The organism is Chryseobacterium phocaeense, assembly GCF_900169075.1.
Taxonomy (GTDB): Bacteria; Bacteroidota; Bacteroidia; order Flavobacteriales; family Weeksellaceae; genus Chryseobacterium; species Chryseobacterium phocaeense.
Genome location: NZ_LT827014.1, coordinates 1,035,409 through 1,150,751 on the forward strand (window position 1 = coordinate 1,035,409; position 115,343 = coordinate 1,150,751).

The window sequence follows — 115,343 nt, forward strand, 5'->3', positions numbered from 1 at the left end:
AATAGTATTCAGTGATTTCCGTGTAGTAGATCCGTCCAGCGGGACTTCCGGAGAAAAACTGTTCTCAGCCGATTCTTCAGCGAAAGTATTTTCCCAGGAAAGAAAAGGGGCAGTGTCAGAAGACAAAACCTCTTATGCCCACTCCCAGGCAGCGACAATGGCTGCACTAGCCTATGATCCGGCCAATAATAACCTGGTGTATATGCCTATGTTTTCTTCCAACATTTATATTTTAAATCCGGCGACAAAGGAGATTACACTGGTTGAAAATACAGTAGCAAGGGCAAGCTCCTGTGATATCAATTCCCATATGACAAGAATGGCAACAGGATATGACGGAAATATCTATGCCATGAACAATGCCGGAACCCAGCTTCTGCAGATCAGCAGAAAAGGTGGGCAGTATGTGGTGAATGACCTTGGAATCATTAAAGATGATGTTTCCAACGGAAAGAATTCATTTACAGCTCTTGAAACCGGTTTCGGAGGCGATATGATTGCAGATGCGGACAATAATTTCTATGTTTTTTCTGCGTCCGGAAATGTTTTCAAAGTAATACCAAAAGAATTAAAAGCAAAATTTGTTGGGAAAATTTCAGGAATCCCTGCTAATTATTCCGTGAACGGTTCTGCGGTGAATGCTAAAGGAAAAGTGGTTATTGCCAGTGCCAAAGGCGATCATCTGTATGAGGTGGATTTAAGCACTTTGCAGGCAAAAGTCCTTCCTGGTACTGAAAAACCCTATGTCTACGATCTGGCGAGTAAATATTTTGTCAATGATAGAACTTCCACAAATGGTATGATTGCTAATATTGATATTTATCCGACGAGAGTGGATGAACATTTTATTAACGTCAGTGTAAATGATAAAGCAGTAAAAGGAAATCTTAAACTGAATATTTTTGATATGGCTGGAAAAAATATCATGAAAGAAAGTCTATCTGTAAAAGACGGTTCACTCAATCAGCAGGTTTATCTTAAAACACTGGTCAGTGGTGCTTACATCGTTAATCTTACCAATGAATCCGGTAAAATACTATTAAACAAAAAAATTCTGGTGACGGAATAATCCGCTGTACAGGATTCTATTGATTTCAATAAAAATTAAAAACCTTTTCAACTAGTTTTGGAAAGGTTTTTTAATGATTATTTGATCTTGAATAAGTTTTATTTTTCGATATTAAAATGTATTTTTATCAAAAAATATAGATGAAGTTATACTTTAATGTAGGATATAATGCTAAGGCCGGCCAGCATCTGCAGTTGTTGATTGTAGATGAAAAAGGTGCTGCTGTTCAGACTCATACCCTGTTTTATGCAGAAAACGGAAACTGGAAATGCGAAGTGGATTATTTCTCAAAATCTATTTCCTATAAATATCAGCTTGCAGACGAAAAAGGAAATATTCTCAGAGAAGAATTTGTCCTGCATCATCTTAATTTCCCTCATAACTACAAGGAGTTTATTGTTTTCGATGAATGGAGTAACAAGAATTTTCCGGAAAACTATCTCAATAATAAAATTCTTTATAATAAGCTGAACAGCTTTGTTCCTGAAAAGGCAGCGATTTTAAAAAAGCATACCCATTTATTCAGAATAGAAGCTCCGGTTTACAATCCGGATTGGAAAATAGTTCTGTTCGGAAGTACGGCTTCTTTAGGAAACTGGGACTATGAAAAAGCAATTCACCTTTCCCAAACCAATTTTGGAATCTGGGAAGCTTCCGTTGAAATGCCTGAAAACGAGTTTATCCAATACAAATACTGTATTTATAGTATCAAAGAGGGAAGAGTTATCGATGTAGAGTCCGGTGAGAATAGATTTACAGTCGGCAATCCGTTCAAAGATGTTCTTCAGATTGTCTCCAATCATTATTTTAAATTCAAATCTTACCAGATGTATCACGATGCCGGCGTTGCGGTTCCAGTATTTTCACTGAGAAGCGATAATGGATTTGGAGTAGGAGAATTTTCAGATCTTAAAAACCTGGCAGACTGGACTAAGGAAACCAATCTGGGAATTATACAGATTCTTCCTATTAATGATACCACAGCCAATTATTCGTGGACGGATTCCTACCCTTACGCAGCAGTTTCTGTATATGCGTTGCATCCGCAGTATATTTCACTGGAAAACCTGGATTTTCCTCTGCCGGAAGACCTGGTTTCGGAATATAAAGCCGAAAAAGAAGTATTGAATGCTTTAGATCTGATTGATTATGAAAAAGTAATGGCCGGGAAATGGAAATTCCTGAAAGCTGTTTTCAATGCAGAAAAAGAAAAAATCTATAAAGACAGGAATTTTAAGAAATTTATAAAGGATAATGATCACTGGCTGGTTCCTTATTCTGCTTTTTGTGTACTCAGAGACAAATATAAAACCCCGAATTTCAACGAGTGGAAAACCCACAAAAAATATATCGCCGGAAAAATTTCACCTTTTTTCAGTGCAAAAAGTAAAGACTATGATGCATCTATGCTTCATGCCTGGGTACAGTATCAGCTCCATTTGCAGCTTAAAGATGCCGTGGATTATACCCACAGTCTGGGAGTTTCGCTGAAAGGAGATCTGCCAATTGGTATTTACAGATATTCTGTGGAAGCGTGGACGGAACCGGAGCTTTTCGGAATGGACTTCCAGGCCGGAGCACCGCCAGATCAGTTTACAGAGCTTGGGCAGAACTGGGAATTCCCTACATATAACTGGGAAGCCATGAAAGCAGATGATTACAGATGGTGGAAAAACAGGTTTAAAGCACTTGAGCAGTATTTCGATGCCATGAGGATTGATCATATTTTAGGTTTTTTCAGAATCTGGAGAATGCCGGTTTCCGCAACACAGGGGATTTTAGGGTATTTCTACCCGGCTGTTCCTGTTGTTCTGGATGAATTTAAAGCAAGACATATTGCATTTGATTTCAAAAGATACTGCACACCTTTCATTAATGATGAGATTCTGTGGAAATATTTTGGTGAAGAAAGCAGCAGAGCCCTTGAATTTATAATTAATAATCAGGATGGAACTTATTCATTTAAAGACGAATTTGATACCCAAAGAAAACTAGCGGATTTTTTCAGAAAGAACCCACAAGGAACGCTAGAAGACCAACTTATTTCATTGTGTGCAAACGTTCTGTTCCTTACTGAAGAAAGAAACGGAGAAACTGTTTATCATCCAAGATTTAATGTCTACAATACAGATTCCTACAAATATCTCCCGGAGTGGGAAAAGAAAGCAATTTACGAGCTTTATCACGATTATTTTTTCAGAAGACAGGATCATCTGTGGTATGAAGGAGCGATGGAAAAGCTTCCGGTCATTCTGAATGCCACCAAAATGCTGATCTGCGGGGAAGACCTGGGAATGGTTCCTGCATGTGTTCCAAAGGCTATGGATGAATTGGCTATCATTGCATTGAAAGTTCAGAGAATGCCTTCAGATAATATTCCGTTCTACAATCCCAAAAAGGCAGGCTATATGAATGTAGTTACGGCATCATCCCATGACAGTTCTACGCTCAGACAATGGTGGAAGGAAGATCCTTTGCTGATACAGAAATACTTCAACCAACAGCTTATCCAGTATGGAAAAGCTCCGGAGGAAATGGAGCCCCATCTGGCAGAGATCATCATGAAGCAGCATCTTTATAACGATGCGATGCTTGCGGTTTTCCCGATTCAGGAATTTCTGGCGACGGATCCTGAGCTTACCCATCCGAAAATGGATGATGAAAGAATCAACAACCCTGCAGTTTTTCCGCATTACTGGCGTTACAGGATGCATCTGAAGCTGGAGGATCTTAAAGACAGGAAAGTATTCAACGAAAAGATCGCTTACTGGATAAAAGATAGCGGGAGGATATAAATTTAACATTTGATTATCAATTAGTTGAATATAATTTGAAAGAAGTTTGATCTTTGGATTTAACTTCTTTTTTTTATTTATATCCAAAAGACAGAATAGAGATATTCTACTATACACTAACCAATTAACGACTATAGAGATGAAAAAAATACTTTTGGGGTTTGCTTTGGGACTGGCAGCTTTGACTTCCGCCCAGCAGTATCCAAATAACGGATGGGGAGACGACGGGTATTATCAGAATGGGGATGATTATTATAATGATGAAGACGACAGAAATTATTTCCCGGATGATTATTATTACAATTATCCACAGGACTATTATCCAAGCGATTATTATCAGGGATATTATAACGACTACAGAAACAGTATTGTCAACATCAACTGGAATGTTTTCTTCCGTGATAACAGACTGAGCAGATGGCAGATTGACCAGATCCTGAGACTGAATAACCTGTATGTAAGTTTTTCCACATGGAATAATTTCTACAGATATAATCCGGACAGATGGTACTACGACAGGTTTTATGCACTGGAAAGAATTATGGGACCAAGGGTGTTCGTAGTTTTCCGAAACAATTATTACCGTGGGGCCAGTCCGGTGGTGTACTTCCAGAATTACAGAAGAACCTACTACGTGCCTAGATATGCAGTAATGCCGAGATACAGAAATGTAAATATCAATGTGTACCGGGTAGACAGATCAAGATTCAGAAGAATGGACAATCCTACCTTCAATGTGATCAGAAGTGACAGATCGAACGGATTCAGAGGATCGGTAAAAGACGGTAGTAATTCAGGAGGGTTCAGAGGGCAGGCAGGCAATGACCGTAGATCTGAAAATTCAGGAGGTTTCCGTAATGACAACAGTGGGGTGAGAAATAATGGAGGCGGTTTCAGAGGAAGTTCTGAAAACAGCGGAACCAGAGAAAGATTTGGAAACAATGGAGGGTTCAGAGGAAACAGCGAAGTGAAAAGAGAAAATGCTCCAAGAAGAGAAAATAACGGCGGAGGCTTCAGAGGAAGCGGAGGAAGTTCCAGATCAGAAAATTCATCTTCAAGATCACAGAACAGCAGTAGAAGTAATAGCGGCGGTGGTTTCAGAGGGAGTCTGGTAAGCAGTAAATAATTTTCATATATTATATTTAAGTGGTGTGAAGGACAGGTTTTAGGATCTGTCCTTTTTTATTTTCTTTTTTGTTATTTTAATATTTAATTTTAACATTTTTTATGAATAATCTGATTTAACTTCTGTTTTAACTAATAATCAAAAAGATGTATAACAATTAATTAAATATTTTTTAAGATGAAAAAATTAGTTTTAGCAATAGCATTTATCGGAATGGGAAGTTTTGCCATGGCGCAACATACTCCAACTCCACAGGACAAACAGGCAAGAAAAGCTGAAATGCAGCAAAAGCACCAGGAGCGTCTTGATCAGATGAAGAAAGATCTTAACCTGAATGATGCTCAGGTAGCCCAGATCAAAGATCTTCATGAAAAAAGAAAGGCTGAAATGAAAGCGGAATTTGAAAAGCATAAAGAAGCAAGACAGGCCAAAATGGAAGACATGAAAGCCAAAAGAGCTCAAATGGACGCTGATATGAAGAAGATCCTGACTCCTGATCAGTATGATAAATGGCAGGCGGACAGAAAAGCTAAAATGGAGCAGAGAAGAGTAGCTATGAAGGATAGAAAAACGATGAAAAAGCAGATGAACACGGCGGCTCCCGAGGCAAAATAAGAGTTCATAATTTTGATTTTTTAATGTGTGAAGGACGGATGTATTTCCGTCCTTTGTGTATTAATTTTCATTAAAACTTTTGATTTCGGGCTTTTATTCCTTATTTTTGACTATAAATTTATACTTATGATCAGCGAAAAAATTGCAACGTTAATTAACGAACAGATAGCTCACGAACAGTACGCCGCACAATATTATCTTTCCATGTCTGCCTGGTTTTCAGGAAAAGATCTGGACGGAATTGCGAACTACTTCAGAGTTCAGAGCAAAGAAGAATTAATGCACGCAGATAAAATGTTTGATTTCTTAAATGACGTAGGTGGGGAAATCATTATCGGAGAAATTGCAAAACCTCCCCATGAGTTCGAAAATGCTACCGATATCTTCGAAAAAGCCCTGGAACATGAGAAAAAAGTAACCAGAAGTATTTTCAATATCGTGAAAAATGCCAATGATGAAGGAGACTTCGCCACAACTTCTTTCCTGCAGTGGTTCATTAATGAGCAGGTAGAAGAAGAAGCAAGCGCTTCCCAGTATGTTACCAAGATCAAGATGGTTTGCGACAACCCATCTGCATTATATCTTTTCGATCAGGAACTGGCTCAGAGAGTTTTTACACCTGACGCTACCGCGAAGTAGATTTTAGAATAAAGAAAAGCCCGGCCGTTTGAAGAACGGCCGGGCTTTTTATTTTATCCATAAGTTATCCACAAATACGGTTGAAATCTTAGGACGATTATGGATAATTTTTTAAAAAAATTGATTTATGCTTATTCAGTCACAGAAAGTTACAAAGTTATCCACACCATCTTGTTGAAAACTCTGTGGATAAGATGATTTGATGTTATAAATAAATAAGTTGCGTCTTCAAAACCTTTCTTCCGAGACTTTCCAGGATATTTTTATACTTTTCGATCTGGCGTTCGTTCTTTTCCGTTTGCTCACCGGTTTTGAAATCAACAATGATATAACCTTCCTCACTTTTTAGAATACGGTCTGGTCTGAAAATATGGCTTTGTCCATGCTCAGAGATCATAATGTCCTTTTCATTGATCACTTCCCATTTCTCGTCAAAGAATTCCGAATACTTCCTGATAATCTGGATCAGTGTTTCCTGGATCTCATTTTTTTCATCCAGAGTGATCTGCCCTTCCAGAAGATAACTTTCCAGAACCTTTGCGGTATCTTTCTCTGTGTTGATTTTTGAAAGTAATTCATGGACGAAAAGCCCGATCCTTACTTTTTCATTCCGCACCTGATAATTTTTGGAAGGTGTTGCAATCTTGATAGAGGATCTGTTTTCATTAATATTTTTAAGATTTTGAATATCTCTCGTCTTAAATAATGATGTTTTATCCCTGGAATTTTTTTTCAGCATCTCCGGATGCACTTCATACAGGTCAAACTCATCAGCATTCTCCGGATTTTTATCATTAAAAAACTCCAGCAGCTCCAGGTTATTCGAAGTTTTATTCGCTTTCTGAAGATAGAAAAACAGCTGCTCTACAGGCCTTGTAGTAGCTACATATTGAAGACATAGCCTGTCGATAAGGTTTTTATAGGAATTCTTCTTGTTGAAAGCTTCTATTTCCTCATCGTAGACTTCAAGATTTTTGCTGAACTGGTTGATGTTAACGGATTTCAGCGCGTCATTGTTATTCGTGTCAAACCAGTTCGTAAATTCACTGTCGCGGTTTTTATTCATCATAGGAATAAAAACGATCGGGAATTCCAGCCCCTTGGATTTATGGATGGTCATAATCTGAACCGCATCAATATTTTCTGATGCCTGAATAGTGTATCCTGATGCCTCCTCATCCCAGTATTTCAAAAACTCTTTCGTGCTGGCTCCGGCATTCTGTGTGAAGTTGAAAAGCATTTCAAGGAAATTCAGAAGAAAATCCGTCTCCTTATTTTCTACCGCAAATTCGTTGATATAATATTCTACAAAATTGTACAGGTTAAACCTTGGAAAATTATCCTGCTTCAGCTTCAGGGAGTACTTGTTCTGAATAAACTGAAGGATTTCCTCATGCGTTTCAATATCCAGGATTTCTTTCATTTCCAGCGTGAAATCTGCCATGTGGATTCTTCCCAAAGTATTCAGATAATACATCATCATGATCAGATTCGGCTTATTCTTCGGGTTGATTTCCCAACGCAGAAACTCAATGACGGATTTTAAGGTATTCGAAAGCTCCAGAGTCAAGCCTTTGTCGGAAATCGTTTTGATATTCGTTTCTTCTCCCCGGTAATTCACTTTCAGATTCCCCAGCTTCTGGGAATAGCTGAAAATATCAAAATTCCCGCGGCATAAAATCGTAATGTCCGAAAACTTAAAACCGTTATCCAGGCTTTCCTGAATATCCTTTCGCATTTTTTCCGAAGTATCGTTGTAAAAATCCTCATTCGTAAGATTTTCAATCAGGCTTACTTTCACACGTCCTTCGATCTGGGATTTCGGACTTTGTTCAGCATCTTCCCCGAAAATATTGCGGTGTTCTTCCTGCAGACCACCAGAATGGTAACGATACAGCTCATTATTGAACTGCACGATATTTTTAGCACTCCGCCAGTTATCCTTTAACACCAGAAGATCTGCTTCCCTGGGCGAAAGCTCCTTCTTGTTGATAATATCCAGCATCAGCTTACTTTCCCCACCACGAAATCTATAGATACTCTGTTTGGGGTCGCCAACAAGCGTAAAGGAGGTATTCTCTGTAGAAACACTATGATCCCGTAATGGGACAAAATTCTGCCACTGCAGCTCCGAAGTATCCTGGAATTCATCAAAAAAATAATGCTGGAACTGTGAACCTACTTTCTCATAGATGAAAGCCGACGGTTCGTTCTTAAGATTTTCATTGATCAGGATATTGAACTTCGAAAGCAGAACAAGGTCATTTTCCTCCTCAATTTTCTTTAATTCGTCCTGGATATCCTTATTTACTTTTAACGGAAGAAGGGCGGACAGGATCTTTTCTTTCTTCTGGGTTTCAATATACAGAAGGATCAGCCGCATCCTGTTTTCAAGAAGCTGGTCCAGTATCTCAAAAATCTCAGGCTCTTTTGCTTTTGATTTCGAAGAAGCACCTTTCCTGTAATTATTGATCACAGACTCCTCAAGTGTTGTCGGAAACGGAAATCCCGGTCTTTTCTGGCTGTAAAAATCCTGAACTTTGGTAAAAAATCCTCCAATCCCGTTTTTACCCTGTGCGAAATCTTCAATCTCAATATTTCTGGATCTGAACAGTTCAACAGACTGTGCAGCAAGCTCCGCAGACTGCTTTTTATTCTGTACAATTTCCTTTCTGAGCGTATTTTTTATCTGCTCATAATTCGTATCATCAAAGCTTTGATTGCTTTTCAGGTGTTCATAATGAATGTCTTTTACAAACTCTTTTGCGGAATCGTAAAGGTTTTTATTAAGGTTAATTCTTTCGTTGTTTTCCAGGCTGTAATCCACATAATCCATGAAAGAATTGGAGATGTTTTCATTCTCACCGATCTGGTCGAGCATTTTATCTACGGCTTCAATCAGGAAAGGTTCAGCCTCAATTTCAAGATTAAAATTCTTCGCTAAACCCAATTCATAGGAAAAGCTTCTCACCAGCCTTGAATTAAAGCGGTCAATCGTTCCGATATTTAAAGTGGAATAATTATGAAGAACATAATCCAGCAGTTTTTTGGAACGTACATGAAGCTCATCAATGGTAATTTTCAGTCCTTCCGCTTCAAAAGCTTTCTGAATATTTTTAAGGTCGCCATTTTCTGCAAAATTTTCAGCCGAAAAGTTTCCAAGCCATGTCAGGATTCTTTCCTTCATTTCATTGGCAGCCTTGTTGGTAAAGGTGAGTGCAAGAATATTCCGGATAGACTGCTGCTGGTTGGGATAGCGGAGACAGATCATCAGAAGCCTCTGGACAAGGGCATACGTTTTCCCTGAACCGGCTGAAGCGTTAATGACTGTATAAGAATTTTGCATTGATGAATTAGAATTGAGACTGCAAGTTAGCTAATTTTTAAGTGAAATTTTAACAATTAGGAAGGGTGATTTAACAGTTTGCAGGGCAAAAATCAAAAAGAAATCCTAAAACACGTTAACTGTGGTTAAACTTATCATTTGATTTAAAAATAATTTTAGATTTGCTTCATAAAAAACTGTGCGTGAAACTTAAATTATTCTTTTTATTAACCTCTCTTTTTTTCATACATACCAGCGGCCAGAATTATATTTTTGGGAAAGTGGTTTCGGAAGACAATTCAGAAATCCCTGACGTAACTGTCATTAATATAAGAACCGATGAAAGAACATTGACCAACCGTGACGGACATTTCATGGTTTCAGGACGGGCGGGAGATGAGCTACGCTTCGTAAAACCAGGTTATGAAAGACTCGTTAAAAAAGTTTCCAAAGAAAATATAACCTCTTCCATCAACGTAACTCTGGCAAGGGAAACGATCCTGATTCCGGAGGTAGAGATCAAAAAAGGGCTTACCGGTGACCTGAAGATTGATTCCAAAAATCTGAACAGACCTACAAAAGTTGAAAAGCTGGTCAGGGATATAGACCGTTATATTGTCCAGAAATCGGATCCGCGGATTCTTGCTGCCAAACCGGGAGAATTTGTACAGCCGAAAGGGCAGGGCTTCTATATTGGAAAAGCTAAAAATAGATGGGATGATATTGATCTGGGAGAATATCTGAAAGCAGCGCTTGGAGAAGAATATTTTACAAATCTTAAAATTGATAAGGCACAGATTGATCATTTTATTACCTACGTTTTCGCAGGAGGTTTTGAAAGAAAACATATTCTGAAATACGGTTACTGCAGTGATGATGATCTCAGGAGATTTCAGCAGTTTGTCCTCGCAAGGATTTCCTCTTACCGGGCTCCAAAAACTCAAAGATAACCACCCATGAGAACCTGTATTAAACAAAGCCTGTACGCTGTTCCGTTTTTTGTGTCAGCAGAACTGTTTTCGCAGCAGCAGATCACGGGATTCATTACAGACTCCGGCAGGGAAAATATAAACCCTGTTTTGGTCATTAATGTTTCCAGCCTGAAAAGCACACTGAGTGACCCTTCAGGAAAATTTACCATAGAAGCTTCTGAAAATAATGAGCTTAGGTTTGTAAAGGAAGGATACTACCGTTTAGATAAAAAAATAGGAAAGGATGATTTCAATTCTCCGTTAATAATAAGCCTCGCTAAAGCGGAAATAGAAATTCCTGAAGTAAAGATCACGTTTAAGCCGACCGGTAATCTCGAAAGAGACAGCAAGAAACTGGGCGAATCCAGAAAACTGACTGCATTGAAATCCGATCTGGAAAATTACATGAAAGCCCCATTAAATGAGCCGCTTCCTGATAATTCCATTTCCAAAACATTTAAACCGGATTATACCGCAGGTCAGGTGAGCGTTTTGGGTGTTTTAGATGCGGCGGTAGGGTTGTTCAGGAAAGCAACACAACCGGAAATTACGAAAGCCAATTATACGGAAACACAGGACTTCATTAGAAGAGTAAAATTGGAAATCGATCTGGAATTCCTGAGAAAATATGGGATGGATGAAGAGCAGATCGATCATTTTTTAATTTACGCCAACGACAGCCGTTTAATGGCGAAAAAGTTCAGAAAGAATTTTAAGATCGATGTGGTGGAATATGAGCTGAAAGTAGCTTTTGCAGAATATAAGAAGACCCGTAAACTGGGCAGTATTTAATTAGAGAATACAATGAACCTGATAAGTGGAAATATAAACATGTATAACTGGAAGAAATTGTCGTTTCTTCTTGTTTTCATGTTCACGAATATCTTCTCACAGCAGACTGTTACAGGCCGTACTACCGATGAAGAAGGCCGGGATCTGGGTTCGGTCATTGTGATCAATATGTCCACCGATCAGAAAGCGCTTTCCAATTCTTCAGGAATATTTTCTATTCAGGGATCTCCAAACGACGAGCTGAGGTTTGTAAAAGAAGATTTCCTCAGGGTATCTGTCAGAATTCCTGTTGCCGGATTTCATTCACCACTCTTAGTGATGATGAACCCGGTACCCAGGGATGTAGGGGAAGTAAAAATTGTGAAAAAGCCAACCGGAAACCTTGAAACGGATTCCAGACTGGCAGCAAAAGTTGATAAAGCAGAGATCGTACAGCAGGCGGTGGGTCTGCCACAGCCGGTTGGGAAAATGCGGGAGAAACCGGCAGAAGTTAAGCAGGTGCTTCTACCAATACTTTTAGGCAATTTGGATGTACAGGGACTTTACGATCTGATCAGCGGAAAAGCAAGACGTCAGAAAAGGCAGTACAGATATGACGATCTGCAGGACCATATTAAATGGGTAAGAGACAGGGTAGATAATGAATATTTTGTAAAAGCCGGAATTCCGGAACAAAGAATTTCAGAATTTATACAGTACTCCTTTGAGGTTAAGCCCCTCATCCGCACTTTTGTAAAAGCAAAAAACCTGGCCGGAGCACTGTTGAGAATGGAGGAAACCATGCCGGTGTATGTAGAAAGATTAAAGCAGAGTAAAATAAAAGATTAATGTTAAAGAATTCTTAAAATTCGGAATGGAAATTGATGTAGTTTGTTCAAAATCAACAAAATCACAATTTCTATGAACAAAAATATTATAGCCGTAGCCGTGGGAGCACTGGGATTTGTCCTTGGGCTGGGCTTTTTAGGAAATGCTATTAAAAACAGGAATAAATCTGAAAATACAATTTCTGTAACAGGACTGGGCACCAAACAGTTTACTTCCGATCTGATCACCTGGTCCGGAAGTTTTTCCAAGAATAATTCTGATCTGAAATCAGCATACGATGAGCTGGCAATTGACCGGAAAGTCATTAATGATTATCTTGTGTCAAAGGGAATCAAACAGAACGAAATTGTATTTTCTTCTGTAGATATTCAAAAGCAGTTCAGAAGCTATAATGACGCTAACGGAAACTACGTACAGGGTGAATTTTCGGGCTATAACCTCACTCAGAAAGTTTCCATTGAAAGCAAAGAAGTGGTGAAAATTGAAAATCTGTCAAGAAATATAACGGAGATCATCAACCGCGGGATAGAATTCACTTCTTCGGCACCTTCTTATTTTTATACCAAGCTGGCTACTGTAAAACAGGAAATGATCGCCGGTGCAACAAAAGATGCCAAAGAAAGAGCAGAGAAAATTGCTGAAAACTCGGGAAGTAGTTTGGGAAATCTTAAAAAAGCAACCATGGGTGTGATCCAGATTACCGAACCCAATTCCAATGAAGACTATTCCTATGGTGGAACATTCAATACTTCTTCCAAAGAAAAAGAAGCCAGCATCACCATAAAACTTGAATACGAAGTTAATTAATGCTTTAACATAAGAGATAAAACTTGAACCATTAAGATTAATATTAAGTTTTTAAGAATATTAAGCTTGAGATTCGCTTAAAGGGCATTGCTAAAAAAATCTTTAGGTTTTCCCTTAATTATTCTTATCATCTTCACTCCTCTTAATGTTTCAAAAATACACGCAATTCTCTTAGAAATCCGTGGAATCTGTGGTTAAATATATTTCCCGCAGATTAGGCTGATGAAGCAGATAAAAAATAAACCATTAAGATTAATATTAAGTTTTTAAGAATATTAAGCTTGAGATTCGCTTAAAGGGCATTGCTAAAAAAAATCTTTAGATTTTCCCTTAATTATTCTTATCCCCTTCACTCTTCTTAATGTTTCAAAAATACACGCAATTCTCTTAAAAATCCGTGGAATCTGTGGTTAAATATATTTTTCCCGCAGATTAGGCTGATGAAGCAGATAGAAATTAAACCATAAGATTAATATTAAGTTTTTAAGAATATTAAGCTTGAGATTCGCTTAAAGGGCATAGCTAAAAAAATCTTTAGATTTTCCCTTAATTATTCTTATCATCTTCACTCCTCTTAATGTTTCAAAAATACACGAAATCATCCTTGAAAATCCGTGGAATCTGTGGGAAATATATTTTCTTCCGCAAATGGAGCTGATGAAGCAGATAAAAATAAACCGCCGGAACTTTCCGGCGGTTTTTATATTTTAATGATACACAATATCATAAATTTCCTCTTTTACATTTTTCAGGTTTTCCGGGGTATGATTGGCCAGCAGCCACAGATCTAGCGGCTTTTTGCCTTCGCCGTAACTTGGCTGCACATACATTTCATCAATCAGGCTGAACCCGTTTTTCTGATAGAACGCATAGCGTCTCTTCGCGTCTTCCCCCAAATGATCCGGCTCTATTTCCAGGATAATTTTCGGATAGTTTTTAAAAAGATATCCTGTAATATGCGATCCCAGTTTCTGGCTCCTGAATGCCTCAAAAACTTCAAAATGTTCTACAAAAACACAAGAACTCAATTGCCAGATAATCAAATAACCTATATTCTGTGACTCATGAAGCACAGAAATTACTTTTACATACGGATTGGAAAATAAGGCGGTAAATTGGTTCCAGTCCCTTTGTTCATCAGCAGGGAATGTACTGGAATATGAGGTATAGATTTCCTGAACTCTATAGTCTTCTGCAGAAGTGATCGGTAAAAATTCCATAATTATAAATCAAAAACACTAGGTCTTCTTGTGATAAAAATATCTTTGATCCAAAGCGTGAATGCCAGTCCAAGATAAATCAGAAAGAAAAACCCGGCTGTGGCAAAAGTGGAATAAATAAAGAAGATCCTTAATTTAGAAACAGGAATCCCCAGTTTGGCCCCGGTTCTTGTAAGAACACCGAACCATTCTCTTTCCATTTTGTGACGGATGTTATCAAGCATTTGAAGATTCTTTTAAAAGTTTAAATCGAATACTGCAATTTAAGGAATTTTTTTGATAAAGGCGCTGGTTGTGCATTACGCTCACTTATCGGATTTCAGGGTGTAGATCAGGCTCACAATTTTCCATTGCCCGTCAGTTTTTATCAGCTGCCAGAATTCTTTCCCTGAATTGGCAACCTGATGATCGGAGAGGAAAGAATAATTAAAGGTAACGGAAGCAATAGCATCATCATTTTCAATATGGATATTTTTAAAAATTTCCTCCTGTTCCCCTTTGTCCAAAAGAAATGTATGGAAATCCTGAAATGTTTTTGTGAAATTTTTTGCTCCTTTTGGCTTTTTAAGGACCGCTATCCAGTTAAAGGAATTTTCGGTGAACAGATTTTTAAAAGTTGCAGTATCCTTTTTAACAATACATTCCCTGAATACCTTAATAAGATTCTGGAGCTCGGTTTTTTGTTGAGCATAATTTTGAGCTTTGCAAAAACTCATAGCAAAGATGAGTGCCAGTACAGAAATAATTTTCATTTTTTTCTGTAAAAGTCTGTATAAATTAATTTGTTTTTCCCGAGGTAATGTAAACGATTGTTTTTCTGATGTGAAAAACACGATTATCTGTTCAAAAGCATTATTCTTTTAAAAGTTTGAGTCCTATGCCACAGGCTAAACAGTTTTTTAGCTCACAATAGTTGTTATAATGATAAATCAGACTTTGGCTTTCCAATGCATTTTTAGCCTGAAGCCCCAGTTTCTTCCATCCTGAGGTTATTGTATTTTTTTCGGCTACGCTTTTTTTGTACAGATCCAGGATTTCATCTGTAATTCCTTCTTGATAGTATTTATGGTAGGTATATTTTAACGGTAAAACCGTATTGAGAATCACCAGTTCAATAAAATCTTTGCTGAGGGTTTTAGGCTGATATTTTGAAATGTTTGCAAAATTAAAATGGAAATCCCAGTAATCAGAGGCTTTTACGGGAGCAAAAACTTCATAGAGCTCGTCCGTATTCTCAGCTTTGATGATTTTTGAAAATAAATTCTGATGCCTGCCGTAAAGATCTGCGAGCTGGGAAAGACGTAGGGTAGGGAAGTTGGGAGGGCGTAACCTCAAAAACTTGGGACGAAACTTCAGATCTGATATCGCAAACTTTTTGCGGATAAATTCAAACTCCCTTTTCCAAATGGCCATTTGTGCATCTGCAGGGCTCTCAAGCCACCCCGAAATTCCAAATAACAGGGCTTCCAGTTGCGATGGGTTCTGCCTGATCCTGTTGACGATGCTGAAATCCACAGATTCTGCGATCTGTCTGAAAATATGGGCATTCACTTTTAATCCGAAAGAATAAGCCAGGCTGTGGAAAAGAACAGCCTCAAAATTATTTTTGTATTGTTCCAGATTTTTTTCCAGTTCCAATGACTTTTCATCAAGTTTTTTAAGAATATTGGATTCATGGAAATTCACAGGAATCAGATCCTGATTAAAAATATTTTCGCAAGGTATAAATTGAGTTCCGTTGATCAGTTTTTCATATTTCCACAGAATGTTTTGGTCAATATGATCTTTGAGTTCAAGGGTAGGAACATTTTTTAGATGAGGTCATCAATTTCTGCATCGTTTTGATAGACTACATGAAGAATAATATTCTGATAATTGGGATCCTGGGAGTGATGGTGAAAAATCCAGTCGGAGGAGCGGATATGAAGCTCTATATTGCCCGCAATAAGCACCTTTTTTATTTTAATTTGGGCATTAAGAAAATCCGGCCCGGCATCTTTATTCCACTTCCCGAAATGGATAATCTCAACGGGATTTCCTTCAGTGTCTCTGAAGTTGAAATGTTTGAATATCTTATAGTTCCAAAGGTATTGAAGTAGTTTTTCCGTCATAATTGTCAGGATAAATATAACGGAAATATTGAATGCTAATCTAGTCTCTTTTAAACTTTTCCAGTGGTGTTCTCTATCTTTTTTATTTGATAGAAAAATATTTTATTATTAGAATTTATTGAGAAAATTGTTCCCTGCTTTTCTTCCATTTTAATATTGTATTTCTGCTGAGCTTAAAATGTTTTGCCAGCTGACTATTGTTCAGTTGGTTTTTGATCTGAAAATTTAATATCTCATGTATTGTATTACAGTCATAAGACTTATGAGGCTGGTTAATGATGGATTCTTTTCCAAAAATAATCTCATTAAGAAGAACCACATCCATAGAGGTGAGCTGTTTTTTTTTCAGGATGGTTGTGCAGGCTTCTGTTTTTTCAGGGTACTTTTTTCTTAGAATATCCTGATAAATCTTTTTATAATCCGGGGAATTTATTTTTTGTATTTCTTTGTCCATTTATAAAGTGTGTTTTTTGGGATTTTGTAATCTTCAATAATTTGTATACCTGTTTTCTCGCCTGATTCTATTTGCTCCAGGATAAATTCTATAATTTCTTTGGTGTAAATATTTTTGTTATTCTTTTTGTTCTCAATGCTTTTCCGTGTATATCGCATATCTGCCGGAGGAGCATATAAAATCAGGTGCTGGCTGTAGATCCTGAAAAGATCGTATTGCAGGAATATACTCCACTGCAGAAGATCTTCAGAATTCAGACTTGAGGAATTATAGATATCTTTTACTTCGGTCTCCGAAATTTTGAAATAGTTGCAAAGAGCTTCAGAATTTATTTTAGCTTCATCAACTAAATCTTTGATCAACCGGCCTATTTTAATGTCTTTGTAATTCATAATACCTGTAAAAATGAAAGGTGGTGCATCTATTGGCATCACCTTTCAAAAACTTATGATGGTTAGTTATGGTGCTCCCTTGTCTTTAACCTGAGACTATTATTTAAATTGTGTTTTTTATGCACCGGGAAGTCCTTTCCATTTGATAGAAACTATATTGCATCGGTTAAAACTGATTGATGCATTGTTATCAATGTTAACTTTGCTTTAAGTGGAAATAAAAAATTGCACTTCTTCCAGTTTCTTCTCCAGCTGATTGACATTAAATCACGAATATGTAGAATTATTTTTTTGCGCGTATGAATTGCCGGAAACAATCTATATACAAAAGCAAATAACAGCATGTACAAATTATGTACATTGGAGGTTATATGACTGATTCACATATATTTATGTCTTGTGCGGGATTTTGCATAAACATATAATTTGTTTCTTTTATAAACTGCACAAGTATATATTTGTACATTACTGAAAAACACACATTTTATTTTAACTTAATTGTACCAAGGTTGAAGAAAAAAAATATTTTGATTTTTGTTTTTGCCTGTATCAGTCATCTGTATTTTTCGCAGAGTGATCTTGATAAGAATCAGCAGCTGATCTATACGTATTTATTTGGAAATGATCTGGTAAAAGCAAAGGATCTTATCTATTCAGACTGCCTGGTGTCAAAAGATGATTCCAGAAAAATAGTAGGCTATGTTTATCTATCCTATTATTATGCAATGACCAAAGAAAAACGGAAAAGATCTGAAACACTCAATGAAGCCAGAGCCCTTGCCCGGAAAACCGGAAAGCCGCTGGATAATGCTTATGTGGATTACGGATATGCAGGATATTTTATGGATTCAAATAATGATGAGCTTTTTTTAAATTTTTTCAACAGCAGCATCAATACATTTAAAAAATTTCCGGATGAGCATTTTATGCTTACACTCTTATACTTTTTGAGACAAATGTATAATGACAGTTTTTCAGGCTATTACAAAGCTTATGATTCTGCTTTTAAAACAGGAAATCCGGTTTTAATAAGCTGGGCACTCAGCCGTCTGGGGAATTCATATTTAGGTCAGTTTGAACAGACTAACGAAAAGAAATATATTGATACTGCCCTGAAATATTATAACAAATCTTTTCACTATGCCAGACTTATCAGGGAACCTGCCGCAAGAAATAAATCACTTTTGGTATATTATATCAATTATGTATGTTCATTAAATATAATGGTTCCGGACCAGCATGAAAAAGCAATGGAATTCAATCATCTGAGTGAAATGCTTATTAATGAAGATGCAAATCTCAATAAGTACAGAACAGATGTCTACAATAATATCGGCTTTACCTATGAAAGAATGGAAGATTATAAAAAGGCTGAAGAATACTACCTGAAAGCCTATCAATATTATGATCCGGATAACTATTACAAGGTCATAGATAAAATTTCAGTTTTTGAAAACCTGTCCAATATTTATCAAAAATTAAATGATTATAAAACGGCTCTCGTCTTCGAAAAAGAAATAAAAAATATCATCAAGGATGACAGCAAAAAAAAGCTTACGAGTAATGTAGGGATCATGAAACTTTTTTATAAAGCTGAACAAAAAAATCAGGAGATTACAGAACTGAGGAAACGACAAATCCTGTACATCATTATTATTGTTCTTATAGTGATTGCAGGAATTTCCACTTATTTTACATTTAATAATAAATTTGAATTAAATAAAAAAAAACATAGCACTCCTGGAAGCTGAAAAGAAAATTTCGGACATTCAGCAGGAAAGATTAAAGAAACATGCGCTGGCGATATCGCTGAGGCTGGATTACAAGAATAATTTTATCAAGGGGCTCAGAACAAAAATGAAAGACAAAGCTGAGATCAGCCTGGATAATATCTGGAAAGAAGATCAGCTGAATGAAAATGATTTTAATGAAATCCAGAATATTGTAGAAAAAGTTCATCCTGATTTTTTCAAAGCTTTAGCCAGTAAATCTGTTGCGAAACTTTCGAATCTTGACATGAAATACGCCGCTTATATTTATATGAATATGGATAACCAGCAGATCGCCAATATCCTCAAAGCAGATCCCAATACCGTAAGGGTTACAAAATACCGACTAAAACAAAAAATAGGGCTGGGTAAAAATGATGACCTGCGCAGTTTTATCCAGAATATAGATCTGTAAACTTATCATACGATCTTCCGGGACTTAAAAAACAAATGCCTTCCATAAGAGTATGAAGGGCATTTGTTGGTGAAAAATTGATGTTGGGATTAAACTTTCGTCAGCTCCCTTTTAAAATTTTCTATGGTTGTCCTGTACATTTCCTCATAAATAGGAAGAATGTTTTTCAGGTCAAATTTAACAGCCTGATCTTTAGCGTTTATTTTCATAGTCGCTAAAAGTTCTTCATTGCTTAATACTTTGATGGCGTAGTTGCTCATGGCTTCCACGTTCCCTATTTCAGCTAAAAATCCTGTTTCTCCCTGGATATTCACCTCAGGAATTCCGCCGGCGTTGGAGCTGATCACCGGGGTGTAGGCGGCCATAGCCTCAAGCGCCGCAAGACCAAAGCTTTCCTGCTCTGAAGGTAGTAAAAACACATCTGACAGCTGTAAAATCTTATACAGATCATTTACTTTTCCTAACAGACGGATTTTGGAAATAAGTTCAGGATTTTCCTCCAAAAACTGATTTACCTTTTCCATATCCGGTCCTTCTCCGATAATAATCAGTTTTGATTTTACCTTTTTCTCCACATTCTTGAAGATCTGCAGAACTTCATCAACTCGCTTTACAGGACGGAGGTTAGAAACGTGGATCAGGATTTTCTCGTCCGGATTCGCAAACTGCGTTCTCTGGCATTCCGTGCAGTCATCAAATTCCGAATTGTCAATAAAATTGGTAATCACCTGGATTTCCTTTTTAATATTGAAAAACTGCAGCGTATCCTTTTTCAAACTTTCAGAAACCGAGGTAATAGCGTCTGACTGGTTGATGGAAAATTCCACAGCGTGTTTGTAGCTCGGATGCTGCCCTACAAGCGTAATATCCGTTCCGTGAAGGGTGGTCACCAACGGAATGTCATTATGGTCTTCCTTCAACATCTGTTTGGCTGTAAATGCAGCATACGCGTACGGAATAGCATAATGAGCGTGCAGAAGATCCAGTTTATAAAGATTCACGACACGGTAAATCATCGAGCTTAATGCAATATCATACGGCTGATATTGGAACAAGGGATAAGTCTGTACATTGACCCTGTGGAAAAAAATGTTCGGATTGGTGATGTCTAATCTTGCCGGGAGGGCAGAACTTATGAAATGTACCTCGTAACCTTTGTTGGCCAGGGACATTCCCAGTTCTGTTGCTACGATTCCGCTTCCTCCGTAGGTTGGATAGCAAAGTATGCCTATTTTCATTAGATTATTGTTGTTTTGATGTTGTTGAAACTGTTGAGTTCATGTTGTCAGTAGAAACCGGGAGCATTTCAATTCCCATTCCCGCTTTAAGCTGGTCATTGACAAGGACCGGTAATTTGCCCCATATTTTGGTTTTTCCGTTAAGTGCATCTGCCGTAGCCGTCATAGAATCGTCATTATTTTCATAGGAGACAATAACGGTGGATACTTTTGAAATATCAATATCTTTCAAAGCATATGCGCTTCCGAAAACGTTTAAAATCACTTTCTGGTTTTTGGTGAGATCGGCAAGTACTTTTCTGGACTCTGCCGAAATTTTATAAGGTTTGTAGGCTGTGGAATTATCCTTGTGGAATCCTGCAATAACTACAGAACCGGCAGGGATTGTACTGATCTCATTAGCCTTTTTTACGGTCACATTAGAACCTAGCTGGTTGGCAAAAGTCTGGTAAGGGGCTTCTTCCAACGGAACATAATATATCTGCTTTCCTGTAATAGGAAGTAGTTTTTGCTCGTCCTTCAAGAGTGTCAGAGCGTTGGCATAAAGATTCTGTACCAGCATTTTATGAGACTCATTATTGAGATCATTATTGATGTTCTCAGGATTTTTCGGACTGTATTTGTCAAGACCCAGGAAGTATTTTGTCAGAAGTATTTTTTTCACACTTTCTTCCACCCTTGACTGTGAAATTTCTCCTTTATCAATAGATTTCTGGATTAATTTCTTCCCTTCAGAAACTCCCTGTGAGAACAGCATAATATCGTTTCCTGCTTTAAAAGCCAGGGCATCCAGCTCGCCGGGTTTGTATTTGTTGGCTACAGCACCCATATTCAGGGCATCTGTAATAATTAACCCCTTATAACCCAGTTTATCCTTTAACACACCTGTGATGATATTTTTAGATACCGATGCCGGAATGCCTTTTCCGGATTCAAGACTTGGAACATATAAGTGGGCGACCATAACACCTCCGATCCCCTTATCCATTAAAGCTTTAAACGGAGCCAATTCAACGCTGTTTAATCTTTCCAGGCTGTGAGAAACCACCGGAAGATCCAGATGCGAATCTGTACTGGTATCACCATGTCCCGGAAAATGCTTGATCGCAGCCAATATGGTATTGTCCTGCAGACCGTTCGAATAGGAAAGGGCAGAGCTGATTACGTTATCTACCTCTGAACCGAAACTTCTGTTTCCGATAATCGGATTGTTGGGGTTGGTATTCACATCAACTACAGGGGCGAAATCCCAGTTGATTCCCATTCTGTGGCAGTCTTCAGCTATTTTGGAAGACATTTTATAGATCAGATTTTTATCCTGAATGGCTCCCAGCGTCATTGCCCATGGAAATTTGTGTGCCGTGGCAATTCTCTGAAACAGTCCCCATTCTGCATCCATACCAATCATCATCGGGATTCTTGACTTTTGCTGGAATTCATTCACGAGATTGATTTCCCTGGCGGCATCATCCTGCATCAGGATCAGACCTCCGATTTTATCATTAATTACAATGTTTCTGATCTGGTTAATATAGTCTTCCCCTTTGTTGGTATACAGTGCCACAATAAACAGCTGGCCTAGCTTTTCATCCTGAGAAAGAGACCGGTAGGTTTTATCTACCCAGTGGTGGGCTTTCTTCAGGTCTTCTTTAGAAATGTTTTTGGGCTGATACTGAGCTTTGGCTGTAAAGCTTATTAATGAAAAAACAAAGAGGGAAGTATATAACAATTTCTTCATGATCTTTTGAATAAGAACAAAAATACAATTAAAAAAATCAGGAAAACAAAGTTTTTGAAACTTTTGGTATATGATTTGAATACGCTTTATAAATAATAACTAAACTTTCTAAAAATGAAAAAATTACTTTTATTTTTATTTCTGGGGGCTGTAGGCTTTACGGCATATAGCTGTGATGACGACGATGATGTTGTACAGGCCGTAGATTATGATACCATAAGCCAGTCATTTGATATAAATCCTACTTTCACTAGGATTAATGATAATCTTTATAGATGGAGTGATGATTTTATTAAGCCTTTAGTACAGTCCGATATGGTACTTGTTTATATGCAGATTGGTACTGATGGAGATTCACCTATTTGGAAACTTCTTCCGTATACTTATTATGTGGGTAATCCAAACAATGATGCTGTAGATTATATTTATGAATTCAGTAAATATAGCGCTACTATCAATATTAATTCTACAGCTGGGTTCAGCTTAGCTGCAAATCCATCTTACTACCAAAGTAAAATGTTCAGAGTGCTTGTTGTTCCTGCAAACGGATCAGGTGTTGGTGGGGGGAAAGCTGCTAAAAGTGGAGTTAATTATAGTGATTACAATAGTGTAATTAAATATTACAATATTGACGAATCTAAAATCGGCTTTAAAAAGTAATAAGAATATCTTTTCAGTTTTTTATAATTAAAAAAGCTCCGGGAGAAATTCCGGAGCTTTTGATTTTATATGCTGAAACCTTGTTTTAAAAAAATAAAAAAGTTTAATTTTATCATCTGGACAATATAATAACCATGATCAAAAATCTATATTTTAAATTTTTACTGATTTTATCTGTATCTCTGATATCTTGTAGCGAGACGCTGACAGACGAAATTATCAATACTATACATGAAAATAATGCTCAGGAAAACTATACATCTCCTTTTATGGGGAAATGGGTAGGTACGTACTCAGGAGATGCCATCAGTGGGACTTTGATTTTGAATGTAAGCAAAAGCGGCAGTATTGAGGTAACAAGGGCTGAAAATGGAGCGGTAGCAGAGGTACACTATACCAGCATCCAGGGGGCAAGCGGCGCTTTGAATCCGGCGCCGTCCCCAAAAGGTTTTGTACTGTACGGAAGTTTACAGAGCAAGTCCGGAACCTGGAATTTTAAACACTGGAGTGGCAGTTGGTCTGTCACAAGGCAGTAACAGAATATTACATGATTCAGAATAAATAAAAAGCTCCGGAAATTTCCGGAGCTTTTTATGTTTATCTAATTGTCATTATCATCGAGTAAATGACCGAAGAAATCTTTTTTCGTCTGCAGGTAGCCTCTGCTTATTTCATTGGCAGGAATCTGTAAAGGAATCCTTGAATTAAGATGGATATTGCTGTCTACAACGTATTTTACTTTTTCAGGGTTGTTGGTGAGAAGATTGATGTCTTTTACCTCTAATAGGTTAAGAATTTCAATAGCCACCCCGAAGTTCCTGTCATCAGCTGGAAGGCCCAGTTCCAGATTGGCCTGTACGGTATCGAGGCCTTTTTCCTGAAGCGAATAGGCTTTCAGTTTATTGATGATCCCGATATTTCTTCCTTCCTGACGAAGGTATACAATGATGCCTCCGTGCTCATGGGTATATTTCATTGCGGCATCCAATTGTTGTCCGCATTCACATTTTTTTGAATGGAAAACCTCTCCTGTAATGCATTCTGAATGGAAACGTACGTTCACCGGTTTGGAGAAATCTGTATTTTCTGCAATGATGGCCATATGTGGCATCCAGTCATTTTCGTTTTCGGAGAAAGCGATCATTCGGAAAGAGCCGTGTTCTGTGGGAACGTTGGCCTCTGCCTGAACTTTAATCATTAATAGTGGTTAGTTTTTTAATTTCCTTTTAAAGAATCTTCAATTACAGAAATATTGGTTTTCAAACGGACCAGATATCTGTTTAGCACTTCATCATCATCTTTATCAAGCTTCTGTCTGAGTTTTTGAATTTTCTTATAAGATTTTTCGAAGCTTTTAACGGCTCTGTTTTTTCCTGCCGGGTTATTGGCATCTATGGCATATAAATAATTCTGAAGGCTGTATTTCAAGCTTGTTATTTCATCATTCAGACCATTATTCTTAAACTTTGGAAAAGTGGAAATCAGATTTGAAATTTCAGAAGCATTTACATTTTCTTTAATATTGATATCAAAGCCTTTTTTTGCCCCTCTGTCGGAATCAGAACCCTTTGTTTCGCTATAAAAATTATTGGACAGCGGAGAAAGATTAAGCTTTTCCGTTGCACAAGAAGTGATAATTAGTAGTACTCCAAAAAAAAATAGTTTTTTCATTTTTGCTGCCCCTTTTGATAGAGGATCGGGTTAAGACTATCATCGTTATACATTTTCATTTGTTTGTATACCTTCATCTTAACATTACCGTATTCAATATCAGTAAGCAACTGATCTATAGAAGTGGATAGGTCTTCTTTCTGAGTAAGCAGTACATCCAGTTTGGCCTGGCAATTGGCACGGTGCTCTTCAGAAGCGGATTCTCTATTGGCTTCTAATGACATATGATAAACCTTTAACGCAAGAATTGATAACCTGTCAACTGCCCAAGCGGGAGTTTCCGTATTGATTTTTGCGTCAGGTCCAGGAGTTATATTTTCAAACTTTGTAAGGAACCAGCTGTCGATAAATTCTACCAGATCTGTTCTTTTCTGGTTGGAAGCATCTATCGTTCTCTTCAACTGAAGAGCTTCAGCGGGATCAATATTTTCATCTCTAATAATATCTTCTAAATGCCATTGAACGGTATCAATCCAGTTCTTTGCATACAAAATCCGTTCCAAACTGTCTTTTTCAAACGGGTTATTAATTAGAGCGTTAACGTCATCGGACACGTGATAGTCTTCAATAGATTGATTGAAAACTTTCCATGCAGTCTCGGTAAAATTCATTAATTCTGAGGAATTTTTAGTTGCTGGTAGTGTTATTATTATCGGCAGAAGAGGCTTTTTTTTCAGCGCCTGGTTTATCTTCTTCCTTCACTGCATCTTTAAATTCTTTGATTCCTGAACCAACTCCTCTCATTAATTCCGGAATTTTCTTTCCTCCAAAAAGCAATACCAGAAGGATTGCTACGATAAGGATGTGCTGCCATGATAAGGCAAGTATTGTTAATGTGTTCATCTCTAAGATTTTTGCAAAGTTACGCTTTTTTTAATATGAAATCCAACCTAATGGGTCAACTGGTGTATTTCCGTTCCATACCTGGAAATCAAGCGTATAAGAGCCGTCGAAATCCTGAGCTACTGTTCCTACCGGAGTACCGGAAGAAACCTGCTGGCCTTTGGAGACACTTACACTTCCTAAGTTGGAATAAATCGTAAAATAGCTTCCGTGCTTTACCATAACGGTTTTGGTCCCGTCGCTGTTGGCCAGTACTGAAGAAACTGATCCCGGATATACAGATTTGGCACGAGTTCCCGACGGGACTGCTATTTTGATTCCTGTATTTTCCTCAACAATATTTTTGAACACCGGGTGTGGCTGTCTTCCGAAACGGTGGGTGATCTGCCCGGCTCTGTCTGCCGGATAGCCCAATCTTCCTCTGCTGTCTGCAAAACTGCTTCCTGTGGTCGTGGTAACCCCATAGCTGGTCATTGCTTTGGTTTCCGCAGCTTTTTTCTCTTCTTCTTTTTTCTTGTTTAGCGCAGCTTCTGCGGCTCTTGCGGCAATCAGCTTGTCTGATGCTTCTTTTGCTCTGGCATTCGCTTCATCTGAGGCTTTTTTTGCAGCCACTCTACGGGCTTCGTCCCTTGCGCTTGCTTCTGCTCTTGCAGCTTCTTCATTACGTTTTCTCTCTTCTTCAGCTCTTTTGGCAGCCAGGTCTGCGGCTTTTTTGGCCTCAATTTCGGCCAGTTTTCTTTCTCTTTCCAGTGCTTCAGCTCTGGCTTTAGCTTCTGCCTCAATCCTTGCTTTTTCTCTATCTGCAATAATTTTAGCCATACGGATTTTTTCAGCCTCCGCTTTTCTTCTCGCTTCTTCTTCAGCTTTAGCTATCCTGATTTCTTCAGCAATAATTGCTCTGATCTGGCCTTCCAAAGCCTTAGACTGAACCTGCTTTTGCTTAAGTTCTACCGTAAGCTTAGCTTCATTTTTCTTGAAATCTGATAAGAGTTGCTCTTTCTGAGCTCTTTCTGCATTAATGGTGGCAAGATCTTTTTGCTGGTTCACAAGAAGATTTTCTTTTTCTCTTGCGGAATTTTGCTTCTGTGCAATAGATTTTTTAATCTGAGCTGCTGCATTGCTTATCTCTGCTGCTTTTTTATCCTGATAGTCAGCATACTGTTTCAGATACTGTACTCTTCTTATGGCTTCGCCTAAGTTTTTGGATGATAGAATGAAGGTTACTTTGTTCTGTACCCCCTTGTTTTTGTAAGCATTGACAAGAACATCAGCATAATTTTTTCTCAGAACCGCAAGTTCCTTATTTTGACGGTTGATTTCCAGCTGGCGCAGGTAAATCTCATCCTCAATAAACCTTTTTTCTTTCTGGGTATTGGTGTATACCTTTTCCCTTAGAACAAGTTTTTTATTGACGTTGGTAAGATAGGCCACTGAAAGTTTGGATTCAGTTCTGGTTTTCGCCAGATCTGTATTTATTTGTATAATTTGTTTTTTAAGATCGGCATTCTGTTTCTGAAGCTGTTCTTTGTTCTGCTGTCCCTGGTGAAGACCGAACAGAAGAATACCTATTAAAAAGCTAAATTTTTTAATCATTTAATCTCAATTTTCTTATAACTGGACGGTACAGAATAAGGTGTTTCCATCCTCGAAAAGTCAAATTTCGTATTTTCCAATAAAATTTGACTAGATTTTGAGCCTTTTATAATTATTTTAACATTTTTTGGAAGGCGGATTCCGCTGTATTCATTCCAGTTGCTGTAAGAGATTTCCAGCTCGTCTGAAGATAAAACATCCTTTAAATTGACGCTCAGCAGATCATAATTCGTATCGTAATTGAGGACAATTTTATACTCTCTGGTTTTCTGATCGGTAACAATTTTCTGATTGTTGTTCGAAACCATTTTAAACCCCTGTGCATTCTGGGTCAGCGTGAACTGGGAGTCGTTGATCTTAACAAAAGTTCTTCCCATTAATATCTTTTCCAGTGATTTGTAATCTATGAAATTAACATTAAGCAGGTTATTCAGATAATCAAAATCCGAATCTATATAGGTTTTGCTGGTTTTATCCTGTCCCTTGATGCCTTCAGGAGTTGCAATACCCCGGGCCACATTAAATAAAAGGGCCTGAAGATTCATCCATACCTTTTTATCATTTTCAATATAGATAATAGCATCAAGCGTTGGAATAAAGCTTCCTGTTTCCACATTCACCTTGCTGTTGATCTTGATCTGCTCAAATTTCGGCGGGATAATCACATGTTCGAAGAAGGTAAGCTTATCTCTTACCGGTTCATTGGCGTCTTTGGGATTTCTGTTGTCATCAGCTACCATGGTGCTGTCCTGTGTATTGCCCCTGTTATTTTTAGCAGCATTCCTTGTTTTACAGGATGATAATGTAAGAAATATGAGAAGTATCGGGATCCAGTTTTTCATGTATATATCTTTCGATTTAAAAAAATACGCTGCAATATTAACGCCAAACCACACAAAAAATATTGTGTGGTCCGGAGGTATCTTGTTTTATATGAATTATTTCTGTTCTTATTTAGATAAAAAATCCAAAACTGAGTAGTCACCTAAAGAAATTTCCCTGGCCACTCCAAAGTACTGGGCAGAATTTCCGATCATGGAATTGGAAAGATTACCGTGGTTGATTTTTGTATTTTCCTGAATCAGAGAGTTCTCAATATTTGAATTGATAATTATGGTATTGTTTCCTAATGAAACGCCCGGGCCGATTTTTGAATTGGAGATTTTTACATTTTCCCCGATAAAGCATGGCTGAATGATCAAAGAATTTTCAATAACTGCCGATGCCGGATAATTCAGCATTTCTTCTTTTTCATAGGCAAGAATTTTGCTGTTGGTTTCTACAGTGGCATTTTTGTTTCCGCAGTCCATCCAGTCGTTTACTTTCCCGAGGCTGAATTTTGCGCCTTTAGATCTCAGGTTTTCCAATGCGGTAGTCAGCTGGTATTCCCCTCCGTTTTTAATATCATTATCCATAATATAATTGATCTCGTTCATCAGCTTTTCAGCACTGTTGAAATAATAAATCCCAATGATGGCAAGATCTGAAACAAAAGTCTGAGGTTTTTCTACAAAATCTGTAATGAAGCCGTAATTATCCAGTTTTACCACCCCGAAAGCGGAAGGATCTTCTACGCTCTTTACCCAGATCACCCCATCTGAATTTTTATCAAGCTGGAAATCTGCACGGAAAAGCGTATCGGCGAAAGCAATCACCACATCTCCCTGCATGGAATCCTCTGCACATTTTATAGCGTGTGCCGTTCCAAGCGGATCTGTCTGGTAATAGATGCTTCCTTTTGCTCCCAGCTTTTCAGCGATCTGCAGCAAAGATTTTTCAATCTCCGGTCCGAAATCCCCAATGATAAATGCAACCTCTTCAATATTTTCTCCTGCTACTTTAGCAATATCTTCCACCAGTCTCTGCACGATAGGTTTTCCTGCAATAGGAATAAGCGGCTTCGGAACTGTCAGGGTATGTGGACGTAATCTGGATCCGCGTCCAGCCATTGGAACAATTATTTTCATAGATTATACGGTACTATTTTATTTGTTAGTGTTACTTTTGATCAGGTTAAAGATAATAATTAAAACGAGTGGTGGACGTATTATTTATCATCTTTATAAACCAGTGTTTAATTTTTTTAAGAACTCAATGATAGCAAATTAAGGGCCAGAATTTTAGGACCTTTTTATTATTTTAGATACAATAGCTTTTTCTTTATAAGCTACCAGACCAATGAAAAGAAGCAGGAATAAATTTCCTACAAAATAATTGGTTCGGAAGCAGTAAAAAGAGACCAGCGAGCAGGTAATGGTGAAGAAAAGATAAAGGGCAATTTTCCCGGTATTATAATGAATAGGGTATTGCCTCTGTCCCCAGATATAGGAAATTACCATCATGGACATAAAAGTAATCAGGGCAGCCATGGCACTTGCCCAGTATCCGTATTCCGGAATAAAGAAAAAGTTGATGAAAATGGTGATGCATGCCCCTATTACTGAAATATACAATCCGACTCTGGTTTGGTCAGATAATTTATACCAGATAGAAAGGTTCAGGTATATTCCCAGAAATAAAGCTCCCAGCATCACAAATGGAATGATCTCAATCCCTTCATAATACAGCGGGTTGCTCAGGTATTTTTCTGAAATCCACTGAAGGTTGACCATCAATCCCATATAGATAATGCAGCTGCAGATCACAAACACATCCATTAGGACTGCATAGGTTTTATGGGAATCCTTATTCTTAAAACTTGAAAAGAAATAAGGTTCTATCCCCAACTGATATGCCTGTCGGAACACTGTGATAAATGTTGCAATTTTATAAACAGCGCCATAGACTCCGATCTGGTGGCGTGCTTCATCAGCGGGAAGGAGATATTTCAGAAACTGCCTGTCAAGCGTCTGGTTGACAATTCCGGCAAGGCCTGCGATCATCACCGGCCAGGAATAATTCATAATTCGTTTCCATAAATTAAAATCAAATTTGGAAATGCTGAAGCTGAAAAATTCTTTTCCTACAATCAGCAGCGTGATGATACTCTGTACCAGATTGGCGATGAACACGTAGCCTACTCCTATTTGTGGGTCATACTTTAAACCCAGAATTCCTTCAGGATGTTTGGGAAGCCATTTGATAAAAAATACCACCAGTAAAAAGTACACCACAGATCCGGCTACTTTGGAAAACATATATTTAAATGCTTTCCCCTGCAACCTTAATATTGCGGATGGGATGGTTGAAAAAGCATCCAGGGATAATATAAATAAGAATATAACCAGATAATTGACCTGGTCAGGAGTCTCAAACGCGATAGCCAATTCGTTCCTGAAGACATATCCCAAACCGAGATAGATCAGAGCAATGCTGATGATGCTCACCGAACATGTGGAGATCAATGTTTTCTTGTCAATGCTTTCTTCCTGTGCAAACCTGAAAAATGAGGTTTCCATTCCATGCGTGAGCAATACGGTGATAACACCTGCAATGGAATACCAGTCCACAAAAGGGGACGAAGCAGCCGGCCCGAAAGCCTTCGTAACGATTGGTGCAATAATGAACGGGAAAATACGGACTAATACTGAACTAAGCCCGTATACGGCGGTCTGACCAAATAACTTCTTATACAAATTCGGAAATTTTATGCAAATGTAAATATTTAGAAATTGATTTATAATCTGCGGCATTAAAATTCATTCATAAACCTTAATTTTGCTTATTAATAGAAGCTAGAGGTTAGAAGTTAGAAATTAGCGGTGGAGGTGCCAATATTCACTTGTAATTTGTAACTGAGTGCTTTTCTAACTTCTAATTCTAACATCTAATTTCTAAAAGTAAAATGAAGACCCTAATCAAAAACGTAAATATCGTAAACGAAGGCCAGATCTTTGAAAGCGATATCTTAATAGAAAATGACCTGATTTCCAAAATAGAACGCTCCATCTCTGAAGATGCAGATCAGATCATTGACGGGTCCGGAAAATATCTTCTGCCCGGTGTTATAGATGATCAGGTGCATTTCAGGGATCCCGGACTGACGCATAAAGGAGATATTGAAACCGAATCCAAAGCAGCCATTGCCGGAGGAATCACAAGCTTCATCGACCAGCCGAATACGGTTCCGAATGCAGTGACCCAGGAATTGCTGGCTGATAAATATGAACTTGGGGCTCAGAAAGCTTACGCCAACTACGGTTTTATGATGGGCGGGACCAATGATAATCTGGAGGAAGTTTTAAAAACCAATCCGAGAAATGTTCCGGGGATCAAATTATTCTTAGGTTCCTCTACCGGAAATATGCTGGTAGACAATCCGGAAACCCTGGAAAATATTTTCAGCAGTACCAAAATGCTGATTGCCGTTCACTGTGAAGACGAAGCCACCATCAGGGCAAATACCCAGAAATATCTTGATGAATACGGAGAAGATATTCCTGTGAAATTCCACCATATGATCCGAAGTGAAGAGGCTTGTTACAAATCTTCTTCAAAAGCGATTGAACTGGCCGAAAAAACCGGAGCAAGACTTCATGTCTTTCATCTGTCAACAGCGAAGGAAACAGCACTTTTCCGAAATGATATTCCTTTAAAAGACAAAAAAATTACCGCCGAGGTGTGTGTTCATCATTTGACATTTACAAATGACGATTATGAAACGAAAGGTTCCCTGATCAAATGGAATCCTGCCGTAAAAACACAACATGACAAGGACGGGCTCTGGGAAGCTCTTCTGGATGGAAGAATTGACGTAGTGGCAACAGATCATGCGCCGCACACAGCCGAAGAAAAGCAGAATACCTATACCAAATGCCCTTCAGGAGCACCATTGGTCCAGCATTCATTAGCTGTGATGCTTGAAAATTACAGGAATGGAAAAATTTCTCTGGAAAAGATCGTTGAAAAGATGAGCCACAATCCTGCTATTCTTTTCAGAATTGAAAAAAGAGGTTTTGTGCGCGAAGGATATAAGGCAGATCTTGTTTTGGTTGATCTGAATGCCGACTGGACCGTAGCTAAAGACAATCTCCTTTACAAATGCGGATGGAGCCCGCTGGAAGGGATGAATCTGCATTCTGAAGTGACGCAGACATTTGTGAACGGACATCTGGTATATGACAACGGGAAAATAAATGAACAGAAATTCGGAGAGCGTTTGCTTTTTGAAGTTCAGGAATAAATAAAAACGAAGCCTTTTCAAATTTGAAAAGGCTTCGTTTTTCTAGCGTCTGTTTTAAAAAAATTAATCAATCCTGATCCCTTCAATGGCCTTTTCCAAAGAAGTTTCCTGAATTCCGGGGATAGCTAAACCCTCTGCGCGGAAAACACTTACATCCGTGACCCCGTAGAAACTGAAAACGTTTTTGATGTACGGAACATTGGAATCATAAATCTGGTAAGGACCTTGCGAATAAATATTCCCGGAAGTAAAAGCGATATACAGTTTCTTGTTGTCTAAAAGCCCCTGAGGACCATTTTCATCATATTTGAACGTGTATCCTGCTCTTGAAGTGAAGTCAAAATAAGCTCTGAGTGTGGCCGGGACAGAAAAATTGTACATTGGGGAATCAATAACAATAATATCTGCTTCCTTCAATTCAGAGATCAGTTCTTCAGAATAGGTGTTGATTTCCTGCTGCTCGGAAGAATAACTTTCTGCCGGCGAAAAAAAAGTATTGATGTGCACCTCTTCCAGAAGAGGAACCAGGTTCTTCGTCAGATCACGTTCTTTTACGGCAGTATCTGAATATTTTTCCTGAATTTTTTCGATCACTGCATTTCCTAATTTTCTGCTTGCAGATATTTCAGCTCTCGGACTTGAAATAATGTGAAGTATGTTTTTCATTTTTTTTTAATTAAAATTTCTTTAGCAAAATTATGTACATTTGCTTATCAAAAGTTAGTAGTAAACAAAAGGTTAGTACTAACCTTTTTGTTAGTTAATTGAAGTGTATGGAAAATTCTGTGGTTTTAGAAAAGCATTTGTTTACGGGAAAATGTTCTGAAAATCTTTCCTCAGTGGAAGATGCCATTTATGTGATCGGTGGAAAATGGAAGCTGAAGATCATCATTGTTCTGCAGGAACATGGAAACATCCGTTTTAATGAATTACAAAGAACAATCAATGGTATTTCAGCAAGGGTGCTTTCCAATGAGTTGAAAGATCTCGAATTAAATGGTTTTGTAAAAAGAGTGGTTCATGCGGAACAGACTCCGGTTGTGGTAGAATATATCTCCACAGATTACAGCCGGACACTGAAACCCGTTATCATCGCGCTTTCGGAGTGGGGGAAAACGCATAAGCGGAAAATTAAAGAAGAGATGCTGTAAATTAACCTGAGTTCGGGATAAAAAAATTTCACATGAAGTGGCTGGAAGCAGGGAGAGGGAGGCTGGAAGTTAATACCAGGTATTTATATTAAACGCCGGTCATGGAATTTGATCAAATCTGGATTTAAAAATTAATAAAGTTGCTGTAAAGTTCTGCTTTCAGACTTCAACAACTTCCCTCTTCATCCTTTAAACTTCCAGACAACATTATAAAAACAGAAATTTGTTATCCCGAACTCAGGTTAAATTATAATTTCAATCTAATTATATTGATGGGAACTTTAATCTGATGATATCAATAAGAACGGGCTTTAGCCAAAACATATAAAAAGCAAACGACTGCAATAAACAGTCGTTTTTATTTTTTCTCCCCACAAATTCTTACATTTTAAATTTGTGAAATTTGTGCAAAGTATTTGTGAAATTAGTGTTTAAACAAATTATTTTTTCGCCTTGGCACCCATATGAAATGTAAGCTTTCCACCATTCACAATTTCAGAATGTTTTAAGGTGAAATTTTTAATTTCCTTTCCGTTCAAAATGATTTTCTGAACATACACATTTTTCGGGCTTTGGTTTACTGCTTCTATTTCAAATGTTTTCCCGTTTTCCAGGTTTAAAACGGCATGGTCTACAGCCGGACTTCCTATAGCGTAATCTTCAGATCCCGGGGCAACAGGGTAAAACCCGAGTGAACTTAAAATATACCAGGCGCTCATCTGCCCTGCGTCATCATTTCCACCTAAACCGTCTGGTGTTGCTTTATACTGCATATCAAGAATACTTCTGATCTGGGCCTGTGTTTTCCAAGGTTGTCCCGCCCAGTTGTAAAAATAGGCCACATGGTGAGCCGGTTCGTTTCCGTGAACATAGCCACCGATGATTCCTTCCCGGGTAATATCTTCTGTATCGGCAAAAAACTCATCGGGAAGATGCATGGAGAACAATTCATCCAGCTTTGAAGCAAATTTTTTCTTTCCACCCATCATGTGGATCAGACCGTCCGGGTTTTGGGGAACAAAAAAGCTGTAATTCCAGGAATTTCCTTCAATGAAGCCCTGTCCGTGTGTACTCAGGACATCAAAATCTTTTTTGAAGCTTCCATCAGCTAGTCTCGGCCGCATAAATCCCGTTTGAGGATCGAAATTATTTTTCCAGTTTTCAGAGCGTTTCATAAACTGATTATAGATTTCCGTTTCACCCAGATGCTTTGCGAGCTGCGCAATGGCCCAGTCATCATAAGCATATTCCAGCGTATTGGAAACAGAAGTTCCGTTTTTATCCGCCGGGATATACCCCATATCTATATAATATCCTATTCCTTCGTAATCTCTTTTGTTGGCTGTCGCGATGCAGGCTTTCAGAACTTCTTTCGCATCACCGGTATAGTTTCCTTTGATCACCGCATCTGCTGCAACACTTACGCTGTGGTAACCGCTCATACACCAGTTGTCATTGGCATAATGGGACCAGATAGGAAGCATTTTCATAGAGAACTGATCATAATGGGCCATCATGGATTTTACCATATCGTTATTCCGTTTTGGCTGGATAATATTGAAGAAAGGATGAAGCGCACGGTAGGTATCCCAGATCGAGAAGGTAGTGTAGTTGGTAAAACCTTCTGCCTTATGAATATTCTGATCCAGCCCTTTATACTCCCCATTGGTGTCCATATAAGTAGTAGGGCTGATGAACGTATGGTACATCGCTGTATAAAAGTTGGTTTTTTCTGTGTCTGAACCTTTGATAACTATCTTATTAAGTTCTTTGTTCCAGTTTTCCTGTGCCAGAGTTTTTATCTGGTCAAAATTTTGATTGCCGGTTTCTTTATCCAGATTTTCCAGAGCATTGGTCTGGCTTACCGGGGATATGGCCAGTTTTATTTCTATGGCTTCATTTTCCCGGGTGTCAAAATCGAAAAACATTTTCAGGTTTTTTCCGGCGATCTCAGGGAAGTTCTTGTTTTGGTCGAATTTTCTCCAAAATCCTCTGTAAACCTGCGGTCCATCAAAATTTTTCTGCCCGTATGATTTAAAAGGTTTTGAAAATTTCATCGCAAAATAAACCGTTCTGGTTCTTGCCCATCCGTTGGTCTGGCGGTAACCTGTAACCGTGCCATCTTGTTCCACGCGTACATAGGTCCAGACATTTTTACCGTCATAGTTATAAATTCCGGCTGTCAGATCTAAAATAATATGCGCCTGGTCAGATTTTGGAAAGGTATAACGGTGAACTCCTGTTCTCGTGGAAGCTGTAAGTTCCGCCAGAATATTATGATCATCCAGTTTTACTTTATAATAGCCGGCTTCCGCTTTTTCATTTTCATGGGAGAATCTACTTCTGTAGCCGTTTTCAGGATGAGACGCAGTTCCCGGATTCAGCTGCAGCCTTCCTACGGTCGGCATGATTAAAAAATCCCCGAGGTCAGAATGCCCGGTTCCGCTGAAATGTGTAGAGCTGAAGCCCACAATGGTTTTGTCCTCATATCGGTAGCCTGCACAGTATTTATATACTTCACCATTGTATTTTCCGTTGAGCTCATAGGAAATGGTGTCCGTTTCCGGGCTTAGCTGCACTGCCCCGAAAGGAACGGTTGCCCCGGGATATGTGTGTCCCATTTTTTCCGTCCCGATCAGCGGATTGACGTATTGTATTAATTTTTCAAATTTTTGAGCCTTAAGATGTAAACTGAAAAACAGAAGAAATAGAAAAACAGTGGTTCCGTGCTTTTTCATTAATAAGAAATTTTCAAAGGTTAAAATTAATCAAAAATCAAAGAATAATCATTTATTGCTTTAAGTTGAATAAAATTCTTTGACCACTATGTTAAATTGATGAAGAAATCATTATTTTGAAACATTAAGATTGATTTAAGCTTTTAAGAATAATAAGTTTGTAAAGCTCACGACTTAAAAAATGTTCAGATTTTTCCCTTAACTATCCTTATTTCCTTCACTCTTCTTAATGTTTCAAAAATATCTGCAAGCATCTGTGAAAACCTGAGAGATCCCTGGTTTAACAATTACTAACCACAAAAGTCACAAAAGTTTTCGAACACTTAAGTTTCTTTAAGAGCAATAAATGATCAATAAAAAGAACACATTAGTTTTTTTTAAATCTTTGATTTTTATTTAGCATCCTACAAGATCTGCTGAATCTATTTAATCTGCGAGATAAGAAAAATGAATCAATCTTAATGGTTATAGAAATAAAAGTTTAAATATTTTTTTCAGAAAACCGGAAACCTATCCCATGCAGATTTTCAATCAGAATATTATGCTCATCCGCCAGCACTTTCCGTAATCTGGAAATAAAAACATCCAGGCTCCTGCCCATAAAATAATCATCATCTCCCCATATGGCTTTCAGGATATCCTGTCTTTTCAGAACGGTATTTTTGTGGTGGATGAAATATAACAGCAGTTCAGATTCCCGCTGGGTAAGGGTGATTCTGCTGTCCGGAGTTTGCAGGGTATAGTTTTTCGGATCGAAATCATATTTTCCTACTGTGTACTTTGGAGGTGAAGGATCTGTTTTCTTTGTACGCTTCAGGAAAACTTCAATTTTCAGGATCAGTTCTTCAATGCTGAAGGGTTTTACGAGATAATCATCGGCGCCAATTTTCAATCCCTTGATCCGGTCTTCTTTCAGGGCTTTAGCGGAAATAAAAATAATGGGAATTTCAGAGTTTTTACTGCGGATCTGTTCAGCAACTTCAAACCCGTTCAGCTCCGGCATCATAATATCCAGAAGGCAGATATCAAAACTTCCGTTGTGGAATGCTTCCAGTGCAGATTTTCCATCCGGATAGCAGTTGATGTCATAATAGCTTTCCAGGCTGTCCTGGATCAGGAAGGCTATGGTTTTATCATCTTCTGCGTATAAAATTTTAGATTTCTCCATGTTCACACCTTATTGTTAAACGGAAAAAAGAGCGTGGTGGTAATGCCTTTGTCCGTATTATTCTCAACCGATATTTTCCAGTTATGCTGCTGGACTACTTTCTTTACATAAAATAATCCCAGCCCGAAACCATTGATCTCCTCACTTTTTCTGGTACTCACCCGGTAAAACTTGTCAAAGATATGAGGAATATTTTTTGCGGGAATGCCCATTCCGTTGTCTTTAAACTTTAAAGATAGCCCTTTTGAATCTTTATAGGACGATATGGTAATAACAGGTTTTGTTTCACAATACTTGATGGAGTTGTCCAGGATGTTGTAAATGATATTGGTGAAATGAAATTCATCTGCCATTATTGAAGTGCTGCTGTCAATATCAATATGGATACTAAGATGCTCATTCTTTTGCTGAATCGTATCTGCAATTTCCTGGATAAAAGGAAGAAGCATGATTTTCTGAGGCTTTAAAGAGAGTCCGGAAGAATCATTTTTGGCAATATTCAGTATTTTTTCAATATGGCTGTTCAGTTTGTAGCTTTGATTGATGATAATGGAAGTATAGGTCTGCAGCCTGGAATTTTCCTGTACCAGATCCTGCTTGTTAAGGGCTTCTGAAGCTAAGAGTATAGAAGATAAAGGAGTTTTGAACTCATGAGTCATATTATTGATAAAATCGCGCTGCAGCTCAGTAAACTTTTTCTGCTGGATAATCGTATATATCGAATACACATATACCAGGAGAATAATGATCAAAGCGCCGGTAAGGATGTACCAGAATCTTAAGGAGCTGATGAGGTAAGTGGTTTTATCAGGAAAACGGATCGAAAAATAATAGATCAGGTTTTTATGTTTCGGGAAATTGATCACTTTGTGGTTGGGAGCTTCCTGATGCGTCGAAATATATTTTCCGTACACCATTTTATCACTGTGGCAATTGTACAGGGCGTAGGCATAGTTGGTATTGATCTGGAAACGGGTGAATTCTGTTTTCAGATAATGTTCCAGCACAACCGGATGAAATTCATTGTTGATATTGACAACATAATAATCATTCGAAATAGCCTGTACCGGGCTTTCCGTGTAAGCCGCTTTTCCTCCGGATAATTTTTCCGCCACCTCCAGTAAAGCGATATTTACTTTCTGATTAAATTTTTTATCCTCAAGATTATAAGCCTGACGGGTCCAGAGAAGCTGGGCTATTAAAATTCCGATAATAGCAATGAATCCCAGTGTGATAATAATATTGAGCTTTTTGATTTTCATTTCCTGAAACAATATTATCCAAAAATATCTATTAATCTTTTATCATTAACAACTCGTTAACAAATGTTTGGTAGCGGTTAACAACTTGTACTGGTTATCCGGTTTACATTTGTCATATTCAATCAGATCATCATATTTAACTCTATAAAATTTATACTCATGAAAAATTTAAAAATCACAGCCCTTTTGGCAGTACTGGCGTTCTCACCGTTTTATGCCAATGTATTTCCGGTGGACAGCAATCCGGTAGTAACAAAATTAGCAGATGCCATTAAATGGAAATCAGAATCTATTGATGTAGGAAATATTCCTCAGGGAAAACCGAAATTGATCAGATTTGAATTTACCAATACCAGTTCAAAACCTATCATTATAGAAAATGTAGCTCCATCATGCGGATGCACAACAGCGGATTATACAAAAACTCCGATCCTGCCAGGAAAAAAAGGATTTGTTGAAGCCAGCTATAACGCAGCTGCATCTGGAGCATTCATGAAAACCGTAAATGTAACAACCAGCGATAGCAAGACTCCAAAAACCCTTTCGTTTAAAGGAGTGGTGGTTTCATAATTTAATCTTGTAATTATAAGAAAGTCGTTTCACAAACTGTGAAGCGGCTTTTTTTATTTTCTCCCGCAGATCCTTATATTTTATAATCTGCATAATCTGTAAAATCTGCGCGAGATTATTCAGCTGCTATCAGTTCGCTCCATCCAGCAACTTACATAGAGAAATGGAGAATAGCTATTTATAACATTATTATTTATCCCATTATTTTAAATGGCATGAATTCAATATTTAGTATTTTTAAGAAAAAATAAAATTATATGAATTTATATACACAACCGATGTTACGCGAAGGTGCATTAAAAGATAAAGTAGCTATTGTCACGGGAGGCGGAAGCGGTCTTGGAAAAGCAATGACGAAGTATTTCCTGGAACTGGGGGCAAAAGTAGTGATCACTTCCCGTAATCTGGAAAAACTGCAGGCTACTGCTAAAGAGCTGGAAGATGAAACTGGCGGTAAAGTGCTTTCCGTAGCTTGTGATGTAAGAAACTGGGATGAGGTGGAAGCTATGAAAGAAGCTGCAATAAAAGAATTCGGGAGAATTGATATCTTATTGAACAATGCTGCCGGAAACTTTATTTCGCCAACGGAAAGGCTTACCCATTCGGCTTTTGATTCTATTCTGGATATTGTTTTAAAAGGAACAAAGAACTGTACACTTTCCGTAGGAAAACACTGGATCGATTCTAAAACGCCGGGCACGGTTCTTAATATTGTGACTACTTATGCATGGACAGGTTCTGCGTATGTGGTTCCGTCAGCATGTGCAAAAGCGGGAGTTCTGGCCATGACCAGATCGCTTGCCGTGGAATGGGCAAAATACGGAATCCGTTTTAATGCCATTGCACCGGGACCTTTCCCTACCAAAGGAGCCTGGGACCGACTTCTTCCCGGAGATCTTCAGGAAAAATTTGATATGAGGAAAAAAGTTCCGTTGAGAAGGGTAGGAGAGCATCAGGAGCTTGCCAACCTGGCTGCTTATCTGGTTTCGGATTATTCAGCTTATATGAACGGGGAAGTAGTGACTATAGATGGAGGAGAATGGCTGCAGGGTGCCGGAGAATTCAATATGCTTGAAGATATTCCAAAGGAAATGTGGGATGCGCTTGAAGCGATGATTAAATCTAAAAAATCAAATTAAATGACAAGACAGGATGATGGAAGAAGGAAGCTGGAAGTACTATTGTATTTGTTTCCGGACTTCAAACTTCCCGACATCACACTCAGATCAATTAAATTTCAATAAAAGCCTCCCGGATTTGTAACGATTCCGGGATTTTTTATAACTTATCCTGAAATTATTTAAACTTTTTTCAAATGAATTATAAACTTAAAGGTCTGGTTGTAGCAGCAGCCCTATTCCTATTTTCGGGGTCTGCTCTGGCTCAGGAAACTCCGAAATACAGTTACGTGGAGGCCTTCAAACCTTTCTTTTATCCGCAGACAGGTACAGAAACCCGGTCTGCAAGCGGACAACCGGGACATGCCTATTGGCAGAATTCAGCAGATTATAATCTGAATGTAAGCCTGAATGAAGCTAAAAATGAAATCTCAGGGACTGCTGAAATTACCTATACCAACAACAGTCCGGATCAGATGGGCTTTTTATGGCTGCAGCTGGATCAGAATCTGTTTGCAAAAGAATCCCGTGGAAATGCAGTAGTTCCGCCATCAGGAAGCAGAAATGGGGCTCATGGTGAAGATCTGGACGGGGGTTACAGAATTAAATCTGTCATGCTGGATGGTAAATCTGTAAAATATACCGTTACTGATACCAGAATGCAGATTGATCTTCCTAAAGAACTGAAAGCGAAAGGAGGTGTTGCCAAAATCAAAATCGAGTATACCTTTATTTCTCCCGAATATGGATCGGACAGGATGGGGGTGCAAAAAACAAAAAACGGGAAGATATTTACCATGGCGCAATGGTACCCAAGAATGTGCGTATATGATGATGTGATGGGCTGGAATACGCTTCCGTACGTGGGTGCATCAGAATTCTATCTGGAATATGGAAATATTACGGCCAATATTACCGTACCTGCCAACCATTATGTGGTAGCATCAGGAGAGCTGCAGAACTACAAGGATGTATACAGCAAAGAAGAAAATAACCGTTGGGAACAGGCCAGAAACAGTGACAAAACAGTAATGATCCGTCCTGAATCTGAGATTGGCAAAAATCAGGCTTCAGGTACCAAAACATGGACCTTTAAAATAGAGAAAACAAGAGATTTTGCGTGGGCATCGTCACCGGCATTTATCCTGGATGCTGCAAAAATTAATCTTCCGAGTGGTAAAAAATCTTTGGCCATATCAGCTTATCCGGCTGAAAGCGGGGGTGAAAAAGCCTGGGGAAGATCTACAGAATATACAAAGGCAGCGATTGAGCATTACTCCCAGAAATGGTATGAGTATACCTATCCTGCCGCAACCAATGTAGCAGGAAACGAAGGTGGAATGGAATATCCTGGAATTGTTTTCTGTCATATGGATTCTGCGGGTGAAGATCTTTGGGGAGTTACGGATCATGAATTCGGGCACAACTGGTTCCCGATGATTGTAGGTTCCAACGAAAGGCTGTTTGCGTGGATGGATGAAGGGTTCAATACTTTTATCAATGAATTGTCCACCAAAGCATTCAACAATGGAGAATACTACACTAAGAAAAGCATTGCCAGAAGCGGGAGCTTTATGATGGGCGATAATATTGAACCTATTATGGTAGGACCGGATAATATGAAGGAAAGAAGCATTGGCGTACTGGCTTATTTTAAACCGGGAATAGGAATGCAGATTCTGAGAGAAACCATCCTTGGTCCTGAAAAATTTGACAAAGCTTTTAAAACTTATATTGACCGTTGGGCCTTCAAACATCCTACACCGTGGGATTTCTTCCATACCATGGAGAATGTTTCCGGTGAAGAGCTGAACTGGTTCTGGAGAGGCTGGTTCATCAATAAATGGAAGATCGATCAGGCTGTTAAAGACGTGAAGTATACCGGTGGTGATTTTAAAAACGGTGCCCAGATCACGGTTGAGAATATCGGCCAGCTTCCGATGCCTACTACAGTTCAGGTGAAATTCAAAGACGGAACCACACAGATTCTGAAAATTCCTGTTGAGGTTTGGAAACGGAATACGGAATGGCTGCTTAAAGTGAATTCAACCAAAGAAATCTCAGAAGTGATGCTGGATCCGGATGGAATGGTTCCTGATGTGAATATGAACAATAATATCTGGCCTTCCGCTGATAAAAAGCCAGTCGATAAGATTAATACCAAAGATTTTACAGGAACCTACGGTATAAAAAGTGACCCGATCAAGCTGGTTTTTACAGACAAGAGCGGACAGCTTTATCTGAAAGCAGGAAATCAGCAGGAATTTCCCCTGAAATACACCGGAGGTAATGAATTTACTTTCGAAGAAGCTGCTATAGTGCTTCTGTTCAGTAAAGACAAAAAAACAGTTACTTTCAAACAGGGAGCAAGAGAATATCTGTTTACGAAAGAATAGTATAACCTAAGTGGTATGACAACCGGAACTTCAGGATTGGAGTTCCGGTTTTTTGTTGAGAAGGGGAAGAGGGAAGAGGGGAGCTTGAGGTTCTATTGACCTTCAGTTCAATATTGCCGAAAACATTAAACATTAAGCATTAAACCTTAAACCTTAAATATTAAACTATAAAAATTAAACCTCATCACCAATTCTGTCCGCCATAAACTCCCATCCTCCATCTTCTGGCTTCCCTCATAATTAATACGAATGTTACCACTCCTCTCATCAGGATATCCTATTTTTGTTATTCTAATTAAAATAAGATTATGAATTTTAGGTTTTCAATGGTATTACTGCTGTTTTGTACATTGGTATTTTCCCAGGATGTAAAAGTAATGAGTTTTAATATCAGGCTGAATGTGGCTTCAGACAAAGAAAATGCCTGGCCGGAAAGAAAACAGGATGCTTTGGATTTATTAAGTTATTATCATCCCGATTATTTTGGCGTTCAGGAAGCTCTTCCCGAACAGATGAAAGATATCAAAGCCGGACTTAAAAATTATGACTATGTGGGAGTGGGAAGAGACGATGGAAAAGAAAAAGGAGAGTTCTCAGCCATTTTCTATGATACGAACAGGCTTCAGGTCATAAAATCCGGAACATTCTGGCTCTCGGAAACACCGGAAGTTCCTTCAAGAGGATGGGATGCTGCACTTAACAGGATCTGTACCTATGCCTTTTTTAAAGATAAGAAATCTAAAAAGGAATTTCTTGCGATGAACCTTCATTTCGATCATATCGGAAAAGTGGCAAGAGTGAAATCTTCCGAGCTTATTCTGAAAAAAATCAAAGAAATGAATCCTAAAAATCTTCCGCTAACTTTAACCGGTGATTTTAATTTGACAGAAGATTCCGAACCGATAAAAATCCTTTCACAGAATCTGAATGACAGCTTTTATCATTCCGAAACCAAACCTTACGGTCCGAAAGGAACATTCACAGGTTTCAATGTGAATGAAATTCCTAAAGACAGAATCGATTATATTTTCGTAAAAGGGTTCAAAATAAAATCCCAGAGACATATCAATGACAGAAGAGAGAATCTGCTCTATCCATCGGATCATTTTCCGGTACTGGCAGAACTTGCTTTTTAGTTTCTGGTTACTCCGCAGGAAAATCAACTTCAAATCCGATTCCTCTCAGGGATTGGATTTTTATTTTGGGATCATTCATGAAATATTTTCTCAGCCTGCTGATAAAGACATCCAGGCTTCTTCCCGTAAAATAATCATTTGTTTCCCAGATATTGTCCAGGATATCGTCTCTTTTGATCATAGAATGGTTGTATTTCAAAAGAAAAAGAAGAAGCTGCTGTTCACGGATCGTAAGGCGTACATTTCCTTCAGGATGCGAAAGCAGGAGTTTTTCCGTATCCAGTTCATATTCTCCGATCCTTATCTGTGAGGCAGTTGCAGGCTGAGTTCTCTTAAGAATATTTCTGATCCTCAGAACCAGCTCCTCCGGATCGCAGGGCTTGGCGATATAATCATCAGCCCCGAGTTTCAGACCCATAAGACGGTCGATCTTCTGATTTTTGGCGGTCAGGAAAAGCAGTGGGAAATTATTCTTCTCTTTTAAAATCATTTTGGCTAAAGAAAACCCATCAATAGCAGGCATCATAATATCCAGAATGCCGAGATGAAAAGGGAAATCGGCATTCAGAAGCTCCACAACCTGTTCCGGATTCTGAAACCACGCCACCTCAAAATCCTCCAGCTCAAGATACTGTTTCAGGATCATCCCGAAATCCGGGTCGTCTTCCGCCAAAAGAATTTTAGTTTTCATAAGGAAGGGATATTTTAAAGGTAGTTCCCAATTCGGGACGGCTGGAGACGTCTGTTGTGCCATGGTATTTCGTGACAATCTTTTTAACAAAATACAGCCCGAGTCCCAATCCTTTGGTATTATGGATATTATTAGACTGAATCCTATAAAATTTTTCAAAAATGTGATTAAGCTCCTTTTTCTCAATCCCGCAGCCATTATCACTGACCTCTATTTTAAGAGAATGCAGAATACTGCTGATATGGATGCTCACCTTAGAAGAACCATATTTTACGCTGTTCTCACAGAGGTTTTTAACCATCGTCTCCATAAGGCTTTTATCAAAAGGCAGTGCTTCCGTAGTCTGGTTGTTCAGCTCAAATTTTACTTCCGGATACGTGAAGGCAAGATCCTGGATAAAAAAGTTCCAGTCTTCTGGCTGTATAGCGGTAGGTTCCTGGTCGTTTTCATCTTTGTGTAGCTGGGACATCAGGTTTTCAAGCCGGCTGATCTGGCGGTCTATTAGAGGTAGGGTTTCCGGATTCAGGTCTTTTTTTAAAGCTTTGGATGCAATTTTTAAAGTGGCAATCGGGGTTTTGAATTCGTGGGAAATATTATCAACCACGGTGTGGAGAACTTCTATCTGTTTTTGCTGCCGGGCCAGGTTTTTTACTGTGAAAATATAAATCAGCAGTACGCTGGCAAGGAGTGCGGCGCAGCATAAGGTCAGTAGGGCAAGTTCTTTAAAAATAATCATCTTTATATTTAAAATCTGGAACCCTGTATTGCTTTTGACAATAAAAGAATCGTCCCTGCTTTGTCCGCCCTCTGTGGTGGTGGATTTCGAGGTGGTTTCCCATTTTCCTGTATTCGAAATTTTAGAATCAGTAACTTTATTTTTGGTTTCATACAATACGATGGGCTGGTCGATAAGGTGCGTGCTGTCGGGAGCATAAACGATGGAAATATACTCTGTTTTGGTTGCAATTTTATACCCTTCTTTTTTAAAACGGGAATCTACGTATTGGCTTAGGTGCTTTTCATTATCCTTCCTGTTGTTTTCAAAAAAAGCCAGGAATTCTTTTTTACTGATTTTTTTATCATGATATTTGATCAGGATCTTCTGAATGGTATCATCCGTTCTGCTTTTTATACCGCCAAGGTCTTCCAGCCTGTCCGTGTAATCCGTAAGCCCTTTATGAACGGTTCTGTAGATCTCACGTTCCTTTACCTGATAGGTTTTATACATAAAATACACCTGTATTCCCAGCAGAAGCAGGAACAGGGCAGCGAAAAGAGCAATCAGGTATTTACTTTTGGACATCATCTGAAACAAAGATAAAACTTTAGCCTATCCCGTGGAGCCATTAACCCATCATTAACCTTTCATTAACCGAAATTATCTCCGTAAATACAGAATTTTGGACCGTAAAGCAGAAACAGTCTTGCTTACCCAACTGATTATGTATAAAATTTTTCTTTTCCTGGTATTTCCTATATTCCTTTCAGCTCAGACCACTGTGATCAAAGGTTTAGTGACAGACACCGAAAATGGGAAGATAGCCGACGCAGACGTAGAATTCTATAATGTGAAAAATGAATTGATTAAAATCCTCAAAACAGATGCTGAAGGCCATTTCAGCTGGGACGGGATTTCTATGGATTCCGTGAAAATATCAGTTAAAAAAACAGATTACGCTCCTTTTGAAAAAACAATCGGGAGCCGGGAGGATGAAGGCGTTTTAAAAATCATTCTTCAGAAGAAGCCCCAGGAAATAGAAGCCGTAGTGATGACGAAGCAAAAGCCTGTGGTCACCAGGAAAGTTGACCGCCTTGAATTTAATGTGGAAAACAGCAATATTTCTTCGCTCAATGCTTGGGAGATCCTCAAGAAAACACCTAATGTAACGGTTAACAATGACGTCATTGCGGTGAAAGGCGGGACAGGAATTCTGGTCACTATTAATGATAAGAAAGTGATGCTTACAGGTGAAGAACTTAAAAACTTCCTGGAAAGCACCCAGGGAGATGAAATAAAATCCGTGGAAGTCATTACAAATCCCCCGGCAAAATATGAAGCGTCAGGAAGCGCCGTATTGAATATTGTCATGAAGAAAAATAAGATTGAAGGATATCGCGGAAATCTTTTTTCAAAATATATTCAGACCCAATATGCAAAAGGACTTTTAGGAACTTCCCAATATTACAAAAAAGATAAACTTTCCCTTATGGCCAGCTATTACAGGGGATTCGGAACCTATTACCGTGAAGGAACGGATTACGTGAACTATCAGGAAAGTCAGACCCGATGGGTGAGTACCATGAACAGGAAGGATAAAAACAATGCTCAGAATACCGTGAACTTTAATGTGGAATATGAAGCGGACAGTCTCACCACACTCAGCCTTAATTATTCCGGATATTTTGGTCCGAAATCATTTGGAACCTATGTGGTTCCTACATTGATCTACAATGCTCAGGACAGGATAGAATCTGATTATACCACCATCAATGACCACTGGTCAAGGAAAATTAATAATTCATTAAGCTTTCAGCTGGACAGGAAACTGAATAAAAAGGGCAGCCTGTCATGGATCAGTTATTTTACCGGAAACAATGCAGATAAATATCAGAATGTGCTTACCCATCTGAATTTTGAAGGTGAGGAACCGAGGGATGATAACTTCTTTACCCGAAATAAGGCAGATGTTAAGCTCTATTCCACCCAGGCAGATTATCAGTGGAAAGGAGAAAAACTGGAATTTGAATCCGGAGCAAAATATAGCTTCGTAAAAACAACAAGCGGCCAGGATTTTTCAGATAATGAAAACGGGACCCTGCAGCTTCGGCCCGAGAAAAGTAATTTGTTTGATTATAAGGAACATAATTTTGCTATCTATTCTTCATTAGCGTATAATCTTGGAAAATGGAATTTCAAGGGAGGTTTCCGTGCTGAAATGACAGATCTGGAAGGAATCGTATCTGAACCTTATGAACAGAACAAAAATAAGTACTGGAGTCTTTTCCCAACGTTCTACGCCCAATATACTACGGAAAATAAACAGGAATTTGGATTTTCTTATGGAAAAAGGATCAGCCGCCCGTCCTATTCATGGCTGAATCCTGCAAAGTCTTACTATAATTTATTCTCCTATTATCAGGGAGACCCAAAGCTGAAAGCCACCATTATCCATAATCTTAATCTGACCTATTCCTGGAAAGGCTGGAACCTGGATCTGTATTACAGGAAAGAGATCTATCCTTCCATGGAAATTTCGTACCAGGAACCCAGTACCAATCAGCTGATCTACTATTTTACCAATATTGAAAAAGGACAGGCTTTTGGTGCCAGTTTATATAAGAGTTTTCAGATCAAACCATGGTGGACACTGATTCTTTCCGAAAACCTGGAGCATAATGAAAATTATTTTAAAGGAATTGATAACCAGATCTATAAAAATAAAGTCTGGAACTGGGTATCTGACATTTCTACCTCATTCACATTAGATAAAAACAGCGACTGGAAGATTGAGGCCGGGCATAAGTACTATTCACCGGGAATACAGGGAACTTTTACCATATCCGGTGCCTGGGCTGCCTATTTTGTGATGAACAGGAAATTTTTAAATAAAAAGCTCGAAGCTTCATTTATTTTTAATGATATTTTCAGGTCGATGGGCCAGAAAGTGAGTACAAAATATGCCAATCAGGACAATTATTTCCTGGATTATCAGGATACTCAGGGGTTTACGCTTTCATTGAAATTTAACTTTGGAAACCAATCGGTGAAGAATGCCAAAACCATAAAGAAAACGGATGAGCAAGATAGACTGTAATCGATGAGTGGGAGAGTTTGAGAGTATTAGGGTTTTGAGTGTGGGAAAGTTTTAGAGTGTTAGGGTTATTGTGTGGAGCGTTTTGGGATTATCAATTCGGGAAATATGGAATGAAAGGACAAATATCTGGTGGCTGAGGGCCTCGAAGTCACCAGTAATTAACACTGTAATATCTGAAATCTGATGTCTTATATCTGATATCTAAAAAAATAAAAAACTAATAGCCATAAAACATTATTATAAAAAGAAATCATTATTACTGTCACATTTTTCCTAATTTTGATACTTATTTTTAAAAATTAGAGATATGAAGCGATTTCTTTATGCCGTAATAGTGGCTGTTTCCATGCAGCAGTTCTCTGCCCAGGAATTATATATGCCGAGAAATATTAAAAAAGCCTACGAAAAAGGTACCCGTGATATTTCCGGAGCGCCGGGTAAAAACTATTGGCAGAATAAAGGAATTTATAATGTAGAAGTAAAAGTGGATGCAGTCAGTAAAATGGTTTCCGGAAAAGAGACCATCGTGTACAGCAACAACAGTCCAAACGAATTGCAGGAGCTGGCCATCCGGTTTGTGAATAACCTTCACAAGCCACAGTCACCAAGATCAGGCTTTGTCTCGAAAGATTTCCTGTCTTCGGGACTGCACATCAAATCATTGATCGTAAACGGAACGAAATATAACGTAAACAGTGACGACTGGGGAACTGTTGAGAAAGTAAAACTGAACAAACCTCTTAAGGCAGGGGCAAAAGCGGATGTAAAAATAGAGTGGGAGTATCCTCTTTCCGTGCAGAGTGGCAGAGAAGGACAGATAGATCCTGAAACGTTTTACGTAGCTTATTCTTTCCCGAGAATTTCTGTCTATGATGATTACAATGGCTGGGATATGCTTCCGCATTCAGACAGGCAGGAATTTTACAATGATTTTAACGACTACAGCTTTGCCATTACTGCTCCTAAAAACTTTGTGGTATGGGCCACCGGAGATTTTCTGAATCCGGAAGCTGTACTTCAGCCGGAGTACCTGAAAAGATATAGAGCATCCCTGAAAAGTGACAAAATAATACACATCGCATCCGAACAGGAAATGAAATCCGGGAAAGTGACCAAGCCCAACAAATGGAATGTCTGGAAGTTCAAAGCGAGCCATATCACCGATTTCTGTTTTGCCTTAAGCAACCATTATGTTTGGGACGCATCCAGTGTTCAGCTGAAAACAAAAAGGGCAAGCGTGCAGTCAGCTTACAAAGCAGGCGCAAAGGATTTTGAACAATATACTGGATGGATGCGTTATAACCTGGATTGGTTTTCGAAAAAATGGCCGGGTGTAGAATATCCTTACAATGTAATGACTGCCGTGCAGGGTTATGCAGATATGGAATATCCAATGATGATCAATGATACGAGTATCCCGGATGACCTTCGTGATGCAAGGCTTACGGCAGATCATGAGATCGCTCATACCTATTTTCCTTTTTATATGGGCATCAATGAAACCCGCTATGCTTTTATGGACGAAGGCTGGGCAACAACTCTTGAATATCTGATCGGTATTGATGAAAATGGGGAGCTGCCTGCCAAAGAATTTTATAAAAACTTCCGGGTTAAAAAATGGATCAATGATCCTTCTACTGAACAGGATCAGCCTATTATTACAATGAGCACGCAGGTAAGCGGTGCGGGATATGGCAATAATTCCTATGTAAAAGCTTCTCTATCTTATCTGGCATTAAAGGATTATCTGGGAGATGAACTGTTTAAAAAAGCACTTTTGCATTATATGGACAACTGGAACGGAAAGCATCCGGTGCCTTGGGATTATTTTAATTCAATGAATACCGGCTCAGGGAAAAACCTCAACTGGTTCTTTCAAAACTGGTTCTACACCAATAATTATATTGATCTTAAGATCACAGGAGCTTCACAGCTGAATGATATGTTGACGGTCAATATAGATAATACCGGTGGATTTGCCATCCCTTTTGATGCAGTTTTAAATTATGAAGACGGATCAGTGGAAAAGCTTCATTTTTCTCCCTCATTATGGGAAAAAGATCAAAAGCATGCAGACCTCGCGGTTCCTATTAAAAAGAAAGTGAAATCCGTTACTTTGGATGGAGACATTTTTATGGATTACACCCCGGAAAACAATACAAAATCATTATAAAACAAGAGCCTGAATCAGAAAATTCAGGCTCTTTTATTTGAAAAATTAATGGGTGTGTACGTATTATCTTAAACCAGCTCTCGGACCGGCAGCAGCCACTACAGCCTGCATTCTTGTTTTTTGGTTGGTAGAGAACATAAACATCGCTTTGTCATCCACATAATCCATATAGTTCATAAACATTTGAGAACGGCTTACTCCTCCGCAAACTCTGTTTAAAGGATAAGACGGAGTTCCGTAGTTAGGGCCGGGAGAAGTAGGAGTGTCATTAGAGTAATCCGTCTGACATCCTGCATCGGAAGATCCCCAAAGGTGAGGAAGGTTTAAATAATGACCTACTTCATGAGTAGCAGTTCTTCCTAAGTTAAATGGAGCGGAAGACCCAGTCTTTCCTACATACTGATAGCCTAATACAAGCCCGTCATACCACTGTCCTGCATGTTCAGGGTAATAAGCATAACCTAGCACCCCTGGCTGGCCGTTCTCATTAAGAATAGAGTTAACAACCCACACATTCATATTTTTTGTTGGGTCTGTGGCATCAATACCTCCGGTACTTGATTTCTTCATTTCATTGAGATTAGATCTCCATGATGTTTTGGTATTTTTTTTACGGTTGGTTGCCACCAGTTTAAAACGGATTTTTACATCACCGGCTTTAGCAGACTGGAAGGCTGTGGGAGTATTTGCGGCATCAGGATTGGTTCCTCCGTAATCAGCATTCAGCACTGCAATTTGTTCTGCAATTCTAGCGTCGGAAACATTTTGCGAGGTGGTATTGTAGATCACGTTAAAAACAACAGGGATTTCAACGGTTCCATCTGCAAGTACTTTGCCCATGGATAGGTCTCGGGAGAACTTTTCAAGTTGTAATTCATTTGCTTCAAATCTTGCTCTGGCTTCCGGATTGTTTTTAAGAGCCTGTTCTCTTATTTCATCTGAGGGACACGTTCTTTTTGAAGCAGCTATGTCTTGGGTGGTATTGGGATCCTGTAACTGATCCTCCTGATTTGACATATTGTCATTGTTACATGCTGCCATGAAGCTCAGAACAAGAGCTCCGAAAAATAGTTTTTTCATATTATACTGTAATTGGTTTGGTTCCCAAATGTATAGTATAAAAATATAATACGCAAGAAATTTTACAAAATATTTAAATATCGTTACCTAATAAGCGTTAGTGTTGAATAATAATTATGTATTTTGATTTTTGATTGAATTTTAATCATTTTTATAATGAGTGTTTAATTATTTACAATATAAATTAATTTTGTTTAAAATAATTCACTTAAATCATTAAAAATAATTGATTTTTTTAACTTGTCTTAAGTTAACCGGCAAATCCGTTTTTAATGGCAAACACAGCCAGGCCCACCCGGGTTTTCAGTTCCAGTTTATCACACAGCTGATCGCGGTAGCTTTCCACTGTTCTCGGGCTGCAGCACATTTTATCTGCAATTTCTTTATAGCTTAGTTCGGTGACAGTATATTTCAGGAATTCCCTTTCGCGGTCCGAAATTCTTACTGCATTTTCACCCTCTTTGTCTTTGTTGAGGTTGGAGAATATGATTTTTGACGCCCATTCCGGGTAGAAAAAACCGTCTGTATTCAGCTTGGTTAATGCGGTTTCGAGATCTTTTGGATGGGTGTTTTTTAATAAATATCCTTTTGCTCCGTTTTTAATCATTTTAATGACGCTGTTATCGTCACCCTGCATGCTGAGAGCCATCACTTTGATATCAGGGTGGTTCTTTGTCAGCCAGGCTGCGGTTTCAAATCCGTCCATAATGGGCATGCTGATATCCAGAAGGATAATATCAGGGATTTTAGCATCATTTTCAAACTTGTCAATCAGGTCTTTGCCGTTTTCGCAGACGTAAATCACTTCAAACTCATTAAAATTATCAATGATTCCTTCCAGTGCTTTGGCAATAAGAATGTGGTCGTCTACAATTACTATGGATTTTTTCATGGCTGTTTTTTTAAAATAATATTGAGCTCGGTTCCGGCTTCCTCGCTGCTGTTAAAACTGAAATCAGCCCCTATGATGGCTGCCCTGTTCTTCATATTGGTGAGGCCGATACCGTTGGATTGTACTTTGCTGCTGTCGAATCCTGTACCGTCATCTTTAAGGTTCAGTTCCCAGAGTATGTCTTCAGAGGTATTCAGATGAATAAAAATATTCTTGCAGTGGGCGTGTTTGATACTGTTCTGGATAAATTCCTGGGTAATTCTCAGTAATACATTTTTATGGACAAAGCCCAGATCAAGCTGCTTGAAGTTGTGTTCAAAAGTTACCTGGCAACGCTTGAAAGTATTGGTATTGTCAACCTCTTCCTGGATCAAAGTTACGATTTCCTTTTGGTTAATATTATCGTCAGTCAGTGTTTTTGAGAGGCTTCTGAGATCCTGCAGCGACTGATTGATAATCTGGGAAACCTGATCTATTCTTTCGCTCACTTCAGGGACTCTGTTTTCGTACAGAAGCTGTTGGGTGTACAGGCTTACCAATGTTAATTTCTGACCTATATTGTCATGGAGTTCACGGCCTATCTGCTGCATGGTGGCCTGCTGGATCTCAAGCTGGGTAGCCAGAAGCTCCCGCTTGTGAATTTCGTTCTTTACTTCAATTTCATTCAGATATTCTTTTTTACGCTGCTGGTATTTTCTGATATAAATCACTACAGCGGATACAAACAGGACAAAGAAAACATTGAATAAAATAAGTGTTATGATGAGCTCTGTTTTCCCCATATGAATGAAATTGAAAATAATAGATACATGATAATTCCTGACAGGAGAAAGTACGAAAAATAGATATTATGAAGTTCCCTGTATTCCTTAATAAGATTAAAGAAGGTCCAGAACGGCAGTGTTCCTATATAAAATAACGTTACCCCGAGGTTGATGTAAAACATTTTATTCCTGCTGAAGTTCAGGATTTCAAAAGAATTAATCTGTTTATAATATTCCATGACCACTAAAACCATCAAAATAAGACATCCCACCGTGTAGTTATAGGACAAAATGATTTTTTTGGTGGTGAAGAAAAATTCACTGGATACAAATGACAGCAGATACACCAGTGACATGGCATAGAAAAGCTTTGGCTTGCCTAAAGATTTTGCTGCATATAGCCAGTAAAAGAACAGGAATTCAAGAGGAATTACGAAATAGTTAAAGAACTTCTGCTTATTGTATTCCATGACCAGATCTCCCCATTTACCAATCACTTCAGACAGGAACATGATAATTAAGTAAATGGAGAAATATTTCCAATACCCTTCCTTATTATTTCGATTATAATAAATAACCGATATAACGGCAGCGAGTCCTTCTGCCCAAATCATCGATTCCTGAAGTATTTTCTGAAAATCTGTCATTTTTTAGTATAGGGTATGGTGTATGTACAATATTAAGGGAATTGTTCTGTTTTTGGACTTTCCGGAGGAGATAATGTCCCGTGGTTTTCAGCAATAGTATCCGGGTACGTCATGGAAAGGTTTTTTTTGGAGGCCATAGCCAATATAGATCCGGAACTTGACGGGCAGAAATCGTAATGAAGCATCTCACCGTTTTCATCTTCTTTTTTCAAAGTGGGAATCATCACCAGGGTGTGTCTTTCTGCATATTCTTTTTCTACCGGATGGCTCTCCATGATCGCCCAGTCTTCTGCTTTCGGATAAGCGGCGTAGTAAAATCTGATCCCCAAATGTTCGTCAGGAACATCAGGATTCACTTTTTTGGCTTCATTTTCTATGGTAGCAATGAAATTTTTCAGTTTAGGCAGATCAAACCATATGGAGTGAGCGTCTGTGATTCCCAATTCCTTATTAACAGCCTGCATCTGGTTGTCCCGGTAATTTGAAATTAACTTCCGTACTAGATCTGTAGCGATGGTATTGGATGCTGAGATAGCTTCTAATGATCCTTCTTCTAAAGTAGGTTTTGTATTCATAGCGCTGGTTTTATAAAAGAATGTTAGTTAGTAGTGCAAATCTCGTAAAATTTTATGTTAAAACGGATGTGTTTTTTCCCCTTAATTCTCCGTGTTTTTACGGATTGTACAGAAGATGAAAAAAAATAAGTCTCCAAAACAATTTGGAGACTTATATATTAAAAAATGTGAGAATGTATTTTACATTATAATATTCTTAACCCGGCTCTTGGTCCGTTAGCAGCAATAGAAGCCTGCATTCTGTCGTTTTGTTTTTTTGTAAACATGAATAATGTGGTTTCGTCAGAATAATCCATATAATTCATGAACATTACAGAGCGGGATACACCGCCGCAGGTTTCCATTTTAGGATAAGACGGAACACCTCTGTGAAGCGTAATCTGTTGTGGAGTGTCATCTACGAAATCGTTTCCGCAATTGGCATCGCCCCAGATATGTCGAAGGTTAAGATAGTGTCCTACTTCGTGTACCGTTACCCTTCCTTTGTTATGAGTGGCTACCGGTCCGCCTGCACCCACATATTCATCCATCATTACAACGCCGTCATTCCAAAGACCCGCAGATTCAGGGAAAGTAGCGTATCCAAGAACATATCCTGTTTGGTACGGCATGTAATTAACCACCCAGATATTCAGGTATTTGGCTGGGTCAGTAGCATTGATTCCTCCTGTTGAGGTTTTTTTCATATTGTCATTAGGCGCCCAGTTGGAAGTAGTGGTCGCTTTTCTGTTGATTTGTGCAAGTCTGAACTTGATTTTTGTATCACCCGCATTCACAGACTGGAATGCAGCCGGAATATTGGAAACGTTGGCGTGTGTGGAAGCAAAAGCCTTGTTCAGTACATCGATCTGAGAGTTGATTCTCGCATCAGATACATTGTTGGTGGAGTTGGTGTACAGCACATTGAAAATAACAGGGATTTCAACGCTGCCGTCCGGCAGAACTTTGCCCATCTTTTTCTGTTCGATAAATTCGGCTGTATTGTTCTCTATCTGGATCATTCGCTGGGCTGCATCCGGATTTTCAGAAAGGAATTTTTGTCTTACCAGGTCTGAACCGCAGATCGCGCCGTCTTTGGCCAGAGCTGTGGTTTGATCCTGGGCCGGATTTTCAGCTGTGGGATTTTCAGTTTCATTATTACACGAAACAAAAAGAGTAATCAATACTCCTAATACTACTTTTTTCATAAAATTGATATTTTGTGGTTTGGTGTATCACAAATGTATGAAAAATATGTATTGTTTGATTATTATTTAAAATTTTAACATTATTTGTATGTATTTTTATATTTTAATTTGGTTTAAATTATTCTTTAATTTTTAAATTTTATTGAAAATTTTAAACTTTTAGGTTGAAAAATAAATTCATTAATCACACTATTTTGAAATTTAACCTAAAAAAAATAATTTCGCAAAAAAGCATAAAAAAGCCGGAAAAAATTTCCGGCACTAGATTCTTTTAAATACATGGATACCTTCTCGGGTCCCTGCAGATATTTCCTGTGGAGCAGCAAAGGCCTGGCGGACAGTTCATATTGATATCGCATTCAGTGATCACAGCTGCTGCACCGCCGCTGATTTTCTTTAAATCGTTTCTTTTTAGTTTTTTCATACTATGATTTTATGGGTTAATCAATAAGAGACGGTCTGCACTCAGCTTGTCCGCAATTAATGTTGATTTGTGAGCATCTTTCTGTGGCACAGGTACCGCTGGTTGAGCCGTCGGGGTAAATGAGTATACGGCATCGACAGTCAATTTTTCCTCCCAGAATGGTTTTTAATGAGCTTCTTTTTAACTTTTTCATGCTGATTTTGTTTTAATTAGTTATTTGGTTTTATAAATATACAAATATTTCACCAGGGTTAGATAAAATTGATCGGTCAAAAAAATAAGTGATGCAGATTGGGGCTGCACCACTTACTTACAAAAATAATATATATGAAAAAAACTACTTTATTGATCTGCCGGTCTGAAAACCAAACCGGTTTCTTCGAAATAATCCAATGTGATACGATCACCGTCATTTACGGTTCCGGCAAGAATCTCTTTAGATAATTTATTGAGAACTTCCTGCTGGATCACTCTTTTTAAAGGCCTTGCTCCGAAAGATGGATCATATCCTTTATTCATCAGATAATCCACAGCATCCTGAGTTGCGGTCATGATGATATTTCTTTTTGCAAGCATATCATTGAAGCCTCTCAGCTGATACTGAACAATTTTTCCGATTTCTTTTTTGCTCAATGGCTGGAACAGTACCACTTCATCAATCCTGTTCAGGAATTCCGGACGAAGAGTCTGTTTCAGAAGGTCAAAAACTTCATCTTTGGTTTTATCTACAATCTCAGCTTGATTTTCGTCTGTGATATTTTCAAAATTCTCCTGGATCAGATGCGAACCTAAGTTTGAAGTCATAATAATTATTGAATTCTTAAAGTTTACCACACGGCCTTTATTGTCCGTCAAACGTCCGTCATCCAGTACCTGGAGCAGGGTGTTGAACACATCAGGGTGGGCCTTTTCAATTTCATCCAGAAGCACCACGGAATATGGTCTTCTTCTTACCGCTTCCGTCAGCTGTCCGCCTTCATCGTAGCCTACGTATCCCGGAGGAGCTCCTACCAGTCTGGAAACGCTGTGTCTTTCCTGGTATTCACTCATATCAATTCTGGTCATATTATTCTCATCATCGAATAAATATTCCGCCAAAGCCTTGGCCAGCTCGGTTTTCCCAACACCGGTTGTTCCTAAGAATAAGAATGACCCGATAGGTTTCTTTTCGTCACTCAGCCCGGCACGGTTTCTCCTGATCGCGTCTGCAACGGCTCCGATGGCTTCATCCTGCCCGACAACGCGGTGGTGAAGCTCAGCTTCAAGGTTCAATAGTTTTTCCCTTTCAGACTGTAAGAGCTTAGTCACAGGAATTCCGGTCCATTTGGCGATGACTTCGGAAATATTTTCAGAAGTAACTTCCTCTTTGATCAATTCATTCTGATGATTCTGCATCTCCAGTTCCAGTTTCTGCAAAGCATCTTCCTTCTCCTTTATTTTTCCGTACTGGATTTCCGCTACTTTCGCATAATCTCCGGCTCTTGATGCTTTTTCGGCTTCAAGTTTCAGAGATTCAATATCTTTTTTAATCTGGGTTAAATCCTCAGATTTTTGCTTTTCTTTCAGCCATTTTGCATTGATCTCATTTCTTTCCTCAGAAATTTTTGCAATGTCTTCTTTTACATGATCAATCTTCGTCTGGTTACCCTCCCTTGAAATGGCGGCCAATTCAATTTCCAGCTGCATCAGTCTTCGGTCCAGAACATCCAGTTCCTCAGGTTTTGAATTGATTTCCATTCTCAGTTTGGCTGAAGCTTCATCAATAAGGTCAATCGCCTTATCCGGTAAAAAACGGTCTGAAATATACCGTTGAGACATTTCCACTGCAGCAATAATCGCTTCATCTTTGATTCTAACTTTGTGGTGCGCCTCATATTTATCTTTAATTCCACGAAGAATGGAAATCGCGGATTCAGTGTCCGGTTCTTCTACCATTACTTTCTGGAAACGTCTTTCCAATGCTTTGTCCTTTTCAAAATACTTCTGGTATTCATTCAGAGTGGTGGCTCCGATTGCTCTTAGTTCTCCTCTTGCCAAAGCAGGTTTAAGAATGTTGGCGGCATCCATTGCGCCTTCTCCGCCTCCTGCACCAACCAGGGTGTGAATTTCGTCGATGAATAAGATGATCTGTCCGTCGGATTTGATCACTTCATTCACCACGGATTTAAGTCGCTCTTCAAATTCACCTTTGTATTTCGCACCGGCAATTAAAGCACCCATATCCAGTGAATACAGGGTTTTATCCATTAGGTTTTCCGGAATATCTCCCGAAATAATACGGTGGGCAATACCTTCAGCAATAGCCGTTTTTCCCACACCCGGTTCCCCGATTAAAATAGGGTTGTTTTTTGTTCTTCTCGAAAGGATCTGAAGCACACGGCGGATTTCCTCATCACGCCCGATTACGGGATCCAGTTTTCCTTCCGCAGCTAATTCGTTGAAGTTTTTAGCATATTTATTCAAGGACTGATAGGTCTCTTCCGAACTCGCAGAAGTGGCCTTGCTTCCTTTTCTTAATTCTTTAATAGCACCTTCCAAAAGGCTTTTGGTAACGCCCATATCTTTGAGCATTTTGGAGACTTCGGAACTTGTTTCAAGTAATGACAGCCATAAATGTTCGATGGTCACATATTCGTCGCCCATTTTTTTGGCTACGTTAGGGGCGTCCAGCAACACTTTATTCGCTGACTGGGACAGATAAATATTGCCTCCCTGAACTTTCGGGAGTTTTTCAATATTTTCGCGGTTCCGCTCTCTTACCAGGCTGGCATCTGCTTCAGATTTTTTTAGTAGAAAGGGCGATATATTTTCATCTACCTGAAAAATTCCTTCAAGTATATGTTGAGGTTCGATACTCTGGTTGCCGAATTCCATAGCAGTCTGCTGTGCCGCCTGGATGGCTTCCTGTGATTTTACAGTATATTGGTTTAAGTTCATATGTTGTATTTTTGGTATTTAAATATTCTAGATTTAAGACATCAGATTTCAGACCATAAGTCTTGATTTTATATTAATTTTTCAATTCAATATCTGAAGTCTGACGTCCTTCAATCTTGTTCAATTATTTAATCGGTTAGCTTACCGCAAAAAGTATTCAATTATTGAATTTATAAAAAATATGGACAAAATTTCCGAATTGTTTATTTTTAATAAGATTTAAGCTAGACAAAATTTCCAGTTTTAATGTGTTTGTTTTAAAATAATGGAATAACCGTCACATTCATAAAAAGGTTATGATAAGAAAGGTCTGACCAAAGAGTTCATAGAATAAGGAAGAGATAAATTATAGTTTTTATGCAACGGCGAATAAAGAGCTGCTTCTTTTGTGTTTAAAATCATAAGGTTAAACTGAAAATATTAACGGAGAATAGTTACTTTTGCATTTTACCAGATGGAACTTAAAGAAAAACAACGAAAAATTTTAGACGTAGCGGTAGAGCTTTTTAAAGAGAAAGGCTATATGGGCAGCTCGGTACGGGATCTGGCCACCAGGCTTAATATCAAAGCAGCTTCACTCTACGCCCATATCCGTTCAAAGGAAGAAATTCTTGAATGGATCTGCTTCGGAATAGCGCAGGAATTTTTCGATGAGCTTCAGCAGGTGAAAAATACGGATATGGCTCCAAAAGATAAGTTGAATCTTTTTTTGGATAAACATTTATCAGTCGTTCTTCAAAACCGCGATGTGACGCATATTTATTCCAATGAATGGAGGCATCTTGAAGAAAGGCTTCCCGAATTTGTAGCGCTGAGAAAAAATTATCAGGAAGAAGTGGAAGCATTGATTTCTGAGATCTACAAAGCTGAAAACTGGGAACTGAAGTCGCCGACCTTTACCACAAGGTTCATTCTCCACACGCTCAATAATTCTTATTTCTGGTTTAAAAGAAACACGGAATCTACTTCTGAAATTACTGATGAAATCAGGGCCAAACTTCTTTATGGGCTCCTGGGAAATCAAATTCAGCAATAAAATTCGCTAAGAAAGCAAATAAGGCAAAGAAAGCTAATGTGCATATACGCTATTTGTATTCTTCCCTTTCTCAGCTTCCTTCGCCTATACACGATACTCTCAATTATTTAGAATCATTCAAAATATGACAAAAATCATCGAAATTTTGTCAGGATTAAAATTCTTTTTAAATTTACACCTAACAAATGTTAGTTAGTTAGTTATGGATTTTGATGTTGAATATTTAAAACTCGATCAATTGAGACAGCTTCAGTCTGAACGTTTGTCGAGATTGATTAATTATCTTGGGGAAACTTCGGAATTTTATAAAGAAAAATTTCGTGAACTGGAGATAATTCCGACAGAAATATGGTCGATTGAAGATATCACGAAACTTCCGATTACCTATAAACAGGATTTAAGGGATAACTATCCATTTGGTTTATTTACGGTTCCGAAGACCGAGCTGCAAAGAATTCACTGTTCCAGCGGAACTACAGGAAAACCTACAGTAGTGGGCTATACGAAAGAAGATGTGGATCTTTTCAGTGAAGTGGTGGCCAGATCATTATATGCTGCCGGAGCAAGACCGGGAATGCAGCTGCATAATGCATACGGCTACGGAATTTTTACAGGAGGACTAGGGCTTCACTATGGTGCTGAAAAGCTTGGAATGAGCGTTCTTCCGATTTCCGGAGGAATGACCGCCAGACAGGTTGATCTCATTATAGATTTTAAGCCGGAAGTAATCTGCTGTTCACCATCATACGCTCTGACTATTGCGGATGAGTTTGCAAACCGTGGAATTTCTGCAGAAGAAATCAGTCTGAAATACGCTGTGTTAGGTTCAGAGCCGTGGACAGAGATTATCAGAGGGCATATTGAGGAAAAGCTTGGCCTTCATGCCACCAATATCTACGGATTAAGTGAGATCATTGGTCCGGGTGTATCTATGGAGGATTTTGAGGAGAAAGGAGGTTCTTACATTTGGGAAGATCATTTTTATCCTGAAATTTTAGATCCGGTAACCAAACAGCCCGTTCCATTCGGTGAAGAAGGTGTATTGGTGATCACTACGTTAACGAAGAAAGCCATGCCGCTTTTAAGATATTGGACAAATGATATTACCAGTCTTTATTATGATGAAAACGCAAAGAGAACCATGGTAAAGATGAGACCCATCAAAGGCAGGGCAGATGATATGCTGATTGTAAGAGGAGTGAATGTATACCCAAGTCAGATTGAAGAAGCATTTTCCCATGTAAAGGGAGTGGTTCCGAACTATTATCTGACGCCGGTTGAAAAAGAACAGATGTGTATCGCACTGGATGTGGATGTGGAAATTGATGATGAACTGGTGAAAGCACAAAAAATAGACACAGGTACCGATGATTATTTTAATTTTGTCGGAAACTTTGGAAAAAACATAGAAAGCGAAATAAAAAAGAGAGTGGGAATTACTACAAAAGTGAAAATCCATGCTCAGGACAGCCTACCGAAATGCGAAGGCGGAAAAATTAATAGAATACTTAAAAAATAATGAATTCATTTTACAAACTTAAAACGGTAAAAGTTCAGAAAGATACTCCTGATGCGGTAAATGTAGCCGTAGAAGTGCCTGAGGAGCTGAAGGACAAATTCAGGTTCAAGCAGGGGCAGTATCTAAATTTCCGTATGATGATCAACGGAAATGAGGAAAGACGTTCTTATTCTATCTGCAATGCCCCGAGTGAAAAAAGCAATACGCTGGAAGTACTGGTGAAGCTTTTGGAAGGCGGAAAAGTTTCAGGATATTTCAATGAGCATCTTCACATGGACGAAATGCTGGAAGTGATGCCTCCAATGGGTGGTTTCAATACTTCCTACCATCCTACCAATGTGAAAACCTATGTTGGTTTGGCTGCGGGAAGCGGTATCAGCCCGGTTTTATCAAATATTAAGGAAAGTCTGTATCAGGAACCTAACAGCTGTGCGTATCTTTTCTACAGCAACAGAAGCATGAATCATGTGATGAAAAGAGCTGAGATTGATAAGCTGGTAGAACAGTTTAACGGAAGGCTGAAAGTAATCTATCTCGTAAGCCGCGAAAAACATGAAGATCCGGTATTCGAAGGAAGGATTTCTGCTGAAAAACTGGAGCTTCTGTTTGAGAGATATACAGAGATTGATGTAAAAGAAGCCACATATTTTATCTGCGGACCTGCAGAAATGATCAAAGGAATTGCAGATTATCTGAAGAAAGATAAAAAAGTTCCTGCCATTCAGGTTCTGTTTGAATATTTTACGGCTCCTGACGAAGAAAATTCGGAGGAAATGAGTGATGAGTTCAAAGCGATCGCGAACATCGAAAGTATGGTAACGGTGATCATTGACGATGATGAATATTCGTTCCACCTGAATTCCAAAAAAGAGAGTATCTTAGATAAAGCATTAAAAGACAATCTTCCCGTACCATTTGCGTGTAAAGGAGGAGTGTGCTGTACGTGTAAAGCGGAAGTTCTGGAAGGAGAAGTGTTTATGGAGAAAAATTTCGCGCTTACCGAAGATGAAGTAGCCAGAGGTTACGTTCTGACGTGTCAATGTCACCCGACAACGAATGTGGTGATGCTTAATTATGACGTTTAATTTTTTGTAAAATGTAAAATGTACAGTGTAAAAAGTATCAAAATACATTGTACAACCGACATTTTACTTTAATACAAAAAACAAAAAGAAATGGATTTAGAAAAATTTGTTCAATACGTTCACGACGAAAATAAAGTGGAGCCAAAGGATGTAATGCCTGATGATTACAGAAAACTATTGGTTCGTCAGATTTCACAGCATGCCCATTCTGAGATTGTAGGAATGCTGCCGGAAGCCAACTGGGTTTCCAGAGCGCCTTCATTGAGAAGAAAAATGGCTCTTTTAGCTAAGGTTCAGGATGAGGCGGGTCACGGTTTATACCTGTACTCTGCAACCGAAACTTTAGGAAACGGAACTGTGAGGGCAGACAGAGATGCTACCTATGAAGATATGCTGGAAGGGAAGGCGAAATACTCAAGTATTTTCAACTATCCTACCTTAAGCTGGGCGGATATTGGTGCCATCGGCTGGTTGGTAGACGGTGCCGCTATTATGAACCAGGTAATGCTGATGGGAAATTCTTACGGCCCTTATTCAAGAGCGATGGTGAAGATCTGTAAGGAAGAGTCTTTCCACCAGAGACAGGGCTACGAAATCCTGATGGCACTTTGCCGGGGAACAAAACAGCAGAAAGAAATGGCTCAGGCATCGCTAAACCGTTTCTGGTGGCCGGCTTTAATGATGTTTGGTCCGAATGATGACAGCTCACCAAACTCTAAAATCTCAATGAATTACAGAGTAAAAAGAGAGAGCAACGACAGCCTTCGTCAGAGATTTATTGATGTTACCGTTTCTCAGGCTGAATTTTTAGGATTAACCGTTCCGGATAAAGACCTGAAATGGAATGAAGAAAGACAGCATTATGATTTCGGAGAACTTCCTTGGGATGAATTCATGGAAATCTTAAAAGGAAACGGACCTGCCAATAAAAAGCGTATCGAGACCAAAAGAAAAGCTCAAAGAGAAAATGCATGGGTAAAAGAGGCGGCAGTGGCTTTTGCAGAAAAACAACAAAAAGAAGTAATATAATAATGTAACAATATACCAATGTAAAAATGTAACAATCACTGTAGTGCTGAGCTTGTCGAAGCATCTCATTGGTCAACTGGTACATTGATACATTGTTAAATTAATTTGACTATGGCAAATTTAGATATGTGGGAAGTGTTTATTCAGACTAAACCGGGATTATCTCACAAACATGTAGGAATAGTACAGGCCCCAACAGCAGAAATGGCCCTGCAGAACGCAAGAGACGTTTATACCAGAAGAAAAGAAGGAACTTCTGTTTGGGTTGTTCCAAGTAAATATATTGTAACTTCAGAAGGGGTAGATAAGGAAGCTTTCTTTGATCCGGCAGATGACAAATTATACCGTCACCCGACGTTCTACGATATCCCGAATGATGTAAAAAATATGTAATTTTTTGTAAAAAGTCGGCTGTAAAAAGTACATTGTACATCTGACATTTTACATTTTACAAAAAAGAAAAAAATGAATCCACTATATAATTATTTATTAAAATTTGCAGATGACAGCTTGATCATGGGGCAAAGACTGTCTGCATGGTGCGGCGAAGGTCCTTATCTGGAGGAAGATATTGCATTGACGAACATTGCCCTGGACGAACTTGGACAGGCCAATAACTTTTATGTGTACGCATCAAGAGTTGCAGATAACGGTAAAAGTGAGGATGATTTAGCCTTCTTAAGATACGAGCACGAATACGTAAACGCCCACTGGGTAGAACTTCCTAATGAAGATTATGCACAGACTATCCTTAAAGTATATGTTTTTTCTGTGTATCAGAAGTTAATGTTTGAAGCACTTTCCAATTCTGCGGATGAAGAGCTTTCGGCTCTGGCTCAGAAATCTTTGAAAGAGGTGAAATACCATTACACCCATGCTTCTTCCTGGATGAAAATTTTCGCTCAGGGAACAGAAGAAAGCCGTGAACGTCTGGTAAAAGCCATTGAAAACATCTGGGAATATACCAAAGGTTTATTTGCAAAAGTAGAAGGAGAAGATGATCTGATTGCTTTAAATATCGCTCCTGATGTTGATAGACTATACACTGAATTCGTAGCCATTATCACCAGAGATTTCCAGGAATATGGTCTGGAATTCCCTGCCAATCCATTTATGCAGCCTAAATCCAGAACAGGATATCATACGGAATATTTCGGATACATTCTTTGTGAGCTTCAGTATATGCAGAGGGCTTATCCTGGGTGTACCTGGTAGAAAATGAGAAAAATGCTTCTTGGTATACTTGCTTTTTTTCTTGTCGCATACATGTTGCTATGTCTGGGAATTTATTTCTATCAGGAAAAACTCATTTTTTATCCTGAAAAACTATCTGAAAATTATGTATTTAATTTTAATGATGATTTCGAAGAAATAACAATTAAGACAAAGGATAAAAAGAATTTAAATTCTGTTTTGTTTAAAGCTCAGAATCCTAAAGGTATTATTTTTTACCTACATGGAAACGGAGGATCAATAAAAGGGTGGGGGGAAGTAGCCAGATTGTATACCCGTATAAATTATGACGTATTTATACTCGATTATAGAGGGTATGGAAAAAGTGAAGGAGATATTGTTAACAAAGAACAGTTGTTTTCAGATATAGAATTGGCTTACAATGAAATAATAAAAAGATATTCAGAAAATAGAATTATTATTTTAGGATATTCTGTAGGAACAGGTCTGGCAGCAAAATTAGCCTCAGAGAAAAATGCAAGTTTGTTGATTTTGCAAGCACCCTATTACAGTATAGAAGATGAAATGGATCAAAAATTTTCGTTTCTGCCGAAATTTCTGCTGAAATATAATTTTGAAACCAATGAATATTTAAAAGCCGTTAAGTCACCTGTGATTATTTTTCATGGAGATAAAGATGAAATTATAAATTATAAAGCATCCTTAAAACTGAAAGAAAATTTTAAAAAAGGAGACAGCTTGATTATTTTGAAAAATCAGTACCATAACGGAATTACAGATAATTTAGATTATCAAAACTCAATGAAAAAGATTCTGGAGTTTGATGAGAAATAAAGTATGAACCAACTTTTAGATTTATTAAAAACAGTTCCGGACCCGGAAATTCCAGTGATTGATATCGTGGAATTGGGGATAGTGAGGGAAGCACATATCACAGGTGATCAAACTTGTGAAATTACCATCACGCCCACCTATTCCGCTTGTCCTGCAATGTTTACCATTGAAGAGGATATTATTAAAATGATGAAGGAAAACGGCTGGGACGCCAAAGTAGTAACCAAAATGTTTCCGATCTGGACAACAGACTGGTTAACGGATGAAGCAAGAGAGAAACTCCGTGCTTACGGAATTACACCACCGGAAAAGGGGGCAGACGAACATCACATCGGGAAGCCTAAGAAATGTCCGAGATGTGGTTCTATGAATTCAAAACAGATCAGCAGATTTGGTTCTACCTTGTGTAAAGCCTCTTATCAATGCTTAGACTGTCTGGAGCCGTTTGATTATTTTAAATGTCATTGATTATTAAGGAGTCATTTTAAAAAAAATGATTTGATTATGTAAAATACTAAAATGATACGACAAGTTTTGTCGTTAGCAGCGCTTAGTTTTGCTTCAGTATCATTTTTTAATGATCTTATTAAAATAATCAACACAAAAACATTTATTATGACAAACTGTAGCAGCCAGAAATTTCCTTCAACGTGCAACCCTGGCGATTATGGATTCAAGAAATTTTTTCCTCACACCGGAGAAGAAGTTTATTATCAGAAAATAACAGGAAGTAATTTACCGGAAGATGGTGTAGTACTTATTCTCGAAAACGGAGAGTATTATAAAGCTATCTTGCATGAAAATACCATTAATATTGAATGGTATAGATGTAACGGAAGATATCCTGATGATGAAGCTATTATTTTAGCAGCTGTTAAAATGGCGGCTTATCTGGGAGCAACATTAAGATTCGGCCCAAGAGAATATGTTGTAAACAGGCAACTGACGTTTCAAGATCTTTCCTGTTTTAAACTTTTGGGAGATAGGCAACACAGCTTGATTAAATCTGACAGAAAAGGTCAAGAACGACTTGAAGGCTTCTATTTTAGCTTTACCCGTTGTAATAATGTTATCATAGAAGGACTTACATTTGACCAAAATAAAAGTAATTTAATTACTTATAATGCGGCTGATAATGCAGCTGTTAAGGAATTCAATAGTGGAATCTATTTTTTTGAGTCGAATAACATAGAAATTACAAATTGTCATTTTTTTGATTTATATAATCGTGCGATACGTATTTATCAATGCTATGGTAATATAATGGTTAGTAATAACAATTTTGAAAGTGGTGTTCAGGAACAAATCTATGTAATGGAACACCTGGTTGTTGCACAATCTCTTAAGGCACAGGTGACAATAGAAAATAATATTTTCAAAAATGCAGAAAATCATAATCCTGCTAACGGAGTGGTAGCTATTTATGCTTTTGATTTGGGAGAGGAGAGATCGGTGCTTGTTCATAACAATTACTTTGAGTATTGTGGTAGAGATCATACAGGAATACATAGGTTGTATGCAATAGATTTTTATGATAATGTAAATAATTTTGTTATTTCCAATAATATATTCAAAAACTTGACCTGGGGAGCCATTAGGTTTGATGGGACCAGAAAGAACGGAATTATTAGCCATAATATTATCCATCAATTGATTGCCGACCAGGACGGAATGATCATGGTTTCTTCACGAGAAGCTCCGAAATTTAACCAAACAGAGTTTAAAAACATAAGTATTCATAATAATATCCTAGATGCTGAAACTGAATTAAGCCATGGCATTACAATACAAGGATTATCTCCTTTTTGTGCAGCGGAAAACATTGACATTTCAAATAATAAAATGTATAATTTAAGATATGGAATTAAAATTCATGGCGATGTAAGCGTGGTATCAATTAATAATAATCAGGCCTTTAATCTTATAGGAATTGGTATAAAAGTAGAAGGATTCAAAACAGGATTTGATAATGTTCCCTTACAACCTAATAAAATAGAAAAAATATATATTAATGATAATCATCTGAATGGGAGAAAAGAACTTAATTTCAATGGCTTTGTAGGGATTCAAATAGATGGATTGGATGGAACCCATACATATATGGGAAGAGTACTTATTAATGACAACTTTATCACTGGAAATACGAAGGCAAGAGGAGTTGTTGTTAATACAGGTAATTCTTCGGGTGATATAGGTAATTCTTTGGATAATAAGGTTACTATTTCAGGAAATACAGTTAATACAGCAGAATATGCTCTTCATTTGAGAAGACATAAAACTTTTGTAAAGGATAATATCTTTTATGACTGTACACAGCCATTTTTAGAAGATTTTACGGATAATATTAAGGTTGGTAATTTTCACAATAATCTTCCTGTATAAAATTTTTAAAACAAATGAAACTGTATAAGGCATTGGAATCTTTTGATTATTTTAAATGCTATTAGGAAATGTAACAGCATGCCAGTTTACCAGTGTAGCGATAATGAATAAGAAAAATAGGTAAACGAATTGATAAAGCATACTTTCACATTATTGTGCTGGTAAGCTGGTACATTGTTACATTATAAAATATTGTTAAATTAGAGGAGTGTAAATTTTCAATTCTTTAATCATTTAATTTTAAATTTAAAACCATGTATACACAACTTGATATTGAAACGCATTTTGACGGAAAACTTAAAATTGCCTACCTCAATCAGCCTGAAACCATGAACGCGCTTACAAAGCCATCTTTATCAGATCTGAAAGATTTTGTTAAAGAATGTAGCGAAGACCCGATCGTAAGATGCGTAGCCATTTCAGGAAGAGGAAGAGCTTTCTGCTCCGGTCAGAATCTCGATGATGCTTTCGTACAGGGCAATGAGCATCATGATAACGATATCATCAGGAAAATTGTTGTAGATTATTACAACCCTTTGGTGACTGAGATCACACGCTGTAAAAAACCTGTTGTGGCATTGGTAAACGGCCCTGCAGTAGGTGCCGGAGCTATGCTGGCATTGATCTGTGATTTTGTTCTGGCAGCAGAAAAATCCTATTTTTCTCAGGCATTTTCAAACATCGGATTGATTCCTGATACCGGAGGTACATATTTCCTTCCAAAACTGTTGGGGAGACAATTAGCGAATTATCTTGCATTTACCGGTAAAAAATTATCCGCTGAAGAATCTAAATCTTACGGACTGGTTGCTGAAGTATTTAATGAGGAAGAATTTGCTCCTAAATCAATGGAGATCCTTGAAAAGATGTCAAATATGCCGACTGCCGCCATCAAACTAACCAAAAAAGCCTTCGCCCAATCGTACAACAATACATTGAAAGAGCAGCTTGAACTGGAAGGTGATCTTCAGCAGGAAGCCGCAGAAACAGAAGACTTTATAGAAGGTGTTAATGCCTTTTTACAGAAAAGAAAACCTGATTATAAAGGAAAGTAAATTTCGTATGAGTGTATTCATGTAAAAAGTATTCATGATTTTAATACAGTTTGCCATAACAATGAAGAATTGTGTTTTTATCCTCTGCTTTTTACATGAATACTTTTTACATAATACATTGTACAAATAAAAATGAATATAGGAATTATCGGTGCAGGAACCATGGGCGTAGGAATTGCTCAGGTGGCTGCAACAGCGGGATGCAAGGTCGTTTTATTCGATGCCAATGCGCCGCAGATTGATAAAGCATTATCAGGCCTGGAGAAAACCCTTCAGAAATTAGTGGAAAAAGCTAAAATTTCTCAGGAGAAAGCCACAGAAATCAGAAATAATATCGTTAAAGGTGAAGCTTTGCAGGATCTGAAAGATTCAGATCTGGTTATTGAGGCCATCATCGAAAACAAAGACATAAAAACCAAAGTATTTACAGAACTTGAAACCTACGTTTCAGAAAACTGTATTATCGGTTCCAACACTTCATCCATTTCTATCACCTCTCTAGGTGCAGAATTGAAGAAACCGGAGCGTTTCATCGGAATTCACTTTTTCAATCCGGCACCATTGATGCCTCTTGTTGAAATCATCCCATCCTTACTGACCGAAAAATCATTAGCAGACAAAATGTATGACCTCATGAAAGAATGGGGAAAAACGCCTGTTATTGCAAAAGATATTCCCGGATTTATTGTCAACAGAATAGCCCGCCCGTATTACGGCGAAGGTTTGAGAATCGTTGAAGAAAATCTCGCAACACCTGAACAGGTGGATGAAGCCATGAGAACCATTGGAAACTTTAAAATGGGACCTTTTGAATTAATGGATTTAATAGGCGTGGATGTGAATTTCTCCGTGACTACCACGGTTTACAAAGATTATTTCTACGATCCGAAATATAAGCCGTCCCTTCTTCAGCAGAGAATGTCGGAAGCAAAACTTCACGGCAGAAAAACAGGGAAAGGGTTTTATGACTATACAGAAGGTGCAGAGAAGCCTGTCGCTCAGAAGGACGAGGCGCTGTATAAGCAGATATTTTTAAGAATTATCTCAATGCTGATCAACGAGGCGGTGGAAGCCAAAAGATTAGGAGTAGCCAATGACGAAGATATCGAACTGGCCATGCAGAAAGGCGTAAATTATCCGAAAGGCTTACTGGCCTGGGGAAAAGAAATCGGTTATTCAAAGATTTCCGAAACCCTGCAAAACCTTTACGAAGAATATCAGGAAGAAAGATACAGACAGAGCCCTTTACTCCGAAAAATGTAACAATATAAAAATGTACCGGTGTAACAATGATTATAGAGTCTTTATTATAAAAGCAGGGAGTCCCGAAGGGACGACTTACCGTAGAATCGGATAAAATCCGATTTATATCGAAAAAAATAGAGTTACACCGATAAATTAGAAAATTATGACGCCGAGACAAGTTGCAGATTATATGTTTGATCAGGATTATTTTTCCAAGTGGATGAATATTAAAATGATCGAAGTCAAAGAAAATTATTGTTTACTGGAAATGCCCATCAAGAAAGATATGATTAATGGGCTTAAAACCGTTCATGGAGGTGTTACGTTTGCTTTTGCAGATTCAGCGCTTGCATTTTCGTCCAACAATACCGGAGAGGCGGCCGTTGCCCTGAATTGTATAATCAATTTTACCAAAGCAGGAAAAGAAGGTGATATTTTCAGAGCAGAAAGTATTCTGGTGAATGATACCAGAAAAACAGCGGTTTACGACATAAAAATTACCAATCAAAACAATGAGCTGATTGCAAAATTCGTCGGAACCGTCTATAAAATAGGAAAAAAAGTAACTGAACTATAAGATGTGACAATGTGTTGATATGTTAATTTGACGATAATCAACACATCACCGCATCAACTAATTATCAATTTAAGATCATGAACAACGTATACATCATAGATTACGTAAGAACCCCGATTTCAAAGCTGCAGGGCGGATTATCAGAAGTAAGAGCAGACGATCTCGCAGCAGTAGTCATCAAAGAAGTTATGGCCAGAAACCCTGAAGTTCCTGCAGATGAAATAGAGGACGTTATTTTCGGGTGTGCCAATCAGGCGGGAGAAGATAACCGTAACGTGGCCCGTATGGCCCTTCTGTTGGCGGGACTTCCTTACAAAATTGGTGGCGAAACAGTTAACAGGCTTTGTGCATCGGGAATGTCGGCGGTAGCGAATGCTTTCCGTTCCATTACGGCAGGAGAAGGTGAAATTTATATTGCAGGCGGAGTAGAGCATATGACACGTTCACCGTATGTGATGTCTAAGCCGGGAGCAGCTTTCGGAAGAGACAGCCAGATGTTTGATACCACTTTTGGATGGCGTTTTGTAAATCCGAAGATGAAAGAAATGTATGGCGTAGACGGAATGGGAGAAACTGCAGAGAATCTTGCAGATATCCATAACATCAGCAGAGAGGATCAGGATAAATTTGCCCTTTGGTCCCAGCAGAAAGCTACAAAAGCTCAGGAAAGCGGTAGACTGGCGGAAGAAATTGTAAAAGTTGAAATTCCACAGAAAAAAGGAGAACCAAAAATCTTTGATACAGACGAGTTCATCAAACCTGGATCTTCTATGGAAGGGCTGGGGAAACTTCGTCCTGCTTTCAGAAAAGAAGGAACCGTAACGGCCGGAAATGCTTCAGGAATGAATGATGGAGCAGCAGCCCTTATCCTGGCAAGCGAAGAAGCGGTAAAAAAATATGGTTTAAAGCCTAAAGCTAAGATCCTGGGATCTGCAGTAGCCGGTGTTGAACCGAGAATTATGGGAATTGGCCCTGTGGAAGCTACTCAAAAACTATTGAAAAGATTAAACCTTTCCCTTGATGATATGGATATCATTGAGCTGAATGAAGCATTTGCAGCACAGGCACTTGCCGTGACCAGAAGCTTAGGGTTAAAAGACGATGATTCAAGAGTGAATCCAAACGGTGGGGCCATTGCAATCGGCCATCCACTGGGAGTTTCAGGAGCAAGAATTGTAGGTTCAGCGGCTATAGAACTCGAAAAACAGAACAAAAAATATGCATTATGTACCCTTTGTATCGGTGTCGGGCAAGGGTATGCAATGGTAATTGAAAAAGTATAATTAATATGCTGATGTGTTGATATGGTGATTGGACGATTCGTCACCACATCACCACATTATCAAATCAGCAAATCATCACATCAACATTATGAACATCTACTCATACCACGGTATCCGCCCCATTATAAAACCCTCCGCCTATGTTCATCCGCAGGCGGTAATTATCGGAAATGTGGAAATCGGTGAAGAAGTATATATAGGCCCCAATGCGGTGATCCGCGGTGATTGGGGGAAAATTATAGTTAAAGATGGTGCAAATGTTCAGGAAAACTGTACACTTCATGTTTTTCCAGGCATTGAAACCATTTTGGAAGAGTCTGCCCATATCGGACATGGAGCCATCATTCATTCAGGCCATATCGGTAAAAACTGCCTCGTGGGAATGAATTCCGTAGTAATGGATAAAGCGGTGATCGGGGACGAATGCATTATTGGTGCTTTGGCCTTTGTTCCTGCGAATTTTAAATGTGAACCAAGAAAACTGATTGTTGGAAGTCCGGCAAAGATCATCCGTGATGTTTCAGACGAAATGATTAAATGGAAGACAGAAGGAACCAGACTATACCAGGAACTGGCCAGAGAAGGGAAAGATGCCATTTTGCCATGCGAACCTTTTACTGAATACGTTCAGCAAATTCCAACAAAAATTGTAGATTACAGTATTTGGGATGATGTAAAATAAAAAACCGGCCTTACAAGTAAAACTAAAGGCTTTATAAAAAAAAACTATGATCAGAAAGATCCTCACGTTCTGCAGTATTCTTTTTGCGTTTCAATATATGGTATCAGCCCAGAATGAAACTGCAAAACCTCTGACTATTGGAGAGGTACGTATACTGAAATCAAAAACATTAAACGAAGACAGAACCCTAAATATCTATCTTCCACAGGGCTTTGACAAGACAAAATCATATCCGGTAATATATCTGCTGGACGGTTCAATGAATGAAGATTTCATCCATGTATCCGGATTGGTGCAGTTCTTCAATCAGATGTATGCCATGCCGGAAACCATTATCGTAGGAATTGCCAATATCGACAGAAAACGCGATTTTACCTTCCATACAGATCTAAAGGATTTGCAGAAGGATTATCCTACAACAGGACATTCCGATAAATTTATCAATTTTCTGGAAAAAGAATTACTACCTTATATCGGGAATCAGTATAAAACGACCGATAAATACCTGTTTGGACAGTCGCTGGGCGGTCTCTTGGCTACGGAAATCCTTTTCAAAAAGCCGGAAATGTTCAATAACTATTTTATCATCAGCCCAAGCTTATGGTGGGATGATCAGAGCTTATTGAAACAGGCACCACAACTGCTTTCCAAAAGCCAGGATACGAAGAAATTTGTGTACGTTTCCGTAGGAAAAGACGAACATCCGGTTATGGTGAAAGATGCAGGAACCCTTTATGAAACGCTTAAAAAGGCAGGAAAAAAGAATTGGACTGTTGAATATAAAATAATGGAAACAGACAACCATGCCACAATTCTTCATAGAAGCCTGTATGAAGGGCTGGTGAAACTGTTTCCCTATAAAGAACCTAAATAAAAAAAATGTAACAATCTGAAAATGTATCAGTGTAACAATAATTGGTAAACTGTTAAATTGATACATTGTTAAACTAAGTAATATGGAAAAACTAAAAAACTATATCTACGGAGAATGGGTAGAAGGTACCGGAAACGGAATTCCTTTGTACAATGCTGTAAACGGAGAGCCGGTTGCCATTTCTGATACGGAAGGTCTGAATTTTGAACAGGCACTGGACTACGGGAGAACGATAGGTTACAAAAACCTTTCCTCGATGACATTCTACGACAGAGGGGAAATGCTGAAAAAAGTAGCATTGTACCTTTTGGAAAGAAAGAAAAAATATTACGAACTATCATATAAAACAGGAGCTACTCATGCAGATTCCTGGGTAGACATTGAAGGAGGTTTCGGTACCTTCTTTACCTATTCCGGACTAGCAAAACGAATGCTTCCGAATACCCCGTTCTGGGTAGACGGAGAAACTCAGAAAATCTCTGCTAACGGGACCTTCCTGGGAACTCATATCCTGACCCCAAGCGAAGGGGTTTCCGTACAGATCAATGCCTACAACTTCCCGGTTTGGGGAATGTTGGAAAAACTGTCAACGTCATTGTTGGCGGGAGTTCCTTCTATTGTAAAGCCGTCTCCGTTCGGGTCTTATCTTACCAATGCCGTTTTCCAGGACATGATTGAAAGTGGGGTGCTTCCTGAGGGAGCCCTTCAGCTGGTTTGTGGTGAGCCGGGAAATATTCTGGATTATGTTAAGGATGGAGATTCCGTATTGTTTACAGGTTCTGCCACTACAGGAAGAAAATTAAAATCTCTGCCGTCAGTGGCCGGAAATGCAGTACGTTTCAATATGGAAGCAGATTCACTCAACTGTTCTATCCTCGGCCTGGATGCTAAACCGGGGACTCCCGAATTCGATCTCTTCATCAAAGAAGTTCGAAACGAAATGACCACCAAGGCCGGACAGAAATGTACGGCGATCAGAAGAATTATTGTTCCTGAGCACCTGGTTGGTGATGTTCAGAATGCTTTATCCAAAGCTTTGGACCAGACCAAAATCGGGAATCCGTTGAGCAGGGAAACCAGAATGGGATCTCTGGTTGGAAAGCAGCAATACGATGAGGTCGTAAGAAAAGTAAATATTTTAAAAGCAGAAACCGAACTGGTGTATGACGGAAAACATGATCTTGTAGATGCAGACTATGATAACGGAGCATTTATGAGTCCTAAATTATTCCTGAATGACAGACCTTTCGAAAAAAATATCTCTCACGACGTAGAAGCGTTCGGACCTGTTTCTACATTGATGCCTTACAAAGACGCTGAAGAAGCGGCAGCTCTGGCTAAAAGAGGAAAAGGAAGTCTCGTAGGATCTATTGTTTCCCACGACGAAAACTTCATTGCAGAAACTTCATGGAAAATGGCTTCCCAGCACGGAAGAATTTTCGTTCTGAACAGGGATAATGCCAAAGAAAGCACGGGTCACGGTTCACCGCTGCCTACACTAATGCACGGAGGTCCCGGAAGAGCAGGCGGAGGTGAGGAAATGGGCGGACTGAATGGCCTTCATTTCTTCCTTCAGAAAACGGCTATTCAGGGTTCACCGGATGTTTTGAAAGCTATTACAAAGATTTATCAGCAGGGTGCTGAGAAAAAATTCTCGGATAAGCACCCGTTCCAAAAATATTTCGAGGAAGTTGAAATCGGAGATTCATTGGAAACAGCAGGAAGAACGGTTACAGATGCAGATATCGTTAATTTCTCCAATGTTTCCTGGGATCATTTCTATGCCCATACCGATGCTACCAGCTTAACGGGAACTATTTTCGATAAAACGGTGGCACACGGATACTTCATCCTTTCAGCCGCTGCGGGATTATTTGTTTCCGGTAAAAAAGGACCGGTTATCGCAAATTACGGACTGGAAAACTGTTCATTCTTTAAGCCGGTTTACGCAGGAGATACTATTACGGTGTATTTAACAGCGAAAGAAAAGATCAACAGAGGAGTAAAAGGAAGAAATATTCCTTCCGGCGTTGTAAAATGGCTGGTTGAGGTCGTTAACCAAAGAGATGAAATCGTTTGTGTGGCAACTATCTTAACGCTGGTGGCCAAACATTCACCTTTCATTGATCTGAATGTGAAAAATGTTCAGAAAATACTGAATGGCTTAACAGAAAGTACATCTTCAAGCTGGGGTAAAATGTCTCCTCAGCAAATGATTGAGCACCTGGAGCACGGAGTTCTGGTAAGTCTGGGCGAGCCGGAAGCAGATAAATGTTTCACCCCGGAAGAGCAGTTGGAAAAGTGGCAGGATTCCCTGTACAACCACAGAAAAATGCCGAAAGATTTCCCGGCTCCATTCCTTGCTGAAGATGAATCTTTGCTGGAATTAAAGCACAAAAATCTTGAAGCAGCCAAACAGTCTTTCCTCGATACCCTCAAAAGATATTCAATTTATTACAAAGAGAATCCGCAGGCAGAGCATATGAACTTTGTATTCGGAAAACTGAATAAAGAAATGTGGGAACTAATGCACAAAAAACATTTCACCCATCATTTTGAACAGTTTGGATTGATTTAATTCAGAATAAAATATAAATTTATCATCCCTTTTGGTTTTTTACCGGAAGGGATTTTTAGTTAACCAAAAACACAAAGCAAGATGACAGACAGCAGGACAACTCCCATAGAAACAGACCATTTTTATCATATCTATAATCGTGGAATCAACGGAGAAAATATTTTTAAATCGGATCGGAATTATTCGTTCTTTCTCAATAAAATATTTCAACACCTTACTCCCGTTTGTGATGTATATGCCTATTGCCTGATGCCCAACCATTTTCATCTTTTGGTTAGAATAAAATCTGATTTTGAACTGGAGAGCCTTGTCAAGGTTTTAAACCTTGACAAGGCTCCGCAAACAGGTCTTCATTCTCCTCAGAACATTTTCTCAAAACAGTTTGCCCGAATTTTCAATTCCTATTCCCAGGCTTTTAATAAAGAAAATAAAAGGCATGGGGCTCTTATTGAATCTCCATTTAAAAGAAAATTAATTACATCGGAAACCTATTTAATTAATGCGGTGATTTATATTCATAGAAATCCGCAAAGTCATTTTAAGAACTGTAGATATTCAGAATATAGTTATTCCTCTTATCAAACAATTTTGAACAGTGAGAAAACCTTATTGAAAAGAGATGAAGTTTTTGAATTATTTGATAACAGAGAAAATTTTATTGAATCACATAAACCGCCTCTAGATTTTGATGAAGAGTTTGAGTTATTACCGGAATATTAGTTAAGTTTTTAAAATAGGCAGCGTTTGATTTACTCTAAATAAATAGTACTTTTAGGCTTTAAACCAATCATAAAATAAAATAAAATAATGGATGCAAGCTGGATGCAACAGTGGGAAAAGGTAAAAGATATCCTTCTCTGCCCTGTAGATTTGGAAACGTATTTTACTCTGGATGAAATTCTGGAGCAGAAAATGGAAGTGATGGACATCGGAAATGTTTCCCTACCTACCGGAAAAGTGATTGTAAGAGATCCGCTGGTTTTTTTAAATACAGGAGAAAAGCCTTATTTCGTTGATGCTCCGAAAGGAGATTTTCCGGTAAAGATCGCTGTTGTAAAATCAGAAGAGTGGGGTGACCGGTATGCTGCTGTTAAGGTTGAATTTACTCAGGAAAAGCCTGTTCTGTACAGGGAAGCTCTGATTGGAATAGAAAACCTTGAAGGGCTCAATGAGGGGGATTATTTCGGATTCATGGTGGATGCCGGATTGGGCTGTATTATCGATGCAGCAGTTCTGCCTTATTTTGATCAATTTTTGACGGACACCAATGTAGAAAATATTTATGATGACTATTTTGCAGATCAGTTTGCAAAAAGTTATCAGGAGAATCCAAAAAACCAGAGAGAGCTCGGAGATTGGATCAACTGGGTGGTTCCCTATACGGATTATCATATTCCAATGTTTGCAAGTGGTTTTGGCGACGGAGGGTATCCTGTCTATTTCGCCTATGACGAAAAAGATAGAATTTGCGGATTGTATATCCAGTTTATTGATATTGAGCTGGCATTATCCGATGATGAAGACGATGAATAATTAGAAACAAAAAGACAAATTGTTAAGAGAATATGTTGTTTTGTCTTCTATCTTCTTGACCCCAAAATATGAAAACATTTGCCGATAAAGCCATAGAATTCAATACCAATCTGAAGTTTTCAGGAAGTCTTCCTGAGGGTTTTGAGGTACTCAACCCGTACCATGATAATCCTGAAACAATGGTCGTAATGGAAGAATTTTATCATAAATATTATAACGATCACAACCGCAGGAAGTTTATCATAGGAATCAATCCCAGCCGGCATGGAGCAGGAGTTACGGGTGTTCCGTTTACTGATACCAAAAGGCTGGAAAGTGTATGCGGGATCAAAATGCAGTCTGCCCGGACCCATGAAATTTCCTCGGTTTTTATGTATGATATGATTGCTGAATATGGCGGAGCAGAAGAGTTTTATCACGATGTTTATATTAATTCACCTTTTCCCCTGGCTATTGTCAGAAAAACGAAGACAGGCTGGCTGAATGCCAATTATTACGATGATAAAAAACTGTTTGAAGCGGTAAAAGATTTTATGATCGAATCGCTCAGAAAACATATTAGCCTTGATCTTGATACTTCAGAAGTCTTTGTTCTCGGAAAAAAGAACGCAGAATTTATTTCAGTACTGAATAAAGAAGCTCATTTGTTTGACAGCATGACCGTCCTTGAGCATCCGAGATATATTCAGCAGTACAAATCAAAAGAAAAGCAGTTATATATTGATAAATATATTCTGGCATTAAAAAAATAAAAAATCCCCTTCAGCAAGGGGATTATCATTTATGCATTAGAATCATTCGATGACACAAATCATTGATGAAAAAGTTATTTTTTAATAATCTTGGAAGATTCTGATGGGGTTTTAAGAATATAAACACCATTAGGAAGTTCTGAAATATCAGTTTCATTGGTTCCTTTCTTCATATCAAGGTTTCTCAGCAGTTTGCCGTCCTGGCTGTAGATTTCAGCTTTTGCGTTGTCTTCCGTTTTAACCGTAAGAGGGCCGCTGGTAGGGTTAGGATAAATGCTCATGCCTTTTTGTGAAGAGGTAGTTTCGTTCGTGGCAAGTACTACTAGGCCTGAATCTTTTACCCAGGTGAAAGCATCAAAACCAATATAGCGATAATCTCCTCCAATAGTTATCCGAAGTTCATCAAGAACAATATTCGAATAATTCTGGCCATTCAGGTTAGTAAGATCAATTAAAGTATATCCGTTTGTAGTACCCAGACTTGTTGCAAAACCTGTAGTTTTAGTCTGTGTAAACTTGGTTACTCCGCTTAACTTTCCTGTAATGGTAAGAGTACCGGTAGAATTCTGGTTCACAAGATGATTCGCCAGAAACACCCAGAATCTATTCACTTTAAATAAATTTGAAGTGGTTTTTACACTGAAAGATACATTGGCATTGGCCAGTGTTGCTGTACCTGTGTTATCTATATATCTATTGTCATTTCCTGTACCGCTCCATCCTGTATTGGCAAAATTCCCGATATCGAAAAGAGAACCAGGTGCATTATGTGAGATAATCCTGAAAATTACTCCGTTATCGGTAAAGCTTGTGCTTCCGGCCGATTCTGTTTCGAATACTTCTGTACTCGTCTGCGCAAAGGAAAAAGTTGAGATGAGCAGACTACAGATTAATAAAAAAGTAGTGCTTTTCATGTTTTTAAATTTTAAGGTTTTAAGGTTATGGTCTTGAAGGATAAATTCCCGCAACACAAATAATGTAATTGAGTCCCAAATAAGGAGACATGTTATTAACGGGCAGGTTCTGACCGATAAACATGGCAGATTGTATGTTAATAATAGTATCAGGATCACCATCTACATAGCTTGGAATCGCAGTAAAATCTCTTCCGTTCGGGATGCCCGTAACAGCTAAAGAGGTAGTTGCAGAAGGGCTTGTAGAATTGGCATTGTTTTTAGAAACTTTTAACTGGCTCGCAATAGATGGTAGGTTGGATAAAATAAGTGTATTCTGTGGTGATCCCCCTGCCTGTCCCAAAATGTAGTTTTGTCCTGTCGTTGAATTTCCAACTCCGATAGGGGAACGCCCTGTCAGATTGGGTAATGCAAATGTCGTTTGCCCGTTCCCTCCGTAGTAGGTTCCCAAAAGGGAAAAAAGGGCGGTATTACTTGCAATGCTCAGGATGGCACCATTACAAAACATATACCCCTTAGGTGCAAAGTTTCCTGCAAATAATTTAATTGTACCTAATATTTCTTCCATGATAGTTCGTTTTTTATGTTAGAATATTTTAGTATACATTATGATCTTGAAGGATAAATTCCCTCTACGCAGATGATGAAGTTCATTGCTAAGTACGGAGACATGTTGTTTACAGGTATGTTCTGCCCGATAAACATTACTGATTTTGGGTTGATCACGGTATCAGGATCACCATCTACATAGCTTGGAACGGCATCAAAATCTCTTCCGTTCGGTGTTCCGGTTACGGCAATTGAAGTGCTTGCTGACGGAGATGTAGAATTGGCATTTGATCTGGATACTCTCATTGAGCTGGCAAAACTTGGTAAGTTTGATGATAAAAGCGTATTTTCAGGAGTTCCTGCCATTTCTCCCAACTGATAGGATTTTCCCGTATTAGAATTTCCCTGTCCTATCGGGCAGCGTCCGTTCAGGTTAGGCAGCGCAAATGTTGTGATCCCGTCGCCTCCGTACGTGGTTCCTAAAATTGAGAATAATGCCTGATTTTGTGCGATGCTCAAAATGGCTCCGTTGCAGTATAAGAAACCTCTTGGTGGAAAGTTTCCTGCAAATAACTTGATTACTCCGATCATTTCTTCCATGATATTATTTTTTTCAGTTTTAAATTTTCCTACTCTCTTTTGGCTTTTCGGATTCCGCCGGTGGTTATTTAGTTTTATAAGCCAAAGGAACGATATATAAAAAAGCGCTGCTAGAGTAGAAAATACCAAATTGGGAAGTCCGTATTTATACGTAACGGGTGACAGCTTCCGGGAACTGTAGCGGATTTAAAGAGTGTTCCGTGCCATTATTCTGTGAGTTAGGTTTAATCAGTAATTTATGTCTGATAATTTCTCCGGAAAGGCGGTATTTAGTATTTTTGTAAGAATCCAATTGAAATAAAAAATGAACGAATTTGTAGCATCAGAAATTAAAAACAACATCGCCGAAATTACATTCGGAACCCCGAAAAGCAACTCACTTCCGGGCGCCATTTTAGAAAAACTGGCCCAGACCATTTTAGATGAAGGGGCTAAAGAAGAAGTGAAAGCCATTCTTGTAAAAAGCGAAGGCGAGAAAGCATTCTGTGCAGGAGCTAGTTTTGATGAGCTTCTGGCTATTGAAGAACTGGAGGCTTCTACAAAATTCTTCGGAGGTTTTGCAAAAGTTCTGAATGCCATGAGAAACTGCGGAAAAATTGTCGTAGTAAGAGTTCAGGGAAAAACAACCGGTGGTGGAGTAGGAATTGCCTGCGGTGCAGATTACTGCTTTGCTACAAAAGACTCAGCTTTGGCATTAACGGAAATCAATTTGGGAATAGGTCCATTTGTGATCGGACCTTATGTGGAAAGAAAAATCGGGAAATCACAGTTTTCAGCGATGGCTATTGATGCAGACTTCAGATCGGCTGAGTGGGCGGAACAGCATAATGTATATCATTCCGTATCCGAAAATATTCAGGAAATGGATTCCAAATTGGAAAAGTTCATGCAGACACTGGCTTCCAGAAGCAGCGATGCTTTGGCTCTGATCAAGAAAGTATCGTGGGAAGGAACAGATCATTTTAATGAACTGATGCCGGCAAGAATCCACATGAGTGCCAGCCTGATCCTTGAAGATTCTGCAAAGAAAAATATTGAATCTATTAAAGAGAGATTAAGAGTAAAGTAATTCAGGATAAATAAAGTCGGAAACCGCTGATTTATTCAGCGGTTTTTTCTTGGATCAATCGGTAGAAGCCAAAAATTTAAGATTGAAATTGTTACAATACTATAAAATTTTTTTAAAAAATTTGGCTAATTAAAAATTAATTATAACTTTGTAATTCAAAGTTCTTTTTATGGATTCGAAAAACTATCACGAAGACTTATCTCATATCCGTTCCATGATGGAGCGTTCTTCCAGATTTATTTCATTGAGCGGACTTTCCGGGGTTTTTGCCGGTCTAGCAGCTTTAATTGGCGCCGGATATGTATATTTTATTTTCCAGCGTGAGGGGATTGATTATTTTGACGGAAGCAGAAACTTTTTCAGTCCTGCATTAGTGAGAGAGCTTATACTTACCGGAATTGTAATTTTGTTTACAGCTGTTTTGAGCGGCTATATTTTTACCGCCAATAAAAGTAAAAAGAAAGGACTGAAGATCTGGGATTCTACCACGAAACGCCTGCTTATCACATTTTCCGTTCCATTGGTAACCGGAGGTATTTTCTGCCTGGCGCTTCTTTTTCATCATCTTTTTGTATGGATCGCTCCCGCTACCCTGATTTTTTATGGTATTGCTCTGGTGAATGCAGAAAGATATACTTTGACGGATATTAAATATTTAGGGTACTGCCAGATTATATTAGGACTTATTTCCCTGTTCTTTTTAGGCTGGGGTCTGTTGTTCTGGACCATCGGTTTCGGAGTTTTGCATATTGTTTACGGACTGATCATGCATAAAAAATATAAATAAATATTAAATTTGCAGGATTTTTGGAGCAGCTTCAAAACCCTGTACCAGTACATTATTATGATTAAAATAAATCAACTCAATAAAGAATTCGAAAGCCGAGTAAGACTGGGGATCATGTCCGTTCTTATGGTCAACGACTGGGTTGATTTTTCTGAAATGAAAAACCTCCTGGACATTACAGACGGCAACCTGGCCAGCCATAGTAATGCGTTGGAAAAAGCAGAATATATTGAAGTGAGAAAAGAATTTGTCGGCAAAAAACCGAAAACATCCTACAGGGTTACCCAGCACGGAAGACAGGCCTTTAATGAACATCTGGACGCACTGGAAAAATTATTGGGACGATAAATCCTATATTTTTTTGAAAATTAACTTTGAAATGCAAAGTACTTTATAATTTAAAAATTAAAAAAAATGATGACACAAAAACAAAAAACATTCACGATCTACGCCTTACCATTAGTTGTATTGGCTATTTCATTATTGGGAAACATCGTATCCAGCGAGGTCAATTGGTCACCTTCAGACTTTCTGATTGCAGGAATTCTGCTGTTCACCACTGCTTTTTTCATCAATCTGGTAAGAGGTACCGTTAAAAAGCAAAGCTGGAGAATCCTGATCTGTATTTTCATTCTGCTGGTATTGATGCTCACCTGGATTGAACTGGCCGTAGGAATTTTAGGAAGTCCGTTTGCCGGAAGCTAAATACTGATAATCAATGATGACCAGGAAAACATTTATAAAAAGGCTGATGCAGCTTTCCGTGTTGGGTTCATTCCCGGCCCTGTATTCGTGGCAGGTAGAGCCGTTCTGGGTAGAATTTGTCCAAAAAAAGCTTCCCATAAAAAACCTGCCGGCTGCATTGGAAGGAAAGATACTGATGCAGATCTCAGATCTTCATGTAGGAGACCGTTTCGATTGGAATTTTCTAATTGATTCCTTTCAGAAGGCTCAGCAATTCAATCCTGATTTTGTAGTGTACACCGGAGATTTTGTGAATCACGGAAACGAACAGGACCAGAAAGATCTGAAAAAAGTAATGCAGCGTGCCGTTTATGGAAAGCTGGCGACTTTAGGAATTTTAGGAAATCACGACTACGGACAAAACTGGGAAGACCTCTCATGTGCTGAAAAAGTAGGTGATACCCTTGAAAATTTTGGAATTCATTTGCTTAAAAACACCAGACAGGAAATTCATGGGTTGAATTTTATAGGCTTTGAAGACCTGTGGTCGCCCAATTTCTATCCGTCAGAAGTGATGAAGACCTATGATCCTGCTAAGGCCAATATAGTCCTCTGTCATAACCCGGATGCCTGCGACAGGGATATCTGGAACGGTTATAAAGGATGGATCTTAAGCGGGCATACCCATGGCGGGCAATGCCGGATTCCGGGAATTATCACACCTGTTCTTCCCGTTGACAATAAAAAATACATATCAGGAGAAATTGATCTGCAGGACGGAAGATTCCTCTATATCAACAGGGCTATCGGCCACTCATTACAGGTGAGGTTCATGGTGCGCCCGGAAATTACAGTCTTTACATTAACGAAAGCTTAATCATCTATGAAAGATCTTGAAATTATAACCTTTGTAAAATACGTATTCTGGCTATTCTTTGTGCTGGGCAATATATGCCTTTTTGGTTACCTGATAACCGGAAGTGACAGCTTTGCTATTGGAGGGTACTTGCTCTTAATTTTCGGGACTATAGTTAATCTGCTTCTGGTGATTGGGTTATTAACTTATGGAATTGCCAGCCAATCTAAACTTAGGACCTGTCTTAGAGCAATTGGTATACTGATGATCAATATTCCGATAGCATATATTTATGCTGTAATAGGAATGAGTTTAATATCCTAAATAATATATTATGAAAAAAATACGCGTTCGCTTCCTGTTATTTGTTTATAATAAAACCCAGAAGCTCTACAGGAAATATTTTAAAAAGAAGAAAAGACAGTGGCAGTTTAATGAAGAGCAACTCCTGCAGTTCAAAGAAGACTCCTTGGGAAGAAAGCTGGGAGAGTTTTATAAAAAACATGGATTCTCTATGATTCCCAAAATGGAAAACCACGACGTCCACCACCTGATTACCGGATGCGGAACACAGTTTGAAGATGAGATCGCCATGCAGTATCTTCTGTTGGGAAACGGAAAACTCAATGCCCATCTTATGGCAGCGGTAGTATTGGGAACCCTTATCCTTCCCGAATATCTCAAGCTCTACATGAAAGCATACAGAAAGGGACAAAATATGCGACCTTTTTATCACTGGGACTTTGAAAGCCTGCTATGGCAGAATTTCGACCATCTGAATGACTATATCAGGCAGAAAGAAACAACCGTATTGTATTAATAACAGATGATGAAGAAAGTAAAGTATACCAGTCTGGGACGGAACACTTTTCTGATCTCGTTTTTATCAGGCACATTGCTTTTAATCACTTATCTGATCACGGGAGCGGATATCCTTCTCATACTCGGGTTCTATTTTGTGATTATTGCAGCGGTTGTAAATATGCTTATCCTTTTATATGAGCTTATAGAATTTTTAAATGGTCTCCCGGATAAAAAAGCTTCCGGAAATTCCGTACTGCTTCTGCTGGTTAATATTCCCGTCACCATGCTCTATCTGTATATTGTCTTCCTTCTTGACCCGTAAATTTTGTTTGAAGGTCTCAATCTTTCAATCTTTTAATTTTTTAATCTTTCAATTTTAAATGTCATGAAAACACATCACTATATATTCCTTACAGCCGCCTTATTTGTCATTGTATTCTATGACCAGGATATGGGACTGAATCTGGGAATCCTGAGCATCATCTATGCATTGCTGACTTTGTACAAAACACCTGAAAAAAACAGGACCAGAACTTTTCTGATACTTTTTGTTACCAATATCCTGTCTGCTCTTGCGTTTATCTGGTACAGGGATTTTCCTTCCCTCCTGGCGGTTGTAAGTTCCATTCTTCTGCTGGGCTACCGCTCAAAAAACAGGAGGCTGAAAATACTTTTCCTGATTCCGGTTTTTATAATCAACAGCTTCACGTCTGTTTTCCGGTTTTTCAGTTTTGACGAATGGCTGCCGAAGAGAAATATCTCCGGAGTATGGCAGAAAACACTGGCATTCATTATTATTCCTCTGGTGTTTATCTCTGTATTTTTTGGAATTTATTCTGCAGGAAGCGATCATTTTGCGGCTGTTTTCCGGGATTATGAACTGGATATCAACCTTTGGCAGGTACTGTGTCTTTCCGTTCTGGGGTTTTTCATTGCATTCAATTACTGGAATTATGCCGTAGAGCGGTTTATCTATAAAAAGAATCATTTGCTGGATGATGATTTTCGTGAAGGAAGTAAGATCCAGAAAGCCACCTATTCTTTCCTTGATCTTGATGCAGAACGAACCAGCGGGGTAATTTCTTTCTTCTGCCTGAATATTCTACTCGTATTTTTCATTATCACTTACAATTATGAACAGTTTTATGAAGTTTCAAAAACTCCAGTTCAGCTTTCTGAGGAAACCCACGAAAGGGTGAATGCCGTCATCCTGTCTATTGTGATGGCAGTATTGGTTATTATGTTTTATTTCAAATCCGGATTTAATTTTGATCCGAAAGCAAAGCTGATGAAAATGCTGGCGAAAATATGGATCATCCTCAATGCGGTTCTTGTAATTTCCGCTGCCCTGAAAAACTACGAATACATCATCAGTTATGGTGTAACGTACAAGAGACTGGGCGTGTTTGCGTTTCTCCTTCTGTCTCTGGTAGGGCTGGCCCTTACTTTTATAAAAATACAGATGAGAAAAAGAAATGCATTTCTGTTCAACAGGATGACCTGGTATTTTTATGGAACAATTTTGGCTTGTAGTTATATCAACTGGGGAGGAATAATCACCTCCCAGAATATGAAACGTAAAGATTTTGCAGTGGCCTACCACCTGGAACAGGTTAACTTCAGTGAAAGAGATCTGCTGAAATATGCAGCGGAAAAAAATGACCCGCAGCTTAAAAACAAAGTGCTGGATAAAGCAAAAGCAGAAAAAGCCAAACCTTTCCTTTCCAAAATTCTTTACTATGAAACATTAAAAGATTAGTTATTATGAAAAAGTCCTTATTGTTAATTCCATTGATTATTATTTCATGTAAAAAAGAACCGAATATAACAGAATCACCGATCAAAGATTCCGCTGCTGTTACGGAAATGCCGGATACTTCAGCCCATGCAGATTCTGCTGAGCTCAGAAAAAAAGATTCAATTATTAACAATGCTCCTGTCACGAAACAAGTGCTAAGGAAAGGAGTGATGAGAACGGAGAAAAACGGACAGATCATCAGAACAGCCGATGCATCCCAGCTACCGTTTACCCTGGGTGAAGAATTTACAAAAGACGGCCAGGAACTGATTCTAAAACTGACCCATTATGACAAGTCTAATATTAAGGCCAGTATTTCCACCAATGAAAAAGATTTTAATATCAGATTCAACCAGATAAAACTTCCCAACGGAGATTATGACGGCCCTTTCGGAAGGGAAATTACCTACGAAACCAAAGGAACCGGAGAAGTATGGCTCATCATCGGGAAAAGTAATATGGCCTCCGGAAATACCAAAGGGAATTTTAATGTAAGTGTAGAATAAGTTTGACCGATTTGGTACAGTTTCTGCAAACTCATTCCTAAAGTTTAAAAGTTATGAAAAATATATTTTTAATAGGAGCGGCAGTTTCGGCAGTAGTAGTAAGCTGTGGAACAGTACAGTCGCTTGTTCAGAATACATTCCCATACACGGCCAGTGTTCTGGTGTCTACAGGAGTGCCGGCAGACAAAGAAGTTTCTTCTACATCTACCGCGACCAATGTGCAGACCTGGTTCGGGGGGAACAATAATGCAAAGATTAAAGACGTAAGGATTTCCGATGCCAAAATTTCTGTAGTTTCTCCTTCAGGAGGGAATTTAAGCGCCATTAAATCGGTGAAAGTCTATGTTTCATCCAGCGGAACAGGTGAAAGGCTTGTTGCATCCCGATCCAACATCACAACAGATTCTTCCAGCCTGAACCTTGACCTGAATGATACCGGATATCTTGATGAGGTGGTAAAAAGCTCAGGACTTACGGTAAGAACAGTTTACGAGCTTAAAAACCAGACCAGCTCGGATATGAACCTTAAGATAGCACTTAATTTCAACAGTGTTCCTGCAAACTAATTTTGAATAGCTTATTATAAAAACCGCGGGGGCGGCCTTGAAAAGGCCGCCCCCGCAATTTATTTTAGCATCCACACAGGAAATATTATTCTGATAATCGGGTCAGCACTTTCATCGCTTTTTCCACATCATTTTTATTGACGAAAATATGGTCATGGAAATAGGCAGCTACTACATTACAGCTTATCCCGTTTTCGGAAAGGGCTGTTGAAAAAGCAGCGGTTAAGCCTACTGCTTCCAGTGAAGAATGTACGGTGAGTGTAATCCAGGCCATCACAACAGAATATTCAAGATTGAATAGGTCTGCATGCTCTTTTTTTAGAATTACAGTGAGCCCTTCCTCTTCCCGGAAGAACATTTCAATATGGTCCAGCGGTAAGTTATCCATTGTTTTGAGGGTACAAAAAACATAATCACCGCTATGATGCTGAGGTTTCATACTTTTTAAAAGCTTTTGCAGATCTTTTTCTCCACTCATGATTCATTAAATTAAAGAACACAAGATACGGATGTTTTTTCTCATGTGTTGAGTGTGCTGTATCAAAAGAGGCAGTCCAAAATGAACTGCCCTGGTATTTCTATTAAAGACCTGACCTTATAATTTGGTGAATTTTTCAACCACTCTTCTTTGCCCTTCAGTAATATTGATGATATACTGGCCTGAAAGAAGATCTGAGATATTGATCTTTTCATTAGATAAAGCGGTTCCTTTTCTGATGGTTCTTCCCTGCATATTGATTATTTCAAAATCCATTTTTTTATCTTCATCATTTTGAATGGTAATGTATTCGGTTGAAGGATTTGGATAGATCTTAATTTCCAGAGGAAGCGGGGTTTCAGATTTTTCAGCTTTCAGGAACATACTGCTTTCCAGCTGTAATATGGCATTCTTTACATTGGGAAGAGGGCCTATTTTCTGACCGGTTACTGTACCGCCCTGAGGAATTCCCGTAGAGATCAGGAGATTTTTCATCGCTGCAGGTGTCAGATACTGACCTGTATTCTGCTTGTAGTAAGACTGAATCAACGTGGCTGCAGATGCAACTACAGGAGTCGCCGAGCTTGTTCCGCTGAAATAAGTGTATGTTCTGTTGTTATCGTTGTCATATTTCTGGTACGAACCATATCCGGCAGCAAGTACGCTGCTTCCCCAGCCTTGTACATCCACCCTGTTTCCGTAAGTGCTGAAGCTCAGTTTAGAGTGTGTTGTGTTGGGAGATCCGGCTCCTACAATGATGGCACCGCTGTTTCCTCTTGCCCTGTAGGACGCATAGAAAGGATCATCCAGGTTTTGGTTTCCGTTTCCGGCGGCTGCAATAATGATGATTCCTGAATCAGTGGCTGCTTTGGTTAAGTCCCAGATCACGCTGTCATATTCAGCAGGGCAGTACTGGCCGTCTTTTCCTCCTGTCTGCATCTCGTACAGAATAATGTCGCCTGCCTGGGAGGCATTGATGGATCTGCTTACTGCGGAAGCTCTGTTGTATCCAACGGTAGTCCATTCCATATATCCTTTGATTTCCGAAGCACTGTAGGCACCACCGGAAAGCCCGATATTGTCTTTTACAGAGCCTAAAATACTTACCACAGCAGTCCCGTGATCACGGTAGTTATTGTTGGCAAGTCCCGCATTTGGGCTGTATCCCGGTTCCAGCTGGATAGAACTTTGATTGGAAAGCATTTCGTGGGTCTTGTAGAAGCCGTATTCCACATCACGGATACGGATGTTTTGACCGGTAATACCTCTGGACCATGCATATTTGGCATTGATTCCAGGGTTGTCGTTAAGGTAAGTCTGTAAACTTTCCAGATCAGGAGTTGTTACAAAGGCTTTAACGAAAGGAGGTTCAACAGGCGTGCTGCTCATTACGGAAACGTATTCCACTTCCGGAAACCTTTCAAGGATACGGGCCAGTTTTTCTGTTTCTTCGATGCTTTGAGAAGGAAGATTAACCCTGAAAATACGTTTCAGTTTTTCAACAGATTCTCCGGAATTGCCAATAGCTTTGCTGCTTTTGATCATTTCTTCAAGCTTTTGGTCTGTAAAACCAAGATCATTGATAAACGAAATCCCGTTGGTTTTCACGAACGCTGCCAGTTCCGCATTGTTGTTGAGGGCTGCCTTTTCAGAATTAATTTTTTTTGAAAAACAGATGTAAATGTTAGAACTTTGCTGCTCTGTTTTCTGAGCAAAAGAAACAGAAAAGCTTAAAACAAGTAATACAGTAAAAAGTCTGATTTTTGTTCTCATAATATATTTTAGTTGGTTGGTAACCAAATATATCATTTTAATGGGAAATAATAATCAAAGAGAAAAAAATAAATTTATTTGTTTGTCAGATTGTTAATTGTAAATGATTTTTAATGATAATATTGATAAAATAAATTCAAATAATAATTTTGTGAAATTAAATTAATGATTAAAATCAATACGTTATTTAAAAACACTGAAAATTATTCAGGTTCGATAAAAAATATCGAAAAATTATTTTCTAAAGTTCACGCTATTGAAATTAAAACTGAAAAGAATAGGCTTTTATTTCAATAGTTTCCACGTTCATATTCCTGTATAGTATCCCGCAAAGCTATAACGGTTAGAGCTTACAATAACTCCATGATGAGGATTGAAGCTGTATATGCAACGATAATACGCCTGTTTTCCTATTCCGCCGGTTTTTAGCTCTTGGTGATTGAATCCATAACGATGGTGACAGGGCCGTCATTAATCAGGGATACTTTCATGTCGGCTCCGAAAATTCCGCTTTCTGTTTTTAATCCTGATTTGGCGAGTTCTGCCTTAAAATAATCAAAAAGAGGGATGGCCTTATCCGGTTTTGCGGCTTTGATGAAAGAGGGGCGGTTGCCCTTCTTATAATCTGCAATCAGGGTAAACTGACTGATGCACAGGATTTCTCCTGAAATATCTTTTACAGAAAGGTTCAGCTTGTCATCTTCATCCCCGAATATCCTGAGATTTAAAACTTTCTGAACCAGCCAGTCTGCATCCGCTTTTTCGTCGTTTTCATCAATTCCTGTCAGGAGCATCAGTCCTTTCCCGATCTCTCCCACAATCTTTCCGTCTACCTTTACACTGGCCTCAGAAACTCTCTGGATAACTATTTTCATTAGAAATAAATATTTAAGGTTTTAGTAGCGGGATCATAATTGTTAGGATATGTTTTAGGCGGAAGGGAAGTGGCGGCACCTGATTCCGGCTGTCCTGTTCTCAGGATCCATCTTGTATTGTCTTTTGGGCATAGAATGCTGATGTTATCTTTCACTTCAAGAGTGGTATTGGAGTCGGGGCAGATATGGGGTGCATTTCTGTCGTAGGCTTTGAAGTTTTCTCCCACACGTACTACAATCAGGCCTCTGGTCCCGGACTGCTGCTCGTTCACATAAATCCAGCCTCCATCATAGGTGAGGTCGTAATAAGCCGGCAGGTTCAGATTTAAAGTTACATTGATGGGATTGCTTGGAAAACAGTTAACGGTGTCTTCCCTGCTTCCGCATGAGTTTATAGTTAAATTACTGAAAATCAGTAATATTAAAATAGAAAGGATTGAAAAAGTTTTTTTCATTTCAATTTAAATTTTTATATATTTGTAAAAGTTAAACGATTTAAATACGCAAAACATTGTCCGGCAAATGTCGGATTATTTTTTTATACCAAAACTAAATTTTGAAAATTATGGCAAGCTATGTAACAAAGGTGGGACAAGAGAAAATGAAAGCTGAGCTGGAACAGTTGGAAACTGTGGAAAGACCCAAAATTACCCAGCAGATTGCAGAAGCGAGAGATAAAGGGGATTTATCTGAAAATGCTGAATATGATGCTGCTAAAGAAGCCCAGGGGATGCTTGAAATGAGAATTTCCAAGCTTAAGGATGCTATCGCAAATTCTAAGATTATAGATGAAAGTCAATTAGATACTTCAAAGGTTTCAATCCTTACTACCGTAAAACTTAAGAACAACGCTACCAATCAGGAGCAGGTGTTTACTTTGGTGCCGGATAATGAAAGTGACCTTAAAACAGGAAAAATTTCCGTAAACACACCTATTGCAAAAGGATTGCTTGGAAAAGTAATCGGCGAAACCGCAGATATCACTCTGCCTAACGGAAACAAACTGTCTTTTGAAGTATTGGATATTACCCTGTAATCTGAAATTTCTTCATTGCTAACTTCTGATATCTAACCTCTAAGTTCTAAAAAAATGAGCAGTATATTTACAAAAATCATCAATGGCGAAATTCCCTCCTACAAAATTGCAGAGGATGATCATTTTATAGCATTCCTTGATGCAATGCCTCTGGTGAAAGGACATACCCTGGTTATTCCTAAAAAAGAAGTTGACCTGATCTTTGATCTGGAAAGTGAAGAGTATAAAAACCTTTGGGGATTTGCCCGGCAGGTTGCCAAAAAGGTTAAGAATGCAGTACCCTGCGTAAGAGTGGGAGTAGCTGTTGTAGGACTTGAAGTACCTCATGCCCACATCCATCTGATTCCCTTAAACAAGATGGAAGACATGAACTTCAGAAATGAAAGACTAAAATTAACAGACGAAGAATATAAAGAGATCCAAAACTCAATTATCAATTCTTAAAAGCATAGAATCGTAAAAAAGAAATTTTTTACGATTTTCTTTAACATTATTATATATATGAATCCAAACCAATGTTCTTTCTGCGGCAGAAAAAGAAATGAAGTACAGATGCTTATTTCCGGGCAAAGCGGCTTTATCTGCGAAAACTGCATCGAACAGGCACACGTTATCGTAAAAGACAGCGTTTCAAAAACAGGATCTTCACCTGCAGAAAGTATAGACGAACTTAAAAAACCGAAAGAGATCAAAGAATTCCTGAACCAATACGTAATCGGGCAGGATCAGGCTAAAAAGCAACTTTCGATCGCGGTATACAATCATTATAAAAGACTGCTTCATGCGCAGGACGAAAACAGGGAGGTAGAACTGGAAAAATCAAATATCATCATGATAGGCGAGACCGGTACCGGAAAAACTCTTCTGGCCAAAACCATTGCAAGAGAGCTTAATGTTCCCTTCTGCATTGTGGATGCTACCATCCTTACAGAGGCCGGTTATGTAGGGGAAGATGTGGAAAGTATTCTTTCAAGGCTTCTTATGGTTGCAGATTATGATGTGGAGAAAGCTGAAAGAGGAATTGTTTTTATTGACGAAATAGATAAAATCGCAAGAAAATCAGATAATCCGAGTATCACCAGAGACGTTTCAGGGGAAGGAGTGCAGCAGGGATTACTGAAACTTCTGGAAGGAAGTATTGTGAATGTTCCGCCTCAGGGAGGAAGAAAGCATCCGGATCAGAAATACATTCAGGTGAATACCCAGAATATCCTTTTTATAGCAGGAGGTGCTTTTGACGGGATCAAAGAGATCATCGAAAGAAGAATGAACAAGCAGGCGATAGGATTCAGTTCCGAAAAAATTAATAAAGTGGATGAGGACGAGTATGTACTGACGAATATCAATGCAATAGACCTTCGTTCATTCGGATTGATCCCTGAGCTTTTGGGAAGATTTCCTATCATTACTTATCTCGATAAGCTCACTAAAGAGACCATGGTAAGGATCATGAAAGAGCCAAAGAACTCCATCATTAATCAGTTTGTAGAACTGTTCAAAATGGATGGAACCAAGCTGGTATTTACGGATGGAGCTATCGAAAAGATTGTGGAAGAAACCATGGAAAAAGGATTGGGAGCCAGAGGTTTAAGAGGAACTACAGAAAAAGTATTAGAAGACTATATGTTTTCAATAGGAGAGGAAAAAGAAATAATATTAACAGAGGATAATATTTTTGTTAATAAATAAAATATTTTTTTTTCTTTAAAAAAAAGTCTTACCTTTGCGGGTGAAGATTGTATTAACACACAAATAATTTATACAATGAGAAAAAGTTTATTTGCTATAGGTCTTTTAGCAATTAGTTACTCTGTTCAGGCGCAGGTACTATGTCACGTTGACACTAATGCTAATATGTATGTGAGCGAAGGCACCCTTGTTTATAGTGGTGGAGGTGTACAGACAAGAGATAATGGTCTTTTGGACGTGCACGGAAATGTTATGGTTGTAGGTGCAGCCGGAGATGCTTTTAAAACAATTACTGCTGCCGGTGGAGATAAAACCGATGGTGGAAATATTGTTTTAAGAATGAATACTCCAGCATCCTATGCCACATCTACTTACGGTCAGCTTTACGTTGACGGTTTAACCCAAAGTAACGTTACAGGTATTGTAAGCAAAGAGTACAGAAATGCTAAACACGGGGAAGGTAATTTCTATCAGCAGATGGCGCTGCCTTTCAGTGGTAAAGTATTATCATCTCTTTCCGGAGAACTCAACAAAACTTTCAGTGGAACAAGGTATTCCAAAAATGAAATTCTATTCTGGAATAATGCCACTGTGGTAAGTGAGACTAAACCGCTTGCAAGCACCACTGTTCCTTTTGGATACTACATGCTGGGATCGCTGAATAATAATTTGGATCTTAGTACTCCTCCTGGTGGAGCTAATGGAGTGTACACCGTTAATGGTAGTCCGTTTTCCACTTTACCGGTTGCTAATTTAGTCAATGCCGGTAACGGAATTAATTTCGGGCCAAACGGTACTGCTAAAAACCAATACAACGAGAGATATAATACTTATCTGTATGATCAGTTTGAGGATACTACAAGTCCTTGGGCCGGTACGTACGGAAAGAATATCTATGAATTTGGAAACCCGTTCCTGACAAACCTGGATTTATCTAAAATCGGATATGTTGAAGGTGGTACAGTTACAGACGGTAATGCCATTAATAACATCTGGGCTGTTCAGTATTCTCCGGGAACTGTACAGTACGTGAATAACGTAGGAAGTACATTTACCAATCCTCAGATTATGACATTTGATGAAACTACTCACGTACCTGCTGGAGATGTTAATAATTTGATGGTAAAACCAATGGGTGTTTTTATCATGAAGCTAAGGAATAATAATCCTCAGACTTTAGATTTTAATACACTTAGAAGATTTAGCAGTACGGCAAGAGTAGATGGTACGGACTATAATGTTGCTGCCAATAAATCTGCTGTGGGTGGTAAATCTGTTACTGCAACTTTAAAACAATTAGGGGTAATTGGTCTGGATGCAAATGGTCAGGAAGTATCGAGAGTTTACTATGTGGTTTCTCCACATGCGACTACCGGACATCAGGTTTCTACTGCTACTACAATACAGGCTGCTACCGATTCAAGTAACAAGATTGTTACTTATGAAGAAGGCTTAAACGGTGGTGAAGATCCTAATTATACTGCACAGTATCAGTTATACATTAATGAAGCTAACGAAAGTAACTTCTTAGGGAAAAATATCTTGATGTATAATTTTGATTACAATACTCCACAACAGAGAATAGTATCCTATAAATTTGAAATCAGAGAGAATGCTGAAATGCTTCCTGCAGGTGCACATCAGCTATCTTCCGGAAAAGGATTCTATTATAAGTCTTCTAACGGTACCGTTCAGGAAGCAAAGCAAGGAGTAGTAATTCCTGTAAATTCACAATCTTATAACCTGTACTATGGAGAACCAAGCAGCGTAGTACTTGCAACAAACAATAATGAAACTAAGTCATTCTCTAAAACAATGGTTGTTTATAACCCTGCGGTTAGCAACTATATAGTTAGATTTGATCCAAGTTGGAAAAAAGCAGATATCGAAGTTTATGATATGAGTGGTAAACTTATTATCTCTAAGAAAGCAGTTGATGCATCTAAAGATTTCGTAATTGAACTTAATGATTCAGTTAGAAGTTCTTATGTTGTAAAAGTGGTTTCTGATAAAGGAGTAATTGTTAACACCAAAATCTTAAAATAATATGAAAACTATTAATAAACTAGTATCAGTTCTTTTTCTTTTTGTCATATCATTTGCATATGCAGATGAAATTCCTCCCGCGCCCGGTGCAGCATCTAAAAGCGGTATTGGAGGTGGAGGTCCTGGTGCTCCGGCTTCACCTATAGATATGTATGTTTATGTATTGGCAATTGTAGCTATTGCATTTATTGTATTCTATACAAAAAGATTGAAGACGACTCAAAAAGCCTAAAATTTTATTAAAATAACATTAAACTCTCTGATTAATCAGAGAGTTTTTTTATTTTTACTTTATGAAAAAGATATATATATTATCTGCAGTATTAGCTGCATTTTCCCTGCAGGCACAGTTTACGGTTACAGTCCAGACACCTGCTGAATTTAAAGATAAAGATGCCATTCTATATACATTAAACGGCTCAAAAGATATCATCGTTACCAAAGAACAAAGTAAGAACAATACCTGGAATTTCAAGTATCCAGGCCATTATATGGGGATGATGAAAGTGTATTTTCCGACTTCAAATAATATGGTCACTTTTATTTCTGAGAATAAAAATGTAAATATCAAGCTGGATATTCAGAATAATAAAGTCAAAGAGGTAGAATATCTGGATGAAGTCAATAATCTGATGAACAGACAGCAGGACGGTTCCCAGAAAAAAGAGCTTATTCTTCCGGCGCTCACACAGATCAAAGAATATTATAAAGACAATACGGAATTTGGAAAAGCCCTGAAAGAAGAAATCGGAAGACTTTCCGGGACAAGCAATGCTATTGACGCGGCACAGCATCCGTTTATTTCTTACTATAATACCAATTACAGTAAGTTCTTATCCAACTCTGCAGATCCGGCGAAAAAAGTTACCCAGGATGATATTGTGAACTTCCTGGATAAATCTAATGATATGCTTGAATCTTCCTCTCTTCTGAGACCTGTTTTGGTGGCGTACCTGAATTCAGGCGGAAATACCAATGTAGCATGCTCAGTAGATACTCTTCTGGACCGTCTGAAAGTAGAAACACCAAGAGGGCAAACTGTTTTATCTGAACTGATCGACATCTTTGATGCATACGATATGGATGAATTTAAAACAAAATATCTCACCCTTGCAAAGAACTTGAAATGTACAATCACCGACAGGTTAGCAACAACCCTGAAATCGAATGCTAATGTGGAAATGGGAGCTGCGTTTCCAAACATAAAATTCCAGTCTCCTGCCAACACCTCTGCGAAGTCACTGTATGATGTAAAAGCAGATAAAAAGATCATCGTTTTCTGGTCATCCACTTGTTCACATTGTGAAAGTGAACTGCCACAGCTTTTGGCTAAATACAACGATCTTAAAGCTAAAAATATACAGATTATCGGACTTTCTTTAGATACGGATAAGAATTCATATACCCAGAAAATTGCAGCATTTCCATGGATCAACGATTCCGAATTAAGGGGATGGAACAGCAGTTATGTGGATACCTACAATGTTCATGCAACTCCGACGTATTTTATTTTAGATGCTAACAATAAGATAATCAATAAGCCAGACCACGTGGGCAATGTTTTGGAATATTTTAAGCTAAAATAATTTTGGTGGTAAACAAATATTTTCTATATTTGCACCACCAAAACGGCGAGGTAGCTCAGTTGGTTAGAGCGCAGGATTCATAACCCTGAGGTCACGGGTTCAATTCCCGTCTTCGCTACAACACAAAGGAAAGTAATACAAATTACTTTCCTTTTTTTATTCCCATAATTCCTGTTGATAAACTTTAAAAATCCTCAATTAAAAACTAATATCAATAAGTTTTGGTGACTGGTCATTTTGGTTTTCTATTTTTTTAAAAATACGCTGTGAAATTTTAAACAGGAAAGAATAGCGAATTTCCGGAATTTAATTTCACACCATTGGGAAAATTACGTATAAATACGTAATCCATTTTCCTGCCATATCTATAGATTTGTGGTATACATGAAACCTGCTTTCCAAGCAGTAGTATTGATAAAACTTTATAATAACCAGAAATCAAAAAATTAATTCTATGGCTAAGTTTACGAGAAAAAACGCATGGGATCAGAATGGAACTTTTGACAATCCAGATCTGTTATGGTATGCGAAAGCAGTTGGAATAATGCAGTCGCGTGCTTTAAATGACGAAAACAGCTGGTGGTTTTTTGCAGCAATGCATGGCGAACAGATGGGAGGAGAAAAATTTCCGAACTGGAACGTCCTTCCCGGACCTCCAAACGTTCCTACAAGCCCGTTGCCTGATCAGGGTACAATGGATAAGTATTGGAACCAGTGTCAGCATCAGAGCTGGTATTTTGCCCCATGGCACCGCGGTTATCTTATTGCCCTGGAAGAGCAGATCCGTCAGGCTGTAATCAGTTTAGGTGGGCCTGCAGACTGGGCGCTTCCTTACTGGAACTATCTTGGATCCGGTGATCAGTATAAAATACCGCCGGCTTTCACACAGAAAACCCTTCCGGATGGAACTCCGAATCCATTATATGTAACGGCAAGATACGGACCTAAAAATGATGGCAATATCTATGTTGAAATTCCACCATTGTCAGAAGCCTGCCAGGGAAATACAATTTATACCGGAAGCAACTCGGCAACTTCAAAACCCGGCTATGGAGGACCGGCAACCAGGTTCTCACATGATGGAAATGTGAGTGGAAATCTTGAGAGCAATCCTCACAATCTGGTACACGTACAGGTAGGAGGGCAGGACGGAATTATGTCTGATCCTGATTCTGCAGGACTTGACCCTATTTTCTATCTGCATCACTGCAATATCGACAGAATGTGGGCTGCCTGGAATGTAAAGAACCGTAATCCTGTTAATCCGCTCTGGCTTGGAGGACCGGCACTATACGGCGAAAGAGAATTTATTATGCCTTTACCCGATAATAATGCATGGGTTTATACACCTGGAGAAATGACCAGTTTAGATAACCTGGATTATACCTATGATGATCTTGCGCCAACAACAGAACCTTTAGTGGAGAAAACACTTTCTCAGAGATTAACTAAATTAGGGGCAAAATCTATTGAAACCGAAAATATACAAGAACAGAATATGGACCTTGGAGATAACTCAGAACTTGTTGGCGCCAATGCAGGACAGGTTCAAATAGACGGATCAGGAGCAAAAACCACAGTTAAGCTGGAAAGCAGCTCCTGGAAGAATGTACCGAACAGTCTGATGAAAGCTTCCGTATCCAATTTGCCGGATCAGGTGTATCTTCAGCTGGAAAACGTGAAAGGAAGCAGAGACGCCAATATTCTTAATGTTTCGGTGAATCATCAGCTTGCCGGGCATATTTCACTTTTCGGGTTGCGTAACGCTTCTGATAAAACCGGTCATAATGCCGGAAATGGTCTTACTTTTATCCTTAATATTACAGATATTATAGATAATCTGTTTATTAATAATGAGCTTGATATTAATGCTCTCGATGTGACCATCCTTCCTGATAATGTGATTCCGGAGGACGAAAAAATTACGGTGGGCCGCGTAAGCATTTACCGTGAAGCGCAGCAGCTATGACCACCTCAAAGAGAATCAGTTATTCAATAAGCATAACGATTCTGGCGGTAAGCGCCCTGTTTTGGGTCATCCTGCTGTTTAATCCGGGAGGGATCATGACGGTAAAGCATTGTCATGTAACTCTTGAAGGACCTTCAAAAGCATCGCTTCAGATGATGCTTCAGATGAATCCTGTTTCGGATCTGATGACGGGCTGGACGCTCATGGTGCTGGCCATGATGCTGCCCAAGCTCATTGCTCCGGTTCAGTATATCTATAACCGCAGTTTTAAAAAACGCCGTTTTGCATCTGCATTGCTTTTTATCTCCGGATATACTGCGGTCTGGATTGTAATGGGCTTCTTCATTAATGCAATCATTGTAGGATTAAATCTGCTATTGCCCAATTCATATATTCCTGCAATAGGAGTAGGGATAATAGCGGTAATCTGGCAGTTTTCCCCAATCAAACAGCGATGCCTGAACCGTGGCCATGATCATCTTCCATTGGCTGCTTTCGGCCCGGAGGCCAATCGTGATGCATTAATGTTTGGGATCATGCATGGCGTCTGGTGCGTGGGAGCGGGATGGGCACTTATGCTTTTTCCGATGCTGCTACCGGCCGGGCACAATCTGGCCATGATAGTGGTAACCTTCATCATGATCAGTGAGCATATGGAGCATCCGAAGTTTCCCAGATGGCATTTCAGTTTTCGTTTGAAATTACTGCGTGTAATCATGGCAAGAACAAAAACCGGTTTAAAAACAGCATTGAACTCAAACTAATACTTTTGTTTTCTACTATATTCTACGATCACCGTACTTATTAATGAATCTAAAATAAGGGTGAGAAGCTACCGCACTGGAGAGTGCGGTAGTTTTTTATTTTACTTAATTTCACATATATGGGATTTTATTTACCTGGATTTTTTGTTTGTTGATGGGCTATTATGCTTTAAGTATAAACTTTGAAAATAAAAATACGTAGAAATACGTAAAGAATATCAATGGATAATTTCTAGCTTTGAGTATAAGATTTAGGTAAGCAGGACATTATTTTTCCATACTTACTTTTGAAAACAGATCTTTACGGTACTTTTTAGTGCTGATATCCTGAGACGGTAATTTCTTACTACGATTACATCTATTAAAACTATACCTGTTAAAAAAAATTAAAGCCATGACAAAATTTGACACCCCTGCCTATCAGGCAGAAAAAGATTTCAAAAATGACCCGGATCTGAAAAGCCAGATTGAAAATGCCTGGAGCAATTATGTACAATATTGCACCATTAATTCTCAAATGGGAAATCCATGGTCAAGTTCGTATGATCATCCAAGAAGCTGGTATTACAATCCTCTGGTGACTCCTGCAGAACCCGTTAAGAATAATACGGTACCTATCCAGTGGGGAGCTTTTCCAAACAGGATCAATCATTACTTTACCAGCTTGTTTGTAGAAAAATTTGGAAAGACCGATGCTCCGGATAAGCTGCATGAGCTGGCAGATATTGGCCCGGATGCTTTCAGTAAAAAATACAATATCACATTGGTAGTGTCTAAAAACCCATGTGATCCGGCTAATACGGAAACCAAGCCATTTGGACCGTCAGGACCCCGAGGATGGCAGGATGAATACTGCGAATGGGCCGTTACAAGAGATGCCAGCGGTGACATTATTGCAGTAGATTTTACCCATGAAAACCCGGAATACTGGTTCCACATGTGGAAAGTGTCTCCAGACATGGTTGTTTCTCTGTACCAGGAGATCCTTAATAACCCGGATGTAAAAAAGGAAGACCTGTATCTTTTGGATGAAAAAGGAAATTATGTAATCGTAAGAGAAACCGGTTTGCCAGCCTATAATCCGATTAATAAATGGAACAGCGGTTCTTCAGCAACAGCCGAAGGAGGAGGAGCCGTTCACCTCACAAGCCCGCCCAATTCCCTGGGAGCAGAAATTTATCTTGGAGCTGCAGCCACCATCTTGAGAGTTAATAGTAAAGGAAAAGTAATTACAGATGCTAATGAACTTATCTGTGCGGCCCAATATGGACAGATCTACAGAAACAGTGATCCGCGGATCGGACAGAACGTGAATTCACTGGTTTACAATAATAAACTGAAAATTTCACTAACCAATCCTATTGCTTTGTACGGGCAGCTACCGGATTTTACGCAATTCAAGATGCCTGATTCAGCAGAAGGATATAAGATTAATGACTGTTATAAAGTGATCCGAGGATCCGATACCAATCCGGGAACTACATTTTATCCGTTCAATATGATCCTTCATTCACGCTTTGAAGCGCCTGCCGGTGCCAAGTTTAAACTTAGCGATATTATGGTGAAAGGATCAAAGATCAAATGGGGTTCGCAGATTGCGGATGTCTTTAAAGTACAGCTTGCGGGAACGGGAATCCCAGGAGGGGGAGACCAGCCCCAGCAATACCCGGCAGTAGGAGATCCCGAGGTTACGCTGCCAAGTGTACAGTACGTCCTGGATAATAATCTGCTTCAGGCAAGTCTTTACAATAAACTGAATACATTTTCTAATTTAACTTCATGCATTACGCAGGTCGAAGCAGGAACTACCACCAGTGGAATTGCTATTCTGGCCAGCGACGCCAATAAAGGAACCGGATTTGATTTCGGACCGGGAATCAGTGTCTCGGTGACGGATTTTCAGGATCTGGGCAATGACAATCAGCTATTCATCGTTGATATCAACGTGCATTCCGCTGCATTATTAGGAGAAAAACCATTGGCTTTGTTTAATAATACTACAGATCCTAGATACTCTATTGCAGGAGTTTTGGAAGTAGTGGCGTCCGGCTCCCTGCCAAAACTGAATATTGCCCCTAATCACAGCTTGCTTTCTGACCAGCAGATGAAGCAGGTTCAAAAGATGCTGAAATGAGAACGCTGCTGATTTCCTTTTTTCTATTGAGTTTAATTTCAATTTCATGTGAATCCGGAAAAAAGGACAAAAAATTAAACTCCAGGGTTGGATTTTCACAGGAGCTGGCAGATTTTGACTGTGGGGCTTTCTGTGATCCGCCATCAGTGAGCTACCAGCTGCCGGTTGATTCTACCTGCGGGCACAGTTCCCAGAATGTTCTGAACTGTTTTGCATGGAAAAATTTTCTGGCCCTGAACTGGAAAGCTTCAGACGAAAGAGGGCTTCCGGATACCACAGCCGTTGCCGCTGATTATGGGATGCCGGGAGATTACAGTCCTACCGTATGGGAAAGCTATTTAAGTATTGAGGATGTATTTTCAGCCAGACAGCCGCAAACATGGAACCTTAAAAGCAAAAACGGCTATATCAAGTACATCAATGAAATTAATAAATTCACAGATATCAATGCCGCTCTTCCCAAACCCAAGCTGAGGGCTATGCTGGGAGGAAATGTAGATGAGATTATGCAGGCAAAAGGAGCGTGGCTGACGGATCAGAGCGGAAATATCGTTTGGTATGAGATCAGGATGAATAATATTGAAAGCGATTTTGTACGTCAGAATAAATTATATAATTCTGATAACCTGAATGCTTTTGCTGCGAAAAATCAAGGTGTATGGCTGCCGATGGAATCCATTGAGATCAAAGCGGCGTGGAGAATTATCCCCGATAACCAGTTAGAATCACTAAAGAATTTATACAAGATTTCCAGGGCTATGGTTCCCGAAATTAAAGGTTTTGATAAAAATAATCAGCCTATTTACGGGAAATATTCGCCTAAGTATCTTGGACTGGTAGGGCTTCATATCATCAGAAAAACCAATCAGTCCCCGCAATTTACCTGGATGACTTTTGAACATGTGAATAACGCACCGACAGAAGGACAGGTGGATCCATCCGTGAACTATTGTTTTTATAATCCTAAAAGCAAGGACAAGCCAAACCAGTCTCCGGTACCGGGACAGGATAGCCTGAATACACCGGTTCAGGTAGTGCGTATTGCAGATAATGCGATTTCGGAGGATATACAACAGCTGAACAAACAGATCCAGGCCATGATTAAAAAAAGCAATCCAAAATCGGTATGGCAATATTATCAGCTGGTGAATGTGCAGTGGCCGGAAAATCCTATCCAGGATACGAACAATAATAAAACAGCTCCACTTATGGATGGCGGAATTACCCCGAGTAACATAGCCAATGTTACCATGGAAACCTACATTCAGGAGAAGCAGTGTATGGACTGCCACAAAAATGCTTCAGTAGGAGCTCAGAAATATCCTACCGATTACAGTTTTATCTTTTTAAAGGCAAAACCCGGAAAGTAAAGTACTAAAATTGCTATTTGATTTCATAAATGAGAAAACCGCGGCTTGTAACAGCAGCGGTTTTCTTTTGTATTTTAACAGGCACCCATTAACTCTGATACCCTAATAATTTTCTGATCTGGTAGAAAAATCTTTCAATAAGTCTGAGGTCCTGCGTTACGATTTCGGCATTACCCCTAAGTTCCTTATCAAAAGTAAGATTTTTATTATAGCTTGTTTTTAATCCTTTCGGAAGAACGATATCTACATAATAATTTCCTTTGTCATCAGGAATAAGCGAGATATTCTGAACTTTTCCCTCCACGATTCCGTATTCCTGGAAGCGGTAGTTATCCAATTTGATCAGTACTTTCTGACCTGTAGTCACCTTTCCTGAGTTAACGGTAGGGACAGACATTCTGCCTACCAGTTTTTCTTTATTGGAAGGAAGAATGGAAAGAATAGGCTCTGCAGTTTTTACAAACTGATTTTCTCCAAAAAACTGCTGGAAACTGGCCATTCCGTCTGTGGAAGAAATAACAAGATAATTCTGTTCCCATTGTTTTAAAGATTTACGAAGCTGTTCAAAAAGCTGTAAAGTCTGGGAAGAATAAGTGATCTTGTCTTTTTCGGTATTAATGGCTGTTCCGCTTTTTGTTTTATTGAGGTTGGAAATCCCCTCATCCATCTGAGAGATTGAAATATTAAGGTTTTCCAGATTCTGCTGGGCCTGAAGAAATTTTATTTTCTCATTTTCAAGTTCCATGGAAGCAATCACGCCCTGGTTGAAAAGTTCCTGGGATCTCTGATAGCTTTTCTTTGATAATTCATACTTGGCCTGCTCAAGGCTTTTCTGCTGCTTTAATGTAGCAATCCTTACCCTGTATTCTGAGATACTCTGGTTAGCAGCAATATTTTCCGGTGCATAGGGCTGAAGTCTGGTGAACAGTTCTTCATCCTGGAAAGCTTTTGCAAAACTGTTGTAATCACCCTGTAGCTCTCCAAGTTTAAACCTTGAAGTCTGGGCAATCGGAAAGTTCTGCAGCTGTTGAGGAGAGATAGAATCTACAAGCTTCTTCAGTTCCAGAACATCTTTGTAATTTGCTGTGGACTGCATCACCATCAACACATCATTTTTCTTAACCTGCTGATGATCCTTAATGAATATCTTCTCGATTTTCGAACTGGTTCTGGCTTCTATTTTTTCCGGTGGATTCTGTGAAGTTACAATAACGGGTGCTGCAACAAATTCCGGATACTTTATGATATAGCTCATCACAAGGATCAGCAAAAGTATAATTAATATCACACTGTTTCCCCAGCGTATCATCCAATGCGGAGGCTGGGTAAGAATATCCTGAACGCTTTCAGAGCGAAGTTCAATATTGTCTAAGATGTCTTCTTTCATATTCTATATATTAGCAACCCTCAGATATTGAGGATTGCTATTAATTTCAAGCTTTATATTATTTCATCATACATATCCCTAAAGAATAAATTTTCATGGAATGACGATCTAAACAAAAGCTGCTTTTAATTATAAAGTCTCACATTGCTGAGCATTGTACATGTTTTGGTGTATGCAAGCTCCTTTTTTTGGACACCAGTACAGTCTGCTGCAACCACAGTCATAAGGTTCACCAGGCATTGGTGGTTCAGTTGGGAAATGGGCCAGGCAGTCACCAATTCCTCCTCCTTTCAGAGATTTAAGATCGTTTCTTGTTAATTTTTTTAGATTTTTCATAGTAATGTCATTTTAGTTTTTCCTACTCTGTAAGCTTTTCGGAAGCCGCTTCATTCGTTTTGCTGATTCATGAAGATTTTCTGAACATCAGCAACCCTCAGAAGAAAGTTGCTGACAGGTATATCTTAAGCATGAAACGCCTGCTCTTCCTTATACTCTGCAGTTTGCGGGTGAGAAAAAACTAATGTGAACACAAGCTGTCATTTTTTCACACCATGCTAAACCACAGTCACATTGAAAAGGGGTTCCTGGTTCCGGTGGATTTTCTGGAAAATACTCTCCACACGTTCTTCCTCCTCCTGTCAAAGACTTAAGGTCAAGTCTTGATAATTTTTTTAAATTTTTCATAGTAATAATTTTAATTTCCTACTCTGTAAGCTTTTCGGATATCGCTTTATAATTTTGTTAATTTGTCCGGATTAATTTCCTAATTCCAGCTGGTTCTTCACCAATCTGTAGTATTCCCCTTTTAAAGAGACCAGTTCGGCATGATTACCTTCTTCTACCACTTTTCCGTTATCCAGTACGATAATTTTATCAGCATGTTTTACTGTGGATAATCTGTGGGCAATGACGATCGCGGTTTTGCCTTTAAAGAACTGTTCCAGATTTTCCATGATCACTTTCTCATTATTGGCATCCAGGGCGGAAGTTGCTTCATCAAAAAAGATAAATTCAGGAGATTTATAAACGGCTCTGGCGATGAAAAGCCTTTGCTTCTGGCCGCCGCTGACCCCAAGTCCTTCATTTCCGATTTTCGTATTATAGCTTAGCGGAAGACTTTCTATAAATTCTTTGATATTGGCGATTTCTACGGCCCGTCTTAATTTACTTTTGTCTACATGGTCTTCTCCTACGGCAATATTATTGGCAATGGTATCATTGAAAACATATCCTTCCTGCATCACCACACCGCAGTGATCTCTCCAGAATCTCGGAGAAATATTTCTCAGTTGGGTATTTCCAAGCTTAATTTCCCCCGTATTCGGTTCGTAGAATTTCATCAGAAGTTTTAAAAGGGTCGTTTTTCCACTTCCACTGGCTCCTACAATAGCCGTTGTTTTCTGAAAAGGAATACTCAGGCTCAGATCTTCAAACACAGGAACATCAGATCCGATGTATCTGAAAGATATATTATTCACTTCAATATCCCGCTGCGGAATTTCACCGGCATACTGCTCATTGAGGTCTTCTTCATCTTCTTTATCATGGATTTCACCCAGTCTTTCCAGGGAAATTTTAGCATCCTGGGTCTGCTTGATGAAATCGATAAGCTGTAACAATGGGCTATTAAGCTGCCCGATGATGTATTGTACGGAAAGCATCATCCCCAGGGTAAGATTTCCACTCAGAACCAGTTTGGCCGAAAGGAAACTTACCAGGATATCTTTCATCTGGTTAATGAAATTTCCTCCTACAGACTGCCATTGCTCCAGGGAAAGAGATTTTATTCTGATTTTGAATAATTTCACCTGCAGGAATTCCCAGTCCCAGCGTTTCTGCTTTTCTGCGTTATGCATTTTGATCTCCTGCATACCGTTGATAAGCTCAATAACTTTGCTCTGCTCCTGTGAAACCTGGGAGAATCTTTTATAATCTAATTCTTTTCTTTTATTAAGGAAGAAACTGATCCATCCGATGTAAAGAGCGGCCCCTACAAGATAAACAAGAAACAGCCTGTAATCATAGAAGAGAAGGACAATACTGAAAATAATAAGGTTGACCAGTGAAAACAGGGTATTTAATGAGGAACTTGTCAGCAGCTGCTCAATCCTGTGGTGGTCATTGATTCTCTGCATAATATCCCCGGTCATTCTTGTATCGAAAAAGCTTATCGGAAGCCTCATAAGTTTGATAAAGAAATCTGAGATAATCGAAATATTGATTCTTGCGGAGAGATGCAGAAGAATCCAGCTCCGGATCACTTCAATACCCATTCTTCCCAGGAACAGCATAATCTGGGCAAGAAGAACCACGTAAATGAAGTTGAGATCCTGGTTTTGTATCCCGACGTCTACAATACTCTGGGTAAGAAACGGGAAAATAAGCGAGAGTAAACTTCCTGCCAATAGTCCTACCGCAAGCTGTATAACCAGTGATTTGTATTTCAGCAGATATTTGGAAAGGAAAGAGAAGCTGGCTTTGCTTTCTTCCGCATCAAATTCCGTCTGGAAAAACGCAGGGGTGGTTTCAAGAATAAGGGCAATACCTTCTTCTGTATTTTCGTTGGCATTTTCACCGATCCATAATTTGATGAACTCTTCGCGGGTATACGTTATCAGTCCGTAGCTCGGATCTGAAATATAGACTTTGTTAGTTTTATCAATTTTATAAACCACTACAAAGTGGTTCTTGTTCCAGTGTACGATACATGGGAACGGAATTTCTTCTGCAAGGGTATTAAAATCGATCTGGACTCCAAGCGAACGGAATCCCAGGTTTTCTGACGCATCACTCAGCCCTAATAGGCTGCTTCCTTCACGGGTAGTTTCAGAAAGGGTACGGATTTGCTGCAAAGAGATACTTCTGCCGTAATATTTACTTACAATTCTAAGGCAGGTAGGGCCGCAGTCTTTAGCATCCGGCTGTTTATAAAAGGGAAATTTCTTCAAAATTAATACTCATTATAAAATGCCGCCACAACAGGACGACATTTTGCTTATTCATTGTGTTGATTAACTATTCATGGCTAATAATAGCACTATTTTTTGTTTGTTTATAAAGTTTGCAAAATATAGGAAATATTCTGCAAATAGGATACAATTAACCGAAGACAGGATCAATACAAAGATTACGTTTGCAATGGTTCGGGCTCATGCATATAGCAGTACATCCTTCCAGACAGATTACTTCTCCCATTCTGGGGCAGTACCATCCGCCTGCACCGTCACTCACAGGTGCACCATATCCTCCTGTAATAGATTTTAAATGCTCTCTGGATACTTTTTTTAAATTTTTCATAGTGGTGTATTTAGTTTTTTGTTTTCCTACTCTTTTATAGCTTTTCGGAGTCCGCTTTTATTTTTTCCTAAGATAGTGAATTTTTGAATGCTGAAAGGATTTCTTACTGAAAGTCCTCATCTTCCATTAATTCATCAACAAAAAACCAAATATCTTCACGGTCATACTTGTCCGGGAACTGATGTCCGTTAAGGATAAAAATGGGTGTGAAGTTTAATCCGGCATTGTTATTATCGTTCGTCATCTCAACGAATGGGGTAAGATCCTGCGCATCAGAAGATCCGGCCAGAGAAACGATCTTTTGTTCATCTCGGGTTTCAAACCATTGCTCCACGGCATTTAAAAATTCCTTCTGCGGCTTATGGTGGTACATAAAATTGAATGCCGACAGGAGCTTGGTATATTTTTCATCCGCTCTTTCCGGAGAATAATTGAAACGGATCTGTACAGAAATATCGTCAGGGTATTTTTCCAGAAGGCCTTCCATGATCTTGTGACCGTCTTTACAAAAACCGCAATAAGGATTTGATACTATGGAAAGGCGAAGTTTAGCATCTTTACTCCCCAACGAGAAAGTTTCAGTATCCTGGAATTCTATTTTTTCATTTTCCAGCAGCTGGCTTTTGAAAAGCTCGTAATTTCTTTTAAACCTGAGGTTTTTTGCGTTTGATTTCTGAAGAGCTTCTTTTTGGGTAAGAATATTGGTGAAATATAAAACCGTGCAGAATATCAGGATCCATAAAACAGCTGTTAATAAAAGCATTCCTATCGTAAGTACCGTATTTCCAAAGAATAGAATGCTCAGCACCAGTTGTCCGGCAAGGATTGAAATAATCAGAAGACAAACCCTGCAGAACGCTTTTTCCACGAAAGCCTGAATATATAATGAATAGGCTATTGCCAGTACGGAAACGAAGGTAAACCCTTTTACAATATAGGCTGTTGCAGGAAGGAAAAGTCCCAGAACAGCAAGTCCGGTAAAATAAATCAGGGAAAAATCAGAGAATTTTAAGCCTAAAATACTCGTTTTATCCTGTTTGATGATCTTATCACATGAGTTGGTTACTTGTTTTCCTGACGTATCTCCACAAATACTTCCAATTACAGTAGAGGTATTCCCGAATTTCTGGTTGAAAATTTCCATCGAAATATAAACACCGGCCAGGGAAAGAACATTGAAAATCGCTTCAAATAGGGTCTGCGTAAAAAAAGAATAACCAAGAATAATGGCAAAGACAACATATAAGAGCGGCTTAAAATCAAAAGCAGCCCTGTTTTCTGCATTTTCTGTTTTTTCAAAAAGCAGTACGAAATCCGTTGATTTTTTGTGAAGCTCTTCCTTATTCAGTGTTTTGGCTTTTTCTGAATAAACCGAATAACCGGCTCCCGATTTCTTTACCAGAGAAAAGGAGTTATCTACAATCGCAATAAATTCTTCCGGCAGTTCATCCCAATATTCCTTATCAAGTTCATAGGCATCATTTTTTACGCCCATAAAGTTGAGCGTGTCACTAAAAGCAAGTGCAGAAGGGTAGTTTGGATGAGAATTGAACTGGAATGTGAATTCCTGTTTATCGAGTTTTAGATGGTTAATGAGTTTATCGAAAATCATAGTAATATTTTTAACTAAAATACGCAGATGTTTTAAAAAAACAAGTTTTTTTTCTTTTGTTAGTGATATACTATTGTTAAATGCTTGATTTTGTGTAAATATTATTGTATTTTTTGTTTTGGGTAGTAAAAAATTAAATCGATTTCGTAATTAAATTGAATTCGAATCCTGCTTGATAAGGTGTAAAATAGTTTCGAAGCACTCGCTATGTCTTAAAGAAGCGGAAATTTTTTTAAGAAAAACATACCGGGTAAAAAATTGTGAAATAAAACTAAGTAATTGATATGAAATAAAGGTTTTGAATTATTAAAATTTGAAAATAAGGAAAATTACCGGCGAATAGTGAGCGTTATTTTTGGTGCAGGATAAAATCTGAATGGTTTTTTGATGTTTATCCGTTCTTTTGAAAATAACTCTAATTTTTACCTTTCAAAAAAATGTAAAAAAACGGAATGTTTTATTATTAAACAATTGTTTAATTTTGTGATGGTTTACTAGGTGAAATAAAATTTAAATGACGAATTATGAATGAATTGCTTTTTTTGATGAAGTTGTGATTCTCCGTTACAAACTCAAAAAAACTTAAAAAATCATAAATTTTTCTTAAAGTTTGAAAAAAGGATAAAAATGTTTTTGTAATTATAAAATATGTTGTACTTTTACATCGCCTTGAATGAGGGAACAAGTCAAGGTAATAAATTTTTTTTCATCATTTGTGTTTTTAGAATCGTATCGCCTGATACGATTCTTTTTTTTATGTTAATTTTCGTAGTTCAAAAGAAGGTCAATAAAGTAGGAGTACGTAACGGCACCCTCTTGCTGGTTGCTTTTTAAGAACAGATTATTTGTAAACCCAAAGAAATCATCAAGCCATCCCTGATGTCTTAAAATAAAACTCCGTTCATACAAGCGGTCTCTTTTCATGGCAGGAGAATAGCTGTTAAGAACAGATTGTACAAATTTCGGGTCTTCTTCTGCAATAAACCTCAAAAGACTTTTTAATGTAAAATATTCAGTGCTGTATTTCAGGTCCGGATTGTTGGAATGAATACCAATCAGGTAGCCGATGAAATTGGCTTCCTGCTCTCTGGCAAAGCCAAGCTGGTGCGAACTCTCATGAGCAGATGTAAACGGGATCATAGTATGCGGAAGCCTGGAATTGTATTGTGCTTCAGCTGTAAAAGGATTATAATATCCCAGTATGCCTGTAAAATTCATGACACTTTTAAAAAGACTGGATTTAAAAGAGTTGACCTGGGGTGCTCGTTTATCAGAAATAAATTGGGGAAGCTTTGCCTGCTGCTGAAGGATTTCGGTCTGAACAGCATTGAGGTCGGTCATAACAAAGATTCCGTTTTTATCCTCCCGTACAGATTCCCTGGTTGTTTTGCACTTTTCCAGATAGCGTAATGCCAGTTCTTTTGCTTTGCCGGTTTCCGGATCCTTCTGGCTGGAAAGTTTCTTAATAATAGGCGTCTGGAAATACAGCATTCCCCAAAAGATCTGGTACATAAAGTAAAAGATATTAATGGTGATCAGAAGCTTTAAAAATGCCCCGTTCCTGCTTTTCTTTTTAAAACATAGAACAATACAGTACAACAGGAAAATTCCCAATATAATATAGATAAGATCTCCAATGGAAAAAGGAATCCAGCTGAAGAGCTGTTGATGAATTTTTTTCTGCCATTCAAAGAACTGTTCAAAGAAAGAAATCATTGCTCCTGATTTCGAGAAGCCATAGAACAAAAGAAATTGGGCAAGTAATACACCTGCCCAAAACCTTTTTTTATATATTATTTTTATGGTATTAATGTCCACTGCCTTTTGATATTTTGTCCAGATCAATACCCTGAGATTTTAAGATCCCTGTTACACGGATTGCATAGAACGCAAGATAAGCAAAACAGATCACACCTACGATATAACTCATATGAATAGTTGTTAAATCAGCAATATATCCCTGGATTAAACTTACTACACCTCCTCCCATAATCATCATGATCAGTAATCCGGAACCCTGGTTCGTATGTTTTCCAAGACCGTTGATGGCAAGGGCGAAGATACAAGGCCACAGCGTAGAGCAGAATAGACCTACACTTGTAAAGGCATACACAGATACCATTCCTGATGTAAACATTCCGATCAGTAAAGCAGCGATCCCTGCTACAGAGAAAATCAAAAGCATTCTTGCAGGATTTCCTTTGCTCATAATATCGCAGATGATCATCACGATAATCACAGCACCGTAAATATAGAACGGGGAAAGGTCATGCTTTGCAATCGCATTTACCAGTAAAAATACCCCGAAAGCAAGATAAGGCGCAAGGAATCTTAAGATCTTTTTGAATCCGGCGCTCAGATCAAATGCTTCAACAGCACCTGTCCAACGGCCGATCATCAGAGATGCCCAGTACAATGAAATATATGGAGCTACATCTTTCGTCTCAAATCCTAAGCTTTTTTCCATATACGCAGGAAGGTTGCTTGCTGTAGAAACTTCTACGCCCACATAGACAAAAATCGCGATCATACCCATAACCAATTGCGGATACTGGAAGGCAGAGGTTTTGTGATCCCCCGGAACAACATCATCTGTATCTTTGGTATTGGTAGGAGTAACTGCCGGAAGTGAAGAAAATTTAAGCATAATGGCTACCAGCACGAAGGCGGCACCCAGCATCAGATAAGGAATCTTCACACTCTCAATACTGGCTTCCGTATTAGCCGCAGTGGCAGAACCGAAAATAGCAAATGACACGAGAAGCGGTCCTATGGTAGTTCCCAGGTTATTAATTCCTCCCGCCATAGTCAATCTTTGAGATCCCGTTTCAGTTGGACCCACTTCAATAGCCAACGGATTGGCGACGATCTGCTGTAAAGAGAACCCAAGCCCTACAATGAATAAACCGGAGATCATTAACGGAAACGATGCCATATTCGCTGCCGGATAAAATAATAAAGTTCCGGCCGCAGAAATCAGAAGCCCCAAAATCAAGCCGTTTTTGTAGCCTATTTTGTTGATCAGATCCTGTTTCAAACCTTTTGAAACCACCATATAAATTAAAGACCCCACTGTGTAAGCTACGTAAAAACAGATCTGTACGAGCATACTTTCGGTTTGGGATAATTTAAAGGCTTTTTGGAATACCGGGATCAGAATATCATTACTTGCCGCAACAAATCCCCAGAAAAAAAACACAGTAACCAGAGGAATAAACTGTCCCCAATTGGTTTGTTTAGAATAATTTGACATGTTTGTTAAAAATTTCGCAAACAAATATAACTATTTCTTTTAAATAGAGTGCTCCAGCAACGTTTTTTTTATCTCCTGATAAGCCTCGGTTTTCAGGTCTTTTGGTGAACCGGAAGGTTCCAGGATCCCGTTGAAGTACACTTTTACGCGTCCGGGATAGCCTTTTGAGCTGTCGAAAGGAAAAATTTCCTTTAATCCTATAAAAGTATAAACGGCAATCGGGGAGTGGTGTTTTGAAGATAAAGTAAAGGCGCCGTCTTTAAATTCGTCCAGGATAACAGAAGTGTCATCCGGAACGCCACCCTCGGGAAATATGGCAATGCTGTTGCCTTCTTCCATTTTTTCAGCGCATCTTCTGTAGACATCGGCGCGGCTTCTCGCACTTCCGCGGTCTACCATTACGCATATCCTTTTATATATGGTGCCGAAAATCGGGATCTTTACCAGTTCTTTTTTACCAACAAAACATATAGGGTGGTGGGGCATCAGGATGCAGGTAAGCATGATGTCCATGATAGAAGTGTGGTTGGAAATGAAAACATACTGCTTGCTTTTGTCTTTTTCGTCATTGGAAAGCCTGATAAGATCATATCTCAGCCCCATCCCGTAAAACATGCCGAAACACCAGATCCGGATAAATTGGTAAGCATACTTATAATGCTTTTTACTGAATGATAAAATATAGACAGGAATTCCTAAGGTAACCGTTAAGACAAATGCCAGTAGCAAAAGCCAGAATCTCCAGAGGTAATTTAAAATTTTTGTCACTGCTTAACCGTTAAAAATTACTTTCTTTTTTACTGAATAATTAAGAATGGAAACAAGGAGGATCGCTGCGATCTTACTGATCATTTCCGGGCTTAAGGTATAAAAAATCAAATTGATATTGTCCTTAAATATAAAGCTGTAAAAAACCTGGAAGAAACCTAAACTTAATAAAGTTGAAATAAAGGAGATAGCCATGAAATAAGCAAATTCCTTTCTTTTTGAATGCTTTCCTCTTTCAAAAACAAACCAGATACTCAGGAAATAATTGCTGATGATCCCACAGCTGGTGGAGAAAATATTACTTAAAGGATAGTGGATGCCGTGAAAATTGGTTTCACCTGAGAAAAAATGCGGCAGATAGGTGCTGAATGCCTTGAAGCTTCCGATTTCTACCACAGCACTGAGCCCTCCGGCTATAATGAAAAACAAAACCTGTTTCTGGCGTATTAGTAATTCTCTCATTCAATATATATGAAAGTGCAAATTTATAATAATGTAAGAATAAAAGATTATTTAAAATGAAATATTTGAGCATCTCCTTAGTGATATGTGATGCGAAAAGGCAAAAAGGCGAAAAAGCAAATGGATTTTTTTTGGTGAATGAATATAGAATTTTGCTTCAAGAAACAATTATTCCCAACGGCTCTCTTTAATTGCCGGCTTAATAGCGATTCAGCAATTTTGCACATTTGCCTTTTCGCCCTTTGCTTTTAGAAAATCCATTATGATAAAAAAATATCCCGGAAATTAATTTATAATGAATATAAAAAATAGACCGCCAAAATTACAATCCCTTACCCAGTAAAGAAATGAAGGCGGTTTGAAAAATGAGACGCTGAAATATTGTGATAAGCATATGTTAAACAATTAAAAAAGTTGTTAATTATTTTTTTTGAATCAAAATAATTTCTAAATTTAGTATTCAGAATGATGTAACCAAGACCTGATAATAAATTCATTTTCAACTCTTTGTGTTGATGGTTTTTTCTATCTTGTAATGTGCGCTAGAACGCATACTACCCTAATTTTTACGACCCAACTTATAATAATATTTGTATGAAAAGTCAAAACAAATACAGAAAATTCCAGCTTCAGCAAAAAAATATTGAGGCTCTTGAGAGAGAAAATTCCCGCTTCAAAAGAGTGTATTCAGAGTATGAAAATATGGCAGACGAATTGTGGAACCTTGAAAATTCTACAAACGAACCTGTACCTGATGATTTTATCAATGCCATCATGCTCCAGAGCTCCTATCTGGAAGACGAAATTGAAGACTGGCTTTTAAAGTTCAACAGTCAGAAAACTGATATAAAACATTAGAAGCTTCCCCTTCGTTTTAAACGCTATTTGAAGATAAATTCATATTTTAGCATCCTTAAACTAAAATGTAATATATGGTTGCTATTGTTGATAGTGGTTCTACCAAATCGGATTGGGTGATTCTTGATGATTTCAAAAAAGTGTTTTTAAAAACAGAAACCATCGGCTTTAATCCCAATTTTATCAACAGGGAACTCATTGTTCCTGAAATAGAAAAGAACAGCAGCCTTATACTGGTTAAAAATTCCATTACCAAAATCTTTTTTTATGGTTCAGGC

The 115,343-nt window shown here is 38.6% G+C and carries 113 protein-coding genes and 1 tRNA gene (2 of these 114 only partly in view); 64 read left to right on the forward strand and 50 right to left on the reverse strand.

Annotated features, from left to right (window positions below):
• The 5 genes from B7E04_RS06215 to B7E04_RS06235 form a co-directional block, all read left to right on the forward strand.
• A protein-coding gene (locus tag B7E04_RS06215; protein WP_080777837.1) for a T9SS type A sorting domain-containing protein crosses the window boundary here: on the forward strand, positions 1-1,069 show its 3' portion. Its footprint begins 98 nt before the window's first position; 1,069 of the gene's 1,167 nt are visible here — the last part of the coding sequence; its start codon lies off the left edge, out of view; the stop codon is at positions 1,067-1,069.
• A gap of 140 nt (positions 1,070-1,209) precedes the next feature.
• On the forward strand, positions 1,210-3,864 hold the full coding sequence (locus B7E04_RS06220; RefSeq protein ID WP_080777838.1) for a 4-alpha-glucanotransferase: 2,655 nt from the start codon (positions 1,210-1,212) through the stop codon (positions 3,862-3,864).
• 139 nt (positions 3,865-4,003) lie between these two features.
• A complete protein-coding gene (locus tag B7E04_RS06225) occupies positions 4,004-4,990 on the forward strand; it encodes a hypothetical protein (protein ID WP_080777839.1) in 987 nt (328 codons plus the stop codon).
• 177 nt (positions 4,991-5,167) lie between these two features.
• The gene (locus tag B7E04_RS06230; protein ID WP_080777840.1) at positions 5,168-5,605 is read left to right on the forward strand and encodes a hypothetical protein; all 438 of its coding nucleotides are present in this window, start codon (positions 5,168-5,170) and stop codon (positions 5,603-5,605) included.
• A gap of 126 nt (positions 5,606-5,731) precedes the next feature.
• A complete protein-coding gene (locus tag B7E04_RS06235; protein ID WP_080777985.1) occupies positions 5,732-6,244 on the forward strand; it encodes a ferritin in 513 nt (170 codons plus the stop codon).
• Between the two features lie 205 nt (positions 6,245-6,449).
• Here the strand turns inward: B7E04_RS06235 and B7E04_RS06240 are convergent, their stop codons facing one another.
• Positions 6,450-9,590, reverse strand: coding sequence for a UvrD-helicase domain-containing protein (locus B7E04_RS06240; RefSeq protein WP_080777841.1), 3,141 nt, complete (start codon positions 9,588-9,590; stop codon positions 6,450-6,452).
• Positions 9,591-9,772: 182 nt separating this feature from the next.
• On the opposite strand from B7E04_RS06240, the gene B7E04_RS06245 reads away from it, so the two are divergent.
• The 4 genes from B7E04_RS06245 to B7E04_RS06260 all read left to right on the forward strand — a co-directional run bounded on the left by B7E04_RS06245 (position 9,773) and on the right by B7E04_RS06260 (position 12,967).
• On the forward strand, positions 9,773-10,519 hold the full coding sequence (locus B7E04_RS06245) for a carboxypeptidase-like regulatory domain-containing protein (protein ID WP_080777842.1): 747 nt from the start codon (positions 9,773-9,775) through the stop codon (positions 10,517-10,519).
• A 6-nt stretch (positions 10,520-10,525) separates the two neighbouring features.
• On the forward strand, positions 10,526-11,332 hold the full coding sequence (locus tag B7E04_RS06250) for a hypothetical protein (protein ID WP_080777843.1): 807 nt from the start codon (positions 10,526-10,528) through the stop codon (positions 11,330-11,332).
• 12 nt (positions 11,333-11,344) lie between these two features.
• On the forward strand, positions 11,345-12,160 hold the full coding sequence (locus B7E04_RS06255) for a carboxypeptidase regulatory-like domain-containing protein (protein WP_228439832.1): 816 nt from the start codon (positions 11,345-11,347) through the stop codon (positions 12,158-12,160).
• 72 nt (positions 12,161-12,232) lie between these two features.
• Positions 12,233-12,967, forward strand: coding sequence for an SIMPL domain-containing protein (locus tag B7E04_RS06260; RefSeq protein ID WP_080777987.1), 735 nt, complete (start codon positions 12,233-12,235; stop codon positions 12,965-12,967).
• A gap of 707 nt (positions 12,968-13,674) precedes the next feature.
• Here the strand turns inward: B7E04_RS06260 and B7E04_RS06265 are convergent.
• The 7 genes from B7E04_RS06265 to B7E04_RS06290 all read right to left on the reverse strand — a co-directional run bounded on the left by B7E04_RS06265 (position 13,675) and on the right by B7E04_RS06290 (position 17,114).
• Positions 13,675-14,187: a GNAT family N-acetyltransferase gene (locus B7E04_RS06265; protein WP_080777844.1), complete on the reverse strand. Its 513-nt coding sequence runs from the start codon at positions 14,185-14,187 to the stop codon at positions 13,675-13,677.
• Positions 14,188-14,189: 2 nt separating this feature from the next.
• On the reverse strand, positions 14,190-14,411 hold the full coding sequence (locus B7E04_RS06270) for a PspC family transcriptional regulator (protein WP_034738644.1): 222 nt from the start codon (positions 14,409-14,411) through the stop codon (positions 14,190-14,192).
• Positions 14,412-14,492: 81 nt separating this feature from the next.
• On the reverse strand, positions 14,493-14,939 hold the full coding sequence (locus B7E04_RS06275) for a nuclear transport factor 2 family protein (RefSeq protein WP_080777845.1): 447 nt from the start codon (positions 14,937-14,939) through the stop codon (positions 14,493-14,495).
• A gap of 100 nt (positions 14,940-15,039) precedes the next feature.
• Complete coding sequence (locus B7E04_RS06280; RefSeq protein ID WP_317043786.1) at positions 15,040-15,966, reverse strand: DUF2851 family protein; 927 nt, start codon at positions 15,964-15,966, stop codon at positions 15,040-15,042.
• 32 nt (positions 15,967-15,998) lie between these two features.
• Complete coding sequence (locus tag B7E04_RS22520; protein WP_262484649.1) at positions 15,999-16,298, reverse strand: DUF2851 family protein; 300 nt, start codon at positions 16,296-16,298, stop codon at positions 15,999-16,001.
• Positions 16,299-16,413: 115 nt separating this feature from the next.
• A complete protein-coding gene (locus B7E04_RS06285; RefSeq protein ID WP_080777846.1) occupies positions 16,414-16,752 on the reverse strand; it encodes a hypothetical protein in 339 nt (112 codons plus the stop codon).
• Positions 16,728-17,114: a transposase gene (locus tag B7E04_RS06290; protein ID WP_317043785.1), complete on the reverse strand. Its 387-nt coding sequence runs from the start codon at positions 17,112-17,114 to the stop codon at positions 16,728-16,730. Before B7E04_RS06290 ends, B7E04_RS06285 begins: the two co-directional genes overlap by 25 nt.
• A gap of 557 nt (positions 17,115-17,671) precedes the next feature.
• Between B7E04_RS06290 and B7E04_RS06295 the strand changes: the two genes are divergently transcribed.
• Both B7E04_RS06295 and B7E04_RS06300 read left to right on the forward strand, forming a co-directional pair.
• On the forward strand, positions 17,672-18,895 hold the full coding sequence (locus B7E04_RS06295) for a tetratricopeptide repeat protein (RefSeq protein ID WP_139785349.1): 1,224 nt from the start codon (positions 17,672-17,674) through the stop codon (positions 18,893-18,895).
• A gap of 106 nt (positions 18,896-19,001) precedes the next feature.
• Positions 19,002-19,328 carry a helix-turn-helix transcriptional regulator gene (locus B7E04_RS06300; protein ID WP_080777848.1) on the forward strand — a complete coding sequence of 109 codons (327 nt, stop codon included), beginning with the start codon at positions 19,002-19,004 and terminating at the stop codon, positions 19,326-19,328.
• A gap of 89 nt (positions 19,329-19,417) precedes the next feature.
• Here the strand turns inward: B7E04_RS06300 and bshA are convergent, their stop codons facing one another.
• Positions 19,418-20,566 carry an N-acetyl-alpha-D-glucosaminyl L-malate synthase BshA gene (bshA, locus tag B7E04_RS06305; RefSeq protein WP_080777849.1) on the reverse strand — a complete coding sequence of 383 codons (1,149 nt, stop codon included), beginning with the start codon at positions 20,564-20,566 and terminating at the stop codon, positions 19,418-19,420.
• Positions 20,567-20,570: 4 nt separating this feature from the next.
• Positions 20,571-22,304, reverse strand: coding sequence for a glycoside hydrolase family 3 protein (locus B7E04_RS06310; protein ID WP_080777850.1), 1,734 nt, complete (start codon positions 22,302-22,304; stop codon positions 20,571-20,573).
• Positions 22,305-22,418: 114 nt separating this feature from the next.
• Between B7E04_RS06310 and B7E04_RS06315 the strand changes: the two genes are divergently transcribed.
• On the forward strand, positions 22,419-22,964 hold the full coding sequence (locus tag B7E04_RS06315) for a hypothetical protein (RefSeq protein ID WP_080777851.1): 546 nt from the start codon (positions 22,419-22,421) through the stop codon (positions 22,962-22,964).
• Between the two features lie 134 nt (positions 22,965-23,098).
• The gene (locus B7E04_RS06320) at positions 23,099-23,500 is read left to right on the forward strand and encodes a hypothetical protein (protein ID WP_080777852.1); all 402 of its coding nucleotides are present in this window, start codon (positions 23,099-23,101) and stop codon (positions 23,498-23,500) included.
• 65 nt (positions 23,501-23,565) lie between these two features.
• Here B7E04_RS06320 and ribA read toward each other — a convergent pair whose 3' ends face one another.
• From ribA to B7E04_RS06360, 8 genes are all read right to left on the reverse strand, one after another.
• Entirely contained in the window at positions 23,566-24,162 is a 597-nt protein-coding gene (ribA, locus tag B7E04_RS06325) for a GTP cyclohydrolase II (protein WP_062650755.1), read from the reverse strand.
• A gap of 17 nt (positions 24,163-24,179) precedes the next feature.
• Positions 24,180-24,635: a hypothetical protein gene (locus tag B7E04_RS06330; protein WP_080777853.1), complete on the reverse strand. Its 456-nt coding sequence runs from the start codon at positions 24,633-24,635 to the stop codon at positions 24,180-24,182.
• Positions 24,632-25,246, reverse strand: coding sequence for a DUF4254 domain-containing protein (locus B7E04_RS06335; protein WP_062650752.1), 615 nt, complete (start codon positions 25,244-25,246; stop codon positions 24,632-24,634). The genes B7E04_RS06330 and B7E04_RS06335 overlap by 4 nt, the downstream gene beginning before the upstream one ends.
• A 16-nt stretch (positions 25,247-25,262) precedes the next feature.
• A complete protein-coding gene (locus B7E04_RS06340; protein ID WP_080777854.1) occupies positions 25,263-25,478 on the reverse strand; it encodes a twin-arginine translocase TatA/TatE family subunit in 216 nt (71 codons plus the stop codon).
• 30 nt (positions 25,479-25,508) lie between these two features.
• Entirely contained in the window at positions 25,509-27,071 is a 1,563-nt protein-coding gene (locus tag B7E04_RS06345) for a M23 family metallopeptidase (protein ID WP_080777855.1), read from the reverse strand.
• Positions 27,068-27,913: a lipoprotein insertase outer membrane protein LolB1 gene (locus B7E04_RS06350; protein ID WP_080777856.1), complete on the reverse strand. Its 846-nt coding sequence runs from the start codon at positions 27,911-27,913 to the stop codon at positions 27,068-27,070. The genes B7E04_RS06345 and B7E04_RS06350 overlap by 4 nt, the downstream gene beginning before the upstream one ends.
• A 108-nt stretch (positions 27,914-28,021) precedes the next feature.
• Entirely contained in the window at positions 28,022-29,038 is a 1,017-nt protein-coding gene (locus B7E04_RS06355; RefSeq protein ID WP_080777857.1) for a sugar phosphate nucleotidyltransferase, read from the reverse strand.
• A gap of 153 nt (positions 29,039-29,191) precedes the next feature.
• Positions 29,192-30,646 carry a lipopolysaccharide biosynthesis protein gene (locus B7E04_RS06360; protein ID WP_080777858.1) on the reverse strand — a complete coding sequence of 485 codons (1,455 nt, stop codon included), beginning with the start codon at positions 30,644-30,646 and terminating at the stop codon, positions 29,192-29,194.
• 209 nt (positions 30,647-30,855) lie between these two features.
• Between B7E04_RS06360 and B7E04_RS06365 the strand changes: the two genes are divergently transcribed.
• Entirely contained in the window at positions 30,856-32,193 is a 1,338-nt protein-coding gene (locus B7E04_RS06365) for a dihydroorotase (protein ID WP_080777859.1), read from the forward strand.
• Positions 32,194-32,256: 63 nt separating this feature from the next.
• On the opposite strand, the gene B7E04_RS06370 is transcribed toward B7E04_RS06365, so the two are convergent.
• The gene (locus B7E04_RS06370; RefSeq protein WP_080777860.1) at positions 32,257-32,859 is read right to left on the reverse strand and encodes an FMN-dependent NADH-azoreductase; all 603 of its coding nucleotides are present in this window, start codon (positions 32,857-32,859) and stop codon (positions 32,257-32,259) included.
• Positions 32,860-32,966: 107 nt separating this feature from the next.
• Between B7E04_RS06370 and B7E04_RS06375 the strand changes: the two genes are divergently transcribed.
• On the forward strand, positions 32,967-33,344 hold the full coding sequence (locus tag B7E04_RS06375) for a winged helix-turn-helix transcriptional regulator (protein WP_080777861.1): 378 nt from the start codon (positions 32,967-32,969) through the stop codon (positions 33,342-33,344).
• 440 nt (positions 33,345-33,784) lie between these two features.
• Here the strand turns inward: B7E04_RS06375 and B7E04_RS06380 are convergent, their stop codons facing one another.
• The 3 genes from B7E04_RS06380 to B7E04_RS06390 form a co-directional block, all read right to left on the reverse strand.
• Complete coding sequence (locus B7E04_RS06380; RefSeq protein WP_080777862.1) at positions 33,785-36,082, reverse strand: GH92 family glycosyl hydrolase; 2,298 nt, start codon at positions 36,080-36,082, stop codon at positions 33,785-33,787.
• A gap of 481 nt (positions 36,083-36,563) precedes the next feature.
• On the reverse strand, positions 36,564-37,250 hold the full coding sequence (locus B7E04_RS06385) for a response regulator transcription factor (RefSeq protein WP_080777863.1): 687 nt from the start codon (positions 37,248-37,250) through the stop codon (positions 36,564-36,566).
• Positions 37,251-37,252: 2 nt separating this feature from the next.
• On the reverse strand, positions 37,253-38,512 hold the full coding sequence (locus tag B7E04_RS06390) for a sensor histidine kinase (protein ID WP_080777864.1): 1,260 nt from the start codon (positions 38,510-38,512) through the stop codon (positions 37,253-37,255).
• Between the two features lie 159 nt (positions 38,513-38,671).
• Between B7E04_RS06390 and B7E04_RS06395 the strand changes: the two genes are divergently transcribed.
• From B7E04_RS06395 to B7E04_RS06410, 4 genes are all read left to right on the forward strand, one after another.
• A complete protein-coding gene (locus B7E04_RS06395; protein ID WP_080777865.1) occupies positions 38,672-39,082 on the forward strand; it encodes a DUF1573 domain-containing protein in 411 nt (136 codons plus the stop codon).
• Positions 39,083-39,339: 257 nt separating this feature from the next.
• A complete protein-coding gene (locus tag B7E04_RS06400; RefSeq protein WP_062650725.1) occupies positions 39,340-40,221 on the forward strand; it encodes an SDR family oxidoreductase in 882 nt (293 codons plus the stop codon).
• A 176-nt stretch (positions 40,222-40,397) separates the two neighbouring features.
• Positions 40,398-42,596, forward strand: a complete 2,199-nt coding sequence (locus tag B7E04_RS06405; protein WP_080777866.1) for a M1 family metallopeptidase — start codon at positions 40,398-40,400, stop codon at positions 42,594-42,596.
• Positions 42,597-42,904: 308 nt separating this feature from the next.
• Positions 42,905-43,732 carry an endonuclease/exonuclease/phosphatase family protein gene (locus B7E04_RS06410; RefSeq protein ID WP_080777867.1) on the forward strand — a complete coding sequence of 276 codons (828 nt, stop codon included), beginning with the start codon at positions 42,905-42,907 and terminating at the stop codon, positions 43,730-43,732.
• A gap of 7 nt (positions 43,733-43,739) precedes the next feature.
• On the opposite strand, the gene B7E04_RS06415 is transcribed toward B7E04_RS06410, so the two are convergent.
• Together B7E04_RS06415 and B7E04_RS06420 are read right to left on the reverse strand one after the other, a co-directional pair.
• On the reverse strand, positions 43,740-44,423 hold the full coding sequence (locus B7E04_RS06415; protein WP_080777868.1) for a response regulator transcription factor: 684 nt from the start codon (positions 44,421-44,423) through the stop codon (positions 43,740-43,742).
• Positions 44,413-45,729, reverse strand: a complete 1,317-nt coding sequence (locus tag B7E04_RS06420) for a sensor histidine kinase (RefSeq protein WP_080777869.1) — start codon at positions 45,727-45,729, stop codon at positions 44,413-44,415. The genes B7E04_RS06415 and B7E04_RS06420 overlap by 11 nt, the downstream gene beginning before the upstream one ends.
• A gap of 94 nt (positions 45,730-45,823) precedes the next feature.
• On the opposite strand from B7E04_RS06420, the gene B7E04_RS06425 reads away from it, so the two are divergent.
• Together B7E04_RS06425 and B7E04_RS06430 are read left to right on the forward strand one after the other, a co-directional pair.
• Complete coding sequence (locus B7E04_RS06425; RefSeq protein ID WP_228439834.1) at positions 45,824-48,238, forward strand: outer membrane beta-barrel family protein; 2,415 nt, start codon at positions 45,824-45,826, stop codon at positions 48,236-48,238.
• A 307-nt stretch (positions 48,239-48,545) separates the two neighbouring features.
• Positions 48,546-50,411, forward strand: a complete 1,866-nt coding sequence (locus B7E04_RS06430; RefSeq protein ID WP_080777870.1) for a M1 family metallopeptidase — start codon at positions 48,546-48,548, stop codon at positions 50,409-50,411.
• Between the two features lie 63 nt (positions 50,412-50,474).
• Here B7E04_RS06430 and B7E04_RS06435 read toward each other — a convergent pair whose 3' ends face one another.
• The 9 genes from B7E04_RS06435 to clpB form a co-directional block, all read right to left on the reverse strand.
• Positions 50,475-51,491, reverse strand: coding sequence for a zinc metalloprotease (locus B7E04_RS06435; protein ID WP_080777871.1), 1,017 nt, complete (start codon positions 51,489-51,491; stop codon positions 50,475-50,477).
• 250 nt (positions 51,492-51,741) lie between these two features.
• Positions 51,742-52,383, reverse strand: coding sequence for a response regulator transcription factor (locus B7E04_RS06440; RefSeq protein ID WP_080777872.1), 642 nt, complete (start codon positions 52,381-52,383; stop codon positions 51,742-51,744).
• Positions 52,380-53,165 carry a sensor histidine kinase gene (locus B7E04_RS06445; protein WP_080777873.1) on the reverse strand — a complete coding sequence of 262 codons (786 nt, stop codon included), beginning with the start codon at positions 53,163-53,165 and terminating at the stop codon, positions 52,380-52,382. Before B7E04_RS06445 ends, B7E04_RS06440 begins: the two co-directional genes overlap by 4 nt.
• Positions 53,141-53,794, reverse strand: a complete 654-nt coding sequence (locus B7E04_RS06450; protein ID WP_080777874.1) for a hypothetical protein — start codon at positions 53,792-53,794, stop codon at positions 53,141-53,143. Before B7E04_RS06450 ends, B7E04_RS06445 begins: the two co-directional genes overlap by 25 nt.
• Positions 53,795-53,826: 32 nt before the next feature.
• Entirely contained in the window at positions 53,827-54,369 is a 543-nt protein-coding gene (locus tag B7E04_RS06455) for a hypothetical protein (protein WP_080777875.1), read from the reverse strand.
• Between the two features lie 185 nt (positions 54,370-54,554).
• Positions 54,555-55,556 (reverse strand): zinc metalloprotease, encoded by a 1,002-nt coding sequence (locus tag B7E04_RS06460; RefSeq protein WP_080777876.1) that lies wholly within the window; start codon positions 55,554-55,556, stop codon positions 54,555-54,557.
• Positions 55,557-55,827: 271 nt separating this feature from the next.
• Positions 55,828-55,980, reverse strand: coding sequence for a hypothetical protein (locus B7E04_RS22095; protein ID WP_165439412.1), 153 nt, complete (start codon positions 55,978-55,980; stop codon positions 55,828-55,830).
• Between the two features lie 16 nt (positions 55,981-55,996).
• Positions 55,997-56,173, reverse strand: a complete 177-nt coding sequence (locus tag B7E04_RS22100) for a hypothetical protein (protein WP_165439413.1) — start codon at positions 56,171-56,173, stop codon at positions 55,997-55,999.
• Positions 56,174-56,322: 149 nt separating this feature from the next.
• On the reverse strand, positions 56,323-58,917 hold the full coding sequence (clpB, locus tag B7E04_RS06465; protein ID WP_080777877.1) for an ATP-dependent chaperone ClpB: 2,595 nt from the start codon (positions 58,915-58,917) through the stop codon (positions 56,323-56,325).
• A gap of 454 nt (positions 58,918-59,371) precedes the next feature.
• On the opposite strand from clpB, the gene B7E04_RS06470 reads away from it, so the two are divergent.
• From B7E04_RS06470 to B7E04_RS06560, 19 genes are all read left to right on the forward strand, one after another.
• Positions 59,372-59,953 (forward strand): TetR/AcrR family transcriptional regulator, encoded by a 582-nt coding sequence (locus B7E04_RS06470; protein ID WP_080777878.1) that lies wholly within the window; start codon positions 59,372-59,374, stop codon positions 59,951-59,953.
• A 202-nt stretch (positions 59,954-60,155) separates the two neighbouring features.
• Positions 60,156-61,472, forward strand: coding sequence for a phenylacetate--CoA ligase family protein (locus B7E04_RS06475; protein WP_080777879.1), 1,317 nt, complete (start codon positions 60,156-60,158; stop codon positions 61,470-61,472).
• On the forward strand, positions 61,472-62,557 hold the full coding sequence (locus B7E04_RS06480) for a 2Fe-2S iron-sulfur cluster-binding protein (RefSeq protein ID WP_080777880.1): 1,086 nt from the start codon (positions 61,472-61,474) through the stop codon (positions 62,555-62,557). The genes B7E04_RS06475 and B7E04_RS06480 overlap by 1 nt, the downstream gene beginning before the upstream one ends.
• Positions 62,558-62,647: 90 nt before the next feature.
• Positions 62,648-63,586 carry a 1,2-phenylacetyl-CoA epoxidase subunit PaaA gene (gene paaA, locus B7E04_RS06485; protein ID WP_080777881.1) on the forward strand — a complete coding sequence of 313 codons (939 nt, stop codon included), beginning with the start codon at positions 62,648-62,650 and terminating at the stop codon, positions 63,584-63,586.
• Positions 63,587-63,697: 111 nt separating this feature from the next.
• On the forward strand, positions 63,698-63,979 hold the full coding sequence (paaB, locus tag B7E04_RS06490; RefSeq protein ID WP_039364405.1) for a 1,2-phenylacetyl-CoA epoxidase subunit PaaB: 282 nt from the start codon (positions 63,698-63,700) through the stop codon (positions 63,977-63,979).
• Positions 63,980-64,051: 72 nt separating this feature from the next.
• Positions 64,052-64,801, forward strand: coding sequence for a 1,2-phenylacetyl-CoA epoxidase subunit PaaC (gene paaC / locus B7E04_RS06495; RefSeq protein WP_080777882.1), 750 nt, complete (start codon positions 64,052-64,054; stop codon positions 64,799-64,801).
• A 12-nt stretch (positions 64,802-64,813) separates the two neighbouring features.
• The gene (locus B7E04_RS06500; protein WP_228439836.1) at positions 64,814-65,614 is read left to right on the forward strand and encodes an alpha/beta hydrolase; all 801 of its coding nucleotides are present in this window, start codon (positions 64,814-64,816) and stop codon (positions 65,612-65,614) included.
• A 3-nt stretch (positions 65,615-65,617) separates the two neighbouring features.
• On the forward strand, positions 65,618-66,082 hold the full coding sequence (gene paaD, locus B7E04_RS06505; RefSeq protein WP_062650681.1) for a 1,2-phenylacetyl-CoA epoxidase subunit PaaD: 465 nt from the start codon (positions 65,618-65,620) through the stop codon (positions 66,080-66,082).
• 51 nt (positions 66,083-66,133) lie between these two features.
• Positions 66,134-67,996: a right-handed parallel beta-helix repeat-containing protein gene (locus tag B7E04_RS06510; protein ID WP_080777884.1), complete on the forward strand. Its 1,863-nt coding sequence runs from the start codon at positions 66,134-66,136 to the stop codon at positions 67,994-67,996.
• Positions 67,997-68,250: 254 nt separating this feature from the next.
• Entirely contained in the window at positions 68,251-69,051 is an 801-nt protein-coding gene (locus B7E04_RS06515) for an enoyl-CoA hydratase/isomerase family protein (protein ID WP_080777885.1), read from the forward strand.
• A 132-nt stretch (positions 69,052-69,183) separates the two neighbouring features.
• The gene (locus B7E04_RS06520; protein ID WP_080777886.1) at positions 69,184-70,314 is read left to right on the forward strand and encodes a 3-hydroxyacyl-CoA dehydrogenase NAD-binding domain-containing protein; all 1,131 of its coding nucleotides are present in this window, start codon (positions 69,184-69,186) and stop codon (positions 70,312-70,314) included.
• Positions 70,315-70,459: 145 nt separating this feature from the next.
• Positions 70,460-70,873, forward strand: a complete 414-nt coding sequence (locus tag B7E04_RS06525; RefSeq protein ID WP_080777887.1) for a PaaI family thioesterase — start codon at positions 70,460-70,462, stop codon at positions 70,871-70,873.
• 77 nt (positions 70,874-70,950) lie between these two features.
• Positions 70,951-72,156: a 3-oxoadipyl-CoA thiolase gene (gene pcaF / locus B7E04_RS06530; protein ID WP_080777888.1), complete on the forward strand. Its 1,206-nt coding sequence runs from the start codon at positions 70,951-70,953 to the stop codon at positions 72,154-72,156.
• A gap of 88 nt (positions 72,157-72,244) precedes the next feature.
• Positions 72,245-72,838, forward strand: a complete 594-nt coding sequence (locus tag B7E04_RS06535) for an acyltransferase (protein WP_062650663.1) — start codon at positions 72,245-72,247, stop codon at positions 72,836-72,838.
• Between the two features lie 46 nt (positions 72,839-72,884).
• Positions 72,885-73,712, forward strand: a complete 828-nt coding sequence (locus tag B7E04_RS06540; RefSeq protein ID WP_080777889.1) for an alpha/beta hydrolase — start codon at positions 72,885-72,887, stop codon at positions 73,710-73,712.
• A gap of 82 nt (positions 73,713-73,794) precedes the next feature.
• Positions 73,795-76,290, forward strand: coding sequence for a phenylacetic acid degradation bifunctional protein PaaZ (gene paaZ, locus B7E04_RS06545; protein WP_080777890.1), 2,496 nt, complete (start codon positions 73,795-73,797; stop codon positions 76,288-76,290).
• Positions 76,291-76,371: 81 nt separating this feature from the next.
• Positions 76,372-77,010, forward strand: coding sequence for a transposase (locus tag B7E04_RS06550; RefSeq protein ID WP_080777891.1), 639 nt, complete (start codon positions 76,372-76,374; stop codon positions 77,008-77,010).
• Between the two features lie 87 nt (positions 77,011-77,097).
• Positions 77,098-77,823 (forward strand): DUF4241 domain-containing protein, encoded by a 726-nt coding sequence (locus tag B7E04_RS06555; RefSeq protein ID WP_080777892.1) that lies wholly within the window; start codon positions 77,098-77,100, stop codon positions 77,821-77,823.
• Between the two features lie 68 nt (positions 77,824-77,891).
• Complete coding sequence (locus tag B7E04_RS06560) at positions 77,892-78,575, forward strand: SMUG2 DNA glycosylase family protein (RefSeq protein ID WP_080777893.1); 684 nt, start codon at positions 77,892-77,894, stop codon at positions 78,573-78,575.
• Positions 78,576-78,649: 74 nt separating this feature from the next.
• On the opposite strand, the gene B7E04_RS06565 is transcribed toward B7E04_RS06560, so the two are convergent.
• From B7E04_RS06565 to B7E04_RS06575, 3 genes are read right to left on the reverse strand one after another with little or no spacing between them, the layout of a single operon-like run.
• Entirely contained in the window at positions 78,650-79,489 is an 840-nt protein-coding gene (locus tag B7E04_RS06565; protein ID WP_080777990.1) for a T9SS type A sorting domain-containing protein, read from the reverse strand.
• A 25-nt stretch (positions 79,490-79,514) separates the two neighbouring features.
• On the reverse strand, positions 79,515-80,057 hold the full coding sequence (locus tag B7E04_RS06570; protein ID WP_080777894.1) for a phage tail protein: 543 nt from the start codon (positions 80,055-80,057) through the stop codon (positions 79,515-79,517).
• A 38-nt stretch (positions 80,058-80,095) separates the two neighbouring features.
• On the reverse strand, positions 80,096-80,638 hold the full coding sequence (locus B7E04_RS06575; protein WP_080777895.1) for a phage tail protein: 543 nt from the start codon (positions 80,636-80,638) through the stop codon (positions 80,096-80,098).
• A gap of 304 nt (positions 80,639-80,942) precedes the next feature.
• On the opposite strand from B7E04_RS06575, the gene B7E04_RS06580 reads away from it, so the two are divergent.
• The 11 genes from B7E04_RS06580 to B7E04_RS06630 all read left to right on the forward strand — a co-directional run bounded on the left by B7E04_RS06580 (position 80,943) and on the right by B7E04_RS06630 (position 87,708).
• Positions 80,943-81,707, forward strand: coding sequence for an enoyl-CoA hydratase/isomerase family protein (locus B7E04_RS06580; RefSeq protein ID WP_080777896.1), 765 nt, complete (start codon positions 80,943-80,945; stop codon positions 81,705-81,707).
• Between the two features lie 169 nt (positions 81,708-81,876).
• Positions 81,877-82,494, forward strand: coding sequence for a hypothetical protein (locus B7E04_RS06585; RefSeq protein WP_080777897.1), 618 nt, complete (start codon positions 81,877-81,879; stop codon positions 82,492-82,494).
• Between the two features lie 57 nt (positions 82,495-82,551).
• Positions 82,552-82,842, forward strand: a complete 291-nt coding sequence (locus B7E04_RS06590; RefSeq protein WP_080777898.1) for a winged helix-turn-helix domain-containing protein — start codon at positions 82,552-82,554, stop codon at positions 82,840-82,842.
• Between the two features lie 66 nt (positions 82,843-82,908).
• Positions 82,909-83,199 carry a hypothetical protein gene (locus tag B7E04_RS06595; RefSeq protein WP_080777899.1) on the forward strand — a complete coding sequence of 97 codons (291 nt, stop codon included), beginning with the start codon at positions 82,909-82,911 and terminating at the stop codon, positions 83,197-83,199.
• A 16-nt stretch (positions 83,200-83,215) separates the two neighbouring features.
• Positions 83,216-84,055 (forward strand): metallophosphoesterase, encoded by an 840-nt coding sequence (locus B7E04_RS06600; protein ID WP_080777991.1) that lies wholly within the window; start codon positions 83,216-83,218, stop codon positions 84,053-84,055.
• Between the two features lie 6 nt (positions 84,056-84,061).
• Entirely contained in the window at positions 84,062-84,358 is a 297-nt protein-coding gene (locus B7E04_RS06605; RefSeq protein WP_080777900.1) for a hypothetical protein, read from the forward strand.
• 10 nt (positions 84,359-84,368) lie between these two features.
• Positions 84,369-84,854, forward strand: a complete 486-nt coding sequence (locus B7E04_RS06610) for a Coq4 family protein (protein WP_080777901.1) — start codon at positions 84,369-84,371, stop codon at positions 84,852-84,854.
• Positions 84,855-84,860: 6 nt separating this feature from the next.
• Positions 84,861-85,160, forward strand: a complete 300-nt coding sequence (locus tag B7E04_RS06615; protein ID WP_139785350.1) for a hypothetical protein — start codon at positions 84,861-84,863, stop codon at positions 85,158-85,160.
• A gap of 63 nt (positions 85,161-85,223) precedes the next feature.
• On the forward strand, positions 85,224-86,597 hold the full coding sequence (locus B7E04_RS06620; RefSeq protein ID WP_080777903.1) for a DUF4153 domain-containing protein: 1,374 nt from the start codon (positions 85,224-85,226) through the stop codon (positions 86,595-86,597).
• Positions 86,598-86,602: 5 nt separating this feature from the next.
• Complete coding sequence (locus B7E04_RS06625) at positions 86,603-87,142, forward strand: hypothetical protein (RefSeq protein WP_080777904.1); 540 nt, start codon at positions 86,603-86,605, stop codon at positions 87,140-87,142.
• A gap of 53 nt (positions 87,143-87,195) precedes the next feature.
• Positions 87,196-87,708: a hypothetical protein gene (locus B7E04_RS06630; RefSeq protein ID WP_080777905.1), complete on the forward strand. Its 513-nt coding sequence runs from the start codon at positions 87,196-87,198 to the stop codon at positions 87,706-87,708.
• Positions 87,709-87,793: 85 nt separating this feature from the next.
• Here the strand turns inward: B7E04_RS06630 and B7E04_RS06635 are convergent, their stop codons facing one another.
• The 4 genes from B7E04_RS06635 to B7E04_RS06650 form a co-directional block, all read right to left on the reverse strand.
• Complete coding sequence (locus B7E04_RS06635) at positions 87,794-88,186, reverse strand: ACT domain-containing protein (protein ID WP_080777906.1); 393 nt, start codon at positions 88,184-88,186, stop codon at positions 87,794-87,796.
• 117 nt (positions 88,187-88,303) lie between these two features.
• Entirely contained in the window at positions 88,304-89,959 is a 1,656-nt protein-coding gene (locus B7E04_RS06640) for a S8/S53 family peptidase (RefSeq protein WP_165439414.1), read from the reverse strand.
• Between the two features lie 425 nt (positions 89,960-90,384).
• Positions 90,385-90,834, reverse strand: coding sequence for a D-aminoacyl-tRNA deacylase (gene dtd / locus B7E04_RS06645; protein ID WP_080777908.1), 450 nt, complete (start codon positions 90,832-90,834; stop codon positions 90,385-90,387).
• Positions 90,834-91,289: a Rieske (2Fe-2S) protein gene (locus tag B7E04_RS06650; protein ID WP_080777909.1), complete on the reverse strand. Its 456-nt coding sequence runs from the start codon at positions 91,287-91,289 to the stop codon at positions 90,834-90,836. Before B7E04_RS06650 ends, dtd begins: the two co-directional genes overlap by 1 nt.
• Positions 91,290-91,399: 110 nt before the next feature.
• Here B7E04_RS06650 and greA point away from each other — a divergent pair, with 110 nt between their 5' ends.
• The 11 genes from greA (at position 91,400) to B7E04_RS06705 (ending at position 103,428) form a co-directional block, all read left to right on the forward strand.
• On the forward strand, positions 91,400-91,870 hold the full coding sequence (greA, locus tag B7E04_RS06655) for a transcription elongation factor GreA (RefSeq protein ID WP_040993748.1): 471 nt from the start codon (positions 91,400-91,402) through the stop codon (positions 91,868-91,870).
• Between the two features lie 54 nt (positions 91,871-91,924).
• The gene (locus B7E04_RS06660) at positions 91,925-92,314 is read left to right on the forward strand and encodes an HIT family protein (RefSeq protein ID WP_080777910.1); all 390 of its coding nucleotides are present in this window, start codon (positions 91,925-91,927) and stop codon (positions 92,312-92,314) included.
• Positions 92,315-92,371: 57 nt separating this feature from the next.
• On the forward strand, positions 92,372-93,559 hold the full coding sequence (gene clpX, locus B7E04_RS06665) for an ATP-dependent Clp protease ATP-binding subunit ClpX (RefSeq protein WP_062650617.1): 1,188 nt from the start codon (positions 92,372-92,374) through the stop codon (positions 93,557-93,559).
• 75 nt (positions 93,560-93,634) lie between these two features.
• On the forward strand, positions 93,635-95,605 hold the full coding sequence (locus tag B7E04_RS06670; protein WP_080777911.1) for a T9SS type A sorting domain-containing protein: 1,971 nt from the start codon (positions 93,635-93,637) through the stop codon (positions 95,603-95,605).
• Position 95,606: 1 nt separating this feature from the next.
• On the forward strand, positions 95,607-95,837 hold the full coding sequence (locus B7E04_RS06675) for a signal peptidase (RefSeq protein WP_080777912.1): 231 nt from the start codon (positions 95,607-95,609) through the stop codon (positions 95,835-95,837).
• Between the two features lie 61 nt (positions 95,838-95,898).
• Positions 95,899-97,191, forward strand: coding sequence for a peroxiredoxin family protein (locus tag B7E04_RS06680; protein ID WP_080777913.1), 1,293 nt, complete (start codon positions 95,899-95,901; stop codon positions 97,189-97,191).
• Between the two features lie 44 nt (positions 97,192-97,235).
• Positions 97,236-97,309 (forward strand) — tRNA-Met (locus B7E04_RS06685).
• A 336-nt stretch (positions 97,310-97,645) separates the two neighbouring features.
• The gene (locus tag B7E04_RS06690; protein ID WP_080777914.1) at positions 97,646-99,160 is read left to right on the forward strand and encodes a tyrosinase family protein; all 1,515 of its coding nucleotides are present in this window, start codon (positions 97,646-97,648) and stop codon (positions 99,158-99,160) included.
• Positions 99,157-99,924 (forward strand): DUF2182 domain-containing protein, encoded by a 768-nt coding sequence (locus tag B7E04_RS06695; protein WP_080777915.1) that lies wholly within the window; start codon positions 99,157-99,159, stop codon positions 99,922-99,924. The genes B7E04_RS06690 and B7E04_RS06695 overlap by 4 nt, the downstream gene beginning before the upstream one ends.
• 394 nt (positions 99,925-100,318) lie before the next feature.
• Positions 100,319-102,058: a hypothetical protein gene (locus B7E04_RS06700; protein WP_080777916.1), complete on the forward strand. Its 1,740-nt coding sequence runs from the start codon at positions 100,319-100,321 to the stop codon at positions 102,056-102,058.
• Positions 102,055-103,428 (forward strand): hypothetical protein, encoded by a 1,374-nt coding sequence (locus tag B7E04_RS06705; RefSeq protein ID WP_080777917.1) that lies wholly within the window; start codon positions 102,055-102,057, stop codon positions 103,426-103,428. The genes B7E04_RS06700 and B7E04_RS06705 overlap by 4 nt, the downstream gene beginning before the upstream one ends.
• 88 nt (positions 103,429-103,516) lie before the next feature.
• Here the strand turns inward: B7E04_RS06705 and B7E04_RS06710 are convergent, their stop codons facing one another.
• The 10 genes from B7E04_RS06710 to B7E04_RS06745 all read right to left on the reverse strand — a co-directional run bounded on the left by B7E04_RS06710 (position 103,517) and on the right by B7E04_RS06745 (position 114,207).
• Positions 103,517-104,815, reverse strand: a complete 1,299-nt coding sequence (locus tag B7E04_RS06710) for an HlyD family secretion protein (protein WP_080777918.1) — start codon at positions 104,813-104,815, stop codon at positions 103,517-103,519.
• Between the two features lie 129 nt (positions 104,816-104,944).
• Positions 104,945-105,151, reverse strand: a complete 207-nt coding sequence (locus B7E04_RS22725; protein ID WP_062652093.1) for a bacteriocin-like protein — start codon at positions 105,149-105,151, stop codon at positions 104,945-104,947.
• Between the two features lie 150 nt (positions 105,152-105,301).
• Positions 105,302-105,499 carry a bacteriocin-like protein gene (locus B7E04_RS21920; protein ID WP_117614961.1) on the reverse strand — a complete coding sequence of 66 codons (198 nt, stop codon included), beginning with the start codon at positions 105,497-105,499 and terminating at the stop codon, positions 105,302-105,304.
• A gap of 71 nt (positions 105,500-105,570) precedes the next feature.
• The gene (locus B7E04_RS06720) at positions 105,571-107,763 is read right to left on the reverse strand and encodes a peptidase domain-containing ABC transporter (protein WP_080777919.1); all 2,193 of its coding nucleotides are present in this window, start codon (positions 107,761-107,763) and stop codon (positions 105,571-105,573) included.
• Between the two features lie 151 nt (positions 107,764-107,914).
• Entirely contained in the window at positions 107,915-108,112 is a 198-nt protein-coding gene (locus B7E04_RS21925) for a bacteriocin-like protein (RefSeq protein ID WP_139785351.1), read from the reverse strand.
• A 103-nt stretch (positions 108,113-108,215) separates the two neighbouring features.
• On the reverse strand, positions 108,216-109,724 hold the full coding sequence (locus B7E04_RS06725) for a vitamin K epoxide reductase family protein (RefSeq protein WP_080777920.1): 1,509 nt from the start codon (positions 109,722-109,724) through the stop codon (positions 108,216-108,218).
• A 759-nt stretch (positions 109,725-110,483) separates the two neighbouring features.
• A complete protein-coding gene (locus tag B7E04_RS06730) occupies positions 110,484-111,440 on the reverse strand; it encodes a DUF3810 domain-containing protein (RefSeq protein WP_228439838.1) in 957 nt (318 codons plus the stop codon).
• A gap of 91 nt (positions 111,441-111,531) precedes the next feature.
• Positions 111,532-112,977, reverse strand: a complete 1,446-nt coding sequence (locus B7E04_RS06735) for an MFS transporter (protein WP_080777921.1) — start codon at positions 112,975-112,977, stop codon at positions 111,532-111,534.
• A 39-nt stretch (positions 112,978-113,016) separates the two neighbouring features.
• Complete coding sequence (locus B7E04_RS06740) at positions 113,017-113,745, reverse strand: lysophospholipid acyltransferase family protein (protein ID WP_080777922.1); 729 nt, start codon at positions 113,743-113,745, stop codon at positions 113,017-113,019.
• 3 nt (positions 113,746-113,748) lie between these two features.
• The gene (locus B7E04_RS06745) at positions 113,749-114,207 is read right to left on the reverse strand and encodes a GtrA family protein (RefSeq protein ID WP_080777923.1); all 459 of its coding nucleotides are present in this window, start codon (positions 114,205-114,207) and stop codon (positions 113,749-113,751) included.
• Between the two features lie 594 nt (positions 114,208-114,801).
• On the opposite strand from B7E04_RS06745, the gene B7E04_RS06750 reads away from it, so the two are divergent.
• Both B7E04_RS06750 and B7E04_RS06755 read left to right on the forward strand, forming a co-directional pair.
• Complete coding sequence (locus B7E04_RS06750) at positions 114,802-115,065, forward strand: hypothetical protein (RefSeq protein WP_062650592.1); 264 nt, start codon at positions 114,802-114,804, stop codon at positions 115,063-115,065.
• A gap of 74 nt (positions 115,066-115,139) precedes the next feature.
• Positions 115,140-115,343 carry the beginning of a BadF/BadG/BcrA/BcrD ATPase family protein gene (locus B7E04_RS06755; RefSeq protein WP_080777924.1) on the forward strand. Its footprint extends 648 nt past the window's final position, so only the first 204 of its 852 coding nucleotides appear in the window; the start codon lies at positions 115,140-115,142; its stop codon lies beyond the right edge, outside the window.

Coding starts and splice junctions, on each gene's coding strand:
- B7E04_RS06220 (WP_080777838.1), top strand. CDS start 1,210: ATGAAGTTATACTTTAATGTAGGATATAATGCTAAGGCCGGCCAGCAT.
- B7E04_RS06225 (WP_080777839.1), top strand. CDS start 4,004: ATGAAAAAAATACTTTTGGGGTTTGCTTTGGGACTGGCAGCTTTGACT.
- B7E04_RS06230 (WP_080777840.1), top strand. CDS start 5,168: ATGAAAAAATTAGTTTTAGCAATAGCATTTATCGGAATGGGAAGTTTT.
- B7E04_RS06235 (WP_080777985.1), top strand. CDS start 5,732: ATGATCAGCGAAAAAATTGCAACGTTAATTAACGAACAGATAGCTCAC.
- B7E04_RS06240 (WP_080777841.1), bottom strand. CDS start 9,590: ATGCAAAATTCTTATACAGTCATTAACGCTTCAGCCGGTTCAGGGAAA.
- B7E04_RS06250 (WP_080777843.1), top strand. CDS start 10,526: ATGAGAACCTGTATTAAACAAAGCCTGTACGCTGTTCCGTTTTTTGTG.
- B7E04_RS06255 (WP_228439832.1), top strand. CDS start 11,345: ATGAACCTGATAAGTGGAAATATAAACATGTATAACTGGAAGAAATTG.
- B7E04_RS06260 (WP_080777987.1), top strand. CDS start 12,233: ATGAACAAAAATATTATAGCCGTAGCCGTGGGAGCACTGGGATTTGTC.
- B7E04_RS06265 (WP_080777844.1), bottom strand. CDS start 14,187: ATGGAATTTTTACCGATCACTTCTGCAGAAGACTATAGAGTTCAGGAA.
- B7E04_RS06270 (WP_034738644.1), bottom strand. CDS start 14,411: ATGCTTGATAACATCCGTCACAAAATGGAAAGAGAATGGTTCGGTGTT.
- B7E04_RS06275 (WP_080777845.1), bottom strand. CDS start 14,939: ATGAAAATTATTTCTGTACTGGCACTCATCTTTGCTATGAGTTTTTGC.
- B7E04_RS22520 (WP_262484649.1), bottom strand. CDS start 16,298: ATGACGGAAAAACTACTTCAATACCTTTGGAACTATAAGATATTCAAA.
- B7E04_RS06285 (WP_080777846.1), bottom strand. CDS start 16,752: ATGGACAAAGAAATACAAAAAATAAATTCCCCGGATTATAAAAAGATT.
- B7E04_RS06300 (WP_080777848.1), top strand. CDS start 19,002: ATGAAAGACAAAGCTGAGATCAGCCTGGATAATATCTGGAAAGAAGAT.
- bshA (WP_080777849.1), bottom strand. CDS start 20,566: ATGAAAATAGGCATACTTTGCTATCCAACCTACGGAGGAAGCGGAATC.
- B7E04_RS06310 (WP_080777850.1), bottom strand. CDS start 22,304: ATGAAGAAATTGTTATATACTTCCCTCTTTGTTTTTTCATTAATAAGC.
- B7E04_RS06315 (WP_080777851.1), top strand. CDS start 22,419: ATGAAAAAATTACTTTTATTTTTATTTCTGGGGGCTGTAGGCTTTACG.
- B7E04_RS06320 (WP_080777852.1), top strand. CDS start 23,099: ATGATCAAAAATCTATATTTTAAATTTTTACTGATTTTATCTGTATCT.
- ribA (WP_062650755.1), bottom strand. CDS start 24,162: ATGATTAAAGTTCAGGCAGAGGCCAACGTTCCCACAGAACACGGCTCT.
- B7E04_RS06330 (WP_080777853.1), bottom strand. CDS start 24,635: ATGAAAAAACTATTTTTTTTTGGAGTACTACTAATTATCACTTCTTGT.
- B7E04_RS06335 (WP_062650752.1), bottom strand. CDS start 25,246: ATGAATTTTACCGAGACTGCATGGAAAGTTTTCAATCAATCTATTGAA.
- B7E04_RS06340 (WP_080777854.1), bottom strand. CDS start 25,478: ATGAACACATTAACAATACTTGCCTTATCATGGCAGCACATCCTTATC.
- B7E04_RS06345 (WP_080777855.1), bottom strand. CDS start 27,071: ATGATTAAAAAATTTAGCTTTTTAATAGGTATTCTTCTGTTCGGTCTT.
- B7E04_RS06350 (WP_080777856.1), bottom strand. CDS start 27,913: ATGAAAAACTGGATCCCGATACTTCTCATATTTCTTACATTATCATCC.
- B7E04_RS06355 (WP_080777857.1), bottom strand. CDS start 29,038: ATGAAAATAATTGTTCCAATGGCTGGACGCGGATCCAGATTACGTCCA.
- B7E04_RS06365 (WP_080777859.1), top strand. CDS start 30,856: ATGAAGACCCTAATCAAAAACGTAAATATCGTAAACGAAGGCCAGATC.
- B7E04_RS06370 (WP_080777860.1), bottom strand. CDS start 32,859: ATGAAAAACATACTTCACATTATTTCAAGTCCGAGAGCTGAAATATCT.
- B7E04_RS06375 (WP_080777861.1), top strand. CDS start 32,967: ATGGAAAATTCTGTGGTTTTAGAAAAGCATTTGTTTACGGGAAAATGT.
- B7E04_RS06380 (WP_080777862.1), bottom strand. CDS start 36,082: ATGAAAAAGCACGGAACCACTGTTTTTCTATTTCTTCTGTTTTTCAGT.
- B7E04_RS06385 (WP_080777863.1), bottom strand. CDS start 37,250: ATGGAGAAATCTAAAATTTTATACGCAGAAGATGATAAAACCATAGCC.
- B7E04_RS06390 (WP_080777864.1), bottom strand. CDS start 38,512: ATGAAAATCAAAAAGCTCAATATTATTATCACACTGGGATTCATTGCT.
- B7E04_RS06395 (WP_080777865.1), top strand. CDS start 38,672: ATGAAAAATTTAAAAATCACAGCCCTTTTGGCAGTACTGGCGTTCTCA.
- B7E04_RS06400 (WP_062650725.1), top strand. CDS start 39,340: ATGAATTTATATACACAACCGATGTTACGCGAAGGTGCATTAAAAGAT.
- B7E04_RS06405 (WP_080777866.1), top strand. CDS start 40,398: ATGAATTATAAACTTAAAGGTCTGGTTGTAGCAGCAGCCCTATTCCTA.
- B7E04_RS06410 (WP_080777867.1), top strand. CDS start 42,905: ATGAATTTTAGGTTTTCAATGGTATTACTGCTGTTTTGTACATTGGTA.
- B7E04_RS06415 (WP_080777868.1), bottom strand. CDS start 44,423: ATGAAAACTAAAATTCTTTTGGCGGAAGACGACCCGGATTTCGGGATG.
- B7E04_RS06420 (WP_080777869.1), bottom strand. CDS start 45,729: ATGATGTCCAAAAGTAAATACCTGATTGCTCTTTTCGCTGCCCTGTTC.
- B7E04_RS06430 (WP_080777870.1), top strand. CDS start 48,546: ATGAAGCGATTTCTTTATGCCGTAATAGTGGCTGTTTCCATGCAGCAG.
- B7E04_RS06435 (WP_080777871.1), bottom strand. CDS start 51,491: ATGAAAAAACTATTTTTCGGAGCTCTTGTTCTGAGCTTCATGGCAGCA.
- B7E04_RS06440 (WP_080777872.1), bottom strand. CDS start 52,383: ATGAAAAAATCCATAGTAATTGTAGACGACCACATTCTTATTGCCAAA.
- B7E04_RS06445 (WP_080777873.1), bottom strand. CDS start 53,165: ATGGGGAAAACAGAGCTCATCATAACACTTATTTTATTCAATGTTTTC.
- B7E04_RS06450 (WP_080777874.1), bottom strand. CDS start 53,794: ATGACAGATTTTCAGAAAATACTTCAGGAATCGATGATTTGGGCAGAA.
- B7E04_RS06455 (WP_080777875.1), bottom strand. CDS start 54,369: ATGAATACAAAACCTACTTTAGAAGAAGGATCATTAGAAGCTATCTCA.
- B7E04_RS06460 (WP_080777876.1), bottom strand. CDS start 55,556: ATGAAAAAAGTAGTATTAGGAGTATTGATTACTCTTTTTGTTTCGTGT.
- B7E04_RS22095 (WP_165439412.1), bottom strand. CDS start 55,980: ATGAAAAAACTAAAAAGAAACGATTTAAAGAAAATCAGCGGCGGTGCA.
- B7E04_RS22100 (WP_165439413.1), bottom strand. CDS start 56,173: ATGAAAAAGTTAAAAAGAAGCTCATTAAAAACCATTCTGGGAGGAAAA.
- clpB (WP_080777877.1), bottom strand. CDS start 58,917: ATGAACTTAAACCAATATACTGTAAAATCACAGGAAGCCATCCAGGCG.
- B7E04_RS06470 (WP_080777878.1), top strand. CDS start 59,372: ATGGAACTTAAAGAAAAACAACGAAAAATTTTAGACGTAGCGGTAGAG.
- B7E04_RS06475 (WP_080777879.1), top strand. CDS start 60,156: ATGGATTTTGATGTTGAATATTTAAAACTCGATCAATTGAGACAGCTT.
- B7E04_RS06480 (WP_080777880.1), top strand. CDS start 61,472: ATGAATTCATTTTACAAACTTAAAACGGTAAAAGTTCAGAAAGATACT.
- paaA (WP_080777881.1), top strand. CDS start 62,648: ATGGATTTAGAAAAATTTGTTCAATACGTTCACGACGAAAATAAAGTG.
- paaB (WP_039364405.1), top strand. CDS start 63,698: ATGGCAAATTTAGATATGTGGGAAGTGTTTATTCAGACTAAACCGGGA.
- paaC (WP_080777882.1), top strand. CDS start 64,052: ATGAATCCACTATATAATTATTTATTAAAATTTGCAGATGACAGCTTG.
- B7E04_RS06500 (WP_228439836.1), top strand. CDS start 64,814: ATGCTTCTTGGTATACTTGCTTTTTTTCTTGTCGCATACATGTTGCTA.
- paaD (WP_062650681.1), top strand. CDS start 65,618: ATGAACCAACTTTTAGATTTATTAAAAACAGTTCCGGACCCGGAAATT.
- B7E04_RS06510 (WP_080777884.1), top strand. CDS start 66,134: ATGATACGACAAGTTTTGTCGTTAGCAGCGCTTAGTTTTGCTTCAGTA.
- B7E04_RS06515 (WP_080777885.1), top strand. CDS start 68,251: ATGTATACACAACTTGATATTGAAACGCATTTTGACGGAAAACTTAAA.
- B7E04_RS06520 (WP_080777886.1), top strand. CDS start 69,184: ATGAATATAGGAATTATCGGTGCAGGAACCATGGGCGTAGGAATTGCT.
- B7E04_RS06525 (WP_080777887.1), top strand. CDS start 70,460: ATGACGCCGAGACAAGTTGCAGATTATATGTTTGATCAGGATTATTTT.
- pcaF (WP_080777888.1), top strand. CDS start 70,951: ATGAACAACGTATACATCATAGATTACGTAAGAACCCCGATTTCAAAG.
- B7E04_RS06535 (WP_062650663.1), top strand. CDS start 72,245: ATGAACATCTACTCATACCACGGTATCCGCCCCATTATAAAACCCTCC.
- B7E04_RS06540 (WP_080777889.1), top strand. CDS start 72,885: ATGATCAGAAAGATCCTCACGTTCTGCAGTATTCTTTTTGCGTTTCAA.
- paaZ (WP_080777890.1), top strand. CDS start 73,795: ATGGAAAAACTAAAAAACTATATCTACGGAGAATGGGTAGAAGGTACC.
- B7E04_RS06550 (WP_080777891.1), top strand. CDS start 76,372: ATGACAGACAGCAGGACAACTCCCATAGAAACAGACCATTTTTATCAT.
- B7E04_RS06555 (WP_080777892.1), top strand. CDS start 77,098: ATGGATGCAAGCTGGATGCAACAGTGGGAAAAGGTAAAAGATATCCTT.
- B7E04_RS06560 (WP_080777893.1), top strand. CDS start 77,892: ATGAAAACATTTGCCGATAAAGCCATAGAATTCAATACCAATCTGAAG.
- B7E04_RS06565 (WP_080777990.1), bottom strand. CDS start 79,489: ATGAAAAGCACTACTTTTTTATTAATCTGTAGTCTGCTCATCTCAACT.
- B7E04_RS06570 (WP_080777894.1), bottom strand. CDS start 80,057: ATGGAAGAAATATTAGGTACAATTAAATTATTTGCAGGAAACTTTGCA.
- B7E04_RS06575 (WP_080777895.1), bottom strand. CDS start 80,638: ATGGAAGAAATGATCGGAGTAATCAAGTTATTTGCAGGAAACTTTCCA.
- B7E04_RS06580 (WP_080777896.1), top strand. CDS start 80,943: ATGAACGAATTTGTAGCATCAGAAATTAAAAACAACATCGCCGAAATT.
- B7E04_RS06585 (WP_080777897.1), top strand. CDS start 81,877: ATGGATTCGAAAAACTATCACGAAGACTTATCTCATATCCGTTCCATG.
- B7E04_RS06590 (WP_080777898.1), top strand. CDS start 82,552: ATGATTAAAATAAATCAACTCAATAAAGAATTCGAAAGCCGAGTAAGA.
- B7E04_RS06595 (WP_080777899.1), top strand. CDS start 82,909: ATGATGACACAAAAACAAAAAACATTCACGATCTACGCCTTACCATTA.
- B7E04_RS06600 (WP_080777991.1), top strand. CDS start 83,216: ATGACCAGGAAAACATTTATAAAAAGGCTGATGCAGCTTTCCGTGTTG.
- B7E04_RS06605 (WP_080777900.1), top strand. CDS start 84,062: ATGAAAGATCTTGAAATTATAACCTTTGTAAAATACGTATTCTGGCTA.
- B7E04_RS06610 (WP_080777901.1), top strand. CDS start 84,369: ATGAAAAAAATACGCGTTCGCTTCCTGTTATTTGTTTATAATAAAACC.
- B7E04_RS06615 (WP_139785350.1), top strand. CDS start 84,861: ATGATGAAGAAAGTAAAGTATACCAGTCTGGGACGGAACACTTTTCTG.
- B7E04_RS06620 (WP_080777903.1), top strand. CDS start 85,224: ATGAAAACACATCACTATATATTCCTTACAGCCGCCTTATTTGTCATT.
- B7E04_RS06625 (WP_080777904.1), top strand. CDS start 86,603: ATGAAAAAGTCCTTATTGTTAATTCCATTGATTATTATTTCATGTAAA.
- B7E04_RS06630 (WP_080777905.1), top strand. CDS start 87,196: ATGAAAAATATATTTTTAATAGGAGCGGCAGTTTCGGCAGTAGTAGTA.
- B7E04_RS06635 (WP_080777906.1), bottom strand. CDS start 88,186: ATGAGTGGAGAAAAAGATCTGCAAAAGCTTTTAAAAAGTATGAAACCT.
- B7E04_RS06640 (WP_165439414.1), bottom strand. CDS start 89,959: ATGAGAACAAAAATCAGACTTTTTACTGTATTACTTGTTTTAAGCTTT.
- dtd (WP_080777908.1), bottom strand. CDS start 90,834: ATGAAAATAGTTATCCAGAGAGTTTCTGAGGCCAGTGTAAAGGTAGAC.
- B7E04_RS06650 (WP_080777909.1), bottom strand. CDS start 91,289: ATGAAAAAAACTTTTTCAATCCTTTCTATTTTAATATTACTGATTTTC.
- greA (WP_040993748.1), top strand. CDS start 91,400: ATGGCAAGCTATGTAACAAAGGTGGGACAAGAGAAAATGAAAGCTGAG.
- B7E04_RS06660 (WP_080777910.1), top strand. CDS start 91,925: ATGAGCAGTATATTTACAAAAATCATCAATGGCGAAATTCCCTCCTAC.
- clpX (WP_062650617.1), top strand. CDS start 92,372: ATGAATCCAAACCAATGTTCTTTCTGCGGCAGAAAAAGAAATGAAGTA.
- B7E04_RS06670 (WP_080777911.1), top strand. CDS start 93,635: ATGAGAAAAAGTTTATTTGCTATAGGTCTTTTAGCAATTAGTTACTCT.
- B7E04_RS06675 (WP_080777912.1), top strand. CDS start 95,607: ATGAAAACTATTAATAAACTAGTATCAGTTCTTTTTCTTTTTGTCATA.
- B7E04_RS06680 (WP_080777913.1), top strand. CDS start 95,899: ATGAAAAAGATATATATATTATCTGCAGTATTAGCTGCATTTTCCCTG.
- B7E04_RS06690 (WP_080777914.1), top strand. CDS start 97,646: ATGGCTAAGTTTACGAGAAAAAACGCATGGGATCAGAATGGAACTTTT.
- B7E04_RS06695 (WP_080777915.1), top strand. CDS start 99,157: ATGACCACCTCAAAGAGAATCAGTTATTCAATAAGCATAACGATTCTG.
- B7E04_RS06700 (WP_080777916.1), top strand. CDS start 100,319: ATGACAAAATTTGACACCCCTGCCTATCAGGCAGAAAAAGATTTCAAA.
- B7E04_RS06705 (WP_080777917.1), top strand. CDS start 102,055: ATGAGAACGCTGCTGATTTCCTTTTTTCTATTGAGTTTAATTTCAATT.
- B7E04_RS06710 (WP_080777918.1), bottom strand. CDS start 104,815: ATGAAAGAAGACATCTTAGACAATATTGAACTTCGCTCTGAAAGCGTT.
- B7E04_RS22725 (WP_062652093.1), bottom strand. CDS start 105,151: ATGAAAAATCTAAAAAAATTAACAAGAAACGATCTTAAATCTCTGAAA.
- B7E04_RS21920 (WP_117614961.1), bottom strand. CDS start 105,499: ATGAAAAATTTAAAAAAATTATCAAGACTTGACCTTAAGTCTTTGACA.
- B7E04_RS21925 (WP_139785351.1), bottom strand. CDS start 108,112: ATGAAAAATTTAAAAAAAGTATCCAGAGAGCATTTAAAATCTATTACA.
- B7E04_RS06725 (WP_080777920.1), bottom strand. CDS start 109,724: ATGATTTTCGATAAACTCATTAACCATCTAAAACTCGATAAACAGGAA.
- B7E04_RS06730 (WP_228439838.1), bottom strand. CDS start 111,440: ATGATTTCTTTCTTTGAACAGTTCTTTGAATGGCAGAAAAAAATTCAT.
- B7E04_RS06735 (WP_080777921.1), bottom strand. CDS start 112,977: ATGTCAAATTATTCTAAACAAACCAATTGGGGACAGTTTATTCCTCTG.
- B7E04_RS06745 (WP_080777923.1), bottom strand. CDS start 114,207: ATGAGAGAATTACTAATACGCCAGAAACAGGTTTTGTTTTTCATTATA.
- B7E04_RS06750 (WP_062650592.1), top strand. CDS start 114,802: ATGAAAAGTCAAAACAAATACAGAAAATTCCAGCTTCAGCAAAAAAAT.